At 67.6% G+C, this 115,343-nt stretch carries 105 protein-coding genes and 1 pseudogene (1 of these 106 running past the window's edge); 36 read left to right on the top strand and 70 right to left on the bottom strand.

Annotated features, from left to right (window positions below):
• A protein-coding gene (gene uvrC / locus ACAG21_RS20750; protein WP_370498141.1) for an excinuclease ABC subunit UvrC crosses the window boundary here: on the bottom strand, positions 1-1,798 show its 5' portion. The gene continues 167 nt to the left of window position 1, outside the view; 1,798 of the gene's 1,965 nt are visible here — the first part of the coding sequence; its start codon is at positions 1,796-1,798; its stop codon lies off the left edge, out of view.
• 177 nt (positions 1,799-1,975) lie between these two features.
• Here uvrC and ACAG21_RS20745 point away from each other — a divergent pair, with 177 nt between their 5' ends.
• Entirely contained in the window at positions 1,976-2,314 is a 339-nt protein-coding gene (locus ACAG21_RS20745) for a hemophore-related protein (protein ID WP_090601560.1), read from the top strand.
• 8 nt (positions 2,315-2,322) lie between these two features.
• Here the strand turns inward: ACAG21_RS20745 and ACAG21_RS20740 are convergent, their stop codons facing one another.
• The 7 genes from ACAG21_RS20740 to ACAG21_RS20710 form a co-directional block, all read right to left on the bottom strand.
• A complete protein-coding gene (locus tag ACAG21_RS20740; RefSeq protein WP_370498140.1) occupies positions 2,323-3,006 on the bottom strand; it encodes a hypothetical protein in 684 nt (227 codons plus the stop codon).
• 36 nt (positions 3,007-3,042) lie between these two features.
• Positions 3,043-3,504: a PH domain-containing protein gene (locus tag ACAG21_RS20735; RefSeq protein ID WP_370498236.1), complete on the bottom strand. Its 462-nt coding sequence runs from the start codon at positions 3,502-3,504 to the stop codon at positions 3,043-3,045.
• Between the two features lie 5 nt (positions 3,505-3,509).
• Complete coding sequence (gene ribH / locus ACAG21_RS20730) at positions 3,510-3,989, bottom strand: 6,7-dimethyl-8-ribityllumazine synthase (RefSeq protein WP_370498139.1); 480 nt, start codon at positions 3,987-3,989, stop codon at positions 3,510-3,512.
• A complete protein-coding gene (locus tag ACAG21_RS20725) occupies positions 3,986-5,263 on the bottom strand; it encodes a bifunctional 3,4-dihydroxy-2-butanone-4-phosphate synthase/GTP cyclohydrolase II (protein WP_342928797.1) in 1,278 nt (425 codons plus the stop codon). Before ACAG21_RS20725 ends, ribH begins: the two co-directional genes overlap by 4 nt.
• Positions 5,264-5,710: 447 nt before the next feature.
• Positions 5,711-6,073: a hypothetical protein gene (locus ACAG21_RS20720; RefSeq protein WP_096286772.1), complete on the bottom strand. Its 363-nt coding sequence runs from the start codon at positions 6,071-6,073 to the stop codon at positions 5,711-5,713.
• Between the two features lie 270 nt (positions 6,074-6,343).
• Positions 6,344-6,619, bottom strand: coding sequence for a hypothetical protein (locus ACAG21_RS20715; protein WP_370498138.1), 276 nt, complete (start codon positions 6,617-6,619; stop codon positions 6,344-6,346).
• The gene (locus ACAG21_RS20710) at positions 6,616-7,224 is read right to left on the bottom strand and encodes a riboflavin synthase (protein ID WP_370498137.1); all 609 of its coding nucleotides are present in this window, start codon (positions 7,222-7,224) and stop codon (positions 6,616-6,618) included. Before ACAG21_RS20710 ends, ACAG21_RS20715 begins: the two co-directional genes overlap by 4 nt.
• Positions 7,225-7,355: 131 nt before the next feature.
• Between ACAG21_RS20710 and ACAG21_RS20705 the strand changes: the two genes are divergently transcribed.
• The gene (locus ACAG21_RS20705; RefSeq protein ID WP_370498136.1) at positions 7,356-8,060 is read left to right on the top strand and encodes an LppX_LprAFG lipoprotein; all 705 of its coding nucleotides are present in this window, start codon (positions 7,356-7,358) and stop codon (positions 8,058-8,060) included.
• A gap of 5 nt (positions 8,061-8,065) precedes the next feature.
• Positions 8,066-9,613 (top strand): MFS transporter, encoded by a 1,548-nt coding sequence (locus tag ACAG21_RS20700; protein ID WP_370498235.1) that lies wholly within the window; start codon positions 8,066-8,068, stop codon positions 9,611-9,613.
• On the opposite strand, the gene ribD is transcribed toward ACAG21_RS20700, so the two are convergent.
• From ribD to fmt, 4 genes are read right to left on the bottom strand one after another with little or no spacing between them, the layout of a single operon-like run.
• Positions 9,610-10,599, bottom strand: a complete 990-nt coding sequence (gene ribD, locus ACAG21_RS20695; RefSeq protein ID WP_370498135.1) for a bifunctional diaminohydroxyphosphoribosylaminopyrimidine deaminase/5-amino-6-(5-phosphoribosylamino)uracil reductase RibD — start codon at positions 10,597-10,599, stop codon at positions 9,610-9,612. The two genes, ACAG21_RS20700 and ribD, sit on opposite strands and share 4 nt — an antisense overlap.
• 32 nt (positions 10,600-10,631) lie before the next feature.
• Complete coding sequence (gene rpe, locus ACAG21_RS20690; protein ID WP_370498234.1) at positions 10,632-11,330, bottom strand: ribulose-phosphate 3-epimerase; 699 nt, start codon at positions 11,328-11,330, stop codon at positions 10,632-10,634.
• Positions 11,331-11,365: 35 nt separating this feature from the next.
• Positions 11,366-12,760 (bottom strand): RsmB/NOP family class I SAM-dependent RNA methyltransferase, encoded by a 1,395-nt coding sequence (locus tag ACAG21_RS20685; protein WP_370498134.1) that lies wholly within the window; start codon positions 12,758-12,760, stop codon positions 11,366-11,368.
• Complete coding sequence (gene fmt / locus ACAG21_RS20680; RefSeq protein ID WP_370498133.1) at positions 12,757-13,689, bottom strand: methionyl-tRNA formyltransferase; 933 nt, start codon at positions 13,687-13,689, stop codon at positions 12,757-12,759. Before fmt ends, ACAG21_RS20685 begins: the two co-directional genes overlap by 4 nt.
• A gap of 153 nt (positions 13,690-13,842) precedes the next feature.
• Between fmt and ACAG21_RS20675 the strand changes: the two genes are divergently transcribed.
• Positions 13,843-14,673, top strand: a complete 831-nt coding sequence (locus tag ACAG21_RS20675) for a class I SAM-dependent methyltransferase (RefSeq protein ID WP_370498131.1) — start codon at positions 13,843-13,845, stop codon at positions 14,671-14,673.
• On the opposite strand, the gene ACAG21_RS20670 is transcribed toward ACAG21_RS20675, so the two are convergent.
• From ACAG21_RS20670 to ACAG21_RS20660, 3 genes are all read right to left on the bottom strand, one after another.
• On the bottom strand, positions 14,668-15,150 hold the full coding sequence (locus ACAG21_RS20670; protein WP_370498130.1) for a MarR family transcriptional regulator: 483 nt from the start codon (positions 15,148-15,150) through the stop codon (positions 14,668-14,670). The genes ACAG21_RS20675 and ACAG21_RS20670 overlap by 6 nt on opposite strands.
• A 188-nt stretch (positions 15,151-15,338) precedes the next feature.
• Positions 15,339-17,294, bottom strand: coding sequence for a primosomal protein N' (locus ACAG21_RS20665; RefSeq protein ID WP_370498233.1), 1,956 nt, complete (start codon positions 17,292-17,294; stop codon positions 15,339-15,341).
• 134 nt (positions 17,295-17,428) lie between these two features.
• On the bottom strand, positions 17,429-18,172 hold the full coding sequence (locus ACAG21_RS20660) for a lysoplasmalogenase (RefSeq protein WP_370498129.1): 744 nt from the start codon (positions 18,170-18,172) through the stop codon (positions 17,429-17,431).
• Between ACAG21_RS20660 and ACAG21_RS20655 the strand changes: the two genes are divergently transcribed.
• The 3 genes from ACAG21_RS20655 to ACAG21_RS20645 are packed head-to-tail and all read left to right on the top strand — an operon-like array spanning position 18,171 to position 21,615.
• Complete coding sequence (locus ACAG21_RS20655; protein WP_370498128.1) at positions 18,171-19,130, top strand: alpha/beta hydrolase; 960 nt, start codon at positions 18,171-18,173, stop codon at positions 19,128-19,130. The two genes, ACAG21_RS20660 and ACAG21_RS20655, sit on opposite strands and share 2 nt — an antisense overlap.
• 22 nt (positions 19,131-19,152) lie before the next feature.
• Positions 19,153-20,112, top strand: a complete 960-nt coding sequence (locus ACAG21_RS20650; protein ID WP_370498127.1) for an alpha/beta hydrolase — start codon at positions 19,153-19,155, stop codon at positions 20,110-20,112.
• A gap of 3 nt (positions 20,113-20,115) precedes the next feature.
• Entirely contained in the window at positions 20,116-21,615 is a 1,500-nt protein-coding gene (locus ACAG21_RS20645; RefSeq protein WP_370498126.1) for a flavin-containing monooxygenase, read from the top strand.
• Here the strand turns inward: ACAG21_RS20645 and ACAG21_RS20640 are convergent.
• A complete protein-coding gene (locus tag ACAG21_RS20640; protein WP_370498125.1) occupies positions 21,612-22,472 on the bottom strand; it encodes an LLM class flavin-dependent oxidoreductase in 861 nt (286 codons plus the stop codon). The genes ACAG21_RS20645 and ACAG21_RS20640 overlap by 4 nt on opposite strands.
• Positions 22,469-23,230, bottom strand: a complete 762-nt coding sequence (locus ACAG21_RS20635) for an SDR family oxidoreductase (RefSeq protein WP_370498124.1) — start codon at positions 23,228-23,230, stop codon at positions 22,469-22,471. The genes ACAG21_RS20640 and ACAG21_RS20635 overlap by 4 nt, the downstream gene beginning before the upstream one ends.
• 128 nt (positions 23,231-23,358) lie before the next feature.
• Here ACAG21_RS20635 and ACAG21_RS20630 point away from each other — a divergent pair, with 128 nt between their 5' ends.
• Together ACAG21_RS20630 and ACAG21_RS20625 are read left to right on the top strand one after the other, a co-directional pair.
• Positions 23,359-24,339 carry an Lrp/AsnC family transcriptional regulator gene (locus ACAG21_RS20630; RefSeq protein ID WP_370498123.1) on the top strand — a complete coding sequence of 327 codons (981 nt, stop codon included), beginning with the start codon at positions 23,359-23,361 and terminating at the stop codon, positions 24,337-24,339.
• Between the two features lie 23 nt (positions 24,340-24,362).
• Complete coding sequence (locus ACAG21_RS20625; protein ID WP_370498122.1) at positions 24,363-24,926, top strand: pyridoxamine 5'-phosphate oxidase family protein; 564 nt, start codon at positions 24,363-24,365, stop codon at positions 24,924-24,926.
• On the opposite strand, the gene metK is transcribed toward ACAG21_RS20625, so the two are convergent.
• The 12 genes from metK to pyrR all read right to left on the bottom strand — a co-directional run bounded on the left by metK (position 24,923) and on the right by pyrR (position 38,162).
• Positions 24,923-26,134: a methionine adenosyltransferase gene (metK, locus tag ACAG21_RS20620; protein WP_370498121.1), complete on the bottom strand. Its 1,212-nt coding sequence runs from the start codon at positions 26,132-26,134 to the stop codon at positions 24,923-24,925. The genes ACAG21_RS20625 and metK overlap by 4 nt on opposite strands.
• A gap of 127 nt (positions 26,135-26,261) precedes the next feature.
• The gene (gene coaBC, locus ACAG21_RS20615; RefSeq protein ID WP_370498120.1) at positions 26,262-27,512 is read right to left on the bottom strand and encodes a bifunctional phosphopantothenoylcysteine decarboxylase/phosphopantothenate--cysteine ligase CoaBC; all 1,251 of its coding nucleotides are present in this window, start codon (positions 27,510-27,512) and stop codon (positions 26,262-26,264) included.
• A gap of 63 nt (positions 27,513-27,575) precedes the next feature.
• Complete coding sequence (gene rpoZ / locus ACAG21_RS20610) at positions 27,576-27,899, bottom strand: DNA-directed RNA polymerase subunit omega (RefSeq protein ID WP_342928818.1); 324 nt, start codon at positions 27,897-27,899, stop codon at positions 27,576-27,578.
• Positions 27,900-27,986: 87 nt separating this feature from the next.
• The gene (gene gmk / locus ACAG21_RS20605) at positions 27,987-28,613 is read right to left on the bottom strand and encodes a guanylate kinase (RefSeq protein WP_370498119.1); all 627 of its coding nucleotides are present in this window, start codon (positions 28,611-28,613) and stop codon (positions 27,987-27,989) included.
• A 112-nt stretch (positions 28,614-28,725) separates the two neighbouring features.
• The gene (mihF, locus tag ACAG21_RS20600) at positions 28,726-29,043 is read right to left on the bottom strand and encodes an integration host factor, actinobacterial type (protein ID WP_003407240.1); all 318 of its coding nucleotides are present in this window, start codon (positions 29,041-29,043) and stop codon (positions 28,726-28,728) included.
• A 453-nt stretch (positions 29,044-29,496) separates the two neighbouring features.
• Complete coding sequence (gene pyrF, locus ACAG21_RS20595) at positions 29,497-30,324, bottom strand: orotidine-5'-phosphate decarboxylase (protein ID WP_370498111.1); 828 nt, start codon at positions 30,322-30,324, stop codon at positions 29,497-29,499.
• Positions 30,321-33,695, bottom strand: coding sequence for a carbamoyl-phosphate synthase large subunit (gene carB, locus ACAG21_RS20590; protein WP_370498110.1), 3,375 nt, complete (start codon positions 33,693-33,695; stop codon positions 30,321-30,323). Before carB ends, pyrF begins: the two co-directional genes overlap by 4 nt.
• Complete coding sequence (gene carA, locus ACAG21_RS20585; RefSeq protein ID WP_370498109.1) at positions 33,695-34,834, bottom strand: glutamine-hydrolyzing carbamoyl-phosphate synthase small subunit; 1,140 nt, start codon at positions 34,832-34,834, stop codon at positions 33,695-33,697. Before carA ends, carB begins: the two co-directional genes overlap by 1 nt.
• Positions 34,831-35,328 carry a transporter gene (locus tag ACAG21_RS20580; protein ID WP_370498108.1) on the bottom strand — a complete coding sequence of 166 codons (498 nt, stop codon included), beginning with the start codon at positions 35,326-35,328 and terminating at the stop codon, positions 34,831-34,833. Before ACAG21_RS20580 ends, carA begins: the two co-directional genes overlap by 4 nt.
• A complete protein-coding gene (locus tag ACAG21_RS20575) occupies positions 35,325-36,617 on the bottom strand; it encodes a dihydroorotase (RefSeq protein WP_370498107.1) in 1,293 nt (430 codons plus the stop codon). The genes ACAG21_RS20580 and ACAG21_RS20575 overlap by 4 nt, the downstream gene beginning before the upstream one ends.
• Complete coding sequence (locus tag ACAG21_RS20570; RefSeq protein ID WP_370498106.1) at positions 36,614-37,579, bottom strand: aspartate carbamoyltransferase catalytic subunit; 966 nt, start codon at positions 37,577-37,579, stop codon at positions 36,614-36,616. The genes ACAG21_RS20575 and ACAG21_RS20570 overlap by 4 nt, the downstream gene beginning before the upstream one ends.
• Before the next feature lie 10 nt (positions 37,580-37,589).
• On the bottom strand, positions 37,590-38,162 hold the full coding sequence (gene pyrR, locus ACAG21_RS20565; protein ID WP_370498105.1) for a bifunctional pyr operon transcriptional regulator/uracil phosphoribosyltransferase PyrR: 573 nt from the start codon (positions 38,160-38,162) through the stop codon (positions 37,590-37,592).
• A gap of 571 nt (positions 38,163-38,733) precedes the next feature.
• Between pyrR and ACAG21_RS20560 the strand changes: the two genes are divergently transcribed.
• The 3 genes from ACAG21_RS20560 to ACAG21_RS20550 are packed head-to-tail and all read left to right on the top strand — an operon-like array spanning position 38,734 to position 42,862.
• Entirely contained in the window at positions 38,734-39,564 is an 831-nt protein-coding gene (locus tag ACAG21_RS20560; protein ID WP_370498104.1) for a hypothetical protein, read from the top strand.
• On the top strand, positions 39,561-39,989 hold the full coding sequence (locus ACAG21_RS20555; protein WP_370498103.1) for an MmpS family transport accessory protein: 429 nt from the start codon (positions 39,561-39,563) through the stop codon (positions 39,987-39,989). Before ACAG21_RS20560 ends, ACAG21_RS20555 begins: the two co-directional genes overlap by 4 nt.
• Positions 39,986-42,862 carry an RND family transporter gene (locus tag ACAG21_RS20550; protein ID WP_370498102.1) on the top strand — a complete coding sequence of 959 codons (2,877 nt, stop codon included), beginning with the start codon at positions 39,986-39,988 and terminating at the stop codon, positions 42,860-42,862. Before ACAG21_RS20555 ends, ACAG21_RS20550 begins: the two co-directional genes overlap by 4 nt.
• Positions 42,863-42,872: 10 nt before the next feature.
• Here ACAG21_RS20550 and ACAG21_RS20545 read toward each other — a convergent pair whose 3' ends face one another.
• Entirely contained in the window at positions 42,873-43,307 is a 435-nt protein-coding gene (locus ACAG21_RS20545; RefSeq protein ID WP_096286715.1) for a cellulose-binding domain-containing protein, read from the bottom strand.
• Positions 43,308-43,489: 182 nt separating this feature from the next.
• Here ACAG21_RS20545 and ACAG21_RS20540 point away from each other — a divergent pair, with 182 nt between their 5' ends.
• The 4 genes from ACAG21_RS20540 to ACAG21_RS20525 all read left to right on the top strand — a co-directional run bounded on the left by ACAG21_RS20540 (position 43,490) and on the right by ACAG21_RS20525 (position 46,973).
• Positions 43,490-44,281 (top strand): DUF6065 family protein, encoded by a 792-nt coding sequence (locus ACAG21_RS20540; RefSeq protein ID WP_370498101.1) that lies wholly within the window; start codon positions 43,490-43,492, stop codon positions 44,279-44,281.
• Positions 44,282-44,368: 87 nt separating this feature from the next.
• On the top strand, positions 44,369-45,199 hold the full coding sequence (locus ACAG21_RS20535) for a DUF6065 family protein (RefSeq protein WP_370498100.1): 831 nt from the start codon (positions 44,369-44,371) through the stop codon (positions 45,197-45,199).
• A gap of 24 nt (positions 45,200-45,223) precedes the next feature.
• Positions 45,224-46,429, top strand: coding sequence for a serine hydrolase domain-containing protein (locus ACAG21_RS20530; protein ID WP_370498099.1), 1,206 nt, complete (start codon positions 45,224-45,226; stop codon positions 46,427-46,429).
• A gap of 4 nt (positions 46,430-46,433) precedes the next feature.
• On the top strand, positions 46,434-46,973 hold the full coding sequence (locus tag ACAG21_RS20525) for a GNAT family N-acetyltransferase (protein ID WP_370498098.1): 540 nt from the start codon (positions 46,434-46,436) through the stop codon (positions 46,971-46,973).
• Positions 46,974-46,991: 18 nt separating this feature from the next.
• On the opposite strand, the gene ACAG21_RS20520 is transcribed toward ACAG21_RS20525, so the two are convergent.
• The 6 genes and pseudogenes from ACAG21_RS20520 to ACAG21_RS20495 form a co-directional block, all read right to left on the bottom strand.
• Positions 46,992-49,679: a fumarate reductase/succinate dehydrogenase flavoprotein subunit gene (locus ACAG21_RS20520; RefSeq protein ID WP_370498097.1), complete on the bottom strand. Its 2,688-nt coding sequence runs from the start codon at positions 49,677-49,679 to the stop codon at positions 46,992-46,994.
• Entirely contained in the window at positions 49,676-50,407 is a 732-nt protein-coding gene (locus ACAG21_RS20515) for an ABC transporter ATP-binding protein (protein ID WP_370498096.1), read from the bottom strand. Before ACAG21_RS20515 ends, ACAG21_RS20520 begins: the two co-directional genes overlap by 4 nt.
• Positions 50,408-50,424: 17 nt before the next feature.
• Positions 50,425-51,300: an ABC transporter permease gene (locus tag ACAG21_RS20510; protein WP_370498095.1), complete on the bottom strand. Its 876-nt coding sequence runs from the start codon at positions 51,298-51,300 to the stop codon at positions 50,425-50,427.
• Positions 51,297-52,685, bottom strand: a pseudogene (locus ACAG21_RS20505) (ABC transporter substrate-binding protein). The gene ACAG21_RS20510 and the pseudogene ACAG21_RS20505 overlap by 4 nt, the downstream one beginning before the upstream one ends.
• Positions 52,686-52,710: 25 nt before the next feature.
• Positions 52,711-52,941, bottom strand: a complete 231-nt coding sequence (locus ACAG21_RS20500) for a ferredoxin family protein (RefSeq protein WP_370498094.1) — start codon at positions 52,939-52,941, stop codon at positions 52,711-52,713.
• Complete coding sequence (locus tag ACAG21_RS20495; RefSeq protein WP_370498093.1) at positions 52,938-53,675, bottom strand: GntR family transcriptional regulator; 738 nt, start codon at positions 53,673-53,675, stop codon at positions 52,938-52,940. The genes ACAG21_RS20500 and ACAG21_RS20495 overlap by 4 nt, the downstream gene beginning before the upstream one ends.
• Before the next feature lie 277 nt (positions 53,676-53,952).
• On the opposite strand from ACAG21_RS20495, the gene ACAG21_RS20490 reads away from it, so the two are divergent.
• Entirely contained in the window at positions 53,953-54,285 is a 333-nt protein-coding gene (locus ACAG21_RS20490; RefSeq protein WP_370498092.1) for a hypothetical protein, read from the top strand.
• Between the two features lie 28 nt (positions 54,286-54,313).
• Here ACAG21_RS20490 and ACAG21_RS20485 read toward each other — a convergent pair whose 3' ends face one another.
• The 6 genes from ACAG21_RS20485 to ACAG21_RS20460 all read right to left on the bottom strand — a co-directional run bounded on the left by ACAG21_RS20485 (position 54,314) and on the right by ACAG21_RS20460 (position 60,321).
• Positions 54,314-57,160, bottom strand: a complete 2,847-nt coding sequence (locus tag ACAG21_RS20485; protein WP_370498091.1) for an aminotransferase class I/II-fold pyridoxal phosphate-dependent enzyme — start codon at positions 57,158-57,160, stop codon at positions 54,314-54,316.
• 157 nt (positions 57,161-57,317) lie between these two features.
• On the bottom strand, positions 57,318-57,674 hold the full coding sequence (locus tag ACAG21_RS20480) for an antitermination protein NusB (protein ID WP_370498090.1): 357 nt from the start codon (positions 57,672-57,674) through the stop codon (positions 57,318-57,320).
• Positions 57,671-58,156 (bottom strand): transcription antitermination factor NusB, encoded by a 486-nt coding sequence (gene nusB / locus ACAG21_RS20475; RefSeq protein WP_370498089.1) that lies wholly within the window; start codon positions 58,154-58,156, stop codon positions 57,671-57,673. Before nusB ends, ACAG21_RS20480 begins: the two co-directional genes overlap by 4 nt.
• 2 nt (positions 58,157-58,158) lie before the next feature.
• Complete coding sequence (gene efp, locus ACAG21_RS20470) at positions 58,159-58,722, bottom strand: elongation factor P (protein ID WP_370498088.1); 564 nt, start codon at positions 58,720-58,722, stop codon at positions 58,159-58,161.
• Positions 58,723-58,861: 139 nt separating this feature from the next.
• Positions 58,862-59,179 (bottom strand): hypothetical protein, encoded by a 318-nt coding sequence (locus tag ACAG21_RS20465; RefSeq protein ID WP_370498087.1) that lies wholly within the window; start codon positions 59,177-59,179, stop codon positions 58,862-58,864.
• A 38-nt stretch (positions 59,180-59,217) separates the two neighbouring features.
• Positions 59,218-60,321 carry a M24 family metallopeptidase gene (locus ACAG21_RS20460; RefSeq protein ID WP_370498086.1) on the bottom strand — a complete coding sequence of 368 codons (1,104 nt, stop codon included), beginning with the start codon at positions 60,319-60,321 and terminating at the stop codon, positions 59,218-59,220.
• A 33-nt stretch (positions 60,322-60,354) separates the two neighbouring features.
• Between ACAG21_RS20460 and ACAG21_RS20455 the strand changes: the two genes are divergently transcribed.
• Positions 60,355-61,092, top strand: coding sequence for a B-4DMT family transporter (locus ACAG21_RS20455; protein ID WP_370498085.1), 738 nt, complete (start codon positions 60,355-60,357; stop codon positions 61,090-61,092).
• On the opposite strand, the gene aroQ is transcribed toward ACAG21_RS20455, so the two are convergent.
• The 10 genes from aroQ to ACAG21_RS20405 all read right to left on the bottom strand — a co-directional run bounded on the left by aroQ (position 61,089) and on the right by ACAG21_RS20405 (position 70,740).
• Positions 61,089-61,526, bottom strand: a complete 438-nt coding sequence (gene aroQ / locus ACAG21_RS20450) for a type II 3-dehydroquinate dehydratase (RefSeq protein WP_370498083.1) — start codon at positions 61,524-61,526, stop codon at positions 61,089-61,091. The two genes, ACAG21_RS20455 and aroQ, sit on opposite strands and share 4 nt — an antisense overlap.
• On the bottom strand, positions 61,523-62,611 hold the full coding sequence (gene aroB / locus ACAG21_RS20445) for a 3-dehydroquinate synthase (protein ID WP_370498082.1): 1,089 nt from the start codon (positions 62,609-62,611) through the stop codon (positions 61,523-61,525). The genes aroQ and aroB overlap by 4 nt, the downstream gene beginning before the upstream one ends.
• Positions 62,608-63,171, bottom strand: coding sequence for a shikimate kinase (locus ACAG21_RS20440; RefSeq protein WP_370498081.1), 564 nt, complete (start codon positions 63,169-63,171; stop codon positions 62,608-62,610). The genes aroB and ACAG21_RS20440 overlap by 4 nt, the downstream gene beginning before the upstream one ends.
• 7 nt (positions 63,172-63,178) lie before the next feature.
• Entirely contained in the window at positions 63,179-64,390 is a 1,212-nt protein-coding gene (aroC, locus tag ACAG21_RS20435; RefSeq protein ID WP_370498232.1) for a chorismate synthase, read from the bottom strand.
• A 155-nt stretch (positions 64,391-64,545) separates the two neighbouring features.
• Positions 64,546-64,965 carry an A24 family peptidase gene (locus tag ACAG21_RS20430; RefSeq protein ID WP_370498080.1) on the bottom strand — a complete coding sequence of 140 codons (420 nt, stop codon included), beginning with the start codon at positions 64,963-64,965 and terminating at the stop codon, positions 64,546-64,548.
• A gap of 10 nt (positions 64,966-64,975) precedes the next feature.
• Positions 64,976-65,806, bottom strand: coding sequence for a shikimate dehydrogenase (locus ACAG21_RS20425; protein WP_370498079.1), 831 nt, complete (start codon positions 65,804-65,806; stop codon positions 64,976-64,978).
• A complete protein-coding gene (mltG, locus tag ACAG21_RS20420) occupies positions 65,781-67,028 on the bottom strand; it encodes an endolytic transglycosylase MltG (protein WP_370498078.1) in 1,248 nt (415 codons plus the stop codon). Before mltG ends, ACAG21_RS20425 begins: the two co-directional genes overlap by 26 nt.
• Positions 67,021-67,551, bottom strand: a complete 531-nt coding sequence (gene ruvX / locus ACAG21_RS20415) for a Holliday junction resolvase RuvX (RefSeq protein WP_370498077.1) — start codon at positions 67,549-67,551, stop codon at positions 67,021-67,023. Before ruvX ends, mltG begins: the two co-directional genes overlap by 8 nt.
• Positions 67,552-70,263 (bottom strand): alanine--tRNA ligase, encoded by a 2,712-nt coding sequence (alaS, locus tag ACAG21_RS20410; protein WP_370498076.1) that lies wholly within the window; start codon positions 70,261-70,263, stop codon positions 67,552-67,554. It abuts the gene before it with no gap.
• A gap of 87 nt (positions 70,264-70,350) precedes the next feature.
• Complete coding sequence (locus ACAG21_RS20405) at positions 70,351-70,740, bottom strand: secondary thiamine-phosphate synthase enzyme YjbQ (RefSeq protein WP_342928963.1); 390 nt, start codon at positions 70,738-70,740, stop codon at positions 70,351-70,353.
• Positions 70,741-70,953: 213 nt separating this feature from the next.
• Here ACAG21_RS20405 and ACAG21_RS20400 point away from each other — a divergent pair, with 213 nt between their 5' ends.
• Positions 70,954-71,577: a hypothetical protein gene (locus ACAG21_RS20400; RefSeq protein ID WP_370498075.1), complete on the top strand. Its 624-nt coding sequence runs from the start codon at positions 70,954-70,956 to the stop codon at positions 71,575-71,577.
• Positions 71,578-71,581: 4 nt separating this feature from the next.
• Here the strand turns inward: ACAG21_RS20400 and ACAG21_RS20395 are convergent, their stop codons facing one another.
• The gene (locus ACAG21_RS20395; RefSeq protein ID WP_370498074.1) at positions 71,582-72,937 is read right to left on the bottom strand and encodes a replication-associated recombination protein A; all 1,356 of its coding nucleotides are present in this window, start codon (positions 72,935-72,937) and stop codon (positions 71,582-71,584) included.
• 180 nt (positions 72,938-73,117) lie between these two features.
• Between ACAG21_RS20395 and ACAG21_RS20390 the strand changes: the two genes are divergently transcribed.
• The 4 genes from ACAG21_RS20390 to ACAG21_RS20375 all read left to right on the top strand — a co-directional run bounded on the left by ACAG21_RS20390 (position 73,118) and on the right by ACAG21_RS20375 (position 81,287).
• Positions 73,118-74,149 carry a hypothetical protein gene (locus ACAG21_RS20390; protein WP_370498072.1) on the top strand — a complete coding sequence of 344 codons (1,032 nt, stop codon included), beginning with the start codon at positions 73,118-73,120 and terminating at the stop codon, positions 74,147-74,149.
• Between the two features lie 50 nt (positions 74,150-74,199).
• The gene (locus ACAG21_RS20385) at positions 74,200-75,240 is read left to right on the top strand and encodes a hypothetical protein (RefSeq protein ID WP_370498071.1); all 1,041 of its coding nucleotides are present in this window, start codon (positions 74,200-74,202) and stop codon (positions 75,238-75,240) included.
• Between the two features lie 66 nt (positions 75,241-75,306).
• Positions 75,307-78,627: a DUF2126 domain-containing protein gene (locus ACAG21_RS20380; protein ID WP_370498070.1), complete on the top strand. Its 3,321-nt coding sequence runs from the start codon at positions 75,307-75,309 to the stop codon at positions 78,625-78,627.
• A gap of 26 nt (positions 78,628-78,653) precedes the next feature.
• On the top strand, positions 78,654-81,287 hold the full coding sequence (locus tag ACAG21_RS20375) for a circularly permuted type 2 ATP-grasp protein (protein ID WP_370498231.1): 2,634 nt from the start codon (positions 78,654-78,656) through the stop codon (positions 81,285-81,287).
• Between the two features lie 2 nt (positions 81,288-81,289).
• Here ACAG21_RS20375 and ACAG21_RS20370 read toward each other — a convergent pair whose 3' ends face one another.
• Complete coding sequence (locus ACAG21_RS20370; protein ID WP_370498069.1) at positions 81,290-82,339, bottom strand: putative zinc-binding metallopeptidase; 1,050 nt, start codon at positions 82,337-82,339, stop codon at positions 81,290-81,292.
• Positions 82,332-83,264 carry a transglutaminase N-terminal domain-containing protein gene (locus tag ACAG21_RS20365; RefSeq protein ID WP_370498068.1) on the bottom strand — a complete coding sequence of 311 codons (933 nt, stop codon included), beginning with the start codon at positions 83,262-83,264 and terminating at the stop codon, positions 82,332-82,334. The genes ACAG21_RS20370 and ACAG21_RS20365 overlap by 8 nt, the downstream gene beginning before the upstream one ends.
• A 90-nt stretch (positions 83,265-83,354) precedes the next feature.
• Between ACAG21_RS20365 and ACAG21_RS20360 the strand changes: the two genes are divergently transcribed.
• Positions 83,355-83,744, top strand: coding sequence for an MmcQ/YjbR family DNA-binding protein (locus tag ACAG21_RS20360; RefSeq protein ID WP_370498067.1), 390 nt, complete (start codon positions 83,355-83,357; stop codon positions 83,742-83,744).
• A gap of 6 nt (positions 83,745-83,750) precedes the next feature.
• Here ACAG21_RS20360 and ACAG21_RS20355 read toward each other — a convergent pair whose 3' ends face one another.
• The 3 genes from ACAG21_RS20355 to aspS are packed head-to-tail and all read right to left on the bottom strand — an operon-like array spanning position 83,751 to position 87,078.
• Positions 83,751-84,815: an aromatic acid exporter family protein gene (locus ACAG21_RS20355; protein WP_370498066.1), complete on the bottom strand. Its 1,065-nt coding sequence runs from the start codon at positions 84,813-84,815 to the stop codon at positions 83,751-83,753.
• Positions 84,816-84,862: 47 nt separating this feature from the next.
• The gene (locus ACAG21_RS20350) at positions 84,863-85,306 is read right to left on the bottom strand and encodes a nitroreductase family deazaflavin-dependent oxidoreductase (RefSeq protein WP_370498065.1); all 444 of its coding nucleotides are present in this window, start codon (positions 85,304-85,306) and stop codon (positions 84,863-84,865) included.
• Positions 85,303-87,078: an aspartate--tRNA ligase gene (gene aspS, locus ACAG21_RS20345; RefSeq protein ID WP_370498064.1), complete on the bottom strand. Its 1,776-nt coding sequence runs from the start codon at positions 87,076-87,078 to the stop codon at positions 85,303-85,305. Before aspS ends, ACAG21_RS20350 begins: the two co-directional genes overlap by 4 nt.
• 60 nt (positions 87,079-87,138) lie before the next feature.
• Here aspS and ACAG21_RS20340 point away from each other — a divergent pair, with 60 nt between their 5' ends.
• Genes ACAG21_RS20340 through ACAG21_RS20330 form a run of 3 tightly spaced genes read left to right on the top strand, consistent with a single transcriptional unit; the run spans position 87,139 to position 89,438 of the window.
• Positions 87,139-88,026 (top strand): oxidoreductase, encoded by an 888-nt coding sequence (locus tag ACAG21_RS20340; RefSeq protein WP_370498230.1) that lies wholly within the window; start codon positions 87,139-87,141, stop codon positions 88,024-88,026.
• Between the two features lie 10 nt (positions 88,027-88,036).
• Positions 88,037-88,540 carry an SRPBCC family protein gene (locus ACAG21_RS20335; RefSeq protein WP_370498062.1) on the top strand — a complete coding sequence of 168 codons (504 nt, stop codon included), beginning with the start codon at positions 88,037-88,039 and terminating at the stop codon, positions 88,538-88,540.
• A gap of 19 nt (positions 88,541-88,559) precedes the next feature.
• Positions 88,560-89,438: a neutral zinc metallopeptidase gene (locus ACAG21_RS20330; RefSeq protein WP_370498061.1), complete on the top strand. Its 879-nt coding sequence runs from the start codon at positions 88,560-88,562 to the stop codon at positions 89,436-89,438.
• 21 nt (positions 89,439-89,459) lie between these two features.
• Here the strand turns inward: ACAG21_RS20330 and ACAG21_RS20325 are convergent, their stop codons facing one another.
• Positions 89,460-89,900: a hypothetical protein gene (locus tag ACAG21_RS20325; protein ID WP_370498060.1), complete on the bottom strand. Its 441-nt coding sequence runs from the start codon at positions 89,898-89,900 to the stop codon at positions 89,460-89,462.
• Positions 89,901-89,989: 89 nt separating this feature from the next.
• On the opposite strand from ACAG21_RS20325, the gene ACAG21_RS20320 reads away from it, so the two are divergent.
• Entirely contained in the window at positions 89,990-91,594 is a 1,605-nt protein-coding gene (locus ACAG21_RS20320) for a purple acid phosphatase family protein (RefSeq protein ID WP_370498059.1), read from the top strand.
• On the opposite strand, the gene ACAG21_RS20315 is transcribed toward ACAG21_RS20320, so the two are convergent.
• A complete protein-coding gene (locus ACAG21_RS20315; protein WP_370498058.1) occupies positions 91,591-92,613 on the bottom strand; it encodes an Rv2578c family radical SAM protein in 1,023 nt (340 codons plus the stop codon). The two genes, ACAG21_RS20320 and ACAG21_RS20315, sit on opposite strands and share 4 nt — an antisense overlap.
• A gap of 81 nt (positions 92,614-92,694) precedes the next feature.
• Here ACAG21_RS20315 and helR point away from each other — a divergent pair, with 81 nt between their 5' ends.
• Entirely contained in the window at positions 92,695-94,875 is a 2,181-nt protein-coding gene (gene helR, locus ACAG21_RS20310) for an RNA polymerase recycling motor ATPase HelR (protein WP_370498057.1), read from the top strand.
• Positions 94,876-94,890: 15 nt separating this feature from the next.
• On the opposite strand, the gene ACAG21_RS20305 is transcribed toward helR, so the two are convergent.
• The 3 genes from ACAG21_RS20305 to ACAG21_RS20295 form a co-directional block, all read right to left on the bottom strand.
• Positions 94,891-96,366, bottom strand: coding sequence for an HNH endonuclease signature motif containing protein (locus ACAG21_RS20305; RefSeq protein ID WP_370498056.1), 1,476 nt, complete (start codon positions 96,364-96,366; stop codon positions 94,891-94,893).
• Between the two features lie 81 nt (positions 96,367-96,447).
• On the bottom strand, positions 96,448-96,735 hold the full coding sequence (locus ACAG21_RS20300) for a hypothetical protein (protein ID WP_370498055.1): 288 nt from the start codon (positions 96,733-96,735) through the stop codon (positions 96,448-96,450).
• A 227-nt stretch (positions 96,736-96,962) separates the two neighbouring features.
• Positions 96,963-97,610 (bottom strand): TetR/AcrR family transcriptional regulator, encoded by a 648-nt coding sequence (locus ACAG21_RS20295; RefSeq protein WP_370498054.1) that lies wholly within the window; start codon positions 97,608-97,610, stop codon positions 96,963-96,965.
• Positions 97,611-97,703: 93 nt separating this feature from the next.
• On the opposite strand from ACAG21_RS20295, the gene ACAG21_RS20290 reads away from it, so the two are divergent.
• From ACAG21_RS20290 to ACAG21_RS20280, 3 genes are read left to right on the top strand one after another with little or no spacing between them, the layout of a single operon-like run.
• Positions 97,704-98,189 (top strand): peroxiredoxin family protein, encoded by a 486-nt coding sequence (locus ACAG21_RS20290; protein ID WP_370498053.1) that lies wholly within the window; start codon positions 97,704-97,706, stop codon positions 98,187-98,189.
• A complete protein-coding gene (locus ACAG21_RS20285; RefSeq protein WP_370498052.1) occupies positions 98,186-98,623 on the top strand; it encodes a hypothetical protein in 438 nt (145 codons plus the stop codon). Before ACAG21_RS20290 ends, ACAG21_RS20285 begins: the two co-directional genes overlap by 4 nt.
• 5 nt (positions 98,624-98,628) lie before the next feature.
• The gene (locus tag ACAG21_RS20280; protein ID WP_370498051.1) at positions 98,629-99,741 is read left to right on the top strand and encodes an NADH:flavin oxidoreductase; all 1,113 of its coding nucleotides are present in this window, start codon (positions 98,629-98,631) and stop codon (positions 99,739-99,741) included.
• Here the strand turns inward: ACAG21_RS20280 and hisS are convergent.
• Together hisS and ACAG21_RS20270 are read right to left on the bottom strand one after the other, a co-directional pair.
• Positions 99,719-101,005, bottom strand: a complete 1,287-nt coding sequence (hisS, locus tag ACAG21_RS20275; RefSeq protein ID WP_370498050.1) for a histidine--tRNA ligase — start codon at positions 101,003-101,005, stop codon at positions 99,719-99,721. The genes ACAG21_RS20280 and hisS overlap by 23 nt on opposite strands.
• A complete protein-coding gene (locus ACAG21_RS20270) occupies positions 101,002-101,664 on the bottom strand; it encodes an MBL fold metallo-hydrolase (protein WP_370498229.1) in 663 nt (220 codons plus the stop codon). Before ACAG21_RS20270 ends, hisS begins: the two co-directional genes overlap by 4 nt.
• Before the next feature lie 104 nt (positions 101,665-101,768).
• Here ACAG21_RS20270 and ACAG21_RS20265 point away from each other — a divergent pair, with 104 nt between their 5' ends.
• The 4 genes from ACAG21_RS20265 (at position 101,769) to ACAG21_RS20250 (ending at position 108,096) form a co-directional block, all read left to right on the top strand.
• Entirely contained in the window at positions 101,769-102,668 is a 900-nt protein-coding gene (locus ACAG21_RS20265; RefSeq protein ID WP_370498049.1) for a peptidylprolyl isomerase, read from the top strand.
• A 136-nt stretch (positions 102,669-102,804) separates the two neighbouring features.
• Positions 102,805-104,547, top strand: coding sequence for a protein kinase (locus ACAG21_RS20260; protein WP_370498228.1), 1,743 nt, complete (start codon positions 102,805-102,807; stop codon positions 104,545-104,547).
• Between the two features lie 115 nt (positions 104,548-104,662).
• Positions 104,663-106,411, top strand: coding sequence for a protein kinase (locus tag ACAG21_RS20255; protein ID WP_370498227.1), 1,749 nt, complete (start codon positions 104,663-104,665; stop codon positions 106,409-106,411).
• 20 nt (positions 106,412-106,431) lie between these two features.
• Positions 106,432-108,096, top strand: a complete 1,665-nt coding sequence (locus tag ACAG21_RS20250; protein WP_370498048.1) for a protein kinase — start codon at positions 106,432-106,434, stop codon at positions 108,094-108,096.
• 54 nt (positions 108,097-108,150) lie between these two features.
• Here ACAG21_RS20250 and ACAG21_RS20245 read toward each other — a convergent pair whose 3' ends face one another.
• The 5 genes from ACAG21_RS20245 to secD all read right to left on the bottom strand — a co-directional run.
• Positions 108,151-110,520 carry a bifunctional (p)ppGpp synthetase/guanosine-3',5'-bis(diphosphate) 3'-pyrophosphohydrolase gene (locus ACAG21_RS20245; RefSeq protein ID WP_370498047.1) on the bottom strand — a complete coding sequence of 790 codons (2,370 nt, stop codon included), beginning with the start codon at positions 110,518-110,520 and terminating at the stop codon, positions 108,151-108,153.
• A 32-nt stretch (positions 110,521-110,552) separates the two neighbouring features.
• On the bottom strand, positions 110,553-111,095 hold the full coding sequence (locus ACAG21_RS20240; RefSeq protein ID WP_370498226.1) for an adenine phosphoribosyltransferase: 543 nt from the start codon (positions 111,093-111,095) through the stop codon (positions 110,553-110,555).
• A complete protein-coding gene (locus ACAG21_RS20235; protein WP_370498046.1) occupies positions 111,092-112,741 on the bottom strand; it encodes an ABC transporter substrate-binding protein in 1,650 nt (549 codons plus the stop codon). Before ACAG21_RS20235 ends, ACAG21_RS20240 begins: the two co-directional genes overlap by 4 nt.
• 5 nt (positions 112,742-112,746) lie before the next feature.
• A complete protein-coding gene (gene secF, locus ACAG21_RS20230) occupies positions 112,747-114,006 on the bottom strand; it encodes a protein translocase subunit SecF (RefSeq protein ID WP_370498045.1) in 1,260 nt (419 codons plus the stop codon).
• The coding region (gene secD / locus ACAG21_RS20225) for a protein translocase subunit SecD (RefSeq protein WP_370498044.1) at positions 114,003-115,343 on the bottom strand (1,341 nt) is incomplete at its 5' end. The genes secD and secF, both read right to left, overlap by 4 nt.

The raw sequence follows: 115,343 nt of genomic DNA, 5'->3' as shown, positions 1-115,343 counted from the left end.
TGCGACGATGTTCTCCCAATCCTGGCACCGAATCCAGCGCTGAGGCGGTCATTCGCTTGGATCTCTTGCTGCGATGGTAAGTGATCGCGAACCGGTGCGCCTCGTCACGGATGCGCTGCAGCAAATAAAGTCCCTCGCTGTTGCGCGGCATGATGACCGGATCCGGCTCCGAGGGCACCCACACCTCTTCCAGCCGTTTGGCCAGTCCGATCACCGCGACGTCGGTGATCCCGAGCTCTTCGAGCACGGCGCTGGCCGCGTTGACTTGCGGCGCCCCGCCATCCACGACATACAGGTTGGGCGGATAGGCGAACCGGCGTGATTTGCCTTCCGGGGAAAGCATATTCGGGTCGCTTTGGTCACTCAGGTGGCGCAGGAAGCGGCGCCGGGTCACCTCGGCGATGGATGCGACGTCGTCGGAGCGCCCCTGCCCGGCGGCTTCCCGGATTCCGAAGTGACGGTAATCCGACTTGCGCGGCAGGCCGTCCTCGAAAACCACCAGCGAACCCACCACGTCGGTGCCCTGGACATGGCTGATGTCGACACACTCGATCCGCAGCGGTGCGTCGGCCAGCCCCAGCGCGTCCTGAATGTTCTGCAGCGCCGCGGATCTGGCGTTGAAGTCCCCGGCTCGCTTCAGCTTGTGTTGCTGCAGTGCTTCTTTCGCGTTGCGTTGCACGGTCTCGGCCAGTGCCCGCTTGTCGCCGCGACGCGGTACCCGCAGCACGACCCGCGAGCCACGCAGCCCGGACAACCAGCTGGCCAGCTCCCCCGCGTTGGACGGCAGGCACGGCACCAGCACCTCGCGCGGAACGGGATTGACGGACTCGTCGGCCGCACCGTCCAGTTCCGCCTGGTCGCCGTAGAACTGCGTCAGGAATTGCTCGACCAACTGCTCTTCGCCGGAATCGCCTGGGTCAGAAGCCTTTTCAACGATCCAACCGCGCTGACCGCGGACCCGTCCGCCGCGGACGTGGAACACCTGCACCGCCGCCTCGAGCTCGTCGTCGGCGAATGCCACCACGTCGGCGTCGGTGCCGTCACCCAGCACCACGGCCTGCTTCTCCATCGCCCGCTTGAGTGCGCCGATGTCGTCGCGGAGCCGTGCCGCGCGTTCGAAGTCGAGCTGCTCGGAGGCGGCGTGCATCTGCTGTTCCAGCTCACGGGCAAACCGGTCGGTCTTGCCGGACAGGAAGTCGCAGAAGTCGGTGACGATCTGGCGGTGTTGCTCCTCGCTCACCCTGCCGATGCAGGGGGCCGAGCATTTGTCGATGTAGCCGAGCAGACAAGGACGGTCGATCTGCTTGTGCCGCTTGAATACTCCGCCGGAGCAGGTCCGCGCCGGGAACACCCGGGTCAGCAGATCCAGCGTCTCCCGGATCGCCCAGGCGTGCGAGTACGGGCCGAAATAGCGAACCCCCTTACGGCGCGGGCCGCGATAGACCATCAGCCGGGGAAATTCCTCGTTGAGGGTCACGGCCAGCACCGGGTAGGACTTGTCGTCGCGGTAACGGACGTTGAAACGTGGATCGAATTCCTTGATCCAGTTGTATTCCAGCTGCAACGCCTCGACTTCGGTGTTGACCACCGTCCACTCGACCTTGGCCGCGGTGGTCACCATCTGCCGGGTGCGCGGGTGCAGATTCGCGACGTCGGCGAAGTATGACGTCAACCGGCTGCGCAGGCTCTTGGCCTTGCCGACGTAAATCACCCGCCCGTGCGTGTCCCGGAACCGGTAGACGCCCGGCTCGACCGGAATGGATCCGGGAGCGGGACGATAAGTGGCGGGATCTGGCACGTATCCAGGCTAGTAGCCGCGAAACGGGCCGCGGCGGATCGGGATCGCGTGGCGCAAATCGACTGCTTTTCGCCCGCCGCGAACGCGCCTGCCGGTTTGGGAGCACCCGGTTCGGGCTAAGCAAACGGTTAGCTTGTGACGCTACAGTGGGTGGCAACAGCTGGAGGGAGCTTACAAATGAGCAAACGACCGTTGGCCGGGCTGGCCGTAGGGGTTGGGTGCCTGGCATTGTCGTTGAGCGCCGGGGCGGGGATTGCATCGGCCACTCCCGACATCGGCCCGATGGTGAACACGACCTGCACGTATGACCAGGCGATGCGGGCGGTGCACGCGGAAAACCCGATGGCCGCTCAGTACCTGGACCAGTCGCCGCCGAACCAGCAATTCCTGCAGCAGTTCATGGCATCGACGCCGGACCAGCGGGTGAACCTGCTGAAGGCAATCCAGAACAACCCGGGAGCCGACCAGGCGTTCCCGATCTTCCGGCAGATGATGATCAGCTGCAAGAACTACTGACCTCTGTTTTAGGCAGGTCGGCTGTCTAGCTGCGCTCGCCGTTTCGCTGCCCAGTCGGCCATTGGGAAGCCGGGGGTGGCGTCGCAGGCCGAGAGCAGCAGCGCGATGCGCGGCACCACGACCAGCCCGTAATTGCAGGTCCAGTCCGGGCGGGTCATGGTCCACACCAGGATGCCGCTCGACGGCGTGCCGAAAGAACCGAGCCGCATCGGGCGGAAATCGCCGAGCGACGAATGGCCGATGGCGTCGCCGTGGCACTTCGACACCGCACCGAAGCCCTTCCACACGACGTCGTGGGAGTTCAACTTCGTGTCGTACACATCGGCGGATTCGGCGTAGAGCGCGGGCCCGCTGAACTTGTACTCCGATTCGGCGTGGTCCGTGGAGCGGGGCGGGCGCAGCGGCGAACCCTTGAACAGCAGCGCAGCGGAGCATTCGGGCGGCTGCACGCTGGTGAAGTACGTGTCGCCCACCGCAACCGCGCTCGCTACACCGAACGGCATGGTCTCGCCGTCCTGCAGGAGCAAGTCGCGTGCCGGAATCCCCGCGGGCGACGGGGAGGCGGACGTCGTACCGCCCGGTGTGGATTGCTGGGGAGCCCGAATCGCACGGCCGCTGACCGAGGTGGTGCACGCGCACATTGTCATCGCGATCAGCAACGATGCGACGGCCCCCCGCAGTTGACGTGCCATCGGGCGATCCTACGACAATGTCGTCGCTCTCGTTGTTCAGTGCGCGCGCAGGTCAGGCCGATAGCGGGCCAGCAGCGACCGCACCGAATCCATCGCGGCCACGGCGCGGTCCTTGTCGACGGCCTGGATCGCCATCACCGGGATGTACTCGTCGTCGGGCAGGTCGATATGAGCCCAGCGGCTGCCGGCCGGAAACGACACATCGACCAGCTCTGACCAACCTACTAGCCTGTCTCCCAACAGGTTTCGCACCGAGAGTCCGGCGGGCCCGACGCGTAACCGGGGCCGGGTGAACAAGAGGATGAGGGCGGCGATCACCAGTCCCAGCACCGCCATCGCGACCTGGTCGGCGGTTTGGAAGACCACTCCGCTGGAGCCCATCTTGAGCAGCAGGCCGCCGGCGATATGCGCCACCGCAACCAGAAATGCTGCGCCGTAGGCGAATAGCGGCGTCCAATGCGGACGTAATTCAACATCCCATTCCTGCTGGGACGACAGCCGGCTCACGACCGAGCGCGCAGGTCACGCAACGTCAGCGCGGCGGTCAGCGCGGCCCCGGCCGCCTGAGCGCCCTTGTCCTCCGCCGACGACGGCAGCCCGGCCCGGTCCATGGCCTGCTCCTCGGTGTTGGTGGTGAGCACACCGTTGCCGACCGGCGTGGCGGCGTCCAGCGAGACCCGGGTCAGACCTTGGGTTACCGCATCGCAGACGTACTCGAAATGTGGTGTGGCGCCGCGGATGACGACACCGAGGGCGATGACGGCATCGTGGTTGCGGGCCAGCTCCTGAGCCACCACCGGAAGTTCCACCGCCCCGTGCACCCGGACCACCGTCGGATTGACCACGCCCGAGTCCGCGGCCACCTTGCGGGCGCCGGCAAGCAGTGCGTCGCAAATGGGTCCGTGCCACGAGCTCGCGACAATGCCGAGGCGAAGATCGGAGGCGTCGAGTGCTTTGACTTCCGGCTCGCCGCCTCCGCTCATAAAGCACCGCCGAATTCGCCTGGCAGATGGACGGATTCGTGGAAGTCGTCCAGCCCGGCCAAATCGTGTCCCATCTTGTCGCGTTTGGTCATCAGGTAGCGAATGTTCTCGGCATTGGCCCGCACCGGCAGCGAGACGCGCTCGATGATGTGCAGCCCGTAGCCGTCCAGCCCAACCCGCTTGGCCGGATTGTTGGTCAGCAGCCGCATCGACCGCACGCCGAGGTCGCACAGGATCTGCGCGCCGATTCCGTAATCCCTGGCGTCGGCGGGTAATCCGAGTTTGAGGTTGGCGTCCACGGTGTCTTCGCCGGCGTCCTGCAGCTGGTAGGCCTGCAGTTTGTGCATCAGGCCGATGCCGCGGCCCTCGTGGCCGCGCATGTAGAGCACCACGCCGCGGCCCTCGCGCGCGACCATCGCCATCGCCGCGTCGAGCTGGGGTCCGCAATCGCATCGCCGTGAGCCAAACACGTCACCGGTCAGGCACTCGGAGTGCACCCGCACCAATACGTCGTCGCCCTCGCCGCTGGGCCCGGCGATGTCACCACGGACCAGGGCGACGTGTTCGACTTCCTCGTAAATGCTGGCGTACCCGATGGCGCGGAACTCGCCGTGCCGGGTCGGGATGCGTGCCTCGGCGATCCGCTCGATGTGCTTTTCGTGCTTGCGCCGCCATTCGATGATGTCGGCGATGGTGATCAGCGCGAGGTCGTGTTCGTCGGCGAACACGCGCAACTCGTCGGTCTGGGCCATCGAGCCCTCGTCCTTCTGGCTGACGATTTCGCAGATCGCACCGGCGGGTTGCAGGCCCGCCATCCGGGCCAGGTCGACGGCGGCCTCGGTGTGGCCGGGCCGGCGCAGCACGCCGCCGTCCTTGGCGCGCAGCGGAACCACATGGCCGGGGCGGGTGAAGTCTTCGGCGACGCTGCCGGGATCGGCCAGCAACCGCATCGTGGTGGCGCGGTCGGACGCCGAAATCCCGGTGCCCACACCGTTTCTTGCATCGACGGTGACGGTGTAGGCGGTCCCGTGCTTGTCCTGGTTGAGCGCGTACATCGGCAGCAGGCCCAGCTTGTCGCAGATCGCGCCGTCCAGCGGGACGCACAGGTAACCCGAGGTGTAGCGCACCATGAACGCCACCATCTCCGGCGTCGCCTTCTCGGCCGCGAAGATCAGGTCGCCCTCGTTCTCACGTTCCTCGTCATCGATGACGACGACGGCCTTACCGGCCGCGATGTCGGCAACCGCCCTCTCGACGGAGTCCAACCTCGTCATCTGTGCTGCCTTGCTGTCGTGCCGAGCAACACGCGAAGCCCGCGCATTGCATCAAGTATGAACCACGCGGGGCGCAGGGTTATTGCCACTTCTTCGGGCACCCCGTGGATAGTGACCGCGCGAATTCGCCTGACATTGCGGCGGTGGCGGCGAGCATGTGCCGTCGTGCCTGCGTAAACCAGGCTTCGGCCTTGTCAGCGCCCGCTCTGACCTGCGACGACCGGGTACCGGCGCGTCTCGCGGAGCACGCGCGGTGTGACGATTCTTACCGGAATTGTTGAGCGCACGAGGATCGATATTCCCGCAAGGTCTCAGACGGGCAACGCGTGTGCATTCACGGTTTGCGGTGTGCACCGGCGGCGGGATGTCTCGGCGTGTCGCCACCCTGAGTGCACACTCGACGCCGTCAGTGCACAAGCGGCCGGGCTAAGACCTGCTCCGGAACTGCTAAACGGTGCGTCTCACCGGCATCTGGATCACCACGCCGCCACCACAATCGACCGCGTAGTGGGCCAGCCACCGGCCGACCGAACCGCCGGCCTCGATGAAGTGCGTCCACTTGCTCACCGCGGCGGTGGCGGCGGGGTAACTGGAAAACCGCCCGAGCGACACATCGCGCCCGTCGTCACCGACCAACTCGTAACTGGTGTAATCGCGCACCCGGTGCTCGACGATCGTCAGCGTGGTGTCGTTGACTTCCTTGCTCCACACCGCTCGCGATTGCGCTTCTGCCTTGCGGCCGGCAAGGGTCGCTACGGCTTCGAATGCGAGGTCTTCGTAGACGGCCTCGGCCAACCTTTCGACGGACATTTCTGCAGCTCCTTCGCGTTGAAAAGGCGGCCGGCCTATGCGATGAGTATGGACCTGCAAACGGCTGCGTGGGGATTTAGAACAGGCGTGTCGCCATGGTGTAGTGGGATCGTGACTATTGTTACCAAAATGCAATCTTCGGGCTCCAGCCATCGCTACCCGACGACTCACCGATAAACGGCACCCGGCGAGCGAGTCGCCCCGCCCTCAATGGCGTTGCAGCGACCACCCCGGCCCGCTAATCCGCTTGCAGCAGAACGGTTTTGACTGTTAGCGCCAGCTGGCCGGCAGATCGATGACGTGATTGGGGCAGAAGTCCTGGGTCGCCAGCGCGATCACGTTCCGCGCGTCGCCGGCCGTCATCTGGCCGCGCAACACCATGAAGGCATATTCGGCGGGCTGGTAGCCCAAATCGTGCCCGGCGGGATCGTCCATCAGCGCACACGCCTGTTGTTCCTGGTTCGCGTTGGCGTACGCGTCAGCACTCCCCCACACCGACGCCATGCACAGCACGGCGCCGGCGCCGATCGCGGCGGCGATCCTCATTGGTTTCTCGCCGTCATCAACCGCTCCACATATTTCGCGATCACGTCGACTTCCAGGTTCACCTCGGTGCCGACCGGGGCTGCGCCGAGGGTGGTCATTTCCCGTGTGGTCGGGATCAGCGATACCTCGAACCAGTCGCGCGGTTGGGTGCCGAGCCCGGAAACCGTCAGCGAAATCCCGTCGACGGTGATCGACCCTTTCTCCACGACATAGCGGGCCACCGTCGCGGGAACCTCGATACGCACCACTTCCCAGTGCTCCGACGGCGTGCGGGCCACCACTTGGCCGGTGCCGTCGACGTGGCCCTGCACGATGTGCCCGCCGAGCCGGCTGTTGACCGCGGCGGCCCGCTCCAGGTTGACCCGCTTGCCGACCCGCAGACCGCCCAGGTTGGACCGGTCCAGCGTCTCGGCCATCACGTCGGCGGTGAATTGGCCATCGGCGAGCAACTCGACGACCGTCAGGCACACGCCGTTGACCGCGATCGAATCCCCGTGGCCGGCGTCGGCCGTGACGACGGGCCCGCGGATGGTCAGGCGGGCGGCGTCGGCAAGCACGTCGCGGCCGGTGACCTCTCCGAGTTCCTCGACAATTCCGGTGAACATTCCACCAGGCTAATTCGCCGGTGCTTTGCCTGGTGAGCGGCCACGACCGACACGCGAAACGCCCTCGTCGCGGGCTCGGGGACACCCCGCGTGCGGCAGTCCGCTCACCCCGCTCCTCTACGATGCACGGTATGCAGACACGCCGCCGTCTCACGGCCGTCCTCGCTTCCCTGACCCTCGCCACCGCCTTGATCGCGGGCTGCTCGTCGGGGTCGAAGCCCAGCGGCGGCCCGTTGCCCGACGCCACGACTCTCGTCAAGCAGTCCGCCGACGTCACCAAGACCGTCAAGAGCGTGCACCTGGTGCTGTCGACGCAGGGCAAGATTCCCGGACTACCGATCAAGCAGCTCACCGGCGACCTGACCACCGTCCCGAGCACCGCCGCGTCGGGGAATGCGCAGCTGTCGATGGCGGGCTCCGACATCGACGCCAACTTCGTCGTCTACGACTCGGTGTTGTACGCCACGCTCACGCCGAACAAGTGGAGCGACTTCGGCAAGGCCTCCGATGTCTACGACGTCTCGGTGCTGCTGAGCCCGGACAACGGTCTGGCCAACGTGCTGGCGAACTTCACCAACGCCAAGGCCGAGGACCGCGAGACGATCAACGGCCAGACCACGATCAAGATCAGCGGAAATGTCGCCCCGGATGCGGTGAACAAAGTCATCCCCAGCATGAGCGCGAGCCAGCCGCTACCGGCCACCGTCTGGATTCAGGAAAGTGGTGACCATCAGCTGGTCCAGGCGAACTTGCAGAAGAGCCAGGGCAATTCCGTCCAGATCACGCTGTCGGACTGGGGCAAGCCGGTCACCGTCACCAAGCCTCCGGTGAGCTGATGAGCATGCGAGCAGGACGCGGAATCGCGATCAGCGCCGGCAGCCTCGCCGTACTGCTGGGCGCCCTGGACGCCTACGTCGTCGTCACGATCATGCGCGACATCATGAGCGACGTTCATATCCCGGTGAACCAGCTGCAGCGCATCACCTGGATCATCACGATGTACCTGCTCGGCTACATCGCGGCGATGCCGCTGCTGGGGCGGGCCTCCGACCGCTTCGGCCGCAAACTGGTGCTGCAGATCAGCCTGGCGCTGTTCATCGTCGGCTCGGTGATCACCGCGTTGGCCGGGCATTGGGGAGATTTCCACCTGCTGGTCGCCGGCCGCACCGTCCAAGGCATCGCCAGCGGTGCGCTGTTGCCGGTCACGCTGGCCCTCGGCGCCGATTTGTGGGCGCAACGCAACCGCGCCAGCGTGCTGGGCGGCATCGGTGCCGCGCAGGAGCTCGGCAGCGTGCTCGGTCCGCTCTACGGGATCTTCATCGTCTGGTTGTTCCATGACTGGCGCTACGTGTTCTGGATCAACGTGCCGCTGACCTTGATCGCGATGGTGATGATCCAGTTCAGCCTGCCGGCCCACCAGCGCGCCGAGGAGCCGGAAAAGGTCGACGTGGTCGGCGGTGTGCTGCTGGCCGTCGCGCTGGGCCTGGCAGTCATCGGGCTCTACAACCCGGCGCCCGACGGCAAGACGATCCTGCCCAGCTACGGGCTGCCGCTGGTGATCGGCGCCGTGGTGGTCGGGGTGGTGTTCATCCTCTGGGAGCGCTTCTCGCGCACCCGGCTGATCGAACCCAGCGGGGTGCACTTCCGGCCGTTCCTGGCCTCGCTCGGCGCGTCGGTGGCCGCGGGCGCCGCGCTGATGGTGACCCTGGTCAACGTCGAGCTGTTCGGCCAGGGGGTGCTGCAAATGTCGCAGTCACAGGCCGCCGGCCTGCTGCTGTGGTTCCTGATCGCGCTGCCGATCGGGGCAGTGCTGGGCGGATTCCTCGCGACCCGGATCGGCGACCGGGCAATGACCTTCATCGGGCTGCTGATCGCGGCCTACGGCTATTGGCTGATTCACTACTGGCGCATGGACGTGATGACCCAGCATCACGACATCTTCGGGGTCAGTCTCCCGCTGATCCACACCGACCTGCTGGTGGCCGGTCTGGGGCTCGGCCTGGTGATCGGACCGCTGACCTCGGCCGCGTTGCGGGTGGTGCCGTCCGCCCAGCACGGCATCGCGTCGGCGGCGGTGGTGGTGGCCCGGATGACGGGCATGCTGATCGGCGTCGCGGCGCTCAGCGCCTGGGGGCTCTACCGGTTCAACCAGATCATCGCGGGACTGACCGCGCAGATCCCGCCCGACGCGTCGCTGCTGCAGCGAATCGCGGCGCAGGCCACCTTGTACTTGAAGGCGTTCGCGCTGATGTACGGCGACATCTTCGCGGCCACCGTCGTCATCTGTGTGGTGGGCGCGCTGCTGGGCCTGCTGCTCGGCAGCCGCAAGGAGCACGCCGAGGAGCCGGAAGTGACCGAGCCCGAACCCGTCGCGCTCGGTGAGCGCTAGCTGCGCTGCGGCACCAGGCTGAGCAGCAGATCCGGGCCGATCCGGTCGGCGCCGTCGAAGCGCCACCGCAACGCCCGCGCGATGGTGGGCACCCCGACGTCGCCGACCGCGGTGATGGGGCCACCCAGCAGCATCGGGGCGACGTAGGTCAGGATCCGGTCGATCGCGTCTGCCCGCAGGAAGGCGCTCGCCAGGGTGGGACCGCCCTCCAGCAGCACGTCGGTGCGGTCCGAGAGCGCCTTGAGCACCTCCAGCGGATCGCGGGTGCGAATCACCATGGTGCGCGAATCGTCGTTGAGAACCTTTGCCTCGGAATGTATTTCGCGCATACCGACTACAACGCGCAGCGGCTGCTTGGCGGCCAGCGCGCCGTCGGGCAGCCGGGCGGTCAACGCCGGATCGTCGGCCAGGACGGTGCCGGTCCCGACGACGATCGCGTCGGCGGCGGCGCGGCGGCGGTGCAGGTCCAAGCGGGCGGCCTCGCTGGAAATCCACCGGCTGGTGCCGTCGGCGGCCGCACTGCGACCGTCCAGGCTGCTGGCGTATTTCCATGTCACATGCGGCAATCCGGTCCGCTGCTTGTGCAGCCACTCGCGCAGCGGCCCGCCGGCGACCTCGTCGGCCAGCACTGCGGACCTCACCTGCACGCCCGCTTCCGACAGCCGGGCCGCGCCGCCCGCGGCGATCTCGTTTGGATCGGTGACGGCGTAAACGACGGTACGCACGCCGGCGTCGATCAGCGCGTTCACGCACGGCGGTGTCTTGCCGTAGTGGTTGCAGGGCTCCAGCGTGACCACCGCGGTGCCGCCGACCGCCAGGGCGCCGGCCCGGCGCAGCGCCAGCACCTCGGCGTGGTCACCACCGGCCGGCTCGGTACCGCCGACGCCGACAATGTGACCGCCGGCATCCAGAATCACCGCTCCGACCGGAGGATTCGGATAGGTGCCCCCCTTGACCAGATACGACTGTTCGATCGCCAAACGCATTGCGGCGTCCAGGCTTTCGACAGGCTGGCCACTCACAGCCGTAGATGCGGCGACGCGGCGACGGCCTGCCGGCGCAGCGCCTCGATCGCACCCTCGGGGTCCTGCGCGCCGTAAACCGCGGAACCGGCGACGAAGCAGTCGACCCCGGCCTCGGCCGCCTGTTCGATCGTGTCGGCGTTGATGCCGCCGTCGATCTCGACCAGGATCGTCAACTCCCCCGCGTCGACCATCTTGCGCACGATGCGGACCTTGCTCAGCACCTCGGGGATAAAGCTCTGGCCGCCGAAGCCCGGCTCGACCGACATGATCAGCAAGGTGTCGAACTGCGGCAGGATTTCCAGATACGGCTCCAGCGGCGTGCCCGGCTTCACGCTGATTCCGGCCTTGGCGCCCGCGGCCCGGATGTCGCGAGCCACGCCGATCGGGTTGTCGGTGGCCTCCGCGTGGAAGGTCACGTTGTAGGCGCCGGCCTCGGCGTACGGGGGCGCCCACCGGTCCGGGTTCTCGATCATCAAGTGGCAGTCCATCGGAATGCGCGTGGCGGCCAACAGGCTCTCCACCACCGGCAGCCCGATCGTCAGGTTGGGCACGAAATGGTTGTCCATCACATCGACGTGCAGCCAGTCGGCGCCGACCACGGCCGCCGCCTCGTCGGCGAGCCGGGCGAAATCGGCGGCCAGGATCGACGGAGCTATCAGGGGTCCAGCGGTGCTGCCAGCCATGTGCGCCAGACTACTGAGGGTGCCGACGGCGGCGCAGCGCGGCGTTACCCCGCTACGCGGCGCAACGCGGCGGCGAACATCGCGTCGGTGCCGTGCCGGTGCGGCCACAGCTGGACGTACGGCCCTTGCGCAGACGGGGGGCCCGCCTCGACCGGCTCGAACAGCGGCCAGGTATCCAGCGCCTGGACCGGATGACGGCGCAGTGCGTCGGCCACCACCCCTACGGTTTCGGCCAGATGCGGCGAACAGGTCGAATAGAGCACCACACCGCCGGGGCGGGTCAGCGCGATCGCGGCCGCCAGCAGCTCACGCTGCAGCTTGGCCAGCGCCGGGACATCGGCCGGCTGCCGGCGCCAACGGGCCTCCGGCCGGCGGCGCAGCGCGCCCAGCCCGGTACAGGGCACGTCGACGAGCACCCGGTCGAAGCCGGGCTCGAGGCCACTGCGGCGACCGTCGACCCGCAGCACGTCGACGTCGAGGCCGCGGGTGTTCTCGACGACGAGGTCCGCGCGCCCCGACGACGGCTCGACCGCCGTGACCCGGGCGCCGCGCTCGACGGCCAGAGCGGCCAGCAGCGCGGTCTTGCCGCCGGGGCCCGCGCACAGGTCGAGCCAGCGGCCGGTGTCGTCGTCGACCGGCGCCAGCGTCAGCGCGCGGGCCACCAACTGACTGCCCTCGTCCTGAACCAGCGCTTGCGCGTCGCGCACCGGCGCCAGCTGCCCGGGGTCGCCACCCGGCAGGTACACCGCATACGGGCAGTAGCGGCCGACGGTGCCGCCGACCGCCTCCGCCAGTTCCGCCGCGCTGAGCACGCCCGGGCGCGCGGCCAGGTGCACCTGGGGCCGTGCGTCGTCGCTGGCCAGAACCGCCTCGAGCTCACCGGCGTCGGCGCCCAGTGCGTCGGCGAACGCCTGGGCGATCCAGCGCGGATGCGCATGCACGAACGCGGCGTGGCCGACCGGATCGCGTGCCCGGTCGGGGGCCAGCTCGTCCACCCAGGACTTCTCGTCTCGCCCGGAGATCGTCCGCAACACACCATTGACGAAACCGGCTCGCGCCGAATCGAATTCGATACCCGCCTGTTCGACGGTGGTCGATACCGCGGCGTGCGCGTCCACCCGGGTTCGCAGCAATTGGTAGGTGCCCATCCGCAGCAGGTCGAGCAGCACCGGGTCGATCGCCTCCGGCGCACGTCCGGCGGCGGCGCCGATGACCGCGTCGAGCAGGCCCCGGGTGCGGCAGGTGCCGTAGGTCAGCTCGGTGGCGAACGCCGCGTCGCGCCCGGTGATGCCGCGCTCGCGCAGCAGCGCGGGCAGGGCCAGGTTCGCGTAGGCGTCGCGCTCGCTGACGGCTCGCAACACCTGAAAGGTGGCGGCCCGAGCCGGATCCAAGGGCTTGCGCCTCCTGGGCGGCCGGCCCTGTTTCGGTGCCGGGCTCATGAGGCCCGCGCGGCGGCGTCGAGGCGGGCGCCGCGCGCCCAGTCGACGGCGTTCATGAGTTTCTTGCCGGGCGGCTGAAGCTGGCCCAGCCGCACCGGTTGCGAGCCGGTGCCGACCCGCACGTTCTTGCGGTCCACGTGAATGACGCCGGGGGGCAACGACTCTGGAGCATCTGTATCGATCTGCACCGGTCCCAGTTTGATCCGCAGGTCGCCGATCATCGTCCAGGCCCCCGGGTTGGGTGTGACGGCGCGGATCCGGCGCTCGACCACCGCGGCCGGCAGATCCCAGCGCACCCGGGCCTCCTCGACGGTGATCTTCGGCGCGATGCTGACGCCGTCGGAAGGTTGCGGTTGCGGGGTCAGCGTCCCGTCGGCGATGCCGTCCAGCGTGGCCGACAGCAGAGCCGCGCCCGAAATGGCAAGTCGCTCAAGCAGATCGCCCGAGGTATCCGTCGGCCGAATCGTCTCGGTCACGACGCCGTACACCGGTCCGGAGTCCAGGCTGGGTTCGATCTGAAACGTCGTCGCCCCGGTGATCGCGTCCCCCGCGGCGATCGCGGCCTGGACGGGCGCCGCACCGCGCCAGGCCGGCAGCAACGAAAAGTGCAGGTTCACCCAGCCGTGCGGAGGCACCGCGAGCAGCCCGTCGCGCAGCAGCGCGCCGTAGGCCACCACCGGGCAGCACTCCGGGGCGAACTCGGACAGTTCGGCGACGAACTCCGGCGAGTTCGGGCGTTGCGGGCGTAGCACGGCAATGCCGTGGTCGATTGCCTCGCGGGCCACCGGCGACGGCTCCGGCTTACCGCGCCGCCCGGCCGCGGCGTCGGGCCGGGTCAGCACGGCGACGACCTCGTGGCGGGGTGACTCGATGAGGCGACGCAGCGCGGGCAGCGCGGGTTCGGGGGTGCCGGCGAAGACGAGACGCACCGGGACAGTCTAAGAACCGCGGTTCACTCGGTTACTGGCGGACAGATAATTGCGCATGCATACTGTTTCTAGCGGACATAATCACGGCGGCCGGCGCCGCCGACGACAACGACGTCGGGTGCGCAACTTCGTTCCGAACACCCAGGAGGACTGATGACGCTCGATGTGAACATCCCGGAAGACCTTGCGGCCACCCACCGCGCCATGTGGGCGCTGGGCGACTATGCATTGATGGCCGAGGAGGTGATGGCCCCCCTGGGCCCGATTCTGGTCGCTGCCACCGGCATTGGCCCCGGCGTCCGGGTGCTCGATGTCGCCGCGGGCTCGGGCAATATCTCGCTACCCGCCGCCAAAACGGGCGCCGACGTCGTGTCCACCGATCTCACACCGGAACTGCTGGAGCGGTCCCGGGCACGAGCCGCGGCGCAAGGGCTCACGCTGGACTACCGGGAAGCCAACGCGCACGCGCTGCCGTTCGGCGACGGCGAATTCGACGTCGTGATGTCGGCGATCGGTGTGCAATTCGCACCCAACCACCGGCTGGCGGCCGGAGAACTGGCCCGAGTCTGCCGGCCCGGTGGAACGATCGGCGTCATCAGCTGGACCCCGCAAGGTTTCTTCGGCCGGATGCTGGCGACGATCCGGCCCTACCGCCCGAGTCTCTCGCCGGCCGTCGCTCCGGCTGCCCTATGGGGACGCGAAAGCTATGTCGCCGGATTGCTCGGCGGCCGAATCCGTCGTGTCGCAGCGGTGCGGGGCATGTTAGAGGTCAACCGATTCGACTGTGCCACAGCCGTTCACGAGTACTTCAAGCAGCACTACGGCCCGACGATCGAGGCCTACGCCAACATCGGCGGCAATCGGGTGCTGGCCACCGAGCTGGATGCGCAACTGATCGAACTGGCCGAGGAATATCTGGCCGGCGACACGATGCGGTGGGAATACCTACTCTTCACCGCCGAAAAGGTTTGCGGCCCTTCATAGGTCGATGTCGAGGTTGGCGTCGGGCTCTCCGCCGGCCGCGGTGAAGGCCGTCAGGGCCCGCACCAGCCCGTGCCGCTCGGCCGCCGGCATCTTCTCCACGATCGCGGCGATTTCGGCGCGCCGGTAAGCGGTGACCCGACGCACCACCTCGCGGCCTCGTTTGGTCAGGGCGGCGATCAGCTCACGGCGAGACGTGGGGTGCGGCAGACGGTCGATCAGCCCGGCGGCGACGAGACGGTCGACCATGCGTCCGGTGGCCGACGGTTGCACGCCCAGCAAGTTGGCCAGCGTGGCCAGGTTGACCGGGCCCCGGTTGGACAGGATCACCAGGGTGCGGAACTGCGCGATGGTGATGTTCTCGTCGACCTGCGCGATGGACCGGGCCGACAAGCTGACCAGCAACCGCGACGCGGTGAGCAACGCGTCGGTGATCACGTCCAGCGACTCGCCGGCTTCCATGGTGTTTTCCGTGGACATCGTGGCTCCCCTTATCCGAGGCCGTTGACAGCCTACGAATGCCGTAGGAAGGAACTATTGCTCATGAACACTATCGCTACGGTAGGCGATTGGCCCAGCCGACCGGAGAACTTCAGCCGCTATCGCGGGATGCCACCCTCCGCTGTCAGTTCTTGGTTTGCCCGCCCGACGAACGCAGCGAAGTAGGGCTAACCGATTTGCGGCGGGTCGATCTGTACCCGCGCCGGTTCGTGTGATTGCCGGGCGCTGAGCACGCCGACACCGCGCCGCAGGCTGGCCGCCAACTCCAGACCCTGCTCCCGGCGCACCCGCACCAGCATCCTGATCACCGGGACGCCGGGCGGGGTGCCCGGCGGCCGGCGCACCCCGGGCGGCAGGTCGACCGGCCCGAGTTGTTCTGCGCCGTAAGGCAATTCGGCCGCGTCGAGCAGTGCGGCCACCGCGTCGGCGCTGCCGTCGATGGCCGCCATGTGCACACCGGGTGGCAGGCCGACCTCGCTGCGTGCCGTCAGCTCGGCGTCCGCGTGGCCCACCGGATCCCAGCGGATCAGCGATTGCACGGTGGGAATGGAGGAGTCGGCGATCACCGTCACCACGCCGCCGTCGCCGCGCGGCCGCACCAGCGCCGCCGCACTCATCCAGCGCCACAGCGCATCCTCGGCGGCGCGCAGATCCTGACGGCCCAGCAGTGCCCAGGTGTCCAGCAGCAGCGCCGCGCCGTACCCCCCGTCCGCGCGGGGTTCGGCGCCCGGCGTGGCGACCACCAGGGCGGGGTGCGCGGCGACCTCGGCCACGATCGCGTCGCCCGACGAGGTGACGACCTGCGTACCGGCAAAGGCGCGGCCCAGCTCCTCGGCGGTGCGCCGGGCCCCGACCACCACGGCGCGCACCGCCTCCGACCCGCACCGGGCACACCGCAGCGCCGGCTCGGCGCGTCCGCACCACCGGCACACCGCCCCGGGGCCGGGCTCCTGCAACGACCCGGCTAGTGAGAGAGGCCCGGTGCAATGCCGGCACCGGGCTATGGTGCGGCACCGCCCGCAGGCCAGCGACGGTACATACCCGCGGCGCGGCACCTGGATCAGCACCGGCGCCCCCGCCTGAAGCGACGACCGCGCGGCGCGCAGCGCGATGGACGGAATCCGCGCGGTGCGCGCCGCCGGGTCGCGTTCGTCGGCGTACCCGGAGTCGTCGAGGGCGACCACCCGCGGCGTGCGGGCCCGCACCACCGGCCGCGTCGCGACGATGTCGTGGGCCCAGCCACTGCGCACCAGGGCCTGAGCCTCGGCGGTGCGGGCGTAGCCGCCGATCAGCGCGGCGCATCGCGCCTGATGCGCGCGCAGCATCGCGACCTCGCGGGCATGCGGATACGGCGCCCGCGGCTCGGCCAGGCTGTCGTCGGCGTCGGACCAGACCATGACCAGCCCCAAGTCGTCCAGCGGTGCGAAAACAGCACTGCGCGTGCCGATCACCAGCCGCGCCTTACCCCGCAAAGCCGCCAGCCAGCGCCGGTAGCGCGCGGCCGGTCCCAGGCCCGCGGACAGCGCGACCACGCTGTCCTGGTCAATCCGGGTGGTCGCGGCCAGCCACAGCGCGTCCAGATCCCGCTGATCGGGCACGATCGCCAGCGCCGCGCGCCCGCTGCGGACCGTCTGCGCGGCCGCCTCCGCGAACCGGTCCGCCCACTGCTCCCCCGGCAGTGCCTGCCACACGGCACGCGCGGCCCGCACCTCGGCCAGCGCGGTCAGGAACTGATCGCCGCTTCCGTACACCGCCCAGCAGGACGGGTCGACGGGCGCCACGTCCGGCGGCGGGCCGATCGCCGTGGGTTCCCGCTCCACTCTGGCGTGCCGGGCGGGGATGGCCAGCCGCAACACGTCCGGACGGGTCCCGGCGTACCGCGCCGCGACGGCCTCGATGAGCCGGCGGATCTCCGGGGTGAGCACCGGTTCGGCGGACACGACGCGATCGAGCCAGCCCAGCTTGCCGACGTGGTCGGTGTCGTTGCGGCGCTCCAGCACGAACCCGTCGACCAGGCGGCCGTGGAACCGGACCCGCACTCGAACCCCCGGCTGGGCATCGTCGGACTGCTCAGCCGAGACCAGGTAGTCGAATTCGCGATCCAGGTGCGGTACCGACAGCATCGGCAGGATCCGGGCGATCGGTTCCACTTCGACGGGTGAACGCGCGGTATTCACCGCGTGCTCGAGTCGCAAAAAGTGTTGTCACCCACCATTGTTACCGTCCGTGGCCACACTTTAGCGGCGGCCACCGACAGTCAGCCCTGCACAGGCTCGCGGTCATTGTCAGAGGCGGCAACGTCGCGACCGAAGAAGAATCCCGCAGTGATCAGGATCAGGGCCGCGGCGTACAGCCACCAGATCGGCACCGCCAGCGCCTCATTGCCCAAAATGAACCGGCCGATCGCGATCATCGCGTCCGATGCCATGAAGCACACCGCCCCCACCGGCACCCAGATCGTCGGCAGCCGGGCCGCTATCGCCGTGCACGCCATCGCGGCCAGCACCACCACGTACACCGTCACCGGGATGGTCAGGTTCTCCTGACCCAGGTGCGGCCAGAACCACACCAGCAGGGCGATCGCCGTCACGCACAGCACGGCCATCACCGCGATGCGCGTTCGCGTCACCGACTCTTTGACCACCAACGGAGCCAGCGCGCCCATGATGCACAGGTGCGCGCACAGAAATGCCGCCAGCCCCAAGACAAATGACATCGTCCACCACGGGATCGCGAGTAACCAGTCGCCGGTGGCGCAGAGCGCCATCGCCGGCATCAGCCAGCGCCGCTCGCTGACGATGGGATGCGCGAACGCGGCCACGGTCAGCAGCACGGCCATCAACGCCTTGAACGGCGGCTGCAGCACCCAATGACCGGTGAGTTCGGTTCCCGGCGCAGACTGCACCGCCACCACGGTCAGGAACACGCCGTAGCCGATGCCCGCCCAGCAGGCTGCCACCCAGCAGCCAGCCAGCACGCGGGGTGCGTACGGTACCTCCATGCCCAGCTTTGACAAAGCCGACGAGAAACCTCCTATCGACCCCATCTTGCTGAAGGTACTCGACGCGGTTCCGTTCCGGCTATCCACCGACGACGGCATCGAGGCTGCGCGCCAGCGGTTCCGCAATCTGCCGCGCCGGCCGGTGCACCCCGAATTGCGCGTCGAGGACCGCACCATCGACGGTTCGGCCGGTGCTATCGCCATCAGAATCTATTGGCCGCCAACCGATTACGGCGACGCCCTGTTGCCCGTCGTCGTCTACTTCCACGGCGGCGGGTTCGTGATCGGCGACCTGGACACCCACGACGGCACCGCCCGCGAGCATGCGGTGGGCGCCGACGCGATCGTGGTCTCCGTCGATTACCGGCTGGCTCCCGAGCATCCGTATCCCGCTGCCGTCCAAGACGCTTGGGCCGCAACGCAGTGGGTCGCCGAGCACGGCGCCGCGCTGGGTGCCGACACCGCCCGGCTGGCCGTTGCCGGGGATTCGGCGGGTGGCAACATCGCCGCGGCCCTCGCCCAGCAGACCCGCGACGAAGGTGGACCGTCGATCGCCTTCCAGCTGTTGTGGTACCCGTCGGTGATGTGGGACCAGTCGCTGCCGTCGTTTGCCGAAAACGCGACCGCTCCGATTCTCGACACCAGGGCGATCGCGCAGTTTTCTCGTTGGTACGCAGGCGATCTCGACTTGTCCGATCCGCCGGTGGGCATGGCGCCGGGGCGGGCGAAGAACCTGGCTGGCCTGCCACCGGCCTACATCGGCGTCGCCGGCTATGACCCACTGCGCGACGACGGCATCACCTACGGCAAGGCGTTGGCCGCCGCGGGCGTACCCGCCGACGTGCACAACGCCGAGACGATGGTGCACGGCTATCTCGGCTATGCGGGCGTGGTTCCCGCCGCCACGGCCGCGTCGGATCGGGGGCTCGCGGCGTTAAGGCATGCACTATACAGGTGAACAACAGGCGTACGGTGGACGAATGATTGAGCCCAACGCCCGGCCTGAGATCGACCCGACGTTCAAAGCGTTGCTCGATCTGTTCCCGACGACGTTCAACGCGGACGACGGTGTCGAGCTCGCGCGCGAGCGGCTCAAGATGCTCAAGGTGCCGCCGGAATTGCTGCCCGACCTGCGCATCGAAGACCGAGTGATCGGCCACGGGGAACGCGACGACCTTGCGATCCGGATCTATTGGCCGCCCACGCCGGCCGAGATCTCCCCCGTCGTCGTCTTCTTCCACGGCGGCGGCTTTTGTCTGGGCGACCTGGACACCCACGACCACGTCGCCCGCGCGCATGCGGTCGGCGCCGAGGCCATCGTGGTGTCGGTGGACTACCGGCTCGCGCCGGAGCATCCGTACCCCGCCGGGGTCAACGACGCCTGGGCCGCGCTGCAGTGGGTCGGCGCGCACGCCGGCGAACTGGGCGGCGACCCGAGCCGCATTGCGGTGGCCGGGGATTCGGCGGGCGGCAACCTGGCCGCGGTCCTGGCGGTGCTGGCCCGCGACAACGCCGGGCCGGACCTGGTGTTCCAGTTGCTGTGGTATCCGGTGGTGACCGCCGATCTTTCGCTCCCGTCGCACACCGAGAACGCCTTCGCGCCGATCTTGGACCGCGAGGTGATCGAGGCCTTCCTGGCCTGGTATCTGCCCCCGGAGATCGACGTCACCGACCCGGCGGTGCTGCCGCCCACCCTCGCGCCGGCCAACGCCGACCTGTCGGGTTTGCCGCCGGCCTTCATCGGCACCGCCGAACACGACCCGCTGCGCGACGACGGTGCGCGTTATGCCGAGATGCTCAATGCCGCGGGCGTTGCGGCGGAGCTGAGCAACGAGCCGACCCTGGTGCACGGCTTCGTCAACTTCGCCCCGGTGATCCCGGCGGCCGCCGCGGCCACCGACCGCGGGTTGACGGCGCTACGGAAGGCGCTGTACCCCTAGCAGATGCAGCCCGACTACCACACCGTGATCGTCGGCGCCGGATTCGCCGGCATCGGCGCCGCGATCAAACTCGACAAGGCCGGACTCTCCGATTATCTGGTGGTCGAAGCCGGTGGCGGAGTCGGCGGCACCTGGCACTGGAACACCTATCCCGGGATCGGCGTGGATATTCCGTCGTTCTCCTACCAGTTCTCCTTCGAGCAGAGCCGGCATTGGTCGCGCACCTATGCGCCGGGCGCCGAGCTGAAGGCCTACGCCGAGCATTGCGTCGACAAATACGGCATCAGATCGCGAATCCGGTTGAACACCAAGGTCATTTCCGCCGTATTCGACGACGAGCGGGCGCTGTGGCGCGTCCAGACCGATCCCGGGGGCGAGCTGACGGCCAGGTTCCTGATCAGCGCCAGCGGTGTGCTCACCGTCCCGAACCTGCCCGACATCGACGGCGTGGACTCCTTCGACGGCGTCACGATGCACACCGCACGCTGGGATCACAGCAAGGACCTGACCGGCAAGCGCGTCGCGGTCATCGGGACCGGCGCCTCGGCCGTGCAGGTCATCCCGGAGATCGCGCCAATTGTCGACCAGCTCACCGTATTTCAGCGCACCCCGATCTGGTGCTTCCCCAAGTTCGACGTCCCGCTGCCCGCGCCGGTGCGCGCCGCGATGCGGATTCCGGGCGGTAAACTCGCCCAGCGGCTGCTCAGTCAGGCTTTCGTCGAGTTGACCTTTACCATCGCCGCGCAATACTTCACGCTGGTTCCGCTGGCCAAGCCGATGGGCGACGCCGGTCGCCGATATCTGCGTCAACAGGTCGACGACCCGCACGTGCGCGAACAACTCACCCCGCGATACGCGGTCGGATGCAAACGGCCGGGCTTCCACAACGGATATCTGGCCACGTTCAACCGTGACAACGTGCGGCTGGTCACCGAGCCGATCGACAAGATCACACCGGGGGCGGTCGCCACCACCGACGGCGAGAACCACGAGATCGACGTGCTGGTACTGGCGACCGGTTTCAAGGTGATGGACGCCGACAACATGCCGACCTTCTCGATCACCGGCAGCGGCGGCATCACGCTGACCGATTTCTGGGACTCCCGCCGGCTGCAGGCCTATGAGGGCGTCAGCGTTCCGGGATTCCCGAATATGTTCAGCGTCATGGGCCCCTACGGTTACGTCGGCTCTTCGTATTTCGCGCTGATCGAGACGCAGACTCACCACATCGTGCGGTGCCTCACGCGGGCCCGGCGCACCGGCGCGACACGCGTCGAGGTGACCGAAACCGCCAACCGCCGCTACTTCGCCGAGATGATGCGCAAACGGCACCGCCAGATCTTCTGGCAGGACAGCTGCCGCCTGGCCAACAGCTACTACTTCGACAAGAACGGTGACGTGCCGCTACGTCCGACCACCACGGTGCAGGCATACTGGCGCAGCCGTCGCTTCGACCTCGACGACTATCAATTCACCGGCGCTGCAGCGCCGCACGGCCACTAGAGAATCGCGTCCGCGAGCAGATCGACCTGCTCGAGCCCCTCGGTCGTCGGATGGAACAGCAGCCGGTCGAAGCCGAGATCCCGGTATCGCCTGACGGTATCGCGGGCGTCGGCCGCGGAGCAGACCATATCGGCGACGTTGACTTGTGCGTAGTCCGGGACAAATCCGTAGTAGCGCGCCAAGTGGTCCCGGCCCGCTGCGACGGTCTCGGCCGAACCGAGCCCGAAGTTCACCGAGGCCTGCAGGTAGGGTCGCCCGGGCCGGCCCGCGGCCTGCCACCCAGTCCGGATACGGCGCGCCGACTCCGCCTGCTCGTCGTAATGGCGCACCGCGCCGGCCGCCCACCCGTCACCGGTGGTGATCACCCGCCGAAGCGCAGCCGCGGACCGGCCGCCGAACAGCAGCGGAATCCGCACGGGCGCGGGACATAACGCGGAGTCGTCATCGGCAACCCGTTCGCCGGCCCACAGGCTGCGCAGCCGCTCGACCTGCATGTCCAGGATCCGGCCACGCCGGTGGAACTCGGCACCGGTGCCCGCGTACTCATCCGGCCGGTTGCCCACACCCAGTCCGGCGACGAGCCGACCGCCGGATATCCGAGCCAGGCTGCCGAGTTGCTTGGCCAGCGGAACGACCGGATACAGCGGAGCCAGTAGGACATTGGTGACCAGAGTCAGGTGCTCGGTGGCGCCGGCCGCGGCGGCAAGGGCGATCAGCGAGTCGACACCGGGGTAGAACAGCCGGTCGATTGTCGTGACCGATTCGAAGCCCGCTTCCTCGCTCCGGCGCGCCCATTGCACCACGGCGGGTCCGGATACGTCGGCGATGTGGTTCGGCAGGCCGATTCCCAGCTTCACGGCACATCCTGCGCGTTGATACCGGAGTTCACGGCGGCCAGCATCCGGCGGTAGTGGCCCTCACGTTCGGCGTAGCGCACCGCACGGGCGGCTTCGACGACGACCTCGCCGGCGTGGGACCGCTCGGACAGCGCGGCCATGATCTGCGCAACGAACTCGTCGGCGTCGATCGCATCGTCGTCGCCGCGGTTACTGTGCATCTCCGTGCGCACCCGCGGTGGAACAATCTCGATGACGCGAATACCGCTGTTCCACAACAAGATTCGCAGCGACTCGGTATATGAGTGCAGGCCGGCCTTGGTGGCGCTGTAGGTCGGGGCGATGGCCAGCGGGACGAAGCCCAGTGCCGAGGTGATGTTCACGACCGCGGCGTCGGGCTGGCGCCGCAAAGTCGTCAGCAACCGTGACGTCAACACCATCGGGCCCAGCAGATTGGTCGCGACGACGGTCGTCGACACCTCCGGATCGAGGGTGTCGGGGCTTTCCAGCGCCATCACACCCGCATTGTTGACCAGCACGTTGAGATCGGGCCACCGGCGCTCCACCGTCGCGACGAGCTCCCGGACGGACTCGGTGTCGGTGACATCGAGTGGGTGCCACTCGATACCCGGACACGCCTCGGCGACAGCACGTAACGCGGCGGTTCGCCGGCCCGCGATCACCACCCGGTTGCCGCGCTCCGACAACGCGATGGCCATGGCCCGGCCGATTCCGGTGCCACCACCGGTCACCAGGATCGTGTGGCCGGTCAATTCCATTGCGGCGCCTCCTTTCTCGAACGATGTGCACTTCATCGTCGGCGACCTCGCCGAATTAAGCCAGCAAAACCGCACATAGCGTCGGAAATAGGCGTGCTGATCCGGATATATGTAGTGTTTTCGTCACGATGCAAACCCTGGACGCTCAAATTCTGCATGCGCTGCAGCTGTCGCCGCGGGCGTCGTTCCGGCGCATCGCCGAGGTCGTGGGTGCCGGGGAGCAGACCGTCGCTCGTCGCTACCGCGCCCTGCGCCGCGACGGTGTGCTTCGCGTGGTCGGCGTGGTCAACCCTCGGGTGTACGGCGAATGCCAATGGGTCGTCCGGGTACACGCGAAACCCGACGACCTGATCCGGCTCGCCGACGCGTTGGTCCGCCGGCCCGAGGTCACTCACGTCAATGCGTTGTCAGGGGGCACCGAGCTCGTCTGCGTTGTCCGCGCCCCCCTCGACGGCTCCGAGGCGGGGCTGCTGCACCGTCTGCCCCGCACCTCGACCGTCCTGGATATGCGGGTCGATCTGGTACTCAACGTATTCGGCGCACCGCCGTACGCGCACTGGACCGGCTACGGACAGTTGTTGGACACCCAGCAGGTCGCCGCGCTGCAGTCACCGGACCGAGCGCACCCGGATCAACCCACCGGGCCCACGGCCGAGGATCAGCCGCTGCTGGATGCGCTGGCCGACGACGGCCGCATCTCCGACAGCGCACTGGCCGCGCTCACCGGGTGGTCACCGGCCCGCGTCAAGCGTCGGTTACGCGCCCTGCAGGCCGGCGGCACCCTCTCCTACGATCTCGACGTACTGCCGGAACGGCTCGGATTCATGCTCAACGCGATCGTCTGGATATCGGTTGCCCCCCGCCACCTGGCAGCGGTGGCCGAGCAGATCGTGCAGCACGACGAGGTTGCCTCGGTCGCCACGGTCAGCGGACCCGCCAACCTGATGGTCGTCGTGATCTGCCGCGGGCCGGCACATCTGTACGACTACCTGGCCCAGCGTCTGGCCCCCGTCGACCATATCCAGGCCTACGACGTCAGCGTCCGCAGCAAGCGGCTCAAGCAAGTCGGTTCACTGATCGCGCACGGCCGGTTGATCCGCGCCCGCTGAACGGGCGACGCTAAGCTTGCGGCGTGGCCAAGGAGTTTTCGCATCTCGACGAGTCGCTGCGGGAATTCATCAACAGCCAGGCCATGTTCTTCGTCGCCACCGCCCCCTCCGAAGGCGGCCGAATCAACCTCTCCCCCAAGGGATATCACGACACCTTCGCGGTACTCGACGATCACCGCGTGGCGTACCTCGATCTGTTCGGCAGCGGCGTGGAAACGATCGCGCACCTGCGCGACAACGGCCGGATCACCCTGATGTTCTGCTCGTTCACCCGAAACTCGCGGATCCTGCGACTGTTCGGCACCGGACGCGTTGTGCGCCCGGACGACGCCGAATTCCCCAGTCTGCTAACCCATTTCAACGGCCAGCATGCGGGCGTGCGGGCCGCGATCGTCATCGACGTCGAGCGGATCGCCGACGCCTGCGGATACGCGGTGCCCTACTACGAGCTTGTCGACGAACGACCGGTGCTCGACGCCTATCACGCCAAAGCCACCGACGAGACCTACGTGCGCGCCGTCGGCCGCAATCTGCACAGCATCGACGGACTACCCGCGCTGGACGCCGATCACCCCCTGCCGGGCTAGACGGCGCGCTTGAGGTCGTCGACCTTGTTCAGCTGTTCCCACGGCAACTCGATGTCGGTGCGGCCGAAGTGGCCGTACGCGGCGGTCTGCGCGTAGATCGGGCGCAGCAGGTCCAGGTCGCGAACGATCGCGCCGGGCCGCAGGTCGAACACTTCGGGCACGATCTTCTCGATCTTGACCGGGTCGACGGTCGCGGTGCCGAACGTCTCGATGAACAGCCCGACCGGGGCAGCCTTGCCGATCGCGTAGGCCACCTGCACCTCGACGCGCTCGGCCAGCCCGGCGGCGACGATGTTTTTGGCCACCCAGCGCATCGCGTACGCCGCCGACCGGTCCACCTTGGACGGATCCTTGCCGGAGAAGGCGCCCCCGCCGTGGCGCGCCCAGCCGCCGTAGGTGTCGACGATGATCTTGCGGCCGGTCAGGCCCGCGTCGCCCATCGGCCCGCCGAGCACGAACTTGCCGGTGGGGTTGACCAGCACCCGCGTCGCCGACGAGTCCAGGGTGTCGTGGCCCAGCTCCTCGAGCACGGTCTGCAGCACGTGCCGACGGATGTCGGGGTCCAGCGTCTTGTCCAGGTCGATCCCGTCGGCGTGCTGAGTGGAGACGACCACGGTGTCCAGCCGGACCGGGACGTCGTCCTCGTATTCGATGGTGACCTGCGTCTTGCCGTCCGGACGCAGGTAGGGCAGCGTCCCGTTCTTGCGGACCTCGGTGAGTTTGCGCGACAGCCGGTGGGCCAGCGCGATGGGCAGCGGCATCCGCTCCGGGGTGTCGTTGATCGCGTAGCCGAACATCAGGCCCTGGTCGCCGGCGCCCTGGGAGTCCAGCGGGTCCGCCGCGCCCTCAACCCGGGCCTCGTGGGCGGTGTCGACGCCCTGGGCGATGTCGGGTGACTGCGCGCCGATGCCGATGTTCACACCGCAGGTCAGGCCGTCGAAACCCTTGTCGGAGTGGTCATAGCCGATCTCGAGGATGCGTGCGCGCACCGTGTTGGTGATGTCGGCGAACGCCGCCTTGGCGGTCGTCGTGACCTCGCCGACCACGTGCACCTGCCCGGTGGTCACCAGCGTCTCGACCGCGACACGTGAGCGGGGATCCTCCGCCAGAAGCGCGTCGAGGACCGAGTCGCTGATCGCGTCGCAGATCTTGTCGGGATGCCCCTCGGTCACCGACTCACTGGTAAACAGCCGACCCTTTTCGCTCACCCTGTCATCCTTCCGTCTTGCCTAAATGTTAGTTAGACAAATTATTTTAAGCGTCTGCAGCCCCACCGGCGAAGCCGGTCGTGATTGCAACCTTTCTAGCAACCATCCGCTGAGCGCATTGAGCGGGCTATCCGCTCTCGCCCTGCAGAAAGGTGACGATCGCGTCAACGATCCGACTGGCCATCAGCGTCTTGGATCCGTGCTGCAGCGCGGCCTCGGTTCCGTCGGACGCCAGCAGCCAGCCGTCGTTGCTGTCCACCTCGAACGCGCGGCCGTCACCGACCGCGTTGACCACCAAGAGATCACATCCCTTGCGCCGCAACTTCGCTCGCGCGTGGAACAGTACGTCGCCGTTGGCATCGCCGGTCTCGGCGGCGAACCCGACGATGGCCCGCATGTTGGGCAGCTCCCCGTGCGCTCGCGCGCGGACCGTGCCGGCCAGCACGTCGTCGTTGCGCACCAACTCGATGGTCGGGGCGTCGTCGGTATCGTTGGGACCCTTTTTGATCTTCGCGGCGGCAACGCGCGCGGGCCGGAAGTCGGCGACCGCGGCCGCCATCACCAACACGTCGGCGGCGGGCGCGTGCTTGGACACCGCGTCGGCAAGCTGTTGCGCCGAGCTGATGTGCACCACCTCGACGCCGGCCGGATCGATGAGCCCGACGGTGTGGCCGGCGATCAAGGTCACCTCGGCGCCGCGCTGGGCGGCGACCCGTGCGACGGCGTAGCCCTGCTTGCCGGAGCTGCGGTTGCCGATGAAGCGAACGGGGTCGATCGGCTCGCGGGTGCCGCCGGCGGTCACCAGGAGCTTGCGACCGGCCAGGTCGTAGGGCAGCGCGTCGCCGCGCTCGAGCAGCAGCTGGGCCAGCGTGGTGATCTCTTCGGCCTCGGGAAGCCGTCCTTTGCCGCTGTCGGCGCCGGTGAGCCGCCCAAATGCCGGTTCCAACACCACAGCGCCCCGACGGCGCAATGTCGCCACATTGTCGACGGTGGCCGGGTGTAACCACATCTCGGTGTGCATCGCCGGGGCGAACAGCACCGGACATCGCGCCGTGAGCAGCGTCGCGGTCAGCAGATCGTCGGCGCGGCCGTGAACCGCGCGGGCCAACAGGTCCGCGGTGGCCGGTGCCACCACGACCAGGTCGGCCTGCTGACCGAGCCGGACGTGCGGCACCTCGGGGACGTCGGTGAAGACGCCGGTATGCACCGGCTGCCCGGACAGGGCCTCGAACGTGGCGGCGCCGACGAAGCGCAGCGCGGATTCGGTCGGGATGACGCGGACCTCATGGCCCGCCTCGGCGAGCTGCCGGACGACGGTGCACGCCTTGTAGGCGGCGATACCGCCGGAGACACCGACGACGATCCGCTTGCGATCCACCTACGCCGGCCCTTCCTCGTTGAAGCGGCTCTCAGACCTGATCACGGCGCCCGGCCCGTCCTGCTACTCGCCCTCGGTGTGCTCGAGCAGGTCGGCGTGGATCTCACGCATCGCGATCGAGAGCGGCTTTTCCTGCAGCCCCGGCTCGACCAGCGGGCCGACGTACTCGAGGATGCCCTCGCCGAGCTGGTTGTAGTAATCGTTGATCTGCCGCGCGCGCTTGGCCGCGTAGATCACCAGCGCGTACTTGCTGGACACGCGGTCGAGCAACTCATCGATGGGCGGGTTGGTGATGCCCAGCGGGGTGTCGTAGGCGCGCTGGCCGCCCGCCGAAGGATCGAATTGATCCACGGCGGTCAGCGACGCGTCGGACTGCGAAATACTCACGTAAGACTTTCTCCTGGCGCTCGGTTTCGTTGAAGAGCGGTTGACACAGCTGGAAACTTTGATTCTTGATCGCGTCGGACGGGCGGCTCAAGCCGCCCCAGGCGCGTTTCCCACCAGCAAGGATACCAATTCCGCGCACGCAGACTCCAATTGACGGTTGACCACGACCTGGTCGAAGTCGTCTTGAGCTGCCAGTTCCTCGCGGGCGGTCTCCAGGCGGCGCGCCATGGCCTCCGGCGTTTCGGTGCCACGCCCGCGCAGCCTGGCCTCCAGATCCGCCCAGCTGGGCGGGGCCAGGAACACGGTGATGGCCTCCGGCATGGCCTTTTTGATCGCCCTCGCGCCGGCCAGATCCACCTCGATGAGCACCGGAAATCCCGAACTGGTCGCGGCCCGGACCGGCGCCGCCGGGGTGCCCGATCGCTGCAGGCCACCGTGGATGTCGGCCCACTCCAGCAGGGCGCCCTCGTCGATGAGTTGCTGGAAACGGGCCGGACTGACGAAGTGGTAGTCGACGCCGTCGACCTCGCCCGGCCGCGGCGCCCGCGTCGTGGCCGAGACACTGAAATGCAGGTTCGGTACCCGCTCTCGCAGGCACCGGACCACTGTTGACTTTCCGACCGCTGAGGGACCGGACAGCACCACCACACGCCCCTTGCCGGATGGCTCGGGACGTGCGCGGTGCTCGGCGTCCGGTCCCTCGTCGACGTTCACCGGCGCCCCTGAGTGGGCGCGCCCATAGGCCAACTGGCCTGCATCGCCGCAGGTCGGCCGTGCTTGCTCGTCCGCCTTCTCCTCAGGCCTCTCGGCCTGCATCGTCGGCGAACTAGGCGGAGCCGAACTTTTCCAGCAGGGCCTTGCGCTGACGGTCGCCCAGACCACGCAGCCGGCGGGTCGGAGCGATCTCCAGCTCGGTCATGATTTCCTGCGCCTTGACCTTGCCCACCTTCGGCAATGCCTCAAGCAGCGCCGACACCTTCATCTTGCCCAGGACTTCATCACTCTCGGCGTCCTTGAGCACCTGGGTCAGGTTGGTGCCACCGCGCTTGAGACGGTCTTTCAGCTCTGCTCGTGCTCGACGTGCGGCAGCCGCCTTCTCCAACGCGGCCGCGCGCTGCTCGTCGGTCAACTGGGGAAGGGCCACGATTCCTCCGTATCTAGATCAATCTCGTGTCTCTGCCGGGTGCTTGGCCCAGCGGAGACGACCGTACTCACGCTTCCTGACGAAATCTAACCCGGCCCCCTGGTTATGAGGTTAAATGCCCAGCTTGTGCCGCGCCCACACATGCTCTCAGGGGCATGCTTCGGCATCGCTGGGAGCGCCTGGATTCGGCACGTGCGCGGCTGCCGTGGCGCCGGCGCGGGAATCAGGATCATGGGCTCTAGCTGCGGTTTTACGCCTGCGCGGTGCGGTGTCGGCGGGCTGGTGGGAGACGGTGGCAATCGGCGCCGACGGATAGCCGCAGTGCCTCGTGCCGGGCATCACGATTTGCCGTGGCGTGTCGCGCGTGTCGCGGCGCGGACAAACCCCTGGTCGTCGGGCGGAAGTCGAAGGGGAAAGATTCCGACGCTGTTAACCGGAGCGCCGGCCGGCCCGCTATTGCGCGCCGAGATAGGCGACGGAGTCCAGCATCTGTTGGGCCGCCGCCCGCAAGTCCGAGACGCTCGGTCCGGCCCGCAGCACCTCGCGTGCCACCGCGGGCAGCAATTGGCCTGCAACGGCCCCACCCAGGCCGGCCAGGGCCTCAGGACGGCCTCCCTGCACGCCGACGCCGGGAACCAGCACCGGCCCGCCCAGCGCACCGACGTCGGGCGCCTCGAAAACCGTCGCGCCCAGGACCACGCCGACATAGCCGGGCTCGTTCGGGTTCGACGACCGGTTGACCACCGCCGCCTGGTCGATGACCAGCTGGGACACCGTGCGCCCGTCGAAGGTGGCACGCTGCACGGTCGCGCCCTCCGGGTTGGAGCTCGCCGCCACCACGAACACCCCGCGATCGTGCGCCGCGGCGGTTTCCAGCAGCGGGCGCAACGAGCCGAACCCCAGATACGGCGAGGCGGTCACGGCGTCGGCGGCCAGCGGTGAATCGCCGGCCCAGGCCGCGGCGTAGGCCGCCATCGTGGTGCCGATATCCCCGCGCTTGGCGTCGGCCAGCACCAGCACCCCGGCCGAGCGCAGCGCGGCGATCGTGCGTTCCAGCACCGCGTAGCCGGCCGAGCCGTACGACTCGAAGAAGGCCACCTGGGGCTTGACGACGGCGAAGCCGGAAAAGGCCTCCACACAGATGTCGCAGAACTTGGCCACACCGTCGGCGGTGGCGGGCAGCTCCCACGCCCGTAGCAGCTCGGGGTGCGGGTCGATGCCCAGACACAACGGCCCGCGCCGCGCCTTGGCCTCGGCCAACCGGACGCCAAACCCGGTCATCGAGTGTCCTTTTCGGTCGGGCTGCCAGGTCCGATCATGCTGTGCAGCTCCTGTAGTGAACGCACCCCGATGTCACCGCGGATGCCGGCCTCGATGCCCTGCACGGCGGCCGACGCACCCTGCACGGTCGTCACGCAGGGAATGTTGACCGACACTGCGACGGAACGGATTTCGTATCCGTCGATGCGTGGACCGGAGTTGCCGTACGGCGTGTTGATCACCATGTCGACCTCACCCGCCTTGATCGCGTCGACGGCCGACATCTCGGGGCGCCCCGGTTGCGGCGGTTCGAAGTGCTTGCGGACCTCGTCACAGGGAATGCCGTTGCGGCGCAACATCTCCGCGGTTCCTTCGGTGGCGAGCACCCGGAAGCCCAGATCGGCCAGCCGCTTGACGGGGAACACCAGCGATCGCTTGTCGCGGTTCGCGACCGACACGAAGATAGTGCCCTGGGCCGGCAGGGAGCCGTAGGCGGCGGTCTGGCTCTTGGCGAAGGCACTGCCGAAGTCGCGGTCGATGCCCATCACCTCGCCGGTGGATTTCATCTCCGGGCCCAGCAGCGAATCGATGGCCGACCCGTCGGCACGGCGGAACCGGTGGAAGGGCAACACCGCCTCCTTGACCGCGATCGGGGCGTACTGGGCGGCGTTGGCCCCGTCCCCGGTCGGCGCCAACATTCCCTCCTCCCGAAGCTGGGAGATGGTGGTGCCCAACATGATCCGGGCACACGCTTTGGCCAGCGGGATCGCGGTGGCCTTGGACACGAACGGCACGGTACGGCTGGCCCGCGGGTTGGCCTCCAGGACGTAGAGCACATCGTCCTTGAGCGCGTACTGCACGTTGAGCAATCCGACCACACCGATTCCGTGCGCGATGGCCTCGGTCGCCCGGCGGACCTTCTCGACGTCGCTGCGGCCCAGCGTGACCGGCGGCAGCGCACAAGCCGAATCGCCGGAGTGGATACCGGCCTCCTCGATGTGCTCCATGATGCCGCCGATGTACACCTCGGAGCCGTCACACAGTGCGTCGACGTCGATTTCGACCGCGTCCTCGAGGAAGCGGTCGACGAGCACCGGGTGCTCGGGAGACAACTGGGTGGCGCGGGTGATGTAGCTCTTCAGCGTCTCTTCGTCGTAGACGATCTCCATGCCGCGCCCACCCAGCACGTAGGACGGCCGCACCAGCACCGGGTAGCCGATCTCGTCGGCGATCCGGCGGGCCTGCGCGAAAGTCGTTGCGGTGCCGTACTTCGGGGCCGGCAGTCCGGCCGCGGTCAGCACGTCGCCGAAGGCACCGCGGTCCTCGGCCAGGTCGATGGCCTCCGGCGGGGTGCCCACGATCGGAACGCCGGCATCGGCGAGCCGTTGGGCCAGCCCGAGCGGGGTCTGACCACCGAGTTGCACGATGACGCCCACCACGCCCGGGCCGCCGCTGGCCGACTCCGCTTCGGCGCGAAACACCTCGAGGACATCCTCGAAGGTCAGCGGCTCGAAGTAGAGCCGGTCGGCGGTGTCGTAGTCGGTGGACACCGTCTCGGGGTTGCAGTTGACCATCACGGTTTCAAAACCGGCCTGGCTCAACGTGGTTGCCGCGTGCACACAGCTGTAGTCGAACTCGATGCCCTGCCCGATCCGGTTCGGCCCCGAGCCGAGGATCAGCACCTTGGGCCTTTCGGTCTGCGGCGTGACTTCGGTCTCGGCGGCGGGGTCGAGTTCGTAGCTGCTGTAGTGATACGGAGTCTTGGCCTCGAACTCGGCGGCGCAGGTGTCCACCGTCTTGTACACCGGGTGGATGCCAAGGCGCCCACGCAGCGAGCGCACGCCGCTCTCCCCGGCCAATTCCGGTCGCAGCGCGGCGATCTGGCGGTCCGACAACCCGCTGTGTTTGGCGCGGCGCAGCAGGTCGGATTCGAGCACCGGAGCGTCGGCCAGCTCCGCGCGCAGCGCCACCAGCTCGCCGATCTGCGCGACGAACCACGGGTCTACCCCGCTGGCGTCGGCCACCCGCTCCACCGAAGCGCCCAGCCGCAACGCCAGCTCGATGTCATACAGCCGACCCTCGGTCGGCGTCTGCAGCCGGGTCAGCACCTGCTCGACTTCGCCGTCCGGGCCCGACGGGTCCGGGGTGGTCCAGAAGCCGGCCCGGTCGGTCTCCAGCGAGCGCATCACCTTGCCGAGCGCCTCGACGAAGTTGCGGCCCAACGACATCGCCTCGCCGACGGATTTCATCGTGGTGGTCAAGGTCGGGTCGGCACCCGGGAACTTCTCGAAGGCGAACCGCGGCGCCTTGACCACGACATAGTCCAGCGTGGGTTCGAAGCAGGCGGGCGTTTCCTTGGTGATGTCGTTGACGATCTCGTCGAGCGTGTAGCCGATGGCCAGCTTGGCGGCGATCTTGGCGATCGGGAATCCGGTGGCCTTGGAAGCCAGTGCGCTGGAACGGGATACCCGCGGGTTCATCTCGATGACGATCAACCGGCCGTCGGTCGGGTTGACCGCGAACTGGATGTTGCAGCCGCCGGTGTCGACGCCGACCTCACGCAGGATCGCGATGCCCAAATCGCGCATCCGCTGGTATTCCCGGTCGGTTAGCGTCATGGCCGGTGCGACGGTCACCGAGTCCCCGGTGTGCACACCCATCGGGTCGACGTTCTCGATCGAGCACACCACCACGACGTTGTCGTTGCCGTCGCGCATCAGCTCGAGCTCGAATTCCTTCCAGCCGTAAATCGATTCCTCGATCAACACATTGGCGCTGGGGCTGGCGGCCAGGCCGGCGCCGGCCATCCGGTCGACCTCCTCGACCGAGCGCGCCATGCCCGAGCCCAGGCCACCCATCGTGAAGCTGGGCCGCACGACGACCGGCAGACCGACCTCCTCGACGGTCTCCCGGACCTCGTCCATCGTGAAACACACTCGGCTGCGCGCGGATTCACCGCCGACCTTGGCGACGATATCCTTGAACATCTGCCGGTCCTCGCCACGCTGGATGGCGTCGAAGTCGGCACCGATCAACTCGACGCCGTGGCGCTCCAGCGCCCCATTCTCGTACAGCGCGACCGCGGTGTTGAGCGCGGTCTGCCCCCCCAGGGTCGCCAGCAGCGCGTCGATCTTGTTGCCGCGCGCGGCCTGCTGGACGATCACCTTCTCCACGAACGCGGCGGTGATGGGTTCGACGTAGGTGTGGTCGGCGTACTCCGGGTCGGTCATGATCGTGGCCGGGTTGGAGTTCACCAGGCTGACTTGCAGACCCTCGGCCCGCAGCACCCGGCATGCCTGGGTGCCGGAGTAGTCGAATTCGCAGGCCTGCCCGATGACGATCGGCCCGGAGCCGATCACCAGCACGTGGTTGAGGTCGGTGCGACGTGGCACTAGCGGCCCCTTCCGCTGTCTCGGGAAGCCATCAGATCGGCGAATTGGTCGAAGAGATACTCTGCATCATGCGGTCCGGCGGCGGCCTCCGGATGGTATTGCACCGAAAATGCCCGTCCATCAAGCAGTTTGACACCTTCCACCACTCCGTCGTTGGCGCAGGTGTGGCTGACGATCGCCTGTCCGAACGGCGTGTCGAACCGCTGGCCGGCCTCACCCTCGAGTGCGAAGCCGTGGTTCTGCGCGGTCACCGCCACCCGCCCGGTGGCGTGATCGATGACCGGGATGTTGATGCCGCGGTGGCCGAAGACCATTTTGTAGGTGGACAGGCCGAGCGCCCGGCCCAGGATCTGATTGCCGAAACAGATGCCGAACAACGGGATTCCGGCGTCGAGCACCTCGCGGGTGAGCGCGACGACGTGGTCGGCGGTAGCCGGGTCACCGGGCCCGTTGGACAAGAACACCCCGTCCGGCTTGATCTCGGCGATCTGAGAGAAGGTGGCCGACGCCGGCAACACGTGGCTGCGGATTCCGCGCCGGGCGAAGTTGCGTGGCGTGTTGGTCTTGATTCCCAGGTCCAGAGCGGCAACCGTAAATCGGTGCGGCCCTTCGGGTTCTACGACGTAGGTGCCCGGAGTGCTGACCTCGCCGGCGAGGTCGGCGCCGAGCATCGACTGCTGGTCGCGCACCCGCGCCAGCAACTCGTCCGGCTCGGCCAGCGCGTCACCGGAGAACACTCCGGCCTTCATCGACCCCCGGCTGCGCAGATGGCGCACCAGCGCCCGGGTGTCGATGCCGGCGATCCCGACGATGTGCTGGCGGATCAGCTCGTCCTCGAGCGTCGAAGTGGCACGCCAGTTGGACGCGCGCGGCGACGGGTCGCGGACCGCGTAACCGGAGACCCAGATCTTGTCACCCCTGCTTTCGGCGTCCTCGCCGTTCCACCCCGTGTTGCCGATCTGCGGCGCGGTGGCCACCACGATCTGCCGGTGATAGCTGGGGTCGGTCAGCGTCTCCTGATAGCCCGACATGCCCGTGGAAAACACGGCCTCCCCGAGGGTTTGGCCGATCTCGCCGAACGGCCAACCCGTGAAGACGCGACCGTCCTCGAGTACCAGTTGCGCTCTAGTAGCCGTCACGCTGCATCCTCCAGCCACCCGTCGTATTCGTCGCGATTGCCCGCCCGGAAACCGGTGTCGATTTCGACACCCGAGGGCAGCCGCCATCGGATGGCCAAGATCCCGCTGCGGGAGGCAAGCTTGCCGGCCATTACGCGTTGAGTGCGAACCTCCGAAATCGCGCCCTGCGGAATCCAAATCGGGTTGGCGCGGATGCGCTCCAGCAGGATGCCCTCGGGATAGCGACTCAGCACCGCCTTGCTGCGATATCCGAGATCACCGGCCGTGACCCGCTCGTTGGGTTCCGGGGCCAGCGTCGACCCGACATAAACGCCGCGCAGTGTGGTGCTCGCCGCGCCCACCTCGTCGGGCATATCGGGCAGGGTCCCGATCAGATCCTGCTGGCGCTGCGCCCGCCGGCGCCAGCCCACCATCATCAGCTGGATGACCACCGCGATGACCACCACCAGCACAGCCGCGAAGATCAGCGACCCCACCAGCGTTGCAGAGTTCATGCGGGGCTCTTCCCATCTCGAGCGGTGATCTTTCCGCGCAGCAACGTGGCCGTCACGGTGGCGGGCAGGGTCATCGACTCGTAAGGAGTGTTGGCGGAGCGACTGGCCAGATCACTCCCGGTGACCGTCCACGTCGCATCCGGGTCCACCACGGTCAGGTTGGCCGGCTCCCCCACCTCCAGCGGCCGGCCGTGATCGGGCAATCCGACTATGCGCGCCGGGTTTTCACTCATCACCCGGGCAACATCGCGCCAGGTGAGCAACCCGGGCACCACCATCGTCTGCACCACCACCGACAGCGCCGTCTGCAATCCGAGCATGCCGGGGCGGGCCGCGGCGAACTCACAACACTTCTCGTGTTCGGCGTGCGGGGCATGGTCGGTGGCCACACAGTCGATTACCCCGTCGGCCAGCGCTTGACGCAACGCGATCGTGTCGGACGCCTCACGCAGTGGCGGATTTACCCGGTTCACCCCGTCGTAGCCGGCCAGCCGGGTGTCGTCGAGCAGCAGATGATGCGGTGTCACCTCGGCGGTGATCGAGATGCCTTGGCCCTTAGCCCATTTCAGAAGCTCGACGGTGCCCGCGGTGGAGGCGTGGCAGACGTGCACCCGAGCACCGGCGTCGCGGGCCAGCAGCGCGTCACGCGCGACGATCGATTCCTCGGCGGCCCTGGGCCATCCCGCGAGTCCGAGCCGGGCGGCCGCGGGCCCTTCGTGCGCCACCGCCCCGACGGTCAGCCGCGGCTCCTCGGCATGCTGGGCGATCAGCACGCCCAACCCGGTGGCGTATTCCAGGGCGCGGCGCATGATCAGCGGATCGTGCACGCAGTTGCCGTCGTCGGAGAACATCCGCACCTGTGCGATACCCGCGGCCATCATGCCCATCTCGGTGAGCTCGGTTCCGGCCAGCCCGACGGTGACCGCGCCGACGGGGTGCACGTCCACCAGGCCGACCTGCTGGCCGCGATGCCACACGTGATCGGTGACCACCGGGCTGTCGGCCACCGGCGTGGTGTTCGCCATCGCGAACACGGCCGTGTATCCGCCCAAAGCGGCTGCCGCTGAACCGGTTTCGATATCCTCCGCGTATTCGCGGCCGGGCTCGCGCAGGTGGGTGTGCAGGTCGACGAATCCCGGCAGCAGCACGTGATCTGTGGCGTCGATGACGTCGGCGGTGTCGGGGATCTCGAGTTTCGGTCCGATATCGGCGATCTGGCCGTCATCGACCAGCACGTCGACGCGCTCGCCTTCGCCGTACAACCGGACCCCGCGCAGCAGCACGGTCACGCGGCCCCCTCACTTCCCACCGATTCGGTACCCACCAGCACATGGAACAGCACAGCCATCCGCACGTGCACGCCATTGGAAACCTGTTGCAGCACCGCGGATTGCGACGAATCCGCGACCGAGGACGCGATCTCCATGCCGCGCACCATCGGGCCGGGGTGCAGCACCACCGCGTGGCTTCCCAGCATGGCCTGGCGCCGGTCCGAAAGGCCGTAACGCACCGAGTATTCGCGCACCGACGGGAAGAACCCGCCATTCATCCGCTCGGCCTGGACCCGCAGCATCAGCACCGCGTCGGCGGCGGGCAGCTCGGCGTCGAAGTCATAGGAGACGGTGGCCGGCCAGCCGTCGACACCGACCGGCAGCAGGGTCGGCGGCGCCACCAGCACCACCTCGGCGCCCAGCGTGGCCAGCAGCATCACGTTGGAGCGCGCGACCCGGCTGTGCAGGATGTCACCGACGATCACCACGCGCCGGCCCTCGATCTGGCCGAGCCGCTGGCGGATGGTCAGCGCGTCCAGCAGCGCCTGGGTCGGATGTTCGTGGGTGCCGTCGCCGGCGTTGATCACCGACGGGCCACCGTGTTCGCTGTTGGAGTGCGCGGTCCAGTCGGCCAGCAGGTGCGCCGCACCGGAGGCTGGGTGCCGGATGATCAGGGCGTCGGCACCGGCCGCGTGCAGCGTCAATGCGGTGTCGCGCAACGACTCCCCTTTACTCACCGACGACCCGGACGAGCTGACGTTGATCACGTCGGCGCTCATCCACTTCCCGGCCACCTCGAACGACACCCGGGTGCGGGTGGAGTTCTCGTAGAACATCGTGACGACGGTGCGCCCGCGCAGGGTGGGGAGTTTCTTGACCTCGCGCCCGACCAGCGCCTGTGCGAACCGGTCGGCGTCGTCCAGGATCGCGGTGGCCTCGTCGCGGCTGAGGTCGCCGGCGGCCAGCAGATGTCTGGTCATGACTCTCGCCTCATTCGGAGTCCCTCCCGATGACGACGCCGTCGCGGCCGTCGTGCTCGCGCAGCTGGACGTGCACGCTCTCGTTGCGCGCGGTCGGCACGTTCTTACCCACGTAGTCGGCGCGTATCGGCAGCTCGCGATGGCCGCGGTCGACCAGCACCGCCAGCTGTACGACTCGCGGTCTGCCGACGTCGCGCAGCGCGTCCAGCGCGGAGCGCACCGAGCGGCCGGAATACAACACGTCGTCGACGAGAATCACCAGTGCGTCGTCGATGCCACCGGCGGGAATCGAGGTGACCTCCAGCGGCCGGGGCGGCTTGGTCATCAAATCGTCACGGTACAAAGTGATGTCGAGGCCGCCATGGCCGACCTCGACGCCGCAGAATTCGCCGATGTTGGCGGCCAGCCGCGCAGCCAGGCTCACCCCGCGGGTCGGGATTCCCAGCAGCACCACGCGAGGCGCGTCGGGACCATCCAGCGCGGTCTTTTCGATGATCTGGTGGGCGATACGGGAAATCGTTCGGCCGACGTCGGCCGCCGACATCAATTCGCGGCCGGATGCGGAATCACCCGCGGCACTCATGCGAAACCCTGACCTCCTTCTCCGCCTCTCCGGACGGATCGTTAAAGGATGTCGACTGTCGGGCAGCGTAGCATTTCGCGGCTCGCCCGACGACGGGGGACGCGCCCGGCGCTCCGGGGCCGCCCGTACTGACCCCGCTACTTCGCCGAAGCAAAAATGGCTATTCGCGCGGCGCCGAATATTCGCAATATCGAACAATGCACATCAATAGCGAACCTGTTGAATCTACGTACAATAGCGATAATTCGCAGCCCCTCAGGGCAATTCCAGCGGAATACATGGTTACCAACCGTCGACAACTAGTTTAAGCGGGCTAATCATTCGGCTCGACGATGCGGCCTGCCCGGACGCCACGCGGTTTAGCTGGCATTACCTGGTCTGCACGCCCATTCGGAGGCAGCAGCGACAACGATGGACGCGACCGGATTCGGGCGTCGATTTCATTGAAACGACGACGTGAATTCACTAAGAATTATCAGTTGCAAACCTTCCCGCAGAATGCAAAGATTCCTAGCGCAGGCGGCAGTCCACGCACTTGCCCGCCATTTCTTAAATCCGAATAGGAGTTTCCATGCGCAGCGCGAGTTCGCATGCTAATGAGTCGTGTCCCCCGGCACCGCTCGGCCCGATCGATTGTGCGCAGACCACTACTCCTGACGTTCCCCCCGCGGCCGAGCGCATCGCACGGCGCGAATACCTGCGATCGGAATGCCTGCAGGTCGCGCGCCGCCGAGCGCTGGCCGCTGAGCTCTACACCATCTACCGGGAGACCCTGCACGGCCACACGCCCGAGGAATTCGACGATTTGATCTTCGGCACCGCCAGCGCTCACCTTGCGCTTTTCTATGGGGCGCGCGGCGAACTCGCTGGTTTCGCATTTGCCGCGATCGACCGCATCGAGCACGCCGGCCGCACCCACGCCGTGATGGGAGGCGGCGGATTCTTCCGATCGCACTATCGCGGCGGGTCGTCGGCGTCGCTGTTCTTCCTCGGCCGGGGCATCCGCGCCCGGCTGCGCGAGCCGCACGTACCGCTGGCCTACCTGACCCGGGCCAGCACCCCGGCGGCCTACCGCCGGCTCGCCGTGACGATGCCGACGATTTACCCGAGCCGCAGGCGTCCGACGCCGGTCAATGTCGAGACGCTGGTGCGAGAAGTGAGTCCGCGCCGGCACTACGTGCAGGTCACCGAGAACCCGTGGGTGGTGCGGTCGGCCGCGCCCAACGACCCGTCGCGCCTGCAGCGACTCGAACACGACCCCGATGTGCGCTTCTATCTCGACCTCAATCCCGGGTTCGCCCAGGGTGAATCGCTGCTGGTTTGGGTGCGGGCCGACCTGGCGGATCTCGCCAGCGGATTCGCCCGGGCCCTGCGTGCGGTGACCCCCACGAAGCTCACATGACCGGCATTCTTCGACGCATCTGGGTACCGATCGTCATGGTTGTCGTCGTGGCGGTCGGTACCATCATCGTTTCCCGGCTGCACGGGGTTTTCGGTTCCCATCAACACGATTCAGACAAGAGCAATGCCGACGCGATTGTCGCGTTCAATCCCAAGCACGTTGTCTACGAGATCTTCGGCCCGCCCGGCGCGACGGCAAGCATCCACTATCTGGATGCCGATGCGCAACCGCAGGAGGTCGAAAACGCGGTGGTGCCATGGACGCTGCGCATCGATACCACGCTCAGTGCCGTGGTGGCCAACGTCGTGGCGCAGGGCGACGGCACCAGCCTCGGATGCCGCATCACCGTCAATGGCGTTGTGCGCGACGAACTTACGGTGAACTCACACAACGCTGCGACCAGCTGCCTGGTGAAGTCCGCATGAGCGGCGGCGGGCGGGTGGTTACCGCCGGCCGGACCATCCGCTGGCTGGCGCTGCCGATCATCCTGTTCTGGGTGGCGCTGTGCGCCGTCCTCAACACAGCCACGCCAGTGCTATCGGAAGTCGCTGGAACACATGCCGTGTCGTACAGCGCCCACGACGCGCCGTCGCTGATCGCGATGAAGCGCATCGGCAAGAACTTTCAGCAGTTCAACTCGGACACCACGGCAATGGTGCTGCTGGAGGGCCGAGACAAGCTGGGCGACAGCGCGCATCGCTTTTACGACACGCTGATTGCCAAACTCTCCGAAGACAAGGCGCACGTCGAGCACGTGGAGAACTTCTGGGGCGACAGCCTGACCGCGGCGGGGTCACAGAGCGCCGACGGTAAAGCCGCCTATGTCCAGCTGTACCTCACCGGCGATCAAAGCAGCTCGGCGGCCAACGAATCCGTCGTCGCCGTCGAACGCATCGTGGACAGCGTGCCGCCACCGCCCGGGATCAGGGCCTACGTGACCGGCCCGGGTCCGCTCAATGGCGATACCCACACCTATGGCGACCGCAGCCTGGAAAAGATCACCCTGATCACCGTGGTCGTGATCGCCTTGATGCTGTTCATCGCGTATCGCTCGGTGACCACCGTGCTGTTCGTGCTGCTGACGGTGGGCGTTGAGTTGCTCACCGCGGAGGGCGTCATCGCCACCCTGGCCAACAACGACGTCATCGCCCTATCCACGTTCGCCGTGAATGTGCTTGTGGCACTTGCGATAGCAGCGTCAACGGACTACGTCATCTTCCTGATCGGACGCTACCAGGAGGCCCGCGCGGCCGGCATGGACCGAGAAGCCGCGTACTACGACATGTTCCACGGAACCGCGCATGTGATCCTGGGGTCCGGCCTGACCGTCGCGGGCGCGATGTATTGCCTGAGTTTCACGCGGCTGCCGGTCTTCAACACCCTCGGGTGGCCGTGTTCGATCTCGGTCCTGGTGGTGATCGTCGCCTCGCTCACCCTGGCGCCCGCCGTCATCGTCGTCGCCGGCCGATTCGGGACGTTCGATCCCAAACGTCATGTGAGCAACCGGCGTTGGCGCCGGATCGGCACCATCGTCGTCCGATGGCCCGGCCCGGTGCTCGTCGCGTCGATCCTGGTGTCGCTGATCGGCCTGATCGCCCTGCCGAGCTATCAGACCGGCTACAACGGGCGCTATTACCTGCCGGCCGATACCCCGTCGAATATCGGTTTCCAGGCCTCGGACCGGCATTTTCCGCAGGCTCGCATGGAGCCGGAGCTACTGATGATCGAGGCCGATCACGACCTGCGCAACCCGACGGACATGCTCGTCCTCGACCGGATCGCCCGCACCATTTTCCACACGCCGGGTATCGCACGGGTGCAAGGCATTACCCGGCCGCTGGGCTCGCCGATCGACCACGCCTCGATCCCGTTCCAGATCAGCGCGCAAAGTGCCGTCACGATCGAGAACCTCAAGAATCTGCGGAATCGGGTCGCCGACATGTCCCGGATGACCAGCGAGCTGCAACACATGATCGACGTCTCGTTGCACATCCAGGACTTGACACGGCAGCTGGCGAACGTGACCCATGGTATGGCGGGCGACACCAGGCAGATGCGGCAGACCGCCGGTGAACTGCGGGACCACCTCTCCGATTTCGAAGACTTCTGGCGGCCGGTCCGAAGCTATTTCTATTGGGAGCGTCACTGTTTCGACATCCCGCTGTGCTGGTCGCTGCGGTCGTTGTTCGACGGGGTCGACGGCATCGACCGGCTCAGCGAAGACGTCGGCAACCTGGCACTCAACACCGATCGACTCGACCGGATCATGCCGCAGATGCTGGCGCAGATGCCCCCGCTGATCGCGGCGATGCAGACCGTCAAGGATCTAGCTCAGACAGCGACCAGCACCTTCTCCGGGTTGATCACCCAGATGGACGCGCTGACCCGCAACACGACGGTGATGGGACAGGCCTTCGACGGCGCCAAGAACGACGACTTCTTCTACCTTCCGCCCGAAGCGTTCGAGAATCCGGACTTCAAGCGGGGACTGGGCATGTTCCTGTCCCCCGATGGCAGCTCGGCGCGGTTCTTCATCACCCACAAGGGCGATCCGGCGACGGCCGAGGGCATTTCACATATCGACGGCATCCGGCAGGCCGCGGACGAGGCCGTGAAGGGCACTCCGCTGGCGGCGGCCAACATCTATCTGACCGGCACCGCGTCCACCGACAAAGACGAGCGCGACGGGTCCATGTATGACCTGATGATCGCGGCGATCGCGTCGCTGTGCCTGATCTTCATGATCATGCTGGCGATCACCGCAAGTGTGGTGGCCTCCGCCGTGATTGTGGGCACGGTCACGATCTCGTTGGGCTCGTCGTTCGGCCTGTCGGTGCTGATCTGGCAGCACATGCTGCACATGCCGCTGCACTGGCTGGTGCTCGCGATGGCCATCATCGTGATGCTGGCCGTCGGATCGGACTACAACCTGCTGTTGGCCGCGCGGTTCCGGGAAGAAATCGGCGCCGGACTCAAGACCGGAATGATCCGGTCGATGGGCAGCACCGGCGGCGTCGTCACCACCGCCGGCCTGGTATTCGCGTTCACGATGGGTGCGATGGGGACCAGCGATCTGCGCGTCGTCGGCCAAATCGGCACCACGATCATGATCGGGTTGTTGTTCGACACCTTGATCGTGCGCTCATTCATGATGCCGGCCGCAGCGACACTGCTGGGACGCTGGTTCTGGTGGCCCCGCCAGGTCCGCAGCCACGCCGCGACGCCGCCCGCTCGCCCCTTCGCGGTCGATCAGCGCCGCGCCGCCGAGTACGCCGCGAATGCACCCACCGTCGGATGACGTTCGGCGACTACCCGACGGTGCAGGGGTATTGCGCGTTGACCACACAATTCGACGGCGGGGTGTAGGTACCGCTCAGCACGCCGCGGAAACCACCCGTGGCGGTACCGCCGGGTGCAATCTCGCGATCCCAATTCGCCGGGGTGACCACATAGTGCGTGCCGGATTGGGTGACGGTGCTGTTCCACGCGTGCAAGACGGATTGTCCCGCGGGCATGTCGAAGTCAATCCGCCAGTCGGCCATCGGCGACATGTTCGGGTTGGTCACGGTGAAGTGGGCGATAAAACCGGTCTGCCAGGTATGTTCCACCTGCAACGTGGCCATGGCCGCGGCCGCATCAGCCGCGGGGGCGGCGGCGAGGGCGAAGCCGACCGCCAGCACCGCCGACACGGCTACGTGAAGTGCTGTGCGACAGCGCTTCACGTGATTGTTCAGTCCCGCCATAGCAGCCACACTAAAGCGCAAACCGGCGATATCGGCCCGCGCATCGCGGGGTAGCTGCAGCAACTTTGCCCAACCGAAACCGTTATGAAACCTCGGCCCCGAAATAGCGAGCCGGGACGCAGCGCCCGACGCCGCCGACTCGCCATGGGCACGGCGATCGGTTCGCAGCTAATCTGACTCGCGTGAGTGACAACGCCGACGGGCCCGTCCGCCCGCTGATCGGGTTCATCACCGGCGACAATGCGCCGCCGATCACCCCGGCACCGGCGAGCCGGGCGTGGATGACGGCGCAGTCGGAGGCGGACAAGGGTTGGCCCAGCCGGTGTTTGCCGATGCTGATCGCCAACCAGAGCGGCTGGGAACTGCGCAATCCGTGCGCCTTCACCGCCACCTGGATAGCCCAAGAGGGTATGGACGTCATGATCGAACCCGATCGTTACGTCGCCGACCAGTTCCTGCCCGCCGGCCATTTCGGCAACGGCATCTTCACCTGGCGTCTACCGATGCTGTTTCGCACTCCCCCGGGCTACAACCTGTTGGTCCGCGGACCGGCGAATTATCCCAAAGACGGCGTGTGCGCGCTGGAGGGCATCGTCGAAACCGACTGGGCCAGCGCTAGTTTCAGTATCAACTGGAAAATCACCCGCAAATCCATGCCGGTGCGATTCGAAGTCGACGAACCGATCTGCATGATCGTCCCGCAGCGCCGCGGCGAGCTTGAAGAGTTCGCGCCCGAAATCAGGCCCATCACAGCCGATCCGGAGCTACAGCGCAAACACGAGTTGTTCCTTCGCGAACGTGATGCGGCAAAGCACGCCGAGCAATTGGCGCGCGTCGCCGCCGGTGAACGGGTGGACTGGCAGGGTGACTACACCCGGGGCACACACCGAGACGGAGAGCCCGGGGCGCCGGATCACCAGACCCGTCGCCGCCTTCGTCCCTTTGCGCTCCCACCCGGCGAGACGCAGCAGTAGACCGCCGACAGCCGGTGTCATCCGGCGATGACCAGGCGTGACGCCGGTTTTGGGGAACTCCCAGGTTCCCCGTTTAGTCTGGCGCAGGTGAGTGACACACCCAACGGCGGAACGCCTCGTCCGTTGATCGGGTTCATCACCCGTGACAACGCACCCCCGATTGGTCCGGCACCGATCAGCCGGGCGTGGATGCCCGAGATGTCCAAGACCCGGACCGGTTGGCCGAATCGGTGTCTGCCGATGCTGATCGCGAACCAAAGTGGTTGGGAGCTGCGCAATCCGTGCGCGTTCACCGCCACCTGGATGGGTCAGGACGACGGTGTGGACGTGATCATCGCACCCCATCAGCGCAACACCGGTCAGCTGCTGCCCACCAGCCACTTCGGCAACGGGATCCTAACCTGGCATCTGCCCATGCTGTTTCGCACCCCCCCCGGCTACAACCTGCTGGTCCGCGGACCGGCGAACTATCCGAAGGACGCCGTCTGCGCGCTGGAGGGCATCGTCGAAACCGACTGGACAAGCGCGAGTTTCAGCATGAGCTGGAAATTCACCCGCAAACTGATGCCGGTGCGATTCGAGGTCGACGAGCCGATCTGCATGATCGTCCCGCAACGGCGCGGCGAGCTCGAAGAATTCGCCCCCGAACTCAGGAGCATCGAGTCCGATGCCGAACTACACCGCAAGTATCAGGTGTTTCTCGGTTCCCGCAGCAAGGCAAAGCAAATGGAGCAACTGACGCGGCTCAACGCGGGCGAACAAGTCCAGTGGCAGGGCGACTACACCCGGGGCAGACATACCGACGGTGACGCCGGGCCACCGGATCACCAGACGCGCCGTCACCTTCGTTCCTTTGTTCGGCCCCAACATGCGGAGCACCAACAGGGGGCCCGCGACCAACGCGCGCAGAACGGCTAACCGGGCGCGGGCTACCCTGACCGGGTGAATCTCGATGGCAACCAGGCCTCCATTCGCGAGGCGTGCGACGCCGGCCTGCTCGCCGGTGCGGTGACGGTGGTATGGCAGCACGGAGAAGTCCTGCAGGTCAACGAGATCGGCTACCGGGATGTCGGCGCCGGCTTGCCGATGCAGCGAGACACCCTGTTTCGCATCGCGTCGATGACCAAACCGGTCACCGTCACCGCGATCATGAGCATGGTCGACGAGGGCAAGCTGACGCTCAAAGACCCGATCACGCACTGGGTACCGGAGCTGGCCGACCTGCGGGTGCTCGACGACCCGCACGGTCCCCTGGACCGCACGCACCCCGTCAACCGGGCGATCCTGATCGAGGACCTGCTGACCCATACCAGCGGACTGGGCTACGGGTTCTCGGTATCCGGGCCGATCTCGCGGGCCTACCAGCGGCTGCCGTTCAACCAGGGCCCGGACGTGTGGGTCAGCGAGCTGGCCAAGCTCCCGCTGGTGCATCAGCCCGGCGAACGGATGACCTACAGCCACTCCATCGACCTGCTGGGCGTCATCGCGGCGCGCATCGAGGGCAAGGCGTTCGACCAGGTCCTCGACGAACGGGTGCTGGGTCCGGTCGGCATGCCCGACACCGGGTTTTCGGTGTCCCCGGAAGGCCGCCGCCGCGCGGCGACCATGTACCGGCTGGACGGCCAGAGCCGGTTGCACCATGACGTGATGGGGCCGCCACACATCACGCCGCCCAGCTTCCCGAACGCCGGCGGCGGATTGTTGTCGACGGCCGACGACTACCTGCGGTTCGTGCGGATGCTGCTGGGCGACGGGACGGTCGACGGCGTGCGGGTCCTGTCGCCCGAATCGGTGCGTCTCATGCGGACCGACCGGCTCACCGACGAGCACAAGCGGCACAACTTCCTGGGCGCGCCGTACTGGGTCGGCCGCGGGTTCGGGCTCAACCTGTCGGTGGTGACCGATCCGGCCAAGAGCGCCGCGCTGTTCGGGCCGGGCGGGCTCGGGACGTTCAGCTGGCCCGGTGCGTACGGGACGTGGTGGCAGGCCGACCCGGCCGCGGATCTGGTTCTGCTGTATCTGGTCCAGAACATGCCCGACATGTCAGCGGACGTCGCGGCGGCCGTGGCCGGCAACACCACGCTCGCGAAACTGCAAGCGGTACAACCGAAATTTGTCCGCCGCACCTATCAAGCGCTCAACCTTTAGCACCGTGGCCGACCACCCGCCCGATCGCATCGTCGGCCCGCGGCTCGTGCTGCGGCTCCCCACGCTCGCGGATGCCGGTGCGCTGTACCAACGGGTCGCCCGCGATCGTGCGGTCACGAAATACCTGCTGTGGTCCCCACATGCCGACGTGGCGACCACGCGGCGAGTGATCGCCGAGAAACTCAACGCCAGTGACGAAGAGCGAACCTGGGCCGTCGAGTTGCGGCACAGCGGTGAGGTCATCGGACTGACCAGTTGCCGGCGCTCGGCAACCGATTCGGTCGAGATCGGTTACTGCCTCGGTCGCAAATGGTGGGGCAAGGGTCTGATGTCCGAGGTGCTGGACATGTTGCTGACCGCGCTGCGCGCCGACCCCGAGCTGCTGCGCGTCTGGGCAACCTGCGCGGTCGACAACGTGCGGTCGGCGCGCTTGCTGGAGCGAGCCGGGTTTGCGCTGGAAGCCCGGCTGGAACGCCACGCCGTCTACCCCACGATCGGACCCGAGCCGCGGGATGCCCTGCTCTACGACATGGCCCTGCGCTGACCGTGCGCCGTCGCCCGACTACCTGTTCTGGATGTCCAACGCCCGGCGCGCATAGGCCCGCACGTCGGCGTCGCTGTCCTTGAGCGCGATGCCGAGCGCGTCACGGGCCGCGTCCTGATCGGCCCAGCGGGTCAGGCTGAGGACGGCCGCCTTGCGCACGTCGAGGTGCGCATCGGACAGCGCGTCGGCCAGTCTGGGCACCGCGAGATCGGTCGCGGCACCCTTGAGCGCACGCGCCGCACCCTCGCGGACCTGCCACGCCGGCGCCTGCAGTGCGCGCTCGACATCCGCGAAATCTTCTTCGCCGCAGCCTAATTCACCGAGGGCCGCGAGTGCGGCCGCGCGCACCAACGGATCGGCATCGGCGATCAACGCGCTGACTGCCGCGACGCCGGAGCCCAGCGTGGCCAGCCCGGCGGCCGCAGCGATGCGGACCTCGCGGCTCTCGTCGCGGGTGGCTGCCTGGACCCCGTCGACGTCGTCCACCGAAACCAGAGCCCGCACCGCCTCGATCCGCACCCGATGGTCGCAATCCTGCAGCGCGCGGCGGTATTGGCCCGGCGCACCGGCGCGGCGCGCGGACAGCAGGTAGACCGCGGCCGCCCGCACCACGGTGTCCTGGGACCGCAAATACGGCTCGGCGCCGCCCGGGTCGGGCAGCACTTCGACCAGTTCGCGGATCCCCTCGGCGCTGGTGCGGCGCACCCCGGGGTCGGCATCATCGAGCGCGGCGAACAACGCGGCGGCATAGCCGTCGGGAATGTACTCGGTGAGCGTCGCCACCGCGGTGCGGCGCACCCCGGGATCGGCGTCGGCCAGATACGGCTGCAGATCGGCGATCGTAGGCTCCTCGAGGGCGAGCACCTCAGCGATCCGCGGAGACGGCGGATCGAATGTGGTTGCCGCCGTTGCGATTCGCGAGCCCGCAGCGGCCGGGGCCTTGCCGCCGACCAGCGGCGGCTGCTGCACCTCGTGCACCGCCTGGTCCACCGGCGGCAGACCGTCCAGCTCAGGCACCGACACCAGGTACGGGGCCACGGGACGTTTGAGGAAGCACATCTGCCCATCGGGCCCTTTGCGCAGGTTCAGGTGATAGCCCCACTCGCTGTCGTCGCGGGCCGGCATGTCGGCACGTTCGTGGTAGAGGCCCCAACGGGATTCGGTCCGGGTCAGCGAGGATCGCGCGGCCATCTCGGCGCAGTCCCGGATGAACGACACCTCGACGGCGCGCATCAGCTCGTGCGGATTACGGGCCCCCATCGCGGCGATCTCGTCTTGCATCCGGTCGAAGGTGCGCACCGCGATCGAGAGCTTGGCCGCCGTCTTCGGCGGGGCCACATAGTCGTTGACGAACCGGCGCAGCTTGTATTCGACCTGCGGCTGCGGCGGCCCGTCCGGGTGTCGCAGCGGCCGGTAGATCAGCTCATGCGCTTCTTTGAGTTGATCCTCCGGAAGCTGCTGTGGCGCGGCCACTTCCGAACGTATCGAGGCGGCGTGTGTGCCGGCGAGGTCGCCGAACACGAAAGCCCCGATCATGTAGTTGTGCGGGACACACGCCAGGTCGCCCGCGGCGTACAGCCCGGGCACCGTGGTCCGGGCGTGTTCGTCGACCCACACTCCGGACGCGGAATGACCACTGCACAAGCCGATTTCGGAGATGTGCATCTCGATGTCGTGGGTGCGATAGTCGTGGCCGCGGTTGGCGTGGAACGTGCCACGGGTGGGCCGCTCGGTGGTGTGCAGAATATTTTCCAGCGCGGTGAGCGTCTCGTCCGGCAGGTGGGACACCTTGAGATAGATCGGCCCGCGCGCCGAGTCGATTTCGCTCTTGACCTCGGACATCATCTGCCCCGACCAGTAGTCGGAATCGACGAACCGCTCGCCGTCCGCATTGACCTGGTAGCCGCCGAACGGGTTCGCGACATACGCGCAGGCCGGGCCGTTGTAGTCCTTGATCAACGGGTTGACTTGGAAACACTCGATGCCGGACAGTTCGGCGCCTGCGTGGTAGGCCATCGCGTACCCGTCGCCGGCGTTGGTCGGGTTCTCGTAGGTGCCGTACAGGTAGCCCGACGCCGGCAGCCCAAGCCGGCCGCACGCCCCGGTCGACAGGATCACCGCCTTGGCACCGATCGCGACGAATTCGCCGGTGCGCGTGTTCAATGCCGCGGCCCCGACGGCACGGCCGTCGTCGACGAGCACCCGCACGGGCATCAGGCGGTTCTCGATCTGGATCTTCTCGCGCATCGACCGTTGCCGCAGCACCCTATACAGCGCCTTCTTGACGTCCTTGCCCTCGGGCATCGGCAACACGTAGGAGCCCGAACGGTGCACTCGGCGCACCGCGTACTCGCCGTGCTCGTCCTTCTCGAACTTCACCCCGTAACGTTCGAGTCGCTGCACCATCGCGAATCCGCGGCTGGCCGTCTGATAGATGGTGCGCTGGTTGACGATTCCGTCGTTGGCACGGGTGATCTCCGCGACGTAGTCCTCCGGCTCGGCTTTGCCCGGGATGACGGCGTTGTTGACCCCGTCCATGCCCATCGCCAGCGCGCCGGAGTGCCGCACGTGGGCCTTCTCCAGCAGCAGCACCTGCGCGCCGTTCTCGGCGGCAGACAAGGCCGCCATCGTTCCCGCGGTCCCACCGCCGATGACCAGCACGTCACAGTCCAGGCGCACCGGCGTCATATCTGGCATCTCCATCATGCCGCCACCGCCGAATGATCAAGGGCGGCAATCACTTCGGCGCGCAATGCGGTGCGCTGCTGGTCGACTCGCGGGTCCGGCACGTCGATCAGGGCACGCAGCGGCTGACCGGCCTTGCCCAGCACGGCGATGCGGTCGCCGAGCAGCAGCGCCTCGTCGACGTCGTGGGTGACAAAGACGATCGTGGTCGGGTGTGCGCTCCAGGTGTCGATCAGCAGGCGCTGCATGGCGGCACGGGTTTGGGTGTCCAGCGCGCCGAACGGCTCGTCCATCATCACCGCGCGCGGCGTCCCCGCCAGGCCGCGGGCCAGCTGGACCCGCTGGCGCATTCCCCCGGACAGGCTCTTGGGCAGGTAGTCGCCGAAGCCGGTGAGGCCGAGTTCGGCGATCCAACGGTCGGCCTCGGTGCGGCGCCCCGATCGCGGCACACCTCGAAGCCGCAGGGCCAACTCGATGTTGGACCGCACGGTGCGCCACGGCAGCAAGGCGTTGTCCTGGAACACCATGCCCCGGTCGCCCGACGTTGTGGTCACGTCGGCGCCATCGGCCAGCACGCGGCCGGCGTCGGGGCGCAGCAGGCCCGCCAGCGCGCGCAACACCGTCGACTTGCCGCAGCCCGAGGGCCCGGTCAGCAGCAGGATCTCGCCCGGGCGCACGGACAGGCTCAGCCCCTCGATCACCGGATCTCCGGTGTAGGACAGGCGAACTCGATCCAGTTCGAGACTCATACCTACGTTTTCTAGGGTCATCGCCTGCTCTCCTCCTGGGCACGCGGCAGCCAGCTGGTCACCCGGCGGCCGACGACTTCGACGGCGGCGGCGGTGGCGAACCCGAGCACGCCGATCGTGATGATGCCGACGAACACCTGCGGGTAGGCCAGCACGGTGTAGTCCTGCCAGGTGCGATAGCCGATCCCGAGGCGGCCGGAGATCATCTCCGCGGAGATCACGCAGATCCACGCCACCCCCATGCCGACCGACAACCCGCCGAACACCCCCGGCAGGATGCCCGGCAACACCACCTGTTTCAGCACGTCCCACCGGTTGCCACCGAGGGTGCGCACCGAGTCTTCCCACAGCGTGGGCAATGCCCGGACCGCATGCCGGGTGCTGACCATGATCGGGAAGTAGGCCGCGAGAAAGGTGATGAACACGATCCCGGCCTCGTCGGTCGGGAACAGCAGGATCGCCACCGGAACGATCGCGATCGCGGGGATGGGCCTGGCCAATTCGGCCAGTGGACCAAAGGTGTTGGCGAACAACCGGGAACGGCCCAGCAGCACGCCCGTGGCGACACCGATCACCGCGGCCAGCCCGAAGCCGGTGAGAATGCGGATCAGCGACTGCGCCAGGTCGAGCCAGTACTCGTAGGTTCCGAGCCGGCGCCCCAGTGCATGGACGATCTCGGTGACGGTGGGCAACGTGTCGAATCGCAGCAGCAGCCGCACCTTGTCGGCGGTGAGCAGCTGCCACAACCCGATCGCGGCGGCGACCGAGGCCAGCCGCAGCAGCCGCCACTGCCACGGCGACGTGACGCGCCGCGGGGTGCCGGCCGCCGGGACCACGTCGGCGACGTGGCCGGTGACCGGGGCGGCCGGATCGCCGGTCAGGAAAGCGGTCATACCGAACCTCCAAGGGCCTGTTGGTACTTCACGATGGCGCCGCCGGGATGGGCGGCGAGATAGCGATGCGCGCCGGCCGGGGTTCCGAACGGCAGGTAGTTCTGGCCGTCTTGCACCCAGACCGCCTTGTCTGCGAACCATCGGGTGCCCAGCTCGGCGTCGGGGACATAGGCGGCACGGATCTTGGCACCGTGCGCGGTCGCGTCCCGCACGGCCCGCAGCAGGCTGGTCGGATTGGCCAGTGTCTGGGTGGCATCGGTTCCGTCCAGCCACAGCTCGCTGGCCTGCGCGGGGTCCCCATTGAGCAGGGAGGGGTTGGCGGTCGCGGCCCGAGTCGCGTCGTAGTTGCGGCCGCGCGCGCCGAACACCGCACGCAGCGGTGCGTCCTGGACGAAGCCCGCCACGTCGAGGTCGGCGAAGTCGCCGATCGACTTCAGGTACGGCACATCATTTTTCAGCGCTTCGACCAGTGACGGTTTGAGCGTGGTGTCGAATGACGTGCCGCCGGGGCCGTTGTAGAGGTACACCACTTCCTGCGGCAGCCCGCTGGCCTGGGCGACGATGCGGGCCGCCTCCAGCGGCTTCTGGTTGAGGAAGTCGGTGGCGTCCAGTTGCGCTTGCAGGAACGCGCCCAGCACCTCCGGATGCGACGCCGCATAGGATCGGCGCACCACCACGCCGTGCAGGGTCGGTAGGTTCAGCTCGGCGCCGTCGTACAGCAGTTTGGCCTTGCCCTGGAACACCAACAACCCTGGCCAGGCAACGAACTGCGAAAGTCCTTACACCTGGCCGGATTCCAGTGCAGAGGCACCGATCTGCGGCTGCTGGTTGAGCACCTCGACGCCCTTGATGCCACCCCTGTCCAGAGCCCGCATCAGCGTGCCGTGGCCTGCCGATCCGACGCTGGCCGAGACCTTGGAACCGGCCAGGTCGTTCAACGTGGCGGCCGGCGAACCGGGCGCCACCACCACCATATTCAGCGCACCCTTGGGGTTATAGCCGGTGATCGAGACGATTTCGGTCTTCGCCAGCGGATTGGTCTGCGTCTTGGAGCCGTTGATCAGCATGGGGTAATCCCCCATCGAGCCGATGTCGATCTTCTCGGCGAGCATCTGAGCGGTGATCGGGGCACCGGTGTCGTAATCCTGCCACCGGACCGCGTATTTGGTACCGGTGCGGGTGGTGATGTCGGCCAGCCGATGTTCCAGGTAGCCCTGGGCGCGCAGCAGCGTCCCGGCGGTCACGGTGTTGATGGTCTTGGACTGGTAGCCGATGACGACGTTGACCACACCGGAGGACGCCGAAAATGATTCCAGCGAGCAGCCGGACACGGTCGTGATGATCACGGTCGCGACCGACAACAGCGCAAAGGCGTGTCGTTTCATGAAAGATCCTGGGCTGTAGGTTATTTCAGCGAAGTAGATAGGGCATATTGACCGTGACGGCTCCGGTCGGGCAGCGGGCTGCACACGGGCCGCAGTACCAGCATTCGTCGACGTGCATGTACGCCTTGTTGGTCTCAGGGTTGATCGCGAGCGCGTCGAGCGGACAGACGTCGACGCAGAGGGTGCAGCCGTCGATACACAGCGACTCGTCGATCGTGACCGGCACGTCGACTCGATTGTTGTTGACCAGCGTCATGGCTTACTCCTTATTAGGTGGCCGCGCATGGTGATTCGATCGCCGCGCATCCGGATGTACTCGAGGTCGACGGGCCTGCCGTCGGCAAGGCTGGTGAGGCGCTCGAGCATCAGCAGCGCCGAGCCGTCGGGCACGTGCAGGGTGGCCGCGGAATGGGCATCGGCCGGGATCGCCTCCAGGGCCAGCGATGCCGAGCCCAGCCGGCCCCCGCTCACCTGCTCGATCAGCGCGAAGAGGTCGTTGGTTTCCAGCGGGTGATCCAGGATCTGGGTTCCGATATCCGGGGTCAGGTAGGTCAGGTCGAGGCTCAGCGGCAGGTCGCCGAGGTAGCGCAACCGCTCGATGAACACCGCCTGCTGGCCGGGCCCGAGTTGGAGCCGGCTGGCCACCGCCGGCGGAGCCACCACCAGCATCGCGGCGCGTACCTCGTTGCGGACTTCGCCGATGTGCTTGAAGGTTTCCTTCAGCCCGAGCAGTGAGTCGATCCGGTGGTCGTACTTGCGTTGGGCGACATGGGTGCCGACCTTGGGTCCACGGTCGATCAGACCCTCGTGCTTGAGGATGCCCAGTGCCTCGCGGATGGTGTTGCGGGACACCGTGAATTCGGCTGCCAGCTCGCTTTCGGCGGGCAGACCGTCCGGGTAGGCGGCGGCGTGAATCTGCTGACGCAACACGTCGGCGACCCGGCGGGCCCGGTCGGCCCGGGGTCCGCGAATCGGTATCGCCTCGGCCACGCCGCCACGCTAATGCAGCTCAGGGGCATTTTCGGAGGTGGCGATCCGGGCCCATCGGGCGGCCGCGAGTATTGCGCCGGTTCCCATTCGACCACGACCAGCTAAAACCGTGGGCCCTTCGACTATTGCGCCACCTACGGAAATGCGGCGCCTTTGGGATCGCGGTGAGCCGAACGTTCACCCCGGGTGCCGTGTCGCGCCACGCGGGACACGACGTTTTGCCCGCCTCCGAGCGACAACCACGAGGATGTCGGAGTGCAATGGGACAGTTCGGAGAATGACGAGCAACTCGTTACGACTGCGCGGAATTGAACTTCGCTATGTGCTCACATGGCAGCTGGCCCTGCACGGTGCGGCGACGATCCCCGATCTGATCCAGGCGCTGGCGCATCACAACTTTGACGTCGGCGAGCGCCCGTCGAAGGCCATTTCCGACGCGTTGCGTTGGGAGATCCGCTATGTCCGAGTAGTGCGACTGGCCCGCGGCCGGTACGGGCCTGGCTGCATGCCGCGCGGCACCGAACATCGAATCCATCAACGCGTGCTCGCACTACGCGCACGGGCAGAGTCGCTCAGAGGCGGGCAAATCGTCAGGTCGTTGATCGCTTAGCCCTGGCGACCGTGAGCCGCATTCAACATCACGCGTCTTCGGTGACGGCCTGCTGGACGCGATCACCGTTGCGCGCGCCGTTGAGCACCGACGTGTCCGCGGGCAGTTCGAACGACGGGTACGCGGTGCCTACCGCGGCCGACGCCGCGCTGCGCTGCGCCTCCAGGCGGTCCAGTGCCTCCGCGGTGAACACCGACAGCCCGAGATCCGGGTTGTAGCCGTGGATTTCCTTCACGTCGAGCTGCGCCAGGAAATACAGGATCTCCTTGGAGACGACCTGCCCCGGGACCAGCACCGGGAAACCGGGCGGATAGGGCACCACGAACGTGGTGGATACCAGCTTGCGGCCCTCGGCGATCCGCCGCCCGGCGCTGCCGATCTGCACGTACTCGCGATCGGACTCCTCATAGCCGGCGTAGAACGCCGCCCGCATGTCACCGAACGCGCAGGCGTCCACCGGGCGGAACGCGATATCGAACTCGCTGAAGTCCGGCAGGTGCGGCAGATCCTCGGTGATCTCCTCGACGCGGCGCTGGTGCAGCGTCCAGTCGGCCACACTGGCCAACTCCCGCTCCCGATCGAGGTCGGTGGCAACCCGGCGCAACACGTCGAGCAGGTGATGCACGCTCGACCAGGTGACACCAATCGTGAAGATCAGCAGCACGCTGTTGATCGACGTCTTGTTGATCTGGATCCCGAACCGGTCCATCAGGATCTTCTCGCGGAAGTCGTACCCGTTCATCCCGGTGTTACCGAGGAACAGCGTGACGCGCGTGGGATCCAGCACGAACTGATCCGACCGCCAGGCTTCGTTCCACTCCGCCAGCGCGCCCTGCCGGACTTCGCGGTACGAGCTGACCGCCGACGCCCGGAACTCCTCGGGCACCAGGTCGGATTCGTCGAGGATGCGGAACCACTTGCTGATCAGCCGGTCCTTGCGGACGCGGTGCCGGAACACCAGGGCCATGTCGTAGGTCTGACGCACCAACTGGAATCCCTCGATGTCGACCTGCCGGCGTGCCAGGTCCAGCGAGGCCAGCAGTTGCTGGTTGGGCGAGGTCGAGGTGTGCGTCAAGAACGCCTCACCGAACGCGTCGCGAGCGCGCGAATTGAAGTCGCGGTCGCGCACGTGGATCATCGACGCCTGCCGGAACGCCGAGAGCGACTTGTGTGTGGAGTGTGTCGCGTACACCCGCACCCGCGCCTTGGCCGGGTCGGGCAGCAGCCGGTGGTTAACCCACTCGGACCGGGGGACCCCCTCCATCTTCGCGGCCCAATCACGGTATTCCGCAGCGTATTCCGGCGATGCCAGCATCTGCTCCAAGCGATCCGCCGCCACCATCGCGGTGCGCTGCCGGGCCCACGGAACGGCCGTCGCGAACGCGTACCACGCCTCGTCCCACAGGAAGCAGATGTCCGGCTTGATCGCCAGCACCTCCTCCATCACCCGCAGCGGGTTGTACACGACACCGTCGAAGATGCAGTTGGTCACCAACAGCATGCGCACCTTGTCCAGCTGGCCGGTCGCCTCCAGGTCCAGCAGCGCCTTCTTGATCGTGTCCAGCGGCACCGCACCGTAGATCGCGAACTGCGGCAGCGGATAAGCATCGAGATACAGCGGGTAGGCCCCGGCCAGCACCAGGCCGTAGTGGTGCGACTTGTGGCAGTTGCGGTCGATCAGCACGATGTCGCCCGGCCGGGTCAGCGACTGCACCACAATCTTGTTGGCCGTCGACGTCCCGTTGGTGACGAAGTAGGTCTGGTTGGAGTGCCAGGTGCGCGCGGCCTTGTCCATCGCCTTCTTGATGTTGCCGTGCGGGTCCAGCAGCGAGTCCAGGCCGCCCGACGTCGTCGAGGTCTCGGCCATGAAGATGTTGCGGCCGTAGAACTCCCCCATGTCCTGCAGTGACCGGGAATTGAAGATGCTGGCGCCGCGGGCGACGGGCAGCGCGTGGAATTGCCCCACCGGCGAATCCGCGTACGCCCGCAAAGCGTCGAAAAACGGTGTGGCGAAACGATTTCGGAGGCCCGCCAGTATCGTGCTGTGCAGATCGGTGACGTCGTTGAGCCGGTAGAAGGTCCGGTCGTAGACGTCGTGTTCCTCGTCGTTGCCGGCCGCGATCGACTCGTCGGTGAGCAGATAAAGGTCGATGTGCGGCCGCAATTCGCGGATCCAGTCGCCGCATTCGATGCAGTCGCTGCCGCTGTCGCGTCCGACCGCATCGTCGGTGGCGCCCAGCAGGGTGTTCATCAACGGCACCCGGTCACGCGAACGCAGCGCCACGTCGTGGCGGATGATCGCGGCCTGAATCTCGCCGTTCAACGCGACGGCGGTGATGGCGTCCTCGACGCTGGGCACCACCAGCAGCTCGAATTGCACATCGTCGGACGGGCAGCGCAGCGCCCGCAGGGCTTCGGCCAGGCAGTCGGGTCCGGTGTTCGGCGAGTCGTCGGCGAGCAACACGGTGTAGAACTGCTGCTGCTTGGCCTGGGCCACCAGCTCCTGGTCGGCCAGCGGGGCGGACGTGTCGAAAAGTGCTGTGCGGTCGCCGTATTCGCTGAGCAGGCGCACCGCCAGCGACACCTCCTCGGCCAGCCGCACCGTGGACAGGCCGTCGAGATGGGAGCGGTAGGTAGCCAGATTGTCGGCCCCGGGATACAGCCAGTACCGCTCGTAGGCGCCGAGTCGGTCCATCAGCCGCCTGACCTTCGCCACCTCGTGCGTCTTGTCCAGCCCGGCCAGGTCGACCTCGGCGAGGTGACGGCATGCGTCGTCGAGCAGGTTCCAGGTGTCGATGCGGGTATACGACGGATTGGCCACTGCCGCCAGCGCGGAGACTCGCAGCCGTCGCGTGTAGGCACTGTAGGGATTCATGTCGTCACCTGTTCTGTGATGGTGTCCGATACTCGGCTACCGCAGTGAATATTTCCCGACACCGACCTAAACGACTCGTACGAATCAGCGCGCGTCCTCATTGTTATCCGGTCTGGCCTGCGTGCGCGATCTTTTCGCTCAGGATCGCTGCTGTTGGTCAGCGCTCGGTTTCGTCGCTGTCGACGACTCGCCGCCGAGGCAGCTCCCACCGTCGCGCCGGCAGGTCACCGACATCGCTGAGCGAACGCACCACCGCCTGAGTGAGACCCATGATCGCGGCCATCACCGGCAACAACGGCTGCAGCGGCTTGGCCGCCGCGCGCACCGTGCTGATGCGGCGGGCGACGATCAGACGCTCGATCGAGTGGTACAGCCAGGCGCCCACGCCCAGCGCATAGATCGAGAGCGCGGAGGCGACAATGGTCCACCCGTACGCGGCACAGACCACCGCACCCAGCACCACCGTCGCGGCCAGGAAGGCGGCGACGAAGGCGCGGAGTTCCAGTCGGGTCACGTTTCCTGGCTGCCCCGCATGGCCTTGGCCGCGGCCCGGATCTGCGGCGTCACCAGCATGACCTGGCCCAGGACGCCGTTGACGAAGCCCGGCGATTCGTCGGTGGACAGCTCCTTGGCCAGTTGCACGGCCTCGTCGACCGCGACCGGCTCCGGCACGTCGTCGGCATACAGCAGCTCCCACACCGCGACTCGCAGGATCGCGCGGTCGACGGCGGGCAGCCGGTCCAGCGTCCAGCCCTGCAGGTGGGTGCTGATCAGGTCGTCGATGTGGGCGAACTGGTCACCGACGCCGTGCGCCACCGCGACGGTATACGGGTGCAGTGCCTTGACGTCGGGGTTGGCGTGCGCCAGCGCGATCCGCGCGTCGGCCACCTCGACCGGGCTCAGGCCGCGAGCCTCGGCCTCGAACAGCAAGTCCACGGCGCGCTTGCGGGCATGGTGGCGGCCCTTGGTGGGCCTGGGCGATTTCCCGTCCGGCATGGTCAGGCGTTGACCCGACCCAGGTAGCTGCCGTCGCGCGAATCCACCTTGAGCTTGTCGCCGGTGTTGATGAACAACGGCACCTGCAGTTCCGCACCGGTCTCCACGGTCGCGGGCTTGGTGCCGGCACTGGAGCGGTCACCCTGCAGGCCCGGCTCGGTATGGGTGACGACGAGCTCGACCGATACCGGCAGCTCGAGGTACAGCGGTGCGCCGTTGTGGAAGGCCACCTGCACCGGCAGGCCCTCGAGCAGGAACCGGGCGGCATCGCCGACCAGCGATTCCGGCAGCGGGTGCTGTTCGTAGTCCTGGCTGTCCATGAACACGAAGTCCGTGCCGTCGCGGTACAGGTAGGTGGCGTCGCGGCGGTCGACGGTGGCGGTCTCCACCTTCACCCCGGCGTTGTAGGTCTTGTCGACGACCTTGCCCGAGAGCACGTTCTTCAGCTTGGTACGTACGAAGGCTGGGCCTTTACCCGGCTTGACGTGCTGAAACTCGATGATCTGCCACAGCTGGCCATCGATCACCAGCACCAGTCCGTTCTTGAAGTCGGCAGTCGATGCCACGGTCGCTCTATCTCCTACAGGATGGCCGATTTTCGGGGGCCGGGCAGGTGCCCGGCAGCGGGGTCCCGCCGCAAACGGTGCGAGCAGAACAGCACCGGATGCAGCTTACCCGCGCTGCGGTGCGCCACTGACCGCGCGGCTAGCGCAGCTGCCCGGCACCGCACAGGCCGAAAAGGCCGTCGTTGAGATCACACAGGTCCGACGGGTGCGACGGCGCGACCAGGTCGGAGGCGGGCGCCGGCGGCAGATGGTTCGCGGCGAAGTTGCCCAGCAAACCCAGCCCAACGCCGGCCGCGATCAGAATCGGGCCCCGCCCGGCCACCCTGCGAACGGCCGTCATGACGACCCCGGTGGCGTCGTAGTCGTGGCCGACGAACAACACGGCGGTCAGCCAGAACCCGGCCAGAGCGGTGAAAGCGGCGACTACATAGACGGCGACGAGTGCTAGGTAGGCCATTTGCCGAATCCTACGCAGCGGCCGGCGCGGGGCGCCGACTACGTCAGGACGGCGAGCTCCTTGGGGAACCGGGTGAGCAGTTCGGCCGTGGCCGGCTGGTCGCCCACGACCAGGGTGTCCTCGATGCGCACACCGCCGCGGCCGGGCAGGTAGACGCCGGGCTCCACCGTCACCACCGAACCGGCCAGCAAAGTCCCGGACGACGTCGCGCCGATGCCCGGCGCCTCGTGGATCTGCAGACCCACCCCATGTCCCAAGCCGTGGCTGAACTGCTCGCCGTACCCGGCATCGACGATCAGCTGGCGCGCCGCGCCGTCCACCTCACGCAGATCGGCGCCCGGCCGCAGCGCTTCCCGGCCGGCCCGCTGCGACTCGGCAACCAGCTGGTAAATCTCCAGCTGCCAGTTCGCGGCCTTGCCCAGCACGAAGGTGCGGGTCATGTCGGAGTGATAGCCGGCGACCAGCGCGCCGAAATCGATCTTGACGAAATCGCCGTCGGCGAGGACCGCGTCGGTCGGCCGGTGGTGCGGGATCGCCGAATTCGGTCCGGCGGCCACGATCGTCTCGAACGAGATCGCGTCGGCGCCGTGATCGAGCATCAAGGCCTCGAGCTCGCGGCTCACCTCGCGCTCGGTGCGGCCGGGGCGCAAGCCGCCGCGCGCCACCAGATCTTTGAGTGCGGCGTCGGCGGCCTCGCAGGCCAGCCGCAGCAGCGCCACTTCGCCGGCATCCTTGATCTCGCGCAGCGCCTCGACCATTCCGGCGGCCCGCACCAGCTCGGTCGCGCCGCCGTGCTCGCCGACCTCGTTGGTCAGGGCGTCGAAGCCGTCCACCGTCACCACATTGCTTTCGAAGCCCAGCTTGGACACGCCCGCCTGCGCCGCCTGCCCCGCCAGGTGACGCCCGACCGCCCGCTCGATGGCGACCTCGAGATCGGGCGCCTGCGCGGCGGCCTGGGTGCGGTAACGGCCGTCGGTGGCCAAAACGGCCTCGCGATCGTCGGCGAACACCAGCAACGCGCCGTTGGATCCGGAGAAACCTGACAGATAACGCACGTTAATCAGGTCCGTGACCAGCATCGCGTCCAGCCCACTGGCCCCGATCTGGCGTTTTAGATTGTCTCGACGCTGGGAATGTGTCACGACTCACGACGGTACTCGCTACGCTGATTGGCCATGAGTAACTGGATGCTGCGTGGATTGGCGTTCGCTGGGCTAATGGTTGTTGTCCGGTTGTTGCAGGGGGCGATCATCGACGCGTGGCAGACACAGGCCGCGCTGGTAAGTATCGTGCTGCTTCTGCTGTTCATCATCGCCGTGAGCGTGTGGGGGGTGATGGACGGCCGGGCCGACGCGAAAGCCCACGCTGATCCGGATCGCCGGGCGGATCTGGCGATGACCTGGCTGCTGGCCGGCTTGTTCGCCGGGATTGTGAGCGGGGCCGTCTCCTGGCTCATCGCGCTGTTCTACAAGGGCCTCTACACCGGGGGCCTGATCAACGAGGTGACGACGTTCGCGGCGTTCACCGCGCTGTGCGTCTTCCTGCCCGGCATCATCGGCGTGGCCGTCGGCCGCTGGCGCATCGACCGCAATCCCCCGGCCGACCGCGGCACCGGACCGGACGAGGAACGCGCCGACACCGACGTGTTCGCCGCCGCCAGCGCCGACGACGCACCGACGGGCGAGGTTGCGGTGCAGCACCCCGGCGCCCAGGCCCAGACCTCGGCGGTGGCCACCGCCGAGCGGGAGGCGCCCACCGAGACGATCCCGACTCGTGCCGAGGACGCCAAAACCGAGGTGATCCCGACCCGTGCGGATGACGACAAAACCGAGGTGATCCGCACCGAGTCCGACCCCAAGCACGCGGGCCCGGAATCCGAATGGCCGAGTTCGCAGTGGGGTAAGAAGGACTAGCCGCTAGCCTTCGCCAGGTAGCGCAACGCCAGCAGATAGCCTTCGACGCCCAGCCCGACGATCACTCCCGTCGCCACCGGGCTCAGATATGAGTGACGCCGAAACTCTTCGCGCGCATGCACATTGGAGATGTGCACCTCGATCAGCGGTGCCCGCAGTTCCGCACAGGCATCGCGCAACGCCACCGAGGTGTGGGTCAGGCCGCCGGCATTGAGAATCACCGGCTCGCCCGCATCGGCGGCCGCGTGTATCCAGTCCAGCAATTCTGCTTCGCTATCGCTTTGCCGCACAACGGCTTTGAGCCCGAGTGCGGTGGCCTCGCGATCGATGAGCGCGGCCAGCTGATCATGCGTGGTGTCGCCGTAGACCTCGGGCTCGCGGCGACCCAGCCGGCCCAGGTTGGGGCCGTTGAGGACGTTGACTGTGACGGTCATGGCGCGCACACTCCGGCGTAGGCCGTCACCAGCAGACCCGGGTCCGGTCCCACCAGCCGGCCCGGTTTGGCCAGTCCGTCGAGAACCACGAACCGCAGCACGCCGGCGCGGGATTTCTTGTCTCCGGCCATGTATTCCAGCAGCTGGGGCAGCGCGTCGGGGTCGTAGCTGACCGGCAGGCCCAGCGAGGCCAGGATGGCGCGATGGCGCGCGGCGGTCTCGTCGTCGAGCCGGCCGGTGAGCCGGGCGAGCTCGGCGGCGAACACCAGGCCCACCGAAACCGCGGCGCCGTGGCGCCACTGGTAGCGCTCCCGGCGCTCGATGGCGTGCCCCAAAGTGTGGCCGTAGTTCAGGATCTCGCGCAGCTCGGATTCTTTCTCGTCGGCGGCGACCACCTCGGCCTTGACGGCGATCGCGCGACGGATCAGCTCCGGCATCACGTCACCCTTCGGGTCGAGGGCGGCCCGCGGGTCGGCCTCGATCAGGTCGAGGATCACCGGATCGGCGATGAACCCGGCCTTCACCACTTCGGCCATTCCGGCCACGATTTCGTTGTGCGGCAGGGTTTCCAGGGTGGCCAGGTCGACCAGCACGGCGAGCGGCTGGTGAAAGGCGCCGACCAGGTTCTTGCCCGCCTCGGTGTTGATGCCCGTCTTGCCGCCCACTGCCGCGTCGACCATGCCCAGCAAGGTCGTCGGCACATGCACGATCGAGACACCGCGCAGCCAGGTGGCGGCCGCGAAACCCGCGACGTCGGTGGCCGCGCCACCGCCGAGACTGACCAGTGCGTCTTTGCGGTCAATTCCGATGCGGCCCAACACTTCCCAGATGAATCCGACGACCGGCAGATCTTTGCCGGCCTCGGCGTCGGGGATCTCGATGCGGTGCGCGTCGACGCCCCGGTCGGCCAGGTAGCTGCGGATCGCCTCGGCGGTCTGCGCCAGGACCGGTTGATGCAGGATCGCGACCCGATGCCGGCCACCGAGCAGTTCGCCCAGCTCGGTCAGCAATCCGGTGCCGATCACCACCGGGTACGGCGGGTCGACGGCCACCTGCACGGTGACCGGTGGGGTGGGTTCTGTCATGTGGTTGCCTTGCTGGCGTTCGGGGTGCCGGGCGTGACCGGCTGTTGGGTGGTTTGCAGGGGCAGCCGGGACATGATGTAGCGCACCACCGCCCCGGGGTTGCGGCGGTTGGTGTCGACCCGGATGGTGGCGACGCGCCGGTACAGCGGAATTCGTTGCGCCATCAGGGCGCGGTATTTCTCGGCCCGGTTTCCGCCGGCCAGCAGCGGCCGCGCGGAGGTGCCGCCGGTACGCCGCACGCCTTCGCGGGCGCCGATCTCCAGGTAGATGACGGTGTGGCCGGCCAGCGCATCGCACACCCCGGCCGTGGTGACCGCACCGCCGCCGAGCGACACGACCCCGTCGTCGGTGGCCAGCGCCGCGCGCACCACCTCCTCCTCGATACGGCGGAATTCCTGTTCCCCGTCGGTGGCGAAGATGTCGGCGATGGTGCGGCCGGTCTGCTGTTCGATCAGCACGTCGGTGTCGACGTAGCCGACGCCCATCGCCTTGGCCAGCCGGCGCCCGATGGTCGACTTGCCCGAGCCCGGCAACCCGACGAGTACCGCCCTGGGGGTCACCGCGCGCCTACCCGGACGCCTCGGCGCGCGCGGCCGGTGTTTCGTGCTCGGCAACCGCGCGCCGGTAAGCCTCGATGTTGCGCCGGGTTTCGGCCAGCGAATCGCCGCCGAACTTGTCCAGCGCGGCCCGGGCCAGCACCAGCGCCACCATGGTCTCGACGACGACGCCGGCGGCGGGCACCGCGCACACGTCGGAGCGCTGGTGGATCGCGACGGCCTCGTCACCGGTGGCCATGTCGACGGTGGCCAGCGCCCGCGGCACGGTCGAGATCGGCTTCATCGCCGCCCGCACCCGCAGCACCTGGCCGTTGGTCATGCCGCCTTCCAGGCCGCCGGCCCGGTTGGTCGAGCGGATCACGCCGTCGGGCCCCGGGTACATCTCGTCGTGGGCCTGACTGCCGCGGCGTCGCGCGGTCTGGAAGCCGTCGCCGATCTCCACGCCCTTGATCGCCTGGATGCCCATCACGGCGGCGGCCAGCTGGCTGTCCAGGCGGTTGTCGCCGCTGGTGAACGAGCCCAGCCCGACCGGCAGGCCCAGCGCCACGACTTCCACCACGCCGCCGAGGGTGTCGCCGTCCTTCTTGGCGGCCTCGATCTCGGCGATCATCGCCTGCTCGGCGGCCTTGTCGAAGGCGCGCACCGGGCTGGCGTCGATCGCCGCCAGGTCGCCGGGTCCGGGCGGCGGCCCGTCGTAGGGCTGCGACGGGCCGATCGCGATCACGTGCGAGAGCACCTCGACGCCGAGCGCCTGGCGCAGGAACGACCGGGCGACGGTTCCCGCCGCGACGCGGGCGGCGGTCTCCCGCGCGCTGGCCCGCTCCAGCACCGGGCGGGCGTCGTCGAAGCCGTACTTGAGCATGCCGGCGTAGTCGGCGTGGCCGGGCCGCGGCCGGGTGAGCGGCGCGTTGCGCGCGATGTCGGCGAGCTCAGCGGGGTCGACCGGGTCGGCGGCCATCACGGTTTCCCACTTGGGCCACTCGGTGTTGCCGATCTCGATGGCGATTGGGCCGCCCAGGGTCACGCCGTGGCGCACCCCGGCCAGCACGGTCACCGCGTCCCGCTCGAACTGCATCCGGGCGCCGCGCCCATAGCCGAGCCGGCGACGGGCCAACTGGTCGGCGATGTCGGTGGAGGTGACCTCCACGCCCGCGACCATGCCTTCGACGACGGCTACCAGCGCGCGGCCATGGGACTCCCCGGCGGTGATCCAACGCAACACGGGTCCCATTCTCCCATGGTGCGCGGCCCGCTTTTGCCACGGTGCCGCGTGCATCCGGGGCTTCGCGCGTGCGTCCACGGCGGATTTTGCATGCTTTCGCCACCCTTAACGCACACCTGACGCCGTGGACGCACACTCGGGCCGCACCTCAGTGCTCAGCCGAGCAAAGCCAACCCCGCCGCGCCCGCGGTCGCCAGGCACATCGACGGACCGTGCGGCACCGCGCCGCCGCGCCTCAGCAGCGCCAGCAGCACGGTCAGCAGTGGCGCGCTCAGCGCCGCCAGAAACCACACCGCGACGCCGAAGCAGCCGGCCAGCCCGCCCAGGCCGATCGCCAGCTTCATATCGCCGGCTCCCATGCCGGCCGGCGCCGTCAGGTGCACCACCAGATAGAGCCCGGCCAACGCCGCGGCACCGGCCGCCGCACCAAGGCCGCGGCCCGCACAGAAGGCGCCGATCAGGATCACCGCCGCCCCGGGCAGCGTCAGCACGTTGGGCAACCGGCGGTGCCGAAAATCGTAGCAGCTCAGCACTAGCAGCCACACCACCACCACCGCCGCCGCTGTCGCCCGCACCCGCGGGACGCTAGCCCAGGGCGGCCAGCGCGCAAGTCATCGCTTCGCGGGGGGCGGGCAGCCCGGTGAACTGCTCCACCTGCGCGAAGGCCTGGTGCAGCAGCATCTGCAGCCCGTTGATCACCCGCCCGCCCGCGTCGGCCACCGCGGCGGCCAGCGGGGTGGGCCAGGGGTCGTAGACGGCGTCCAGCAGCACCGGAATCGGCGCGAAAGCGCCGGCATACCGCGACGCCACGGCGGCCGGGATCGTGCTGACCAGCACCTCCGCCGTCGCCACCTCGTCGCTCACCGCGTCCTCATCCAGCCCGCAGAACCGGGTCGGCACGCCGATCCGCGTTCCCAGGTCCACCAACCGGGCCGCCTTCTCCGGGTTGCGCGCCACGACCGTGATGCCGCTGACGCCGAGCTGCGCCAAGCCCACGACAGCGGCCGGCGCGGTGCCGCCCGATCCACAGACCAGCGCCCATCCCGAGGCGGACCCGATCGCGCCACTGACGCCGTCGATGTCGGTGTTGTCGGCCCGCCAGCCGTGCGGCGTGCGCACCAGGGTGTTGGCCGATCCCACCTGCTCAGCGCGTTCGGTGCGCTCGTCGGCGAATTCCAGCGCGGCGAACTTGCCCGGCGCGGTCACCGACACACCGACCCATTCCGGCCCGAACCCGCCGACGACGCCCGGCAGCTCCTCGGCGCCGCACTCGATGCGCTCGTAGGTCCAGCCGTCCAGGCCCAGCGCGTGGTAGGCGGCCAGGTGCAATTGCGGGGATTTGGAATGGGCGATCGGCGACCCGAGGACGGCCGCCTTTCTCGGGCCCGCGCTAGCGGGGCGTGCTGTCGAGGACACCGTTGTGCTTAGCCAGCTCGATGTTGGCCAAATGCTGCTTGTAGTCCTTGGTGAACAGCGTGGTCCCCTGGGCGTCGATCGTGACGAAGTACAACCAGTCACCCGGCTCGGGGTGCTCGGCGGCACGCAGCGCGTCGATGCCGGGCGAGCAGATCGCCGTGGCGGGCAGACCCGGTGAGACGTAGGTGTTCCAGGGCGTCTTCTGCGCCCGGTCGGCATCGCTGGTGGCCACCTCGCGGCGGTCCAGCGGGTAATTCACCGTCGAGTCGAATTCCAGGGTGTGGTGAGCGTTCAGCCGGTTGTAGATGACCTGCGCCACCTTCGCGAAGTCTTGCGAGTTGGATTCCTGCTGCACCAGCGAGGCCACCACGAGAATGTCGTAGGGCGACAGCTTCATCGCCTGCGCGCTGTCCATCAGCCCGGACTGCATGTACGTCGCGGCGCCCGCACTGATCAGGTTGGCCAGGATGTTCTGCGGGGAGGCCGACGGATCGACGTTGAAGGTTCCCGGCGCGATCAGCCCCTCGATGCGGCGGTGGTCGGTGCCCAGCTCGGTGACCGGCTGAATCGCCCAGGCCGGCACCGACAACACGTTGGGCGGGGTGTTGCCCGCGGCCGCGCGCAGGTCCTCCACCGAGACGCAGTGCTTGTTGCCGTCGAGGTCCACGCAGCTGGCGCGGGAGATCAGCGTCAGGATTCCCGGGTTGACCTTGTTGGTCTTCATGTCGGTGGTGTCGTCGAGCTGACGCCCTTCCGGAATGACCAGCTTGCCCACCCGGTTACCGGGGTCGCTCAGCCGCGCGACGGCCGAATCGGCCGGGATTTCGGTGCGCATCCGGTAGAAACCCGGCTGGATCGAGTTGATCGCGGCGTTGCCGTGCGCGGCGTTGATGAACGCCCGGACGGTCTTGATCACACCCTGGCTGTGCAGCGTCTCGCCGACCATCGTCGTCGAGTCGCCGGCCTGTATCTGGATCACGATGTCGCGCTTGCCGTCTCCGCTGTAGTCGTCGCCGGCGCCGAACATCGTGTGCCACATTTTGGAGCCGACGAACACCGCGGCGACCACGATCACGACGAGCACGCCCAGCACGATGCGCCCGGTGAAGCGGCGCCGTCGACGGCCACGCTCGGCCTGGATGCGCGCCATCCGGCTCATCCGTTGCCGGGGTGGACCGACAGCGGCCGGCTCGGCCCGTTCGTCGCGTGCGCTATCAACCATCGATGACATCCCCCGCCGCGGACTGAGCCAGCGTTGCCCGGCGCTGATCCAGCCAGCTCTGCAGGATCGCGACAGCGGCCGCCTGGTCGATCACCGCCCGCTGCTCCTTGGCCCGTACTCCCGCCGCGCGCAGAGCGCGCTGCGCGCTGACGGTGGTCAGTCGCTCGTCGGCCAGCCGGACCGGCACCGGCGCGGCTCCCCGCGCCAATACTTCGGCCAGCGCCTCGGCCATCTCGATCGCGTCGAGCGCCGACGGGCCGGTGCGGTCGGCCAGCGTCCGGGGCAAACCGACGACGACCTCGACGGCTTCGAGTTCGCTGACGAGCTCGGCCAGCCGTCGGACGTGCTTGCCGGACCGGTCCCGGCGCACGGTTTCCAGCGGGGTGGCCAGGATGCAGTCGGGATCGCTGGCCGCCACGCCGATGCGCACACTGCCCACGTCGATGCCGAGCCGCCGTCCCCGCCCAGGGTCCTGGTTAGGGTCGCCGGGCCGGTCGGGCAAGCGATGTTCTGCCAATTCCACTCAACCGACCTGCGCTATCACGGCGATTTCGGAGCGGACTGCCTCCAGCGCCGCGTCAATGCCGGTCGGATTCTTCCCAGACCCCTGCGCCAGGTCGGGCTTGCCGCCGCCGCGGCCGTCGACGGCCATGGCGAGCTGTTTGACCAGGTCATTGGCGCGCAGCCCAAGATCTTGGGCGGCCGGATTGGCGGCGACGGCGTAGGGCACCGTTTCGTTCTCGCCTTCGGCGATCAGCGCGACCACCGCGGGATCGCTGCCCAGCTTGCCCTTGATGTCGCCGACGAGGGAACGCAGATCGGCCGCCGTCGTCCCACCCGCCATCCGCTGTGCCACCACACGGACGTTACCGATCCGCTCCGCGCCGGCCGCGGCATTGACCGCCGCGGCCTTCGCACCGGCCAGCCGGGCGCGTTCGAGTTCCTTCTCGGCGGCTTTGAGCCGCTCGACGAGGTTGGCCACCCGGGCGGGCACTTCTTCGGAGGGCACCTTCAGCGAAGACGCCAGCCCGGCCATCAGCGCCCGCTCCTTGGCCAGGTGCCGGAACGACTCCAGCCCGACGTAGGCCTCCACCCGGCGCACGCCCGAGCCGACCGACGATTCGCCGAGGATCGTCACGGGGCCGATCTGCGCCGAGTTGTGCACATGGGTTCCACCACACAGCTCCAGCGAGAACGGGCCGCCGATCTCCACCACCCGCACTTCGTCGGGGTAGGCCTCGCCGAACAGCGCCATCGCGCCCATCGCCTTGGCCTTCTCCAAAGATTCGTTGAAGGTGTGCACCTCGAAGTCGGCCTGCACGGCCTCGTTGGTGACTTCTTCGATCTGGCTGCGCTGTTCGTCAGTCAGCGCGCCCTGCCAGTTGAAGTCGAAGCGCAGATAACCCGGACGGTTCAGCGATCCAGCCTGAACGGCGTTGGGACCCAACACTTGTCGCAGCGCGGCGTGGACCATGTGGGTGCCCGAGTGGCCCTGGGTGGCGCCCTTACGCCAGCCCGGATCCACCGCCGCGATCACGGTGTCGCCCTCGACGAACTCACCGGACTCGACGTTAACCCGATGTACCCAAAGGGTTTTGGCGATCTTCTGCACATCGGTGACCGCGGCCCGGGCGCTCTCGCCGGCTCCGGTTCCGCTGATGGTCCCCTCGTCGGCGATTTGGCCACCGGACTCCGCGTACAGCGGTGTGCGGTCCAGGATCAGCTCGACTCGATCGGCCGCCTCGGCGCCATGCCCGCCGTGCGCCACCACCGGGACCCGCTTGCCGTCGACGAAGATGCCCAAAATCCTTGCCTGCGAGCTCAACTCGTCGAAGCCGGTGAACTCCGTCGGGCCGGCGTCGACCAGCTCACGGTAGGCGGTCAGATCGGCGTGCGCGTGTTTGCGGGCGGCGGCATCGGCCTTGGCGCGCCGGCGCTGCTCGGCCATCAGCTCCCGGAAGCCGAGTTCGTCGACCTGCAGGCCGGCCTCCGACGCCATCTCTAGGGTGAGCTCGATCGGGAAGCCGTAGGTGTCATGCAGGGTGAAGGCGTCCGAACCGGAAACCACTTTGGCGCCGGCAGCTTTGGTGGCGCCGGCCACGTCGTCGAACAGCTTCGAGCCCGACGCCAGGGTGCGGTTGAACGCGGTTTCCTCGGCGACAGCGATGCGCTTGATCCGGTCGAAATCGGCGACGAGTTCGGGATAGGACGGGCCCATCGCGTCGCGCACCGTGGTCATCAGGTCGCCGACGATCGGGCCGTCGATGCCCAGCAGCTTGGCCGAGCGGATCACCCGGCGCAGCAGCCGGCGCAGCACGTAACCGCGGCCGTCGTTGCCCGGGCTCACGCCGTCGCCGATCAGGATCGCGGCGGTTCGGCTGTGGTCCGCGATCACGCGATAGCGCACGTCGTCGTCGTGGTTGCCGGCATCGTAGCCGCGCGGGGCGCGCGCGGCCACCGTGTCGATGACCGGACGCAGCAGGTCGGTCTCGTACACGTTGTGCACGCCCTGCAGGATGAACGCGACCCGCTCCACACCCATGCCAGTATCAATGTTCTTGCGCGGCAACGGCCCAAGAATCTCGAAGTCTTCCTTACCGGTTCCCTCGCCGCGCTCGTTCTGCATGAACACGAGGTTCCAGATCTCGATGTAACGGTCCTCGTTGGCGATCGGGCCGCCCTCGACGCCGAATTCCGGGCCACGGTCGTAGTAGATCTCCGATGACGGACCGCACGGTCCGGGGATGCCCATCGACCAGTAGTTGTCCGTCATGCCGCGGCGCTGGATCCGCTCCGCGGGCAGGCCGGCGATCTCCTGCCACAGCTGCATGGCCTCGTCGTCATCGAAAAAGACCGTGGTCCAGATCTTTTCGGGGTCCAGGCCGTAGCCGCCGTCGGCAACGGGCTTGGTCAGCAACGACCAGGCCAGCTCGATGGCCTCGCGCTTGAAGTAGTCGCCGAACGAGAAGTTGCCGGCCATCTGGAAGAAGGTGTTGTGCCGGGTGGTGATGCCCACCTCGTCGATATCCGGCGTGCGGATGCACTTCTGGATGCTGGTAGCCGTCGCGTACGGCGGGGTGCGCGCGCCCAGGAAGAACGGGACGAACTGGACCATGCCCGCGTTGACGAACAGCAGGTTGGGATCGTCGAGGATCACCGATGCGCTCGGCACCTCGGTGTGGCCCGCCTTCACGAAGTGATCAAGAAATCGCTTCCTGATCTCGTGTGTCTGCACTTCTTTTCCGCTTCTTCCTATCAGCTGTCCGACGACGCGTTTCGACCGCTCACAGTACCGGTCCCGGCGCCGTCCCCTACCCGGCAGCTAACCCTCCAGAAAGCTCAACCGCACCGAGCGGCGCGGGTTGTCCCGGTTGAGGTCGACCAAGACGACGCTTTGCCAGGTGCCCAACTGCGGCTCGCCGGCCGCGACCGGCAGCGTCACCGACGGCGCGACGATCGCCGGCAGTACGTGGTCGGCGCCGTGTCCGGCCGAGCCGTGCGCGTGCCGGTAGCGGTCGTCGCGGGGCAGCAGCCGTTCCAGGGTGTCGACCAGGTCGTCGTCGGATCCGGCGCCGGTTTCGATGATCGCCACCCCGGCCGTCGCGTGCGGGACGAACACGTTGCACAGACCGTCCCCATACGAGAAGCAAAACCTGCGCACCGCATCGGTCAGGTCCACGATGCGACGACTGCTGGTGTCCACCTCGAGCACATCGGTCTGCATCCGATCAAGCGTACGGCGCGACGACTGGACCTGCTCTGGACCAGCCAATCGTTTGTGAGCGCGGCCACAGCCGGAGAACACCGCGAGAACACTGGCCGAAGCCATTGCCAGGGGTTGCGGCGAGGAGGAAGGTTATTTGCCGGGGGGCCGTTGGCGACGCAACGCACGGGGCGTTGCTCCGAGGAAGTTAGGGGTCCATCCGTGTTCGCACGTTCTTTCACCATCGAGGGACAACCCGAGTCGGTCGACACCGGAATCGCGCATTGTCGCGAGGTCGTGGTGCCCGCCATGGAGCAGCTTGAGGGATGTGTCGGCCTTTCGCTGTTGGTCGACCGGCAATCCGGGCGCTGCATCGCCACCAGCTCATGGGAGAGCATCCGGGAGATGCGCGCCAGCGCCGAGCGGGTGTCCATCATCCGCGACCACATCGCGTTGATGTTCGACGGCAGCGCGAGCGTGCAGGAATGGAGCGTGGCCTTCCTGAACCGTCGCCAGCCGTCGCACGAGGGTGCCGCGGTGCGGGCCACCTGGGTCAAGATCGTGCCGGACCAGCTCGAGCGCTCCCTCGACTTCTACCAATTGGTCGTCGTTCCGGAGATGGAGGAACTGGAGGGTTTCTGCAACGCCAGTCTGCTGGTCGACCACCCCACCTGCCGGCGGGCGGTGTTGTGCACGACATTCGACAGCCCGGAGGCGATGGCCCGCAACAGCGATGTGGCCAGCGAGCTGCGCAGCCGGCGGGCCCGCGACCTAGGTGCCGAGATCGTCGACGTGGCCGAGTTCGAGCTGGCGATCGCCAACGTGAAAGTGGCCGACCTGGTCTGAGACGTCAGCCGCGATTGCGTCGGATGATCGCGCGCAACCGTTCCAGCCGTCCGGCGATCTCGCGTTCGACGCCGCGCCCGGTGGGCCGGTAATAGTCGACCCCGGTCAGCTCGTCCGGCGGATATTGTTGCGCCACAACGCCATCCGGGTGGTCGTGCGCGTATTTGTAGCCCTGCGCGTTGCCCAGTGCGGCTGCTCCCGAGTAGTGGCCGTCGCGCAGATGCGCCGGCACCAGACCCGCCTTGCCGGCCTTGATGTCGTTCATCGCCGCGGCCAGTGCGGTGGTCACCGCGTTCGACTTCGGCGCGGTGGCCAGGTGAATAGTGGCGTGCGCCAACGTCAGTTGCGCCTCGGGCATGCCGATCAGCGCGACGGTTTGTGCGGCGGCAACCGCGATCTGCAGCGCCGTCGGATCGGCCATCCCGACGTCCTCGCTGGCCAGGATCATCAGCCGGCGCGCGACGAACCGCGGGTCCTCTCCCGCGACCAGCATGCGGGCCAGGTAGTGCAGCGCGGCGTCGACGTCGGAGCCACGCACCGATTTGATGAACGCACTGATGACGTCGTAGTGCTGATCGCCGTCACGGTCGTAGCGCACGGCGGCTTTGTCCAGTGACTGCTCGACGGCCGCCACCGTCAGCTCGCCGCCCGCCTCGACCGTCTCCGCGGCGACCTCCAGCGCGGTCAGCGCGCGGCGGGCGTCGCCGGCGGCCAATTGCACCAGCAGGTCTACGGCCTCGGGCTGCACCCCGATCTGGCCGCCCAGCCCCCGCGGATCGTCGATGGCGCGCTGCACCACCGTGCGGATGTCGTCGGCCGTCAGCGGGCGCAGCTGCAGGATCAGCGATCGCGACAGCAGCGGCGCCACGACCGAGAACGACGGGTTCTCGGTCGTCGCCGCCACCAGCAACACCACCCGGTTCTCCACCGCGGACAGCAACGCGTCCTGCTGGGTTTTGGAGAACCGGTGCACCTCGTCGATGAACAGCACCGTCTGCTGGCCGGAAAGGAGGGCCTTGCGTGCGCTGTCTATGACCGCCCGGACGTCCTTGACCCCCGCCGACAACGCCGACAGCGCTTCGAATCGGCGGCCGGTCGCGTGCGAGACCAACGCCGCCAACGTCGTCTTCCCGCTGCCCGGCGGCCCGTACAAGATGGCCGACGCCACCCCCGAGCCCTCGACCAGGCGGCGCAGCGGCGAGCCGGGCGCCAGCAAGTGGTCCTGCCCGACGACTTCGTCCAGCGAGGCCGGGCGCATCCGCACCGCCAGCGGCGCGCCGGCCGACACGCTCAGGGCGTCGTTGCCCGTCTGCGATTCGCCGGGCAGGTCAAACAGACCGTCGGACACGGCTTCAGGCATACCACGCAGCTGGGACAGCTACGCGTATTGGCAGCCGGGATCCGAAACGGGCCCCGCAGCAAGCTCCGAAACAAGCGCAGCCCAATCCTCGCTCCCCCGCCGCATATTTGCTAAGTTCCGGGTTGCCTAGTTCCGCGCGTGTGCCCAGCAAGCTATTCCGACAGCAAATTAGGACGGCAAATGAGCCAGCCCCCTGAACAGCCAGGCGACCCGGCCGAACCCTTCGCTGGCGACCAGAACCCGCCGGGCTATGCGGCACCGCCCCAGCACGCCGCGCCGGACTATGGCGCCCCGCCTCCGCCGCCCCCCGGCTACGGCCAGCCGCCTGCCGGTTACGGAGCACCGCCTCCCCCGCCACCCGGCTACGCGGCACCCCCACCCGGCTACGGGGCACCACCGGGGGGCTACCCACCGCCGTCCGGTCTCGGCGGCTACGGGGACCAGGCGTCCCCGCAGTTCGACGTCACCCAGGCGTTCAAGTGGGCGTGGGGCAAGTTCCAGCAGAACATCGCCACACTGGTCGTTCCGGTATTGATCTACGTCGCGGTGATCACCATCTTCGCCCTGATCGCCGCCCTGCTGCCGATGGTTTTCGGTGAGAGCACGAGCACCACCTACACCGACAGCTACGGCGAGACGACCAGCGGCGTGGACATCGCCTATGGCCCGGCGTCGATCGCGGTCATGGTCGTCGGCTACGTGCTGCTCTTCATCGCCGCGATCTACATGCACGCGGGGGTGACGACCGGCTGCCTGGACATCGCCGACGGCAAGCCGGTGACGATCGGCACCTTTTTCAAACCACGCAATATCGGCGCGGTGTTCGTCGTCGCGTTGCTGATCGGGCTCGGCACCGTGGTCGGATCGATCCTGTGCATCATCCCCGGCGTGATCTTCGCGTTCGTCACCTTGTTCGCCATCCCGTTCGTCGTCGACCGATCGCTGTCACCGACGGAAGCCATCAAGGCCAGCATCGCGACGACGCGGGCCAACCTCGTCCCTGCGCTGCTGTCGTGGCTGGTGCAATACGCGGTGGTGCTGGTCGGCGAGCTGCTGTGCGGGGTGGGCATGATCGCGGCCATCCCGGTTGCCGCGCTGATCCAGGTCTACACCTACCGCAAGCTTTCCGGCGGCCAGGTCGTCGCTCTGGCGCAGCCCGGCTACCCGGCGGGACCGCCCGCCGGGCCCCCACCCGGACAACAGTTCGCCTAGGCAGACGAAGTCCAATCCCCGTTCCGCGCGTGCAACGTTAGGACGACACCATGAGCCAGCCCCCTGACCATCCAGGCGATTCGGCCGAACCTCTCGGCGCCAGCCCCAACCCCGCGGGCTACGGCCCACCCCCCGGAAACGCGCCACCACCCGGCTACGGCGCCCCACCGCCCGGCTACGGCGCGCCACCACCCGGCTACGGCGCACCGCCGCCCGGATACGGCCCACCCCCCGGTTACGGCGCGCCCCCGCCACCACCCCCGGGCTACGGTCCACCCCCCGGTTACGGCGCACCTCCTCCCGGCTACGGACCGACCCCGGGCTACGGCGGCCCGGCGACGCCCCAATTCAGCGTGGGTGAGGCCTTCAGCTGGGCCTGGAACACGTTCACCAAGAACGCCGTCGCGCTGATCGTTCCCACCCTCGTCTTCGGTCTGCTGTTCGCCGCGTCGTCCGCGCTGAACTTTGTGGGCCAGAACATGAGCTCGAACGTGACCCCGTACGACTCCTCCGACTATGACTTCGCCTTCGCGGCGAACCTCAGTCCCACTGGCATGGCCGTCGTCGGGCTTGGTTACGTCGTATCCCTGATCGTGACCGCGTATGCCCAGGCCGCGTTCTTCTCCGGATGCCTGGATCTCGCGGACGGCCGCCCGGTGAGCATCGGATCCTTCTTCAAGCCCCGCAACCTCGGCATGGCGTTTCTGGCCGCGATCCTGGTCAGCATCGTCACGTCGGTCGGCTACGCCGCGTGCTTCCTGCCAGGCGTCATCGTGGGGATCTTCACCCAGTTCATCATCCTGTTCGTGGTCGATCGCGGGGAGAACGCCATCAAGGGGTTCGCGTCGGGCTTCTCGTTGGTCGCCTCGAATTTCCTCAACGCCCTGCTGGTGTGGTTGGTCACCATGGCGGCGATCATCGTCGGTGCGCTGTTGTGCGGTGTCGGCCTCCTGGCGGCCGCCCCGCTCGTGGCGCTGATCCTGACGTACTCCTACCGCAAGCTTTCGGGTGGTCAGGTGGTGCCGGTGCAGCAGCCCGGCTACCAGCCCGGACCGCCCGCCGGCCCGCCGTCGGGACCGCTGCCCGCGTAGCCGATCCGGTTCCGCCCGCTCGCGGCGCGCTGCGGCGCTGCGGCCCTTGTGATGAGATCAGCGGTTATGAGCATCAAAGTTGCGCTGGAGCATCGCACCAGCTACACCTTTGACCGGCTGGTTTCAGTGTTCCCGCACGTGGTGCGGTTGCGCCCGGCTCCGCACTCGCGCACGCCCATCGAGGCCTATTCGCTGCGCGTCGAGCCCGCCGACCACTTCATCAACTGGCAACAGGACGCACTCGGCAATTTCCTTGCCCGGCTTGTGTTTCCGAATCCCATGCGGCAGTTGACGATCACCGTCGGCCTGATCGCCGACCTCAAGGTGATCAACCCGTTCGATTTCTTCATCGAAGACTGGGCCGAAACGTGGCCTCCCGCTTCGGGGTTGATCTACCCGAAGGCACTCGCCGAGGACCTCAAGCCCTATCTGCGCCCGGTCGACGAGGACGTCGAAGGGTCGGGCCCCGGCGAGCTGGCGCAGGCCTGGGTGGAGAACTTCTCGGTGCCCGAGGGCACCCGCACCATCGACTTCCTGGTCGCGCTCAACCATGCGGTCAACGCCGACGTGGCCTACAGCCTGCGGATGGAACCCGGGGTCCAGACACCGGATTTCACGCTGCGCAGCGGCGTCGGATCGTGCCGCGATTCGGCATGGCTGCTGGTGTCGATTCTGCGCCAGTTCGGGCTGGCCGCCCGGTTCGTCTCCGGCTATCTGGTGCAATTGGCCTCCGACGTGGAAGCCCTCGACGGGCCGTCGGGGCCGGCGGCCGATTTCACCGACCTGCACGCGTGGACCGAGGTGTACATCCCCGGCGCGGGCTGGATCGGGCTCGATCCCACGTCGGGGCTGTTCGCCGGGGAAGGCCACATCCCGCTGGCGGCCACCCCGCATCCCTCGAGCGCTGCTCCCATCACCGGCAGCACCGACCCATGTCAGACCACCCTGGAGTTCTCCAACACCGTCACCCGCATCCACGAGGATCCGCGCGTCACACGGCCCTACCCGGATGCGGCGTGGGAGACCATCTGCGCGGTCGGCCACAGTGTCGACGAACGGCTTGCCGCCGCCGACGTCCGGCTGACGGTCGGCGGCGAACCGACGTTTGTGTCGGTGGACAACCAGGTCGACAAGGAGTGGACGACCGCCGCCGACGGTCCGCACAAACGTGAGCGCGCGTCCGCGCTGGCCGCCCGGCTCAAAGCGGTGTGGGCTCCCCAAGGGCTGATCCATCGCGGCCAGGGTCGGTGGTATCCGGGAGAACCGTTGCCGCGCTGGCAGATCGGCCTGTACTGGCGCACCGACGGGTTGCCCCTGTGGACCGACGACGCGCTGCTGGCCGACCCGTGGGCGTCCGAACCGACGAGCTCGACCGCGGACAACGAGACGGCCTACAAGATCCTCGCCGAGGTCGCCGAAAGTCTGGGACTGCCGCTGTCGCAGGTGCGGCCCGCCTTCGAGGACCCGTTGGCCCGGCTGGCGGCCAAAATCTGTCTCCCGCAGGGCGACGCGGTGCAACCCGGCGACGACCTCGCCGACGACGACGTCGAGGCGCGCGCCACGCTGCTGGCGCGCCTCGACGAAACCACCACGGCCCCAGCCGCATTCGTGTTGCCGCTGCACCGCCGCGCTGACGACCTGGGCTGGGCCAGCGCGAACTGGAAGCTGCGCCGCGGCCGCGTCGTGCTGCTCGAGGGGGATTCGCCCGCCGGGCTGCGGCTGCCGCTGAGTTCGATCAGCTGGAAGCCGCCGCGTCCGTCGTTCGATGTCGATCCCACCGCCGTGTCCGACACCTTGCCGGCGGAGTCGACCAGCGCGCCGGTGGAAGACCCGGACACCGCGCCGCCGACCGCGATGGTCGCCGAGCCCCGTGACGGGCTGCTCTACGTGTTCCTCCCGCCCACCGAGGCGCTGGAACACTTCGTCGACCTCGTCGCCCGCATCGAGGCCGCGGCCGCCAAAACCCGCAGCCCGGTCGTCATCGAGGGCTATGGCCCACCGCCGGACCCGCGGCTGCAGTCGACGACGATCACGCCCGACCCCGGCGTGATCGAAGTCAACATCGCGCCCACCGCCAGTTTCGACGAACAGCGCCAGCAGCTCGAAACGCTGTACGAGCAAGCACGATTGGCTCGCCTGTCCACGGAGTCGTTCGACATCGACGGCAGCCACGGCGGTACCGGGGGTGGCAACCACATCACGCTCGGCGGCGTGACGCCGGCGGACTCGCCGCTGTTGCGCCGCCCTGACCTGCTGGTCTCGCTGCTGACCTACTGGCAACGGCACCCGTCGCTGTCCTACCTGTTCGCCGGCCGGTTCGTCGGCACCACGTCGCAAGCGCCACGGGTCGACGAGGGCCGCGCCGAGGCGCTCTACGAGCTCGAGATCGCGTTCGCCGAGATCGCCCGGCTCTCGGCGGGCGGGGCCGCCAAACCATGGGTGACCGACCGCGCGCTGCGGCACCTGCTGACCGACGTCACCGGCAACACCCACCGCGCCGAGTTCTGCATCGACAAGCTCTACAGCCCCGACAGCCCCCGTGGCCGGCTCGGCCTGCTGGAGCTGCGCGGGTTCGAGATGCCGCCGCACCTGCGGATGGCGATGGTGCAGTCGCTGCTGGTGCGCTCGCTGGTGGCCTGGTTCTGGGACGAGCCGCTGCGCGCCCCGCTGATCCGACACGGCACCAACCTGCACGGCCGATACCTGTTGCCGCACTTCCTGATTCACGACATCGCCGACGTCGCCGCCGACCTGCGCGCGCACGGCATCGCGTTCGAGACCAGCTGGCTGGACCCGTTCACCGAATTCCGGTTCCCGCGCATCGGTACGGCGGTCTTCGACGGCGTCGAGATCGAGCTGCGCGGAGCGATCGAGCCGTGGAACACCCTCGGCGAGGAGGCCACCGCGACGGGCACCGCCCGCTACGTCGACTCGTCGGTGGAGCGCCTGCAGATCCGCATCATCGGCGCCGACCGGCACCGCTACGTGGTGACCTGCAACGGCTATCCGGTGCCGTTGCTGGCCACCGACAACCCCGACATCCACGTGGGCGGGGTGCGGTACAAGGCGTGGCAGCCGCCCAGCGCGCTGCATCCGACGATCACCACCGACGTGCCATTACAGTTCGAGCTGATCGACCTGACGTCGGGCACCTCGCGTGGCGGCTGCACTTATCACGTCTCGCATCCGGGTGGCATGGCCTATGAGGAGCCACCCGTCAACGCCGTCGCGGCCGAATCGCGCCGAGCCCGACGGTTCGAGGCGATCGGCTTCACCCCGGGCAAACTGGACCTCGCCGGCATCCGGGAGAAGCAGGCCCGGATATTCACCGATATCGGCGCGCCGGGCATTCTCGACCTGCGGCGCGTGCGTACCGTGCAGCGGTGATGGCTTCGTCGGAAACTGGCATCTACATGGCACTCGATCCGTCGGCGGTTCCGGCCGAGCATTACGACGCCGATCGACTGCTGGCCGGGTACCGGACCGCACGCGCCCAGGAAGCGCTGTTCGAGGTGCGCCCCACCGGCTCACTGGGAGCCGGCTACGACGAATTCCTCGGCGAAGACGGACACGTGCGCCCGGCCTGGACCGAGCTGGCCGACACGGTCGCCGAACGTGGCCGGACCGGGCTGAATCAGCTGCGCTCGGTGGTGCACAACCTGATCGACAACGACGGGATCACTTACACCGAAGTCGATCCCACCAGCGGTCACGCCCTCGAACCCCGGCCGTGGAGCCTGGACACGCTGCCGATCGTGGTGTCCGCGGCCGATTGGGAGGTGCTCGAGGCCGGGCTGGTGCAGCGCTCGCGGCTGCTCGATGCCGTGCTGGCCGACCTGTACGGGCCGCGCAGGCTGCTCACCGACGGCCTGCTGCCCCCGGAGCTGGTGTTCGCCCACCCCGGATACGTCCGCGCGGCCAGCGGAATCGAAGTGCCGGGCCACCACCAATTGTTCATGCACGGCTGCGATCTGAGCCGGCTGCCCAGCGGCTCCTTCGAGGTGAATGCCGACTGGACGCAGGCGCCCTCGGGCGCCGGTTATGCGCTGGCGGATCGACGCGTGGTGGCGCACGCGATTCCGGATCTCTACGAGCGGATCGCGCCGCGGCCCAACACACCGTTCGCACAGGCGCTGCGACTGGCGCTGATCGATTCCGCGCCCGACGATGCCCAAGACCCGGTGGTCGTGGTGCTCAGCCCGGGCATCTACTCCGAAACCGCGTTCGACCAGGCGTATCTCGCGACGCTGCTGGGTTTTCCGCTGGTGGAAAGCGCCGACTTGGTGGTCCGCGACGGCAAACTCTGGATGCGCTCGCTGGGGACGCTGAAGCGGGTCGACGTGGTTCTTCGCCGCGTGGACGCGCTCTACGCCGACCCGCTGGATCTGCGCGCCGATTCCCGGCTCGGGGTGGTCGGTTTGGTGGAGGCGCAACGCCGCGGCACGGTGACCGTGGTCAACACGCTGGGCAGCGGAATCCTGGAAAGCCCTGGGCTGCTGCGCTTTCTGCCCGAGCTGGCCGAGCAGCTGCTGGGCGAAGCCCCGCTGCTGAACACGGCGCCGGTGTACTGGGGAGGCATCGAAAAGGAACGTTCGCACCTGCTGGCCAACCTCTCGTCGCTGTTGATCAAATCCACAGTCGGCGGGGAAACCCTTGTCGGACCGACACTTTCGTCGACCCAGCTGGCCGGACTCACCGCACAGATCGAGAGCATGCCGTGGCAGTGGGCCGGCCAGGAGCTGCCCCAATTCTCCTCCGCACCGACCGACCACGCCGGTGTGCTGTCATCGGCGGGCGTGGGCATGCGGCTGTTCACGGTCGCCCAACGTAGCGGCTACGCCCCGATGATCGGCGGCGTCGGCTACGTGCTAGCTCCTGGCCCCGCCGCGTATGAGCTGAAAACTGTTGCAGCTAAGGATGTTTGGGTTCGTCCGACCGAACGTGTACGAGCGGAGACCATCACGCTGCCGACCGAGGCGCAACCGGTCAAGACTGCCGCGGGCACCTGGGGCGTCAGCTCGCCGCGTGTGCTGTCCGACCTGTTCTGGATCGGTCGCTACGGCGAGCGCGCGGAAAGCACGGCCCGGCTGCTGATGGCCGCCCGCGACCGCTTCCACGTCTACCGCCACCACCAGGACAGCGAGGAAAGCGAGGTGGTGCCGGTGCTGATGGCCGCCCTGGGCCGCATCACCGGCAGCGACACCGGGGCCGACAACGACCACGCCGAGATGATCGCGATCGTGCCGTCGACCTTGTGGGCGTTGACCTTCGACCCGGACCGGGCTGGATCTCTGGTCCAGTCCGTGGAGGGGCTCGCCCTGGCCGCCAGGGCGGTGCGCGACCAGATGTCCAACGACACCTGGGTGGTGCTGGCCAACCTGGAACGCGGACTTGCGCACCGGCCCGAGCCGCCGCAGTCGCTGGCCGAGGCCGACACCCGGCTCGCGTCGGCGCATGGACGCACTCTGGCCGGGATGCTGACCCTGTCGGGGGTGGCCGCCGAGTCGATGGTGCGCGACGCGGGCTGGACGATGATGGACATCGGCAAGCGGATCGAACGCGGCCTGTGGCTGACCGCATTGCTGGGCGCCACGCTCACGACGGTCCGCAGCGCGGATGCCGAGCAGACCATCATCGAGTCGACGCTGGTGGCCTGCGAGTCGTCGGTCATCTACCGGCGCCGCACCGTCGGTCAGGTCAGTATTGCCGCGGTGACCGAACTGATGCTGTTCGACGCGAAAAACCCGCGCTCGCTGCTCTATCAGCTGGAGCGGCTACGGGCCAACCTCAAGGACCTGCCCAGCGCGTCGGGGTCGTCGCGTCCGGAGCGGACCGTGGAGGAGATCAGCACGCTGCTGCGCCGCTCAGACCCCGCCGAGCTGGAGGTGGCCGTCGACGGGCACCGCGAAGAGCTGGCCGACCTGCTCGCCACGATGCACACCGAGTTGCGCGACCTGGCCGGCGTCATCACCGACACGCAGCTGACCCTGCCCGGCGGCATGCAGCCGCTGTGGGGCCCGGACGAACGACGGGTGATGCCCGCCTAGCCCTAACCGGCCACCGCGGCCGGCGTGTCCGACGCCGTCACCTCTTCGATGACGTTGTGGATGAACTGCATCTTCTCCAGCACCGGGGCCGGCAGTACGAACGGGTACAGGTCGTCGTGGCCCATCGAGCGGTTCACCATGTTCAGCGACCACGACAGCGGCAGCCACAAATCGATGATGGCGCCAAACGCGCTGGGGCCCAACGGTGGTCGGTCGAAGGTCGCCGAGGCCGGGGCGAATCCGGACCACGCGCAGGTGTCCAGGGTGTCGCGGATGTGCAGGTAGTGGGCGTAGGTCTCGGCCCAATCCTCGGCCGGGTGCATCGTCGCGTACGACGACACGAAATTCTCCTGCCAGCCCTCCGGCGCACCTTGGTTGTAGTGCCGATCCAGCGCTTCCTGATAGTCGGCATCGGGATCGCCGAACAACTCGTTGAACCGCCGCAGGTAATCGTCTGACGTGATGAGGCGGTAATAGTAGTAGTGCCCGATCTCGTGGCGGAAGTGCCCGAGCAACGTCCGGTAGGGCTCGTCCATCTCGACCCGTAGCTGCTCCCGGTGCACGTCGTCACCCTCAGCCAAATCGATTGTGATGACGCCATTTTCATGGCCGGTCATCACCTGTTCCTGCCCACTGGACAGCAGCCGGAAGGCCAGCCCGTAATCGGCGTCCTGATCGCGGCCGATGATCGGCAGCCTCAGCTCGTGCAACTCGACGACCAGACGCCGCTTGGCGGCCTCGGCCGCCGCGAACTCGGCCAGGCCGACCGAGTCGGCATCGTTGGGCCGTTCGGTGGTCAATACACACGACGCGCACAGCAGCCGCGGGTTGTTGACGGGCACCAGCCAATTGCACACGGCGACTTGGCGATTGGCGCACAGCTCGTACTCGGAGGCGCTGACGAAGCCGGGCTTCTCACTAGCCTCGCCGTCGGTGATCACCAGCAGAGCCATCTGATCGAGTGAGAACCCCAGCGCACTACCACAATTCAAGCAGGTGGAGTTCTCGAACGTCAGCCGCTGGCCACAGTTGGGGCAATTGAAATCACGCATGGAGCTCGTCCCCTTCGAAGGGCACCACGTCGACGGCCACGTCGATCACGCTGCGCTCGGAGTCGGTGTAGATGATGCCGCGCAGCGGTGGGACGTCCGCGTAGTCACGGCCCCGCCCCACGATGATGTAGCGCTGGTCGACCATTTGGTCATTGGTGGGATCCAGCCCAAGCCACTCGAACTGGCCGGGTTCCTGTGGTGTCCACACCGCGGCCCAGGCGTGGGTCGCGTCGATGCCGATCATCCGTTCCTTTCCGGGGGGCGGGTCGGTGGCCAGATAACCGGACACGTAACTGGCGGCCAACCCGTTGGCTCGCAGGCAAGCGATCGCCAGCCTCGCGAAGTCTTGACATACCCCTTCTCGGGCCGCCAGAACCTCTTTGACCCCGGTGGAAATCGTTGTCGACCCGGATCGGTAGGTGAAGTCGCTGAAAATCCGCGACGCGAGATCGCGCAGCACCTCGATCAGCGGCCGCTCGGGCACGAAACTGGGGGCCGCATAGTCGCGGACCTCGTCGGTGATCTCAGGTGGATTCAGGTCCAGGGCGAACTCGGTGGCCAGCGCTCCCCGGCGCCCGGCCGGCCGGGCCGCTTCCCAGGGCTGCAGCGCCGGCCCGCTGCGGTACCGCTCGGGCGGCGCGGGATAGACGTCGACGATGGAGTCGCTGGTCACCGTCAGGGTCTGGTGCGGTTCGGTGACATGGAAGTAAGAGCTGATGTTTCCGTAGCCGTCGACGCTGGTAGAGCTGTCGGCGGGGGCCGGGTCGATGGTCAGCCGGTGCGCGATGCAGCGCTGGCGCTGGGAGTCGCGCGGCGTCAGGAAGCCGCGGCCGTAGGAGCTGGTCACGACGTCCGAGTAGCGGTACTCGGTGCGATGGGTGACGCGATGGCGGCGGGTGTCCGGCTCATGCACCGCAGAAGACACGACTGACCTCCTGATATCTCCGAATGCGTGGGTGGGCGACCGATAGCCAATACGGCTCCAACCGCACCCTAGCGGGAGCACAATCGATCTGTGGCCACCTGGGACGACGTCGCCCGGATCGTGGGTGAGCTGCCACTCACCTGCGAGCAGTCGCCGCATGACTGGAGGGTCGGCAAGAAGTTGCTGGCGTGGGAGCGTCCGCTGCGCGTGTCGGACCGCGCCGCGCTGGCCACCAACGGGGTCCAGGCGCCCGAGGGCGACATCCTCGGCGTCTGGGTGTCCGACGAGGGCGTCAAGTTCGCGCTGGTCGCCGACGAGCCGGACATCTACTTCACCACCCCGCACTTCGATGGCTATCCCGCGGTGCTGGTCAAGCTTGCGGAGATCGATGTGCGCGGTCTCGAGGAGCTGATCACCGAGGCCTGGCTGACCCGCGCGCCCAAGAAGCTGGTCCAGGAGTACCTGACCGGCTCGATCTGAGCAGCCCTATCGCTGGCCCAGCTCGATCACCCGCTGCAGGTCGTCGACGCACGCTTGGACGACGTCGGCCAGCACCACTTCGTTTCTTTCCCGCGCGTTCGCCAGCAGCGTCGACGTGTGCCGGCGGGCGGCTTCGACATGGCTGGTCGCGGTCGTGGGATCGGATTCGGCCAGCGCCGTCGCCCGCGCGAGATCGCCGAGCACCGCCTCCGCCGGTTGCGGAAGCCGGTCGCAGCAGCCGTCGACCGCGGGGACCACGGCGCGGGCCAGCTGCAGCACCGAGACGGCGAGCATGGCCAGATGCAGGGCTTGGTGATCCGCGGCCTGCACGGCGTCGCGAAGTCCCCACCGCCGCGGCGCGAACCGCACGACCTGACGCGCCGTGGCTCGCGCCTGGATGAGTCCGCTCAGCTGCTCGTGCACCCTGTCGACGGCCGGCAGCGGCCAGTCCCGGCCGGGAACGTCACGGCCGCGGACCAGGTCAACGGTGCGGTCGAGCACCGAATGCAGGGTGCGCAACACTTCGACGCGCGCGCTGCGCAGCACGACGAGCGGGTCGGCCGGAAACAGCAGGGTGGCGACGACGATCGCCAGGCCCCCGCCGATCAGCGCATCGTAGATGCGCTCCCAGCCGACACCGCTGCGGTAGAGGGCGATCACCAGAATCGACGACACGACGGTCTGGTTGGCGAACATCATCCCCTGGCCGATGTAGCCCTGACCGATGAAGACCGCCGCCAACAGCGCGGCCAGCGCCGCGATCGTGATGGACACGGCCCCGGGTCCACACAGCGCCTGCACCAGGGTTCCCGTCCCGATGCCCAGGGTCACGCCGACGATCATCTGGATCGCCCGTTGCGCGCGCAGCACATTGCTGGTCGACAGCGACACCGCCGCGGCGATCGGGGCGAAGAACGGTTGCGGGTGTGCCAGTAGGTCGTGCGCGATGTACCAGGACAGACCCGCTGCCACCGAGGTCTGCACGAGGTAGAACCACACGCCGCGGACCCGTTTGAAACCCCCGAGGACGGCCCGACCCGCGAACGGCCGCGTCAGCAGCGAAGTGCTCATCTGGCCTGCTTACCGCAGCGCCGGTGCGCGCGGCAATGCGAGAAGTGTCAGCCGCGCCGCAACTCGAACAGTGGAATGATCCGGTTGCTCTTCGACTGGTATTCGGCGAACACCGGCGCCGCGGCGACGACCTTGGGCAGGATCGCGTCCCGCTCGCCGGACGGCAGTTCGCGCGCGGTGGCGTCGTAGGTGTCCACGCCGGAGGCGGTGGCCACCTCGAGGTGGACCCGCGGGTTGGCGCGCAGGTTGTGCACCCAGGCGGGGTCCTTGGGCGACCCGGCGAACGAGCCGAGGATGATCCGCTTGCCGTCGATGTCGAAATACGCCAGCGGCGATAACCGTGACTGCCCGGACTTGGCGCCCGTCGTGGTGAGCAGCAACAGCTTGGCACCGTCGAACTGTCCACCTACCTTGCCGGCATTAGCGCGGAATTCGTCGGCGATCGCGTCGTTGAACGCCTTGATGGTTTCGGCATCTGGGATCTCGGTCATGCCTGGTCAACCTTTTTGGGTTTGGCATCTATTCCGGACTCTTTGCGCTGCTGCGCGGTGATCGGCGCGGGTGCATCGGTCAGCGGGTCGACGCCACCACCGGTCTTCGGGAAGGCGATCACCTCGCGGATCGAGTCCACCCCGGACAGCAGCGCGTTGATCCGGTCCCATCCGAACGCGATGCCGCCGTGCGGCGGGGCGCCAAACGTGAACGCCTCCAAGAGGAATCCGAACTTCTCCTGCGCCTCGGCCTGGTCCAGGCCCATCACCGCGAACACCCGTTCCTGGATGTCGCGGCGGTGGATACGGATCGAGCCGCCGCCGATCTCGTTGCCGTTGCAGACGATGTCGTAGGCATCGGCGAGCACCGCACCGGGTTCGGAGTCGAGGGCACTCTCGAACTCCGGCTTGGGCGAGGTGAACGCGTGGTGCACCGCGGTCCAGGCACCGGAGCCCACGGCGACGTCGCCGGCGGCGGTCGCGTCCTCGGCGGGTTCGAACAGCGGCGGGTCGACCACCCAGACGAACGCCCAGGCGCCCGCGTCAATCAGGTTGAGCCGCTGCGCGATCTCGCCGCGGGCGGCACCCAGCAGCGCGCGCGACGCCTTCGCCGGGCCGGCGGAGAAGAAGATGCAGTCGCCCGGACCGGCGCCGACGTGGCCGGCCAGGCCGTCGCGTTCGGCATCGGTCAGATTCTTGGCCACCGGACCGCTCAGCTCCCCGTCGTCGCCGACCAGCACGTAGGCCAGCCCGCGGTGCCCGCGCTGTTTGGCCCAGTCCTGCCAGCCGTCCAGCGTGCGGCGCGGCTGCGACGCCCCGCCGGGCATCACCACCGCACCGACGTACGGCGCCTGGAACACCCGGAATGTGGTGTCGGAGAAGAACTCTGTGCACTCGACGAGCTCCAGCCCGAAACGCATGTCCGGCTTGTCGGAGCCGAACCGTCGCATCGCGTCGGCGTAGCTGATCCGCGGGATCGGCGTCGGGATCTGGTAGCCGATCAGGGCCCACAGCGCGGTCAGGATCTCCTCGGAAATCGCGATGATGTCCTCGACGTCGACGAAGCTCATCTCCATGTCGAGCTGAGTGAATTCCGGTTGCCGGTCGGCGCGGAAATCCTCGTCGCGGTAGCAGCGCGCGATCTGGTAGTAGCGCTCCATGCCGGCCACCATCAGCAACTGTTTGAACAGCTGCGGACTTTGCGGCAGCGCGTAGAACGACCCGGGGTGCAGCCGGGCCGGCACCAGGAAGTCGCGCGCGCCCTCCGGCGTCGAACGGGTGATCGTCGGTGTCTCGATCTCGACGAAGTCGTGGCGCGCCAGCACCGATCGGGCGGCGGCATTCACCTTGGAGCGCAACCGAATTGCCGCAGCCGGCCCGTCGCGGCGCAGATCGAGGTAGCGGTACTTCAGCCGCAGCTCCTCACCCGCCGGCTCGTCCAATTGGAATGGCAGCGGCGCACTTTCGCCGAGCACCGTCAACGACGTGACGTTCAATTCGACGTCGCCGGTGGGGATCTCGGCGTTGGCGTTGCCTTCCGGTCGGATCTCGACGACGCCGTGCACCGCGACGCAGAACTCGGCGCGCAACCGGTGCGCCTGCTCCAGCACGTCGGCCGCGCGGAAGACCACCTGCGCGATGCCGGACGCGTCCCGCAGGTCGATGAAAATGACGCCTCCGTGATCGCGGCGGCGAGCCACCCACCCGACCAGCGTCACCCGTTGGCCGGCGTCGCGATCCCGTAGCGAACCAGCGGCGTGGCTGCGCAGCACGAATACTCCTCTTGACGTTGGACGACTGACCAGTCTAAGGGGCGGTGTAACTTCGCTTTTATCGCCACAAACATCGCTCTCGTCGGTCCCGGCGCCGTCGGCACGACGATCGCCGCATTGCTGCACAAGGCCGGGCATTCGGTGCTGGTCTGCGGTCGCACGCCCCGCGACAGCATCGAACTGCGTCCCGACGGCCAGGACCCGATCGTGGTGCCCGGACCCGTGCAGACCGATCCCGATCACGTGTCCGGACCCGCCGACGTCGTGGTACTGGCGGTCAAGGCCACCCAGAACGCGGCCTCGGCCGGCTGGCTCGCGCGCCTGTGCGCCGAGCACACCATCGTCATGGTGCTGCAGAACGGCGTCGAGCAGGTCGAGCAGGTCCAGCCGCTGTGCCCGTCGTCGCCCGTGGTCCCGGGGATCGTCTGGTACAGCGCCGAGACCCAGCCCGAGGGTTGGGTGCGTCTGCGCACGGAGCCCGCGCTGGTGCTGCCCAGCGGCCCTTCGGCACAGACAGTGGCCGAGCTGCTGCGGGGTGCCGGCTGCCGGGTGGACTGCGACCCCGACTTTCTCACCGGCGCCTGGCGCAAATTGCTGCTCAACGCGTTGGCCGGGTTGATGGCGCTGTCCGGTCGGAGGTCCGGAATGTTCCGCCGCGACGACATCGCCGAGCTGTCGCACCGCTATGTCGCCGAATGTCTGGCCGTCGCACAGGCCGATGGCGCCCGGTTGCCCGACGACATCGTCGACGAATTGGTCGGCACGTTCCGCAGCGCGCCACAGGACATGGGCACCTCGATCCTGGCCGACCGGGAGAACCACCGGCAGATGGAATGGGACCTGCGCAACGGAGTGATCATCCGCAAGGCGCGCGCACACAACCTGCCGACGCCGATCAGCGATGTGCTGGTGCCACTGCTGGCCGCGGCCAGCGACGGTCCCGGCTAGATTGAGCCGCATGTTCCCCTGCGAGCGCGTCGATCTCGACTTCATCGAGAACGCGCCCTTCCGGTTTCGCAACAGCGTCGACCTGGCCATCACACCCGAGCAGGTTTTCGAGGTGCTGGCCGACGCCGAAGCCTGGCCGCGCTGGGCGTCGGTGATCACCAAGGTGACCTGGACCAGTCCCGAGCCGCGTGGTGTGGGCACCACCCGCATCGTGGAGATGCGTGGCGGTATCACCGGTGATGAGGAATTCCTGGCCTGGGAGCCGTTCACCCGCATGGCCTTCCGGTTCAACGAGTGCTCTACCAAAGCCGTCGCCGCTTTCGCCGAGGACTACCTCGTCGAGGTCATCCCCGGCGGCTGCCGGCTGACCTGGACCATGGCCCAGAAACCGGCCGGGCCGGCCCGATTTGCGATGGTGTTCACCGGGCCGCTGCTGAACCTGGGCCTGCGCCGGTTCTTGAGCAACCTTCGCCGCTATACCGACAACCGCTTTGCTGCTACGCAACAGCGTTAGGTGTGTGCAAAGCTAAACCATGACCTTCAACGAGGGTATGCAGATCGACACCAGCACCGCGGCATCATCCGGCGGTGGCGGCATGGGGATGGCCCTCGGGGGCGGCGGGATCGGGCTGCTGATCCTGGTCGCGGCCTTGTTCTTCGGCATCGATCCCGGCAAGGTCATGGCCCCGCAGGGCGCGAACACCGGCGGCTACTCGGCGCCCGGATTCGACCTGAGCCAGTGCAAGACCGGAGCCGACGCCAACAAGTACGTGCAGTGCCGCGTGGTCGCCACCGGCAACTCGGTGGACGCGGTATGGCACCAGCTGATGCCGAACTACACCCGCCCGCACGTGCGACTGTTCACCGGATCGGTCAACACCGGCTGCGGACCGGCTACCACCGCGGTGGGGCCGTTCTACTGCCCGGTGGACCAGACCGCGTATTTCGACACCGACTTCTTCAAGGAGCTGGTCGATAGATTCGGTTCCAGCGGTGGACCTTTCGCGCAGGAGTACGTGGTCGCCCACGAATACGGCCACCACGTCCAGCAGTTGCAGGGCAACCTGGGTCGCGCCCAGCAGGGCGCGCAGGGCGCCGGCGGGAACGGAGTCCGCACCGAGTTGCAGGCCGACTGCTACGCCGGCATCTGGGCGCACTACGCGTCGACGGTCAAGCAGGAAAGCACCGGCGTCCCGTACCTGGAGCCGTTGAGCGACAAGGACATTCAGGACGCGCTCTCGGCTGCCGCCTCAGTCGGCGATGACCGGATCCAGAAGGAGTCGACCGGTCGCGTCAATCCCGAGTCGTGGACCCACGGGTCCGCAGCGCAACGCCAAAAGTGGTTCACCGTCGGCTACCAGACCGGCGATGTACAGCAGTGCGACACGTTCGCCTCGACGAACCTCGGCTAGACCCACGCCCGGCCGGGCCGACTAACCCGCCTTGCAGGTGACGGTGGTGGTGGCGTCCGCGTGGGCGATCACCTGACCGTCCACCGCGATCTCGCAGTGGAACGAGGCCGGGCCGTTGCCCGAATCCGGCCAGTGCAGCATGCCGCTGGCGGTGATGCTCGCATACTGGTTCGGGTTTGCCAGCGTCGCCGTGTAGGTAGCCGGCGTTCCGCCGCTAAGCGGGGCCTGCACGCTGGTCATGAACTTCGACGGGTCCGCGCTGTAGGCGGCCGGGCTGGGCGGATCGGAACTCACATAGTTCACCGTGGCCGTCAGATTGCCGGTCGAGGTGATCGTATAAGTCACCTGGTGGCCATCCGCATGCGCCGTCGCCGGTCCGAGAATCACTCCCCCTACCAGCGCAAACGCTGCCGACGCCACCGCGCCGGCCCCTTTTCGCAGGTTCGTTGTCACGCTCGTCATATCGAGAACGCTACCGGATTTGTTACCGACGGCTCCGGCGTTCACCGTTCGATATGCCTACGGACGCCCGGCTCGGGTATGAAGCATGCATGACCGACGACGCCGATCCGGCCGTTCCGGACAGCGCGCCCGGCATTAGCCGCCGCCGGTTGTTGACCACCAGCGCCACCTCCGCGGTCGTCGGGATGGGCGTGGGCGCCGGCGTCGGGGTGGGCGCCGCCGCACTGTTGTGGTCCGACTCGCACGGGCCCGGCCTGCTCCCCCAGCCGGATCGCAGCGGCGCTCCGCCGGTGTTCGGCCTGCACCTGCAATTCGGCAAAAACGCCGGCACCGAGGTGGTGGTGTCCTGGCACAGCACCGAGTCCGTCCGCAATCCGCGGGTCATGCTCGGCACACCGGGGTCCGGTTTCGGACAGACCGTCGCGGCAGAAACTCGAACTTACCGAGACGCCAAGTCCAACAACGAGGTTCGTGTCAACCACGCTCGCCTGACGAATCTGACCCCGGACACCGACTATGTGTATGCCGCGGTCCACGACGGCGCCGAACCGGAGCAGGGCACCGTGCGGACCGGGCCAGTCGGGCGAAAGCCGTTGCGCTTCACCAGCTTCGGCGATCAGTCCACCCCTGCGTTGAATAAGATGCCCGACGGCACCTACAGCACCGACAACATCGGCTCGCCCGCGGCCGCCGACACCACGCTGGCGATCGAGCGTCTCGGACCATTGTTCAACCTCGTCAACGGCGACCTGTGCTACGCCAATCTCGCCCAGGACCGGGTCCGCACCTGGTCGAACTGGTTCGAGAACAACACGCGCTCGGCGCGCTACCGGCCGTGGATGCCGGCGGCCGGCAACCACGAAAACGAGTTGGGCAACGGACCGGTCGGCTACGGCGCGTACCAGACGTACTTCACGGTGCCCGATTCCGGGGCAAGCCCCGAACTGCGGGGGCTCTGGTACTCGTTCACCGCCGGTTCGGTGCGGGTGATCAGCCTCAACAACGACGACGTGGCCTACCAGGACGGCGGCAACTTCTACATCCACAACTATTCGGGTGGCGAGCAGAAGCGTTGGCTGACAAACGAACTCGCGGCGGCGCGGCGCGATCCCGATATCGACTGGATAGTCATCTGCATGCATCAGACCGCCGTCTCCACCGCCGAGCGAGCCAACGGCGCCGACCTCGGCGTGCGCGAGCAATGGCTGCCACTGTTCGACCAGTACCAGGTCGACCTCGTGTTGTGCGGCCATGAACACCACTACGAGCGGTCCCATCCGTTGCGGGGAACCGAAGACACCGACACCCGAACGCCGATTGCCGTCGACACCCACGACGTGATCGATACGACGCGCGGGACGGTACACGTCGTCGCGGGCGGCGGCGGCACCTCGGCGCCGTCCAACGGCATGCTCTTTGCCGAACCGCGGTGCCGGGTGATCACCGGCGTCGCAGCGTTCGATGCTGCGATCGGGCGCAAGAAGCCCATTTACGTCGTCGAGGACGCACCCTGGTCGGCGTTTCGCGACTTCGAGAACCCTTATGGCTTCGTCGCTTTCGACGTCGATCCGGGCCAACCGGGTGGCAACACCTCGATCAAGGCCACGCATTACGCGCTGCGCGGACAACTCGGCGCGGTCGCCGTCGTCGAGCAGTTCACCCTGACCAAACCGCGCGGCGACAAGCCCGCTTAGAACAGCGTGGGCTGACCGGGTTCCGGCTCGGCTTTCGGCGCCTGCGCAAACGGTCGCTGGTCACCGCTCAGCCGATGTTTGACGATCAGCGCAGCGGCGCGCGCCCGCAGCATTTCGCGATAGTCGGGCGGCAAATACGCTCCGCGCCGGTACAACTCGCGGTAGCGGCCGACGAGTTCGGGATGCGAACCGGCCACCCAGGACATGAACCAGCCGCGGGTGGAGCGGCGCAGGTGCAGGCCGAAGACGGTGACGCTGGTGGCGCCGGCCGCCGAGATCTGGCCGAGCAGTGCGTCGAGGTGCTCGACGGAGTCGGTGAGGTACGGCAGCACCGGCGCGACCATCACGTGGCAGTCGAGACCGGCGTCGCGGATGGCGGCGATCAGACCTAGGCGCGCCTGCGGCGTCGGCGTGCCCGGCTCCACGTCTCGGTGCAGCTCCGCATCCCCGACCGCCAGCGACACCGCAACCGACACCGGAACCTGTTGGGCCGCAGCGGTTATCAGCGGAAGGTCACGCCGCAGCAGCGTGCCTTTGGTCAGAATGGACAACGGCGTGCCGGATTCGGCGAGGGCGCCGATGATGCCGGGCATCAACGCGTAGCGGCCCTCGGCGCGCTGGTACGGATCGGTGTTGGTGCCCAGCGCGACCGCCTCGCGTCGCCACGACGGCCGGCGCAGCTCGCGGCGCAGTACCTCCGCGACATTGGTCTTGACCACGATCTGGGTGTCAAAGTCGGTGCCGGGATCGAAATCCAGGTATTCGTGGGTGGGGCGGGCGAAACAGTAGCGGCAGGCGTGCGAGCAGCCGCGGTAGCCGTTGACGGTGTAGCGAAACGGCAACGCGGCCGCGTCCGGAATTCTGTTCAGCGCTGATTTGCAGAGCACCTCGTGAAAGGTGATCCCCTCGAACTGGGGTGCGCGGACGCTGCGGACCAAACCGATCCGCTGCAGTCCTGGTAATGCCCCGTCGTCGACCGGTTCCCCGTTGACAGCGACGGCCTGATTCGCCCACCGCATCCCGCTATTCGAACAATTGTTCGATACGTTGTCAAGCGACACCCATAGACTTAGCCGAGAACAGAAGTGGCGGAGGGGTACTTGTCGAATCCTGAGTATGCAAGCGAACTGCGGTCCGAGCAGGACTACGTGACCGAGCTCTACGCGCGCCTCGATGCCGAGCGCGCCCGGGCGAGAGAGAATTTCCGCGCCGCATTGCTGGGCGACGGCGAGAGCCTGTCGGACCGGGACGCCGAGGTCCGCGCGGTGGCCAGGGAGGTCAAACGGCTGGACGTCGCCGACTACGGGCTGTGCTTCGGGCGGTTGGACGCCCTGTCCGGTGAACGCACCTACATTGGCCGCATCGGCCTGTTCGATGCCGACAACGAGTACCAGCCGCTGCTGCTCGACTGGCGGGCGCCGGCGGCCCGGCCGTTCTATGTCGCGACCGCCGCCACCCCGGAGGGCATGCACCGCCGTCGCCAGTTCCACACCCGCGGGCGAAGCATCGACGACTTCACCGACGAGGTGTTCGGCCGGCCCGGCGCGGACGCGCAAGGCGACGGGGCCCTGCTGGCGGCGATCAACGCGCCACGCGGCGAGGGCATGCGCGACATCGTGGCGACCATCCAGGCCGAGCAGGATGAGATCATCCGGCTCGATCACCCCGGGGTCCTGGTGATCGAGGGTGGCCCCGGCACCGGCAAGACGGTAGTGGCGCTGCATCGCGTCGCGTACCTGCTGTACACCCAGCGTGAGCGCATCGAGCGACACGGAGTCCTTGTGGTGGGCCCCAATCCGGCGTTCCTGCGCCATGTCGATCGGGTGCTGCCGTCGCTGGGCGAGTCCAGCGTGGTGTTCATGACGCCGGGCGATCTGGTCCCCGGAATGCACGTCACCGCCGAGGACACCCCGGAGTGTGCGGCGTTCAAGGGCTCGCTGAAGATCCTCGACGTGCTGGCCGCCGCGATCGCCGATCGGCAGCGCCTACCCGAGCGCCCGCTGGAGATCGAACTGGCCGACGTCACAATGCGCATCGATGCCGAGATCGCGGGGTGGGCGCGAGACGAAGCGCGCGGCAGCGGACAACCGCACAACCAGGCCCGCGCGGTGTTCGTCGACATTCTCACCTGGGCGCTGACCGAGCGCGCGATCGCCCGGATCGGCCGCGGCTGGTTGACCCGCGAGGACCGCAGCGCGTGGGAACAGCTGCGTTCCGACCTGCTCGCCGAGCTGGCGGACAACGAGCAGTTCGTCGCCGCTCTGGACCGGCTCTGGCCGACCCTGACACCGCGGGAGCTGTTGGCTTCGCTGTACCTTTCCCCCGAGCGGCTCCATGCCGTGGGTGCGCCCCAGGCGCTGTTGCGCGTCGACGGCGAGGCCTGGACGGTGTCGGACGTGCCGCTGCTCGACGAGCTGGTCGATCTGCTCGGCCGCGACAAGGCGGCCGAGGCCGCGGAGGCGAACGCCAAGCGCGAGCGCAACTACGAGGCCGAGTACGCCGCCGGCGTGCTGGACCTGATGATCGCGCGCGAGGATCTGATGGACGACGAGGACCAGCTGATGGCCCGCGACGTGATCCACGCCGAGGCCCTGGCCGATCGGTTCATCGAGCGCGACACGCGCGAACTCGCCGAACGTGCTGCGGCAGATCGGGATTGGACCTATCGCCATGTCGTGGTCGACGAGGCCCAGGAACTGTCCGAGATGGACTGGCGGGTGCTGATGCGACGTTGCCCCGGCCGGTCCTTCACCGTGGTCGGTGATCTCGCTCAGCGCCGGTCGGCGGCCGGCGCGACATCGTGGCACGCGATGCTGCAGCCGTACGTGCCGGGTCGGTGGGATTACCGGTCGCTGACCGTCAACTACCGCACCCCGGAAGAAATCATGACGGTCGCCGCCGCGCTGCTCGAGGAGTTCGCGCCGGGGGTTCGCCCGCCGGAGTCGGTTCGTTCCTGCGGCGTGCGGCCATGGTCCCGGCCGGTCACCGACGACGAATTGCCCGGTGCGATTGAAGAATTCGTGCGCGACGAAGCCGGTCGTGACGGCACCAGCGTCGTGATCGGTCCACCCGGGGTGCCCGGTACGGTGCCGGTCTCACAGACCAAGGGATTGGAGTTCGACGCCGTGCTGGTCGTCGACCCGCAACGGATCCTCACCGACGGCCCGCGCGGCGCGTCCGAGCTCTACGTCGCCCTTACCCGCGCCACCCAGCGGCTCGGCGTCTTGCATCGAGAACCGTTGCCGCAGGCGCTGTCCGGCCTGGCCGTCGCCCCCGCGTAAACCGTTGATAGACAATCAGAATGGCGGCGGATCAGGATCGGCTGTGGCAGTGTGCGATTCGTCCGGTCCCACCCGCGCCTGGCGGTTCTGGCGGCGCTCAGCGGCGATGCGAGCGGCTCGATTCTGGGCGCGAGTCTGACGTCGCATCGGCATCATCGCGGTCCGGTCGCCGCAGTAGTCCTGCAGCCGGTCGACCTCGGGTGCCGGCGCGCCGCCCGTCGGCCGGCACAGGCTCGGGAACAGCAACGCGCTGCCCGGGGTGGTGACATAGGTCTGACCAGCCGGCGAGGTCAGAATCACCGTCCCGTCGGGCAGCTGCTTGTCGCGCCAGCCCCAGAACGTCTTGACCAGGTGATGAGTCCTGCAGTAGCACTTCAGGTTTGACGCATGCGTCGGGCCACCGTCACCGTACGGGATCGTGTGATCCAGGTCGCACTCGACGGCCGGGCGGTCGCAACCCGGCCACCGGCAGGTCAGGTCTCGGCATCGCACGAAATCCCGCAGCGCCGCCGAGGGCACATATCCCGGCTCGGGCGCGGCATCGGCGGGATGGATCAGCGGCATGAGCTTGGCTGACTTGGCCAGTTCCGCAACGAGTTCCGGCGGGATGAGTCCGTCCGCACCGAGCTGGGACGCCGACCCCGAGCCGGTGCCGTCGACCGCGGCCCGCTCGGCGATCACATGAATGACGACGGGCGACGCGGCGGGACGCTTGCCCGCCGTGCAGTCGGGCCGGCCGCACCGGCACCCCAGCCGGTCGGCGGAAACGGCCAGCGCCCCCAGCGCGTCGGCCCGGCGCTCCTCACGGCCGCGCGGGTCGTGTTCACACACGGTGGCACACAACGCATTCAGCCGCTTTTCCAGAGCCCGGGCGTCGGGGGTCAGCAGGGAACCGTGAATCTCGGACGTCCCGTCGCCGATGTCCGCGATCCATACCTCGCGCCCGGACTGCCGTTGCTTTCGCCGCCGGACGGCATCGGCGTCGGCCCGGACCACAATCCTGTCGACCTGCCCGGCCAGCCGACCGTGCGTCAGCGATGGCCAACGCGGCACGTTGACCGCCAGCTCCGCATCGACTCTGGCCAGCACCTCGTCGTCGGTCAGCAGATCGGTGCGATAGACGATCGTCTGAAACATCCGATAGTCGATGTCACCGGCCTTGAACACCGCCGCGACCTTCGGCAACCGCTCACGCATTGCCCGGGCGTACCGAAGGCGACTCGCCGCCAGCCCCTGACTGATCCGCAACGCCGCCGCCACTTCGGCCGCCACCGCCTCCATGGTGTCGACCGCCCATGCCTCGGTGTCCGAACAACGCGCTAGTCGATAGGCGAACAGGTCTCCGATGTCGGCCAGCTGGGCTGCGGCCGCCCGATTTTCCGACCGAGCGGACGAGCGGATGCGATCCACCAAGGCCGCGGAATCAGCTGTGGTGGACGGATAGCGCCGCTCGAAGACCGCACCGATCTCGTCGCACCCACTCGAACCCATGTTCGAACGATACTGCTCCCCACCGACAAAAAGTAAGCTGAAACGCAAGTGACACAAGTGATTTGGCGCGCCCGACCTCACTCACGCCTCGTCGGCCAGCAACTCCCCTGGTTGCGCAGGGATGGCGTGACGACCGGTCATGACGCTCATCAGGCCGTCCTGGTACGTGAGGCCGGGTGGCTTGACCTTCGGGGCGGCCGGGAGCTCATCGGGCCTGGGGACGGACTTCGGCCAGGCCGGCGGTACCGACAGCGATCCCAGCGCGGGCGACGCGCCCAGAGCCGCGCACTCCACCACCACGCTGGAGAAATCGCGGAACGACTTCACCCTGGGAGGGGTTGCCCCGCTCGGCATCTCAGCACGTTCCACGGACGTCTCCTTATCGGCCGGCCTACGCGGCGACGACGCCTGTCCCGCGCAATCTTGTACGACCGTACAATAACCACGGCCCGCCGTGAACCTGTTCGCTGAATATTTGTTGACGGAATTGCTAATTTCCGCCCGCCCGGTCAGAGCCGGCGGCGATTACCGCCCGAAGCGCGAGAGCACCTCGGCGACAACCGAATCGACCGGTACCCGAACCCGATCGTTCGCCCTCAAGCCTGGCGCGCTTGCTTCGGGTCGCAGCGGTAGGTGGCGATGTGCCCGAGCGCCATGTTCAGCGCGAGTTCGAGGGGGCGCGCGCTGCGCATCGTCTGCGCCATCAGCAATCCGCCTTGCACCGCACTCATCATGGTCAACGCGAGATCGCCGGGGTCGGCATCCGCGGACAGTTCCCCATTGCCGCGCATCGTCGTCATGCCGGCAGACAGATACGCCTGCCATTCGGCGAAGCTCTGCGCAAGCTCCTCTCGCGCCGAGTCGGATTGTTCGGCCAGCTCGCCGACGAGCGAACCCAGCGGGCAACCCCCGACGCCGTGCGTAGCGCGGGCCATTGCCAAGACATGATCGCACCAGCGCTGCAGCCCTTCCCACGAGGAGACTTCGCCGAGATTTGGCTGCTGGGCCGCGATGACCTGGCTGAGTTGGGTTTTGATGACCTCGCAGATGAGCGCTTCCTTGTTCGGGAAGTAGTGGTACAGCTGCGACTTACTCGTGCTGGTCTCGGCGATCACGTCGTCCAGGCTCGTTCCGGCGACCCCCTGCCGACGGACGAGTGACGCGGCCGCAGCGACGATTCGAGCTCTGGTGGCCGCACCGCGATTCGTCAGCCGCGCCCCCGCGGGGCGCTCCTTGGACGGCATGAATCAGAAGTGTAGATCGAATTGGACTTGATAGTCCAATTCGGCTTCAGCACACTTTGTCCACGTCGTCCGCCTACCCCGTGAGAGGAATTCATGTCCCGGCTGAATAACGGTGATCAGTTTCCCGCGTTAGAACTTCCAGCGGTCGGTGGCGGCACCATCTCGCTGCCGGACGATCTCGCCGGGTACTACGGCGTCGTCCTGATCTACCGCGGGTCGTGGTGCCCCTACTGCAACGCGCAGTTGGCCGCGTTCTCCCGTGCCGCCGACGCGCTGACCGATCTTGGCGTCAAGGTCGTCGCCTTCTCTGTCGACGATGCCGAGACCGCCGCAGCGCTGGTGTCCAAGCGCAAGCTGCCTTTCCCGGTCGGCCACAGCGCCGATGCCGAGAAGATCGCCGCAGCGACGGGCGCCTACGTCAGCGAGGAGCCGCGCTACCTGCAATCGACCGGCTTCGTCCTGGCGCCGGACGGGACGGTCCGACTCGCCGTGTACTCGAGCGGTGCCATCGGCCGATTGGTCGCCGACGACGTCATCGGCTTCGTCCGCTACACCAAGGAACACTCGGACTCACGATGAGCAACCCCGCAAAAATCTTGAGGTACAACTCGGCATTCCTTGGTTGGGTGATGTTTTGGTTCGGATTGTTGAAGTTGATCGAACCGTTTCGTACGCAGTTCAATGTTCAGATCACCAACAGCCGATTGCCGCGAGTCAGCATACCGATGGGCATCGTCGGTGAGATTTCTATTGGGTTGAGTCTGCTCTCAGCTGCCCGCTTGAGACGCAAACACTCTCCACGCGCCAACCCGCTCACCTCCGCCGCCTCAGCCGCACTGATTGCCAACATGGCAGGGGCTACCTACGTACATCTGCACCCGGGGGTGCCAGCCGAGGTGCTTCCCCTGCGGATCAAGCCCCCGTTCATCCCGCTGTTGTGCATGTGCCTGGCCGCGGTGAATGTGCTTGCCGTCCATCGAGATAACGCCTCCGTTCAAACGATCCGAAAGTGATGACTGTGCCCGACGACACGTGTCCGCCCTATCAGACCTTGTTCAAGTCCGCGAAAATCGGACGGGTCGAACTCGCCAATCGCGTCGCTCTGGCACCGATGACACGAGTCAGCGCGACGGCCGAAGGCCTGCCCACCGACCAGGTCGCTGCCTACTACCGCACATTCGCCCGGGGGGGATTCGGCCTGTTGATCACCGAGGGGCTTTACATCGACGAACTGACCAGTCAGGGATATCTCTTTCAGCCGGGCATCGCGAACGCCGAGCACGCGGCGGCCTGGCAGCCAGTGGTCGAGGGTGTCCATGACTGCGGGGCCAAATACTTCGCTCAACTCATGCACGCCGGCAGCCAGTCACAAGGCAACCCGCGTACCGCCGTCACCTGGGGTCCGTCTGCCATACGCCCGAAAGGCGAGCAGCTACCCATGTACCGCGGCGCCGGACCCTTCAAAATGCCTCACGCGATGACCGTCGACGACCTCGGCCACGTCCGCAGCGCCTTCGTCAATGCCGCACGGCAGGCGCGCGACGCCGGATTCGACGGTGTGGAGATCCACGGCGCGAACGGGTATCTGCTGGACGAATTTCTGACCGACTACCTGAATACCCGCACCGACGATTACGGCGGCAGCGTCGCCAACCGGGTGCGCTTCGCCGCCGAGGTCTGCCACGACGTCGCGTCGGCAGTCGGCGGCGAGATCGCGGTCGGTATCCGGATCTCGCAGGGAAAGGTTTCCGACAACCATCATCAGTGGCCGGGCGGCGAGGACGACGCGGCCACCATCTTCGGCGCACTGGCCGACACCGGCATCGATTACATTCACACCACCGAATATCGCGCGCTTGCACCGGCATTCGCCGGTTCAGACAAATCGCTCGCGCAGCTTGCGAAGCAATACAGCGGGCTGCCGATAATCGCCAACGGCCACCTGGACGACCCGAACGACGGCGCCGCCATCATCGACTCGGGCGCTGCCGATGTCGTCGCCCTGGCCAAACCCGCGCTGGCGAATCGCGACTGGCCCCAGCGCGTGCGATCCGGACGACCGTTGTCACCTGATGTGCCGCGCGACGTGTTCGGGCCCGTCGCCAACATCAAGGATTGGGAAGTCGCCTGAAACGCGAAAGAACCTCGGCGACAACCGAATCGAGCGGCACCGACACCTGCTCGCCTGCCGCCAGATCCTTGACGCCGATGGTGCCGGACTCCAGATCGCGATCACCGGCGACCAGGGCGAAGCGGGCACCGGATCGGTCGGCGGCGCGCATCGCACCCTTGAGCCCGCGATCGCCGTAGGCCATATCGACCCGGACACCGGCGGCCCGCAACTGACCGCCCAGCACCGCCAACCGCAGCTTGGCCGCATCACTGAGCGGAACTGCGAAGACGTCGCAGCGGGTGGTCTGCCCCGCACTCTTGCCCTCGGCGCGCAACGCCAGCAGCGTGCGGTCCACGCCGAGCCCAAAGCCGATGCCGGACAAATCTTGTCCACCGAGCTGGCGCATCAACCCGTCGTAGCGACCGCCGCCACCGATGCCCGATTGCGCGCCGAGTCCGTCGTGCACGAATTCGAAGGTCGTCTTGGTGTAGTAGTCCAGCCCGCGCACCATCCGCGGGTTGATGACGTAGGGCACGCCCAGCGCATCGAGGTGGGACAACACCGTATCGAAGTGCTGCTTGGCCCCATCGGAGAGGTGATCGAGCAGCACCGGCGCCTCGGCCGTCATGGCCTTCACCTCGGGCCGCTTGTCGTCGAGTACGCGTAGCGGGTTGATCTCGGCACGCCGGCGCGTGTCCTCATCGAGATCGAGCCCAAACAAGAACTCCTGCAACAGTTCCCGGTACTGCGGGCGGCAACTATCATCGCCCAGTGAGGTGATCTCCAGCCGGAACCCGTCCAGGCCCAGCGACCGGAACCCGCCGTCGGCAATCGCGATCACTTCGGCGTCCAGCGCGGGGTCGTCGACGCCGATCGCTTCCACGCCCACCTGCTGCAGCTGGCGATACCGGCCGGCCTGCGGACGCTCATAGCGGAAAAACGGCCCGGCGTAACAGAGTTTGACCGGCAGTGCGCCGCGGTCCAGGCCGTGCTCGATCACCGCGCGCACCACCCCGGCGGTGCCCTCCGGCCGCAGCGTCACCGAGCGGTCACCGCGGTCGGCGAAGGTGTACATCTCCTTGGACACCACGTCGGTGGATTCACCAACGCCGCGGGCGAACAGCCCGGTGTCCTCGAAGATGGGCAGCTCGATGTCGCCGTAGCCGGCCCGGCGGGCAGCGTCCAGCAGGCCGGAACGCACCGCGACGAACTGCGCCGAGTCCGGCGGGACGTAGTCGGGCACGCCCTTGGGTGCGGAAAACGCGGTGAATGACTCCGTCATCCGGCCAGGCCTTCGAGGAACGGATTGAAACGGCGCTCGGCCCCGATCGTGGTCGCAGCGCCGTGGCCGGGCAGTACGACGGTGTTGTCGTCGAGCACCAGGAGCTTGTCGATGATCGAGGTCAGCAAATCGCGGCCGCTGCCGCCGAACAGGTCGGTGCGGCCCACCGAGCGCTCGAACAGAGTGTCGCCGGTAAACACCACGTCTTGGTCCGCGGCAACACGGAAAACCACCGATCCGCGGGTATGCCCGGGCGTGTGGTCGACGTTGACGCTGACGTTGCCCAGGTCGATCTTGTCGCCGTCGCGGTCCAGTTCGATCACCTGCTTGGGCTCGCGGAAGAACGCACCCGTCATCAGCTGTGCCACCCGCGGCCCCATGCCGAAGATCGGGTCTTTGAGCATGAAGCGGTCTTCGGGATGAATGTAGGTCGGGCAACCGTAGGTATCGGACACCTTCTGAGCAGACCACATGTGATCGATGTGCCCGTGGGTGAGAAGCACGGCGGCGGGCGTGAGCCGATTCTCGTCAAGGATGCGCCGCAGCGGCGCCATCGCTCGCTGCCCCGGATCCACGATCACGGCGTCCGTACCGGGGCGCTCGGCCAGCACGTAGCAGTTGCACTGCAACATGCCGGCGGCAAATCCGGTGATCAACACGTTTGCCATTTTCCCACGGGGGTCAGTTGACACCGCTCGCGCCGCCCGCATTAGCCTGAGCCTGCTAACCCGCCCCCACTGACAAGCATGGAGGCATACCGGCCGTGCCGACCAACGAACAGCGACGCGCCAACGCCAAGCGCAAACTCGAACGGCAGCTCGAACGCCGGGCGAAGCAAGCCCGCAGGCGCCGTGTCTTAGTCATCGTCGCGGGCGTGGTTGCGGCCATCGCGGTGATCGCCGCGGTGGTGATCACCGTGATCAACACGAACAACAAGCACAAGCACGACACGGCAGCGCCGTCGACGAGCAGCTCGCCGGCGGCGTCGGGAACCACGACTCCGCAAACCGGTCAGGTTCCGCCGGTTCCGCCGCTGCCGGTCTTCAAACCGTCGGACACCGTGGGCGCCAACTGCCAGTACCCGCCGTCGACGGACCCGGCCGCCAAGCCGGTCAAGCCGCCGCGCACCGGCAAGGTGCCGACGGATCCCGCGCAGGTGAGCGCCAGCATGGCGACCAGCCAGGGCAACATCGGCCTGATGCTGGCGAACAACGAATCACCTTGCACGGTCAATAGTTTCGCGAGTCTGATCGGACAGAAGTACTTCGACAACACCAAGTGCCACCGCCTGACCACATCGGACACACTGGGCGTGCTGCAATGCGGCGACCCTAAGGGCGACGGCACCGGCGGGCCGGGTTACCAGTTCGCCAACGAGTACCCGACCGACCAATACCCACCGAACGATCCCAAGCTGCGCGAAGCCGTTCTCTATCCGCGCGGCACCCTCGCGATGGCCAACGCCGGACCCGGCACCAACGGCAGTCAGTTCTTCATGGTCTACAAGGACTCTCAGCTGCCGCCGCAGTACACCGTCTTCGGCACGATTCAGCCTGACGGGCTGGCCGTTCTCGACAAGATCGCCAAGGGCGGCATCAACGGTGGCGGTGAAGACGGCGCACCGAACAGCGAAGTCACGATCAAGTCGATCCTGCTGGACTAGACCCGAAGCAGCGCAACACGGGTCATTACGGATTCGTGAAATTCGGTGCCCCCATGGGCCGACACTCTAAGGTCATTGCGTGGTCACGGAGTCATTCGGACACTACGAACTACGCGAGCTGCTGGGCCGCGGGGGCATGGGACAGGTCTTTCGGGCCTATGACACCAGCACGGACCGCATCGTCGCGCTCAAGGTGCTGCCCGCACATCTGGCCGAAGACACCGAGTTTCAGCAGCGGTTCCGCCGTGAGGCGCGCATCGCGGCAAGCCTGAGCGATCCGCACATGGTGCCCATCCACAGCTACGGCGAGATCGACGGCCGACTGTATGTCGACATGCGGCTGATCGAGGGCCGCGACCTGTCGGCTTTTATCGCCGAAAACGGCGGACGGCTGAGCCCCGAGCGCGCCGTCGCGGTCGTCGAACAGGTTGCGGCAGCACTGGATACGGCCCACGAAGTCGGCCTGATCCACCGCGACATCAAGCCGTCCAACATCCTGGTGTCCAACCGCGACTTCGTATACCTGATCGACTTCGGCCTCGCGCGCACCGCCGCCGACACCGCGCTGACCCACACCGGCCACACAATGGGCACGATGGCCTACATGGCCCCCGAGCGCTTCCGGGGCCAGACCGATCACCGCGCCGACGTCTACGCGCTGGCCTGCGTGCTCTACGAATGCCTGACCGGACACCTGCCCTACCCCGGCGACACCTTCGAAGAACAGCTCAACGCGCACCTCAACACCCCGCCGCCGCGACCGTCGTTCACCGTGCCCGGCGTCCCCCCCGCCCTGGACGAGGTGGTCGCCCGCGGCATGGCCAAGGACGTCAACCACCGCTACCAGACGGCCATCGAGCTGGCGCAGGCGGCCAAAGCCGCACTGGCGGGCCACACCGCGCCGCCCAGCCCGCCACCGCCGCCCTACCCGGCAACGGCGGTCACCCCGGCGCCGCCGTTTCCGCATCCTGCGCCCATCCCGACAGGCCACACCCCGCAACAACCCCAATCGCATCGCTCCAACCGGCGGCTGATCATCGGCATCGTCGCCGCGTCGGTCTTCACCCTCGCGATGGTGACGATCCTGGTCGTCGCCCTGGTGACCAACGGCGATTCCTCCTCGAACAATGCGACCTCCAGCACCGCGCCACACCCCAGGACGCCCAAATTTGGAGGGCCGGTGCCTGGCGCACCGACGACCCCGACCACCGCGAGCGCAGCAGGCCCGCCGCCGCTGCCGGCCTTCGCCCCGCCGCCCGACCTCGGTGCCAACTGTCAATACACGCCGGTGCCGGCCGACGCGCAGGAGGGGACGGGTACGAAGTCGGTCAGCCCGCCCCCGTCGGGGAAGGTGTCCACCGAACCTGCTCAGATCGCCGCGACCATCTCCACTAACTTCGGCGACATCGGCGTCATGCTCGCCAACAACAAGTCCCCGTGTTCGGTGAACAGCTTCCTCAGCCTGGCGCGGCAACACTTCTTCGCCAACACCGTCTGCGCCCGGCTGACCAAAGCCATCGATATCGGAACCCTGTTGTGCGGTGGTCCCGACAGTGACGGCACCGGCGGCCCCAATTACATCTTCAACGACGAATACCCCGTCAACCAGTACCCTGCGGGCGACCCCGCACTCAGGGTGTCCGTCCTATATCCGCGCGGGACGCTGGCCCTGGCCAACGAGGGGCCCAACACCAACGCCAGTCAATTCGTCATGTTCTTCAAGGACGGCGAAATGCCTCCGGTTAACACGGTGCTCGGCACCATCGACGCGACCGGCCTGGCAGTGCTCGACAAGATCGCTGCGGCGGGAGTCGCCGGCAATCGGGACAGCGGCCTGCCCACCTCCCCGGTGACGATCAGTTCGGTACGGGTTGGCTGACACGAAAGCCGTTGTGCCGACTTGGTGCCCCCATGGGTCGACACTTTAAGGTCATTGCGTGGTGACGGAGTCATTCGGACATTACGAACTACGCGAGCTGCTGGGCCGCGGGGGCATGGGACAGGTATTTCGGGCCTATGACACCAGCACGGACCGCATCGTCGCGCTCAAGGTGCTGCCCGCACATCTGGCAGACGACGAGGAATTTCAGCAGCGCTTCCGCCGCGAGGCGCGCATCGCGGCAAGCCTGAACGACCCGCACATGGTGCCGATCCACAGCTACGGTGAGATCGACGGCCGGCTGTATGTCGACATGCGGCTGATCGAGGGCCGCGACCTGTTGGCTTACATCGCCGAAAACGGTGGACGGCTGAGCCCCGAGCGCGCCGTGGCGGTCGTCGAACAGGTTGCGGCAGCACTGGATACGGCCCACGAAGTCGGGCTGATCCACCGCGACATCAAGCCGTCCAACATCCTGGTGTCCAACCGCGACTTCGTGTACCTGATCGACTTCGGGCTGGCGCGCACCGCCGCCGACACCGCGCTGACCCACACCGGTCACACGATGGGCACGATGGCCTACATGGCCCCCGAGCGCTTCCGGGGCATCACCGATCACCGCGCCGATGTCTACGCGCTGGCCTGCGTGCTCTACGAATGCCTGACCGGACATCTGCCCTACCCCGGCGACACGTTCGAAGAACAGCTCAACGCGCACCTCAACTCCCCGCCGCCGCGGGCCTCGTTCACCGTGCCCGGCGTCCCGCCCGCCCTGGACGAGGTGGTCGCCCGCGGCATGGCCAAGGACGTCAACCACCGCTACCAGACGGCCATCGAGTTCGCCGAGGCCGCCAAAGCCGCACTGGCGGGCCACGCCGCGCCGCCAGGCCCGCCACCGCCGCCCTACCCGGCAACGGCGGCCACCCCGGCGTCGCCGCCACCGGCGCAATCCCCGCCCAGCCCGACGGCCCACGCCCCGCAGCAACCGGAACCGCAAAAGTCGAACCGGGGCCTGATCATCGGCATCGTCGCGGCATCGCTGTTCACGCTGGCCATGGTCACGGTGCTGGTCATCGCCCTGGTGACCAACGGGGACTCCTCGTCGAACAACGCGACATCCAGTGCCACACCCCGCCCGCGGTCGCCCAAGCAGGGACCCGCCTTCGGCGGACCGGGAGCGGCGACGACCCAGGCCGCCCCGAACGGGAATGCCGCGCCGCCGTTGCCGGCATTTGCCCCGCCACCTGACCTGGGTGCCAATTGCCAATACCAGACCGTGGGCACCGATTCGGTGGATGCCTCCCCCAAGCCCGTCACCCTGCCTCCGTCCGGCCGGGTAGCCACCACGCCGGCGCAGATTCCCGCCACTGTCTCCACCAACTTCGGCGACATCGGCATCACGCTCGCCAACAACGAGTCACCGTGCACGGTGAACAGCTTCGTCAGCCTTGCCCGCCAACAATTCTTCGACGGCACCGTCTGTCCGCGCCTGTCCACCGGCTCCGAAGGCGCGACGCTGGCGTGCGGTGGCCCGGATAAGGACGGAAACGGCGGTCCCGGTTACGAATTCGCCGACGAATACCCCACCAATCAATATCCGCCGGGAGATCCCGCCCTCAGGGCGACGGTGGTCTACCCGCGCGGAACCGTGATCATGGCCACCAACGAGCCCAATACCAACGGTAGCCAATTCGTCATGTTCTACCAGGACACCGAGGCTCCCCCGACGTTTACGGTGCTCGGCAACATCGAGGCGGCCGGGCTGGCGGTCCTCGACAAGATCGCCGCGGCAGGAGTCGCCGGCAACCGGCCGACCGGAATGCCCACCTCCCCGGTAACGATCAACTCGGTACGGGTCAGCTAACAACGGCTTATGGTCGTTGGGTGTCGACGGAAGTATTCGGACATTACGAACTACTCGGCCTGCTGGGGCGCGGCGGGATGGGACAGGTGTTCCGCGCCCACGACACCGTCACCGACCGGGTGGTTGCCCTCAAGGTGCTGCCCGCGCATCTGGCCGAAGACGAAGAATTCCAGCAACGGTTCCGGCGTGAGGCACGCATCGCGGCAAGCCTGAGCGACCCGCACATGGTCCCCATTCACAGCTACGGTGAGATCGACGGCCGGCTCTATGTCGACATGCGGTTGGTCGAAGGCCGCGACCTGGCCGCCTACATCGCCGAAAACGGCGGACGGCTGAGCCCCGAGCGCGCCGTCGCGGTGATCGAACAGGTTGCGGCAGCACTGGATACGGCCCACGAAGTCGGGCTGATCCACCGCGACATCAAGCCGTCCAACATCCTGGTGTCCAGTCGCGATTTCGTGTACTTGATCGACTTCGGGCTCGCGCGCACCGCCGCCGACACCGTGCTGACGCACACGGGCCACACGATGGGCACGATGGCCTACATGGCCCCGGAGCGTTTCCGGGGCCAGACCGATCACCGCGCGGACGTCTACGCGCTGGCCTGCGTGCTCTACGAATGCCTGACCGGACATCTGCCCTACCCCGGCGACAGCATGGAGGAGCAACTCAACGGGCACCTCAACATCGCGCCGCCGCGACCGTCGGCCGCCTCGGCGGACGTATCGCAGGCGCTCGACGCGGTGGTCGCCCGCGGCATGGCCAAGGACGTCGACCAGCGCTTCCAGACGGCCATCGAGCTGGCGCAGGCGGCGCGGATGGCCCTGACCAGCCCGACTGCGACCGCGGCCTGGAGCCCGCCGCCGTCGCAACAGCCCGCATCGGGAGCATCCCAGCAGCCCAAACCGGCGAATTCCCGGCGAATGGTCCTGGCCATCGTCGGCGGATCGGCCGTGGTGCTCGCCGCGGTGATAACGCTGGTGGTCGTCCTGGCGACCGATAGCGGCAGTGGATCCTCCACGGCCACAACCAGCACCACGATGCGGTTCCCCGTGCACACCAAGGAGCCCAGACCGGGAACCGGGCCGGGTGCGCCCGTTCCGGCGTTGCCGGCGTTTGCCCCGCCGCCCGACCTCGGCGCCAACTGCCAGTACCCGGCGTCGCAGGACGCGTCCGTCAAGCCGGTCAACCCGCCGCCGTCGGGCAAGATATCCACCGATCCGCCGGTGATCAGGGCGACCATCTCCACCAACGTCGGCGATATCGGCATCGCGCTGGACAACGCGAAGGCCCCCTGCACGGTGAACAGCTTCGTCAGCCTGGCAAAACAGCAATTCTTCAACGGCACCCAGTGCGGCAAGCTGATGATCCAGTCCGATTTCGGCATCCTGCAGTGCGGCGGGCCGGACACCGAAGGCACCGGCGGCCCCGGCTATGAGTTCGCCAACGAATACCCGGCCAACCAGTACAGTCCCAACGATCCCGCCTACAAGCAGCCCGTGCTGTACCCGCGCGGGGCGCTCACCACGGCGCCGTTCAACGGACCCAATCCGTGGGAGCCAATTCAATCTGACCTACAAGGACAGCGTCAGCGACCCGAACTGCACGGTCTTCGGCACGATCGATCAGGCGGGCCTGGCGACGATCGACAAGATCGTGAAGGCCGGCGTTCTCGGCAACGGTGACGACGGACTGCCGTCCAGCCCGGTCACGATCACCTCGGTGCGGATCGGCTGAGGCTACGCGGCAGACGTGACGCGGTAGACGTCGTATACGCCTTCGACATTGCGCACGACGTTGAGCAGGTGCCCGAGATGCTTGGGGTCACCCATCTCAAAAGTGAAGCGGCTGATCGCAACTCGGTCACCCGAGGTGGTGACCGACGCCGACAGGATGTTTACCTTCTCATCGGCGAGCACCCGCGTGACATCCGACAGCAACCGGTGCCGGTCGAGCGCCTCGACCTGAATCGCCACCAGGAACACCGACGACGGCGACGGCGCCCAGAGCACCTCGATGATGCGCTCGGCCTGCTGCTGTAGTGACGCGGCATTGGTGCAGTCGGTGCGGTGCACGCTAACCCCACCGCCGCGGGTGACGAAGCCCATGATCGCGTCGCCCGGCACGGGTGTGCAGCACTTGGCCAGCTTGGTCAGCACGCCGGGGGCGCCGGGGACCGAGACGCCGACGTCGTCGGTGCTGCGCGGGCGGCGCAACATCGTTGTGGGCGTGGACCTTTCGGCGAGGTCTTCTTCGGCCTGGTCGATACCGCCGAGCTCGGCAAGCAGCCGCTGCACGACGTGGCGCGCCGAGACGTGCCCCTCGCCGATCGCGGTGTACATCGCGGACACGTCGGTGTAGTGCAGCTCGCGGGCCACCGCGGCCATGGCCTCGCCATTGACCAAGCGCTGCAACGGAAGTCCACCGCGACGGACCTCACGGGCCATCGCTTCCTTGCCGGCCTCCAGCGCCTCCTCGCGCCGCTCCTTGGCGAACCACTGGCGGATCTTAGCCTTGGCGCGCGGTGACACCACGAACTGCTGCCAGTCCCGCGACGGTCCGGCGTTGGGTGCCTTGGAGGTGAAAACTTCGACGACTTCCCCGTTTTCGAGCTTGCGTTCCAGCGCCACCAGCCGCCCGTTGACCCGGGCGCCGATGCAGCGGTGGCCGACCTCGGTGTGCACCGCGTAGGCGAAGTCCACCGGCGTCGACCCGGTCGGCAGCGTCACGACGTCACCCTTGGGGGTGAACACGAAAAGCTCTTGCGCCGCAAGGTCATAACGCAACGACTCCAGGAACTCGCCCGGGTCCGCGGCCTCACGTTGCCAGTCGAGCAGCTGCCGCATCCAGGCCATGTCGTCGATCTCGGCGGCGGCGTGCGGATGCAGAACACCGTTGCGGCCCTTGGCTTCCTTGTAACGCCAGTGCGCGGCGATGCCGTATTCGGCGGTGCGGTGCATGTCGCGGGTGCGGATCTGCACCTCCAGCGGCTTGCCCTCGGGCCCGACGACCGTGGTGTGCAGTGATTGGTAGACGCCGTATCTGGGCTGGGCAATGTAGTCCTTGAACCGCCCCGCCATCGGCTGCCACAGCGAGTGCACCACACCCACAGCGGCATAGCAGTCCCGGATCTCGTCGCACAGGATGCGAATGCCGACCAGGTCGTGGATGTCGTCGAAGTCGCGGCCCTTGACGATCATCTTCTGGTAGATCGACCAGTAGTGCTTGGGCCGGCCCTCAACTGTCGCTTTGATTTTCGACGCGCTGAGGGTGGCGACGATTTCGGCGCGAACCTTGGCCAGGTAGGTGTCCCGAGACGGCGCGCGCCCGGCGACCAGACGAACGATCTCCTCGTACTTCTTCGGGTGAAGGATCGCGAACGACAGGTCTTCGAGCTCCCACTTGACGCTGGCCATACCCAGCCGATGCGCAAGGGGCGCAATGACTTCCAGCGTCTCGCGGGCTTTGCGCGCCTGCTTTTCCGGCGGCAGGAACCGCATGGTCCGCATATTGTGCAGCCGGTCGGCAACCTTGATCACCAGCACCCGCGGGTCACGCGCCATCGCAGTGATCATCTTGCGGATGGTCTCGCCTTCGGCGGCGTTGCCCAGCTCGACGCGGTCCAGCTTGGTCACGCCGTCGACGAGATGGCCCACCTCTTCGCCGAATTCCTCGCTCAGCGCCTCCAGCGTGTATCCGGTGTCCTCGACGGTGTCGTGCAGCAGCGCGGCCACCAAAGTGGTGGTGTCCATACCTAATTCGGCGAGAATGTTGGCGACGGCCAGCGGGTGGGTGATGTAGGGATCCCCGGAGCGGCGCAGTTGACTGGCGTGACGTTGGTCGGCGACCTCGAAGGCTCGGTTGAGCATCGAGAAGTTCGCCTTCGGATAGACCTCCCGGTGCACCGCCACCAGCGGCTCGAGCACGGGATTGAATGCGCTGCGCTGAGCGGTCATCCGCCGGGCCAGCCGGGCCCGGACGCGACGCGACGCGCTGCTGGACGTCTTCAGGGTTTCGGCCGGTGGCTCCGGCGAGCTCGGCGCGTCGAGGGCCGGCAGCGAGTCCGTGGGCGGCACAACAGCTTGCGCCGTGCCTTGCTCATCCGCCACGTTGGTCACCTCCGACCTCGAGGATATCCCGTCTAAACGCGGCTCAGGCTGTCTACCGCCAAAGGCGCGATCGCCTCCCGGCCGCCCAGCGCGGTGATTTCCACCAGTACGGCCGCACCGGTCACGTTGGCCCCGGCCCGCTCGAGCAACCGATTGGCCGCGCCGAGAGTGCCGCCGGTGGCCAGCACGTCGTCAATGATCGTGATGCTGGTGCCGCGCAAGTCCAGACCGTCGGCGGGGATCTCGATCGCGGCGGGACCGTATTCGCGGGTGTACTTCTCGCGCAGCACCGGCGGTGGCAGCTTGCCCTCCTTGCGGATGGACAGCACGCCGGTGCCGAGCCGGGCGGCGACGGCCGCGGCCACCAACGATCCTCGCGATTCGATCCCGGCGACCAGATCCGAGCCGGCGGAGATGTCAGCGAGCGCGTCGATCACCGCCTTCATCGCCGTTCGGTCGGCGAACAGCGGAGTGAGGTCCTTGAACTGGACTCCTCGCTTCGGAAAGTTGGAAACGTCGCGGGTCAACGACGCGATGAGGTCGGCTAAGGCCGCGCCCTCGCGAATATCCGTCACTGCATCAAAGCCCATCGGTCCATGTTCCATCCCGCGCCCCAGCGGGTCGGATTCGCGCTGACTGCGTACATCTTCTTCGACATCAGCAACGTGCGCTGCTGGCGATATAGGGGCATCGTCGGCATATCACCCCAGAGTACCGGCGCTGCCTCGGCCAGCAGCCGAACGCGCTCGGCCGGGTCGCCGGACACCGCAAGCGCACCGATTACGCCGTCGACCTGCGGATTCGCGTATCCCGACAGGTTGTTGCCGTTGCCACTGTGCAGGTCGTAGGCGTCCATCGAGGACGATCCGGTGGACCCGCTGCCGCTGGCTCCACCGGTGCTGGCCAGCAGAACGTCGATCTTTCCGTCCCGCAGCGCCTGGGGTCCGGAGGTGTCGAGTGTGACGTTGGAGACATTGATGCCCGCGGCGGCGCACGACTTGGTGATCGTCCCGACGGTGACCGCGAGTCGTGCGTTGGGGCCCTGGTAGCCGATTCGCACCGCGAGCGGCGCGCCACCCAGCGCGGCGCGGGCCGCGACCGGGTCCGCCTTGTTGTACGGGCTCGCCTCGGCGGCACCGTCGGCCTGCGCGACGGCGTCCTCGGCGACCGGAGACAGCCGGGAGTTGGCGATCGGCACCCCGGCGTCCCGGGCGATCACGTCACGGGGAACGCACAGCGCGAACGTGCGGCGATTGTTGTTCTCGGCCAGCGGTCCCTGCGGCGCGAAGATCAGCTGCTCGATGCCCGCCGCTGCCGAATCGGTGCGCTCGTAGTTGTCCGGGGTGTTCAGCGTTCCCGACGACCCGGCCGCGACATCCACCACGTCGACACTGCGGTTGTTGACCCGGTCCTGGATGTCGGGCGCCTGCGGTGACACGGTGATCCGCTTGGTGATCGCCTTGGGACCCCACCACCGGTCGTTGGCGACCAGCACCACGGCGCCGTCGTCCAGCACGGATTCGATTTTGTACGGTCCCGACGACGGGAAGCGCTTGGCGATCTCGTCGTGTGTGAGACCGGGCTTGAGGTCCCAGGTGGTGTTCCACAGTTGCGCGATCGGCGCGACCGACTGGGGATTGTTGCTGAGCAGCGTCGCCGTCACGTCGATATTCAGCTGGTCGGCGATCACGTGCGACGGCATCATCGTGGTCGCGTCGAACAGCTGGGTGTAGTCCACGACGCCGCGGTCCGGGACGAACGAAACCCGCGCCTTCTTCTGTCCTGGTATGCATTCGATGTTGGCGATGTCGACGTAACCGGCCTGGGTGGCGGCGTCGAATCCGGGAAACCGGCCCGACTGAGCGGCCCAGGCGAGCACCAGGTCGTCGCAGGTCAGCGGCTTGCCGTCCGAGTAGACCGCGCTGTCGGCGATCTGGTAGTCGAGCACCAGCGGTGAGCCGCTCACCACCGTGACAGACCCGAAGTCGTGATCGGCGACGACCTGTCCGTCGGGGCCGTGATAGCCGAACCCGGTCAGCGTGCGGGCGAACGCCTGCGCCCCGGCCGACGCGAACCCGACGGTGGTGTTGGCGTTGTAGGTGCTCAGCCGGCCGTCGACGACGTAGTCGATCTGCGAGGCCGCGCTCCCCGAGCATCCCGTCACCGCGAACGCGACGGCCAGAGCAACGGTCAGCGAAATACCCGCGGCCCGCCTGAGCATCGCGGCTACCGCCGGCCGGCGTTTCGCTTGCCGCTCGGGCGTCGGGTACCGGTGGGTCGCACGGGCCGTGCACCCGGCGCCGGCTTGTTCGGTGCGGACTCGCCGGACGGCGCCGCGGCCTTTTTCGTCTCGGTGGTGGTCTCTGCGTCAGATGCCGCGTCGGCCGAGCTGACCGCCGGCTCCGGCGTCCCGGGCTTGCGTCGCTTGAGCACGCGGCGGGTGTGGTTTTTCACCAGTTCGGTGCGCTCACGCAGCGTGACCAGCAGCGGGGTGGCGAAGAAGATCGACGAGTAGGTGCCGACCAGGATGCCGACCAGCTGCACCAGCGCCAGGTCCTTCAGCGTGCCAACGCCCAGCAACCACACCGCCACCACCATCAGCGCCAGCACCGGCAGGACCGAGATCAGGCTGGTGTTGATCGAGCGCATGAAGGTCTGATTGATCGCCAGGTTGGCTTCCTCGGCGAAGGTGCGCCGGTTTCGGTGCTGGAAGTCTTTGGTGTTCTCTTCGACCTTGTCGAAGACGATGACGGTGTCGTACAGCGAGAACCCGAGAATGGTCAGCAGGCCGATCACCGTCGCCGGGCTGACCTCGAAACCCACCAGCGAATACACCCCGGCGGTGACGGTGAGGTCGAAAACCATGGTCGTCAGCGCCGATATCGACATGTAGCGCTCGTAGCGCACCATGATGTAGACGCTGACCAGCACCAGGAACACGCCGAGCGCGATCAGGGCCTTCTTGGTGATCTGGTCGCCCCAGGTCTCCGAGACCGCGGAGTCGCTGATCGCCGCCTTGCTCGGCTTGCCGTCGGCGCCCTTGGGCGCAAACGCGTCGAACAGTGCGTTGCGCAGCTTCGTCGTCTGGTCGTTGGTCAGCGTTTCGGAGCTGATCTGCACCGTCGCCGAGCCGCCGTTGCCGACGATGACCACCGATTCGGCGTCCCGGCCCAGGGTCTTGCGGAACACGTCCTGCACCTGCGAGGTCGCGACGTTGCCGCGCGGGAACGACACCGTGGTGCCGCCCTTGAAGTCGATTCCGAAGGTAAAGCCACGCACGATGATCGACAGGATCGCGATCGCGACGATCGCCCCGCTGATGCCGTACCACAACCGGCGCCGCCCGACGACCTCGAAGGCGCCGGTCCCGGTGTAGAGCCGGGCGAGAAAGCCGTGCTGCGGCGGCTGCGCGCTGGAGTCCGACATCAGCTCCACGGCATCGGTGGATTCGGTGAGCTCGGTCGCGTCGGTGTCTTTGGCGGTCATCGCGTTCCCCGTCCCGTCTTCAGGTCTGCAGCCCGGCGTTCGCGGGCGACCTGCTGGACAGCACCCAGGCCGTTGTATTTGGGCTTGGCCAGCGTCGGAGACTTGGAGGCCAGGTAGACCAGCGGCCAGGTCACCAGGAACACCACCACAATGTCGAGGACCGTGGTAAGGCCCAACGTGAAGGCGAATCCGCGCACCTGGCCGATCGCCAGGCCGTAGAGCACGGCGGCGGCCAGGAAGGTGACGGCGTTACCCGACACGATCGTCTTGCGGGCACGTACCCAGCCTCGCGGCACGGCCGAGCGGAACGAACGGCCTTCGCGGATTTCGTCTTTGATGCGCTCGAAGAACACCACGAACGAGTCCGCGGTAGTGCCGATACCGATGATCAGACCGGCGATACCCGCCAGGTCCAGGGTGTAGTTGATCTGCCGTCCAAGTAGCACCAGGATCGCGAAAATCATTGCGCCCGAAGCAATGAGGGATACTGCCGTCAGCAATCCCAGCACCCGGTAGTAGAGCAGCGAGTACAGCAGCACCAGGATCAAGCCGATCGCGCCCGCGATCAAACCGGCCCGCAGCGAGGTCAATCCCAGTGTCGCCGAAACGGTTTGGGCTTCCGACGATTCGAAGGACAGCGGCAGCGAGCCGTACTTGAGCACGTTGGCCAGCTGCTTGGCGGTGGCGGCGGTGAACGGCGGGTCGCCACCGGAGATCTGGGTGCGGCCGCCGGGGATCGCTTCCTGGATCATCGGCGCACTCACGACCTGAGAGTCCAGCGTGAACGCGGTCTGGGTGCCGATGTGGGCGGCGGTGAAGTCCGCCCAGGTGTTGGCCGCGGCGGGCTTGAACTGAACGTCGACGACGTAGCCGATGCCGCGCTGGTTCATCGTCGAGCTGGCGTCCTGGATCTGATCACCGCTGATGATCGATGGCCCCAGCAAGTAGACGTATTTGTGGTCCGTCGAGCAGGTGATCAGCGGCAGGGCCGGGTCGTCGTTGCCGGCCAGGATGTCGTCTTTGTCGCAGTGGGCGGCAACCCACTGCTGAGCAACCATCTGAATGTAGGGGTTGTTGCTCTGCCGGAAATCCTTCATCACCTTGATGCGGTCGGCGAGATCCTTGCGCGGATCGGGCGGCCCGGGCACCTCTGGTGGCGGGGCGTCGGCGGCCGGGCCTCCGGGTGCCGGCGCGGGGCTGGGGCTCGGCGGCGGGTCTTGCGGGTACGGACGCGGCTGTGGCGCCGGTCGCCGGGCGACCGGCGGCTGGGTCGGGCTGGACGAACTGCGAACGCGCGCCGGGCGGTGCCTGGACCGGGTGGCAGCCGGGGAGACGCT

Source organism: Mycobacterium sp. pR1184, assembly GCF_041287235.1.
Classification (GTDB): Bacteria; Actinomycetota; Actinomycetes; order Mycobacteriales; family Mycobacteriaceae; genus Mycobacterium.
The sequence above is the reverse complement of the archived record's forward strand: the minus strand, read 5'-3'. Positions and strand labels throughout refer to the sequence as shown.

Coding starts and splice junctions, on each gene's coding strand:
- ACAG21_RS20745 (WP_090601560.1), top strand. CDS start 1,976: ATGAGCAAACGACCGTTGGCCGGGCTGGCCGTAGGGGTTGGGTGCCTG.
- ACAG21_RS20740 (WP_370498140.1), bottom strand. CDS start 3,006: ATGGCACGTCAACTGCGGGGGGCCGTCGCATCGTTGCTGATCGCGATG.
- ribH (WP_370498139.1), bottom strand. CDS start 3,989: ATGAGCGGAGGCGGCGAGCCGGAAGTCAAAGCACTCGACGCCTCCGAT.
- ACAG21_RS20725 (WP_342928797.1), bottom strand. CDS start 5,263: ATGACGAGGTTGGACTCCGTCGAGAGGGCGGTTGCCGACATCGCGGCC.
- ACAG21_RS20720 (WP_096286772.1), bottom strand. CDS start 6,073: ATGTCCGTCGAAAGGTTGGCCGAGGCCGTCTACGAAGACCTCGCATTC.
- ACAG21_RS20715 (WP_370498138.1), bottom strand. CDS start 6,619: ATGAGGATCGCCGCCGCGATCGGCGCCGGCGCCGTGCTGTGCATGGCG.
- ACAG21_RS20710 (WP_370498137.1), bottom strand. CDS start 7,224: ATGTTCACCGGAATTGTCGAGGAACTCGGAGAGGTCACCGGCCGCGAC.
- ACAG21_RS20705 (WP_370498136.1), top strand. CDS start 7,356: ATGCAGACACGCCGCCGTCTCACGGCCGTCCTCGCTTCCCTGACCCTC.
- ACAG21_RS20700 (WP_370498235.1), top strand. CDS start 8,066: ATGCGAGCAGGACGCGGAATCGCGATCAGCGCCGGCAGCCTCGCCGTA.
- ribD (WP_370498135.1), bottom strand. CDS start 10,599: ATGCGTTTGGCGATCGAACAGTCGTATCTGGTCAAGGGGGGCACCTAT.
- ACAG21_RS20685 (WP_370498134.1), bottom strand. CDS start 12,760: ATGAGCCCGGCACCGAAACAGGGCCGGCCGCCCAGGAGGCGCAAGCCC.
- ACAG21_RS20675 (WP_370498131.1), top strand. CDS start 13,843: ATGACGCTCGATGTGAACATCCCGGAAGACCTTGCGGCCACCCACCGC.
- ACAG21_RS20670 (WP_370498130.1), bottom strand. CDS start 15,150: ATGTCCACGGAAAACACCATGGAAGCCGGCGAGTCGCTGGACGTGATC.
- ACAG21_RS20665 (WP_370498233.1), bottom strand. CDS start 17,294: ATGCTGTCGGTACCGCACCTGGATCGCGAATTCGACTACCTGGTCTCG.
- ACAG21_RS20655 (WP_370498128.1), top strand. CDS start 18,171: ATGCCCAGCTTTGACAAAGCCGACGAGAAACCTCCTATCGACCCCATC.
- ACAG21_RS20660 (WP_370498129.1), bottom strand. CDS start 18,172: ATGGAGGTACCGTACGCACCCCGCGTGCTGGCTGGCTGCTGGGTGGCA.
- ACAG21_RS20650 (WP_370498127.1), top strand. CDS start 19,153: ATGATTGAGCCCAACGCCCGGCCTGAGATCGACCCGACGTTCAAAGCG.
- ACAG21_RS20645 (WP_370498126.1), top strand. CDS start 20,116: ATGCAGCCCGACTACCACACCGTGATCGTCGGCGCCGGATTCGCCGGC.
- ACAG21_RS20635 (WP_370498124.1), bottom strand. CDS start 23,230: ATGGAATTGACCGGCCACACGATCCTGGTGACCGGTGGTGGCACCGGA.
- ACAG21_RS20630 (WP_370498123.1), top strand. CDS start 23,359: ATGCAAACCCTGGACGCTCAAATTCTGCATGCGCTGCAGCTGTCGCCG.
- pyrF (WP_370498111.1), bottom strand. CDS start 30,324: ATGACCGGGTTTGGCGTCCGGTTGGCCGAGGCCAAGGCGCGGCGCGGG.
- ACAG21_RS20580 (WP_370498108.1), bottom strand. CDS start 35,328: ATGAACTCTGCAACGCTGGTGGGGTCGCTGATCTTCGCGGCTGTGCTG.
- ACAG21_RS20570 (WP_370498106.1), bottom strand. CDS start 37,579: ATGACCAGACATCTGCTGGCCGCCGGCGACCTCAGCCGCGACGAGGCC.
- pyrR (WP_370498105.1), bottom strand. CDS start 38,162: ATGAGTGCCGCGGGTGATTCCGCATCCGGCCGCGAATTGATGTCGGCG.
- ACAG21_RS20560 (WP_370498104.1), top strand. CDS start 38,734: ATGCGCAGCGCGAGTTCGCATGCTAATGAGTCGTGTCCCCCGGCACCG.
- ACAG21_RS20555 (WP_370498103.1), top strand. CDS start 39,561: ATGACCGGCATTCTTCGACGCATCTGGGTACCGATCGTCATGGTTGTC.
- ACAG21_RS20550 (WP_370498102.1), top strand. CDS start 39,986: ATGAGCGGCGGCGGGCGGGTGGTTACCGCCGGCCGGACCATCCGCTGG.
- ACAG21_RS20545 (WP_096286715.1), bottom strand. CDS start 43,307: ATGGCGGGACTGAACAATCACGTGAAGCGCTGTCGCACAGCACTTCAC.
- ACAG21_RS20520 (WP_370498097.1), bottom strand. CDS start 49,679: ATGATGGAGATGCCAGATATGACGCCGGTGCGCCTGGACTGTGACGTG.
- ACAG21_RS20515 (WP_370498096.1), bottom strand. CDS start 50,407: ATGAGTCTCGAACTGGATCGAGTTCGCCTGTCCTACACCGGAGATCCG.
- ACAG21_RS20510 (WP_370498095.1), bottom strand. CDS start 51,300: ATGACCGCTTTCCTGACCGGCGATCCGGCCGCCCCGGTCACCGGCCAC.
- ACAG21_RS20500 (WP_370498094.1), bottom strand. CDS start 52,941: ATGACGCTGGTCAACAACAATCGAGTCGACGTGCCGGTCACGATCGAC.
- ACAG21_RS20490 (WP_370498092.1), top strand. CDS start 53,953: ATGACGAGCAACTCGTTACGACTGCGCGGAATTGAACTTCGCTATGTG.
- ACAG21_RS20485 (WP_370498091.1), bottom strand. CDS start 57,160: ATGAATCCCTACAGTGCCTACACGCGACGGCTGCGAGTCTCCGCGCTG.
- nusB (WP_370498089.1), bottom strand. CDS start 58,156: ATGCCGGACGGGAAATCGCCCAGGCCCACCAAGGGCCGCCACCATGCC.
- ACAG21_RS20465 (WP_370498087.1), bottom strand. CDS start 59,179: ATGGCCTACCTAGCACTCGTCGCCGTCTATGTAGTCGCCGCTTTCACC.
- ACAG21_RS20455 (WP_370498085.1), top strand. CDS start 60,355: ATGAGTAACTGGATGCTGCGTGGATTGGCGTTCGCTGGGCTAATGGTT.
- aroQ (WP_370498083.1), bottom strand. CDS start 61,526: ATGACCGTCACAGTCAACGTCCTCAACGGCCCCAACCTGGGCCGGCTG.
- aroB (WP_370498082.1), bottom strand. CDS start 62,611: ATGACAGAACCCACCCCACCGGTCACCGTGCAGGTGGCCGTCGACCCG.
- mltG (WP_370498078.1), bottom strand. CDS start 67,028: ATGGTTGATAGCGCACGCGACGAACGGGCCGAGCCGGCCGCTGTCGGT.
- ACAG21_RS20395 (WP_370498074.1), bottom strand. CDS start 72,937: ATGCCTGAAGCCGTGTCCGACGGTCTGTTTGACCTGCCCGGCGAATCG.
- ACAG21_RS20390 (WP_370498072.1), top strand. CDS start 73,118: ATGAGCCAGCCCCCTGAACAGCCAGGCGACCCGGCCGAACCCTTCGCT.
- ACAG21_RS20385 (WP_370498071.1), top strand. CDS start 74,200: ATGAGCCAGCCCCCTGACCATCCAGGCGATTCGGCCGAACCTCTCGGC.
- ACAG21_RS20380 (WP_370498070.1), top strand. CDS start 75,307: ATGAGCATCAAAGTTGCGCTGGAGCATCGCACCAGCTACACCTTTGAC.
- ACAG21_RS20375 (WP_370498231.1), top strand. CDS start 78,654: ATGGCACTCGATCCGTCGGCGGTTCCGGCCGAGCATTACGACGCCGAT.
- ACAG21_RS20370 (WP_370498069.1), bottom strand. CDS start 82,339: ATGCGTGATTTCAATTGCCCCAACTGTGGCCAGCGGCTGACGTTCGAG.
- ACAG21_RS20355 (WP_370498066.1), bottom strand. CDS start 84,815: ATGAGCACTTCGCTGCTGACGCGGCCGTTCGCGGGTCGGGCCGTCCTC.
- ACAG21_RS20350 (WP_370498065.1), bottom strand. CDS start 85,306: ATGACCGAGATCCCAGATGCCGAAACCATCAAGGCGTTCAACGACGCG.
- ACAG21_RS20335 (WP_370498062.1), top strand. CDS start 88,037: ATGTTCCCCTGCGAGCGCGTCGATCTCGACTTCATCGAGAACGCGCCC.
- ACAG21_RS20330 (WP_370498061.1), top strand. CDS start 88,560: ATGACCTTCAACGAGGGTATGCAGATCGACACCAGCACCGCGGCATCA.
- ACAG21_RS20325 (WP_370498060.1), bottom strand. CDS start 89,900: ATGACGAGCGTGACAACGAACCTGCGAAAAGGGGCCGGCGCGGTGGCG.
- ACAG21_RS20320 (WP_370498059.1), top strand. CDS start 89,990: ATGACCGACGACGCCGATCCGGCCGTTCCGGACAGCGCGCCCGGCATT.
- ACAG21_RS20315 (WP_370498058.1), bottom strand. CDS start 92,613: ATGCGGTGGGCGAATCAGGCCGTCGCTGTCAACGGGGAACCGGTCGAC.
- ACAG21_RS20305 (WP_370498056.1), bottom strand. CDS start 96,366: ATGGGTTCGAGTGGGTGCGACGAGATCGGTGCGGTCTTCGAGCGGCGC.
- ACAG21_RS20295 (WP_370498054.1), bottom strand. CDS start 97,610: ATGCCGTCCAAGGAGCGCCCCGCGGGGGCGCGGCTGACGAATCGCGGT.
- ACAG21_RS20290 (WP_370498053.1), top strand. CDS start 97,704: ATGTCCCGGCTGAATAACGGTGATCAGTTTCCCGCGTTAGAACTTCCA.
- ACAG21_RS20285 (WP_370498052.1), top strand. CDS start 98,186: ATGAGCAACCCCGCAAAAATCTTGAGGTACAACTCGGCATTCCTTGGT.
- hisS (WP_370498050.1), bottom strand. CDS start 101,005: ATGACGGAGTCATTCACCGCGTTTTCCGCACCCAAGGGCGTGCCCGAC.
- ACAG21_RS20260 (WP_370498228.1), top strand. CDS start 102,805: ATGGGACAGGTCTTTCGGGCCTATGACACCAGCACGGACCGCATCGTC.
- ACAG21_RS20255 (WP_370498227.1), top strand. CDS start 104,663: ATGGGACAGGTATTTCGGGCCTATGACACCAGCACGGACCGCATCGTC.
- ACAG21_RS20235 (WP_370498046.1), bottom strand. CDS start 112,741: ATGCTCAGGCGGGCCGCGGGTATTTCGCTGACCGTTGCTCTGGCCGTC.
- secF (WP_370498045.1), bottom strand. CDS start 114,006: ATGACCGCCAAAGACACCGACGCGACCGAGCTCACCGAATCCACCGAT.